Annotated in this window: 91 protein-coding genes (1 of these 91 running past the window's edge); 54 read left to right on the top strand and 37 right to left on the bottom strand. The window is 70.4% G+C overall.

Going from position 1 to position 115,343, the window contains the following annotated elements; all coding sequences use genetic code 11:
* Nucleotides 1-266: 266 nt before the first annotated feature.
* Nucleotides 267-878 carry a DUF1989 domain-containing protein gene (locus IE246_RS25040; RefSeq protein WP_229837490.1) on the top strand — a complete coding sequence of 204 codons (612 nt, stop codon included), beginning with the start codon at nucleotides 267-269 and terminating at the stop codon, nucleotides 876-878.
* 4 nt (nucleotides 879-882) lie between these two features.
* Here the strand turns inward: IE246_RS25040 and glyA are convergent, their stop codons facing one another.
* Nucleotides 883-2,205, bottom strand: coding sequence for a serine hydroxymethyltransferase (glyA, locus tag IE246_RS25045; RefSeq protein ID WP_189994886.1), 1,323 nt, complete (start codon nucleotides 2,203-2,205; stop codon nucleotides 883-885).
* A gap of 110 nt (nucleotides 2,206-2,315) precedes the next feature.
* Between glyA and IE246_RS25050 the strand changes: the two genes are divergently transcribed.
* From IE246_RS25050 to IE246_RS25065, 4 genes are all read left to right on the top strand, one after another.
* Nucleotides 2,316-3,188, top strand: coding sequence for a LysR family transcriptional regulator (locus IE246_RS25050; RefSeq protein ID WP_189994889.1), 873 nt, complete (start codon nucleotides 2,316-2,318; stop codon nucleotides 3,186-3,188).
* 206 nt (nucleotides 3,189-3,394) lie between these two features.
* Nucleotides 3,395-4,432: a peptidase C39 family protein gene (locus IE246_RS25055; RefSeq protein ID WP_189994890.1), complete on the top strand. Its 1,038-nt coding sequence runs from the start codon at nucleotides 3,395-3,397 to the stop codon at nucleotides 4,430-4,432.
* Nucleotides 4,433-4,545: 113 nt separating this feature from the next.
* Entirely contained in the window at nucleotides 4,546-6,168 is a 1,623-nt protein-coding gene (locus IE246_RS25060) for an RNA-directed DNA polymerase (protein ID WP_189994893.1), read from the top strand.
* Entirely contained in the window at nucleotides 6,165-6,881 is a 717-nt protein-coding gene (locus IE246_RS25065) for a hypothetical protein (protein ID WP_189994894.1), read from the top strand. The genes IE246_RS25060 and IE246_RS25065 overlap by 4 nt, the downstream gene beginning before the upstream one ends.
* 268 nt (nucleotides 6,882-7,149) lie before the next feature.
* On the opposite strand, the gene IE246_RS25070 is transcribed toward IE246_RS25065, so the two are convergent.
* The 4 genes from IE246_RS25070 to IE246_RS25085 all read right to left on the bottom strand — a co-directional run bounded on the left by IE246_RS25070 (nucleotide 7,150) and on the right by IE246_RS25085 (nucleotide 11,378).
* Nucleotides 7,150-8,256 (bottom strand): 5-methyltetrahydropteroyltriglutamate--homocysteine S-methyltransferase, encoded by a 1,107-nt coding sequence (locus IE246_RS25070; protein WP_189994896.1) that lies wholly within the window; start codon nucleotides 8,254-8,256, stop codon nucleotides 7,150-7,152.
* Between the two features lie 66 nt (nucleotides 8,257-8,322).
* The gene (locus tag IE246_RS25075) at nucleotides 8,323-9,048 is read right to left on the bottom strand and encodes a GntR family transcriptional regulator (RefSeq protein ID WP_189994898.1); all 726 of its coding nucleotides are present in this window, start codon (nucleotides 9,046-9,048) and stop codon (nucleotides 8,323-8,325) included.
* Between the two features lie 140 nt (nucleotides 9,049-9,188).
* Nucleotides 9,189-10,025, bottom strand: a complete 837-nt coding sequence (locus tag IE246_RS25080) for an amidohydrolase family protein (protein WP_189994900.1) — start codon at nucleotides 10,023-10,025, stop codon at nucleotides 9,189-9,191.
* An 18-nt stretch (nucleotides 10,026-10,043) separates the two neighbouring features.
* Entirely contained in the window at nucleotides 10,044-11,378 is a 1,335-nt protein-coding gene (locus IE246_RS25085; protein ID WP_189994901.1) for a methyl-accepting chemotaxis protein, read from the bottom strand.
* 131 nt (nucleotides 11,379-11,509) lie between these two features.
* On the opposite strand from IE246_RS25085, the gene IE246_RS25090 reads away from it, so the two are divergent.
* The 9 genes from IE246_RS25090 (at nucleotide 11,510) to IE246_RS25130 (ending at nucleotide 27,640) form a co-directional block, all read left to right on the top strand.
* Nucleotides 11,510-12,289, top strand: coding sequence for a carbon-nitrogen hydrolase family protein (locus IE246_RS25090; protein WP_189994902.1), 780 nt, complete (start codon nucleotides 11,510-11,512; stop codon nucleotides 12,287-12,289).
* 195 nt (nucleotides 12,290-12,484) lie between these two features.
* Nucleotides 12,485-14,152: a flavin monoamine oxidase family protein gene (locus IE246_RS25095; protein ID WP_189994903.1), complete on the top strand. Its 1,668-nt coding sequence runs from the start codon at nucleotides 12,485-12,487 to the stop codon at nucleotides 14,150-14,152.
* 341 nt (nucleotides 14,153-14,493) lie between these two features.
* Entirely contained in the window at nucleotides 14,494-19,290 is a 4,797-nt protein-coding gene (locus tag IE246_RS25100; RefSeq protein WP_189994905.1) for an alpha-2-macroglobulin family protein, read from the top strand.
* Between the two features lie 4 nt (nucleotides 19,291-19,294).
* On the top strand, nucleotides 19,295-21,358 hold the full coding sequence (pbpC, locus tag IE246_RS25105; RefSeq protein ID WP_229837491.1) for a penicillin-binding protein 1C: 2,064 nt from the start codon (nucleotides 19,295-19,297) through the stop codon (nucleotides 21,356-21,358).
* A 184-nt stretch (nucleotides 21,359-21,542) separates the two neighbouring features.
* A complete protein-coding gene (locus tag IE246_RS25110) occupies nucleotides 21,543-22,457 on the top strand; it encodes a LysR family transcriptional regulator (protein WP_189994924.1) in 915 nt (304 codons plus the stop codon).
* A gap of 192 nt (nucleotides 22,458-22,649) precedes the next feature.
* A complete protein-coding gene (locus tag IE246_RS25115; RefSeq protein WP_189994926.1) occupies nucleotides 22,650-23,651 on the top strand; it encodes a tripartite tricarboxylate transporter substrate binding protein in 1,002 nt (333 codons plus the stop codon).
* Nucleotides 23,652-23,713: 62 nt separating this feature from the next.
* The gene (locus IE246_RS25120) at nucleotides 23,714-24,172 is read left to right on the top strand and encodes a tripartite tricarboxylate transporter TctB family protein (protein WP_189994927.1); all 459 of its coding nucleotides are present in this window, start codon (nucleotides 23,714-23,716) and stop codon (nucleotides 24,170-24,172) included.
* Nucleotides 24,172-25,704 (top strand): tripartite tricarboxylate transporter permease, encoded by a 1,533-nt coding sequence (locus tag IE246_RS25125; RefSeq protein ID WP_189994929.1) that lies wholly within the window; start codon nucleotides 24,172-24,174, stop codon nucleotides 25,702-25,704. Before IE246_RS25120 ends, IE246_RS25125 begins: the two co-directional genes overlap by 1 nt.
* A 31-nt stretch (nucleotides 25,705-25,735) precedes the next feature.
* Nucleotides 25,736-27,640 (top strand): bifunctional sugar phosphate isomerase/epimerase/4-hydroxyphenylpyruvate dioxygenase family protein, encoded by a 1,905-nt coding sequence (locus tag IE246_RS25130; protein ID WP_189994931.1) that lies wholly within the window; start codon nucleotides 25,736-25,738, stop codon nucleotides 27,638-27,640.
* 5 nt (nucleotides 27,641-27,645) lie between these two features.
* Here IE246_RS25130 and IE246_RS25135 read toward each other — a convergent pair whose 3' ends face one another.
* On the bottom strand, nucleotides 27,646-27,960 hold the full coding sequence (locus tag IE246_RS25135; protein ID WP_189994933.1) for an Mpo1-like protein: 315 nt from the start codon (nucleotides 27,958-27,960) through the stop codon (nucleotides 27,646-27,648).
* A 297-nt stretch (nucleotides 27,961-28,257) separates the two neighbouring features.
* Here IE246_RS25135 and IE246_RS25140 point away from each other — a divergent pair, with 297 nt between their 5' ends.
* The 6 genes from IE246_RS25140 (at nucleotide 28,258) to IE246_RS25165 (ending at nucleotide 34,874) form a co-directional block, all read left to right on the top strand.
* Entirely contained in the window at nucleotides 28,258-29,490 is a 1,233-nt protein-coding gene (locus IE246_RS25140; RefSeq protein ID WP_189994935.1) for a 3-methyl-2-oxobutanoate dehydrogenase (2-methylpropanoyl-transferring) subunit alpha, read from the top strand.
* Nucleotides 29,491-29,492: 2 nt separating this feature from the next.
* Nucleotides 29,493-30,506 carry an alpha-ketoacid dehydrogenase subunit beta gene (locus IE246_RS25145; RefSeq protein WP_189994937.1) on the top strand — a complete coding sequence of 338 codons (1,014 nt, stop codon included), beginning with the start codon at nucleotides 29,493-29,495 and terminating at the stop codon, nucleotides 30,504-30,506.
* Between the two features lie 14 nt (nucleotides 30,507-30,520).
* Nucleotides 30,521-31,801: a dihydrolipoamide acetyltransferase family protein gene (locus IE246_RS25150; RefSeq protein ID WP_189994938.1), complete on the top strand. Its 1,281-nt coding sequence runs from the start codon at nucleotides 30,521-30,523 to the stop codon at nucleotides 31,799-31,801.
* Between the two features lie 192 nt (nucleotides 31,802-31,993).
* Nucleotides 31,994-33,403: a dihydrolipoyl dehydrogenase gene (gene lpdA, locus IE246_RS25155; RefSeq protein WP_189994940.1), complete on the top strand. Its 1,410-nt coding sequence runs from the start codon at nucleotides 31,994-31,996 to the stop codon at nucleotides 33,401-33,403.
* Nucleotides 33,404-33,520: 117 nt separating this feature from the next.
* Nucleotides 33,521-34,549, top strand: coding sequence for an HNH endonuclease (locus tag IE246_RS25160; RefSeq protein ID WP_189994942.1), 1,029 nt, complete (start codon nucleotides 33,521-33,523; stop codon nucleotides 34,547-34,549).
* 94 nt (nucleotides 34,550-34,643) lie between these two features.
* Nucleotides 34,644-34,874 (top strand): oxidoreductase dimerization domain-containing protein, encoded by a 231-nt coding sequence (locus IE246_RS25165; protein WP_229837492.1) that lies wholly within the window; start codon nucleotides 34,644-34,646, stop codon nucleotides 34,872-34,874.
* A gap of 9 nt (nucleotides 34,875-34,883) precedes the next feature.
* On the opposite strand, the gene IE246_RS25170 is transcribed toward IE246_RS25165, so the two are convergent.
* Nucleotides 34,884-36,293 (bottom strand): phospholipase D family protein, encoded by a 1,410-nt coding sequence (locus IE246_RS25170; protein WP_189994944.1) that lies wholly within the window; start codon nucleotides 36,291-36,293, stop codon nucleotides 34,884-34,886.
* A 4-nt stretch (nucleotides 36,294-36,297) separates the two neighbouring features.
* Entirely contained in the window at nucleotides 36,298-37,044 is a 747-nt protein-coding gene (locus tag IE246_RS25175; protein WP_189994946.1) for an endonuclease/exonuclease/phosphatase family protein, read from the bottom strand.
* 179 nt (nucleotides 37,045-37,223) lie between these two features.
* Between IE246_RS25175 and iolD the strand changes: the two genes are divergently transcribed.
* The 7 genes from iolD (at nucleotide 37,224) to IE246_RS25210 (ending at nucleotide 45,095) form a co-directional block, all read left to right on the top strand.
* On the top strand, nucleotides 37,224-39,071 hold the full coding sequence (gene iolD / locus IE246_RS25180) for a 3D-(3,5/4)-trihydroxycyclohexane-1,2-dione acylhydrolase (decyclizing) (RefSeq protein ID WP_189994948.1): 1,848 nt from the start codon (nucleotides 37,224-37,226) through the stop codon (nucleotides 39,069-39,071).
* Entirely contained in the window at nucleotides 39,068-39,967 is a 900-nt protein-coding gene (iolE, locus tag IE246_RS25185; protein WP_189994950.1) for a myo-inosose-2 dehydratase, read from the top strand. The genes iolD and iolE overlap by 4 nt, the downstream gene beginning before the upstream one ends.
* A gap of 53 nt (nucleotides 39,968-40,020) precedes the next feature.
* Nucleotides 40,021-40,782: a GntR family transcriptional regulator gene (locus tag IE246_RS25190; protein WP_189994952.1), complete on the top strand. Its 762-nt coding sequence runs from the start codon at nucleotides 40,021-40,023 to the stop codon at nucleotides 40,780-40,782.
* Between the two features lie 201 nt (nucleotides 40,783-40,983).
* On the top strand, nucleotides 40,984-42,162 hold the full coding sequence (locus IE246_RS25195; protein ID WP_189994954.1) for an acyl-CoA dehydrogenase family protein: 1,179 nt from the start codon (nucleotides 40,984-40,986) through the stop codon (nucleotides 42,160-42,162).
* Nucleotides 42,159-43,316: a CaiB/BaiF CoA transferase family protein gene (locus IE246_RS25200; RefSeq protein WP_229837493.1), complete on the top strand. Its 1,158-nt coding sequence runs from the start codon at nucleotides 42,159-42,161 to the stop codon at nucleotides 43,314-43,316. The genes IE246_RS25195 and IE246_RS25200 overlap by 4 nt, the downstream gene beginning before the upstream one ends.
* Before the next feature lie 172 nt (nucleotides 43,317-43,488).
* Nucleotides 43,489-44,598: a CaiB/BaiF CoA transferase family protein gene (locus tag IE246_RS25205; RefSeq protein WP_189994955.1), complete on the top strand. Its 1,110-nt coding sequence runs from the start codon at nucleotides 43,489-43,491 to the stop codon at nucleotides 44,596-44,598.
* A gap of 5 nt (nucleotides 44,599-44,603) precedes the next feature.
* On the top strand, nucleotides 44,604-45,095 hold the full coding sequence (locus IE246_RS25210; protein ID WP_189994956.1) for a MaoC family dehydratase: 492 nt from the start codon (nucleotides 44,604-44,606) through the stop codon (nucleotides 45,093-45,095).
* A 176-nt stretch (nucleotides 45,096-45,271) separates the two neighbouring features.
* Here IE246_RS25210 and garD read toward each other — a convergent pair whose 3' ends face one another.
* A complete protein-coding gene (garD, locus tag IE246_RS25215; RefSeq protein ID WP_189994957.1) occupies nucleotides 45,272-46,828 on the bottom strand; it encodes a galactarate dehydratase in 1,557 nt (518 codons plus the stop codon).
* Between the two features lie 171 nt (nucleotides 46,829-46,999).
* On the opposite strand from garD, the gene IE246_RS25220 reads away from it, so the two are divergent.
* Nucleotides 47,000-47,488: a VOC family protein gene (locus tag IE246_RS25220; RefSeq protein ID WP_189994958.1), complete on the top strand. Its 489-nt coding sequence runs from the start codon at nucleotides 47,000-47,002 to the stop codon at nucleotides 47,486-47,488.
* A gap of 7 nt (nucleotides 47,489-47,495) precedes the next feature.
* Here IE246_RS25220 and arsB read toward each other — a convergent pair whose 3' ends face one another.
* From arsB to IE246_RS25240, 4 genes are all read right to left on the bottom strand, one after another.
* Nucleotides 47,496-48,575, bottom strand: coding sequence for an ACR3 family arsenite efflux transporter (arsB, locus tag IE246_RS25225; protein ID WP_189994959.1), 1,080 nt, complete (start codon nucleotides 48,573-48,575; stop codon nucleotides 47,496-47,498).
* A 43-nt stretch (nucleotides 48,576-48,618) separates the two neighbouring features.
* Nucleotides 48,619-49,473, bottom strand: coding sequence for an arsenate reductase/protein-tyrosine-phosphatase family protein (locus IE246_RS28305; protein ID WP_189994960.1), 855 nt, complete (start codon nucleotides 49,471-49,473; stop codon nucleotides 48,619-48,621).
* A 78-nt stretch (nucleotides 49,474-49,551) separates the two neighbouring features.
* Nucleotides 49,552-52,440, bottom strand: a complete 2,889-nt coding sequence (locus tag IE246_RS25235) for an ATP-binding protein (RefSeq protein ID WP_189994962.1) — start codon at nucleotides 52,438-52,440, stop codon at nucleotides 49,552-49,554.
* Between the two features lie 83 nt (nucleotides 52,441-52,523).
* Nucleotides 52,524-53,201: a lipid-binding SYLF domain-containing protein gene (locus IE246_RS25240; protein WP_189994964.1), complete on the bottom strand. Its 678-nt coding sequence runs from the start codon at nucleotides 53,199-53,201 to the stop codon at nucleotides 52,524-52,526.
* Nucleotides 53,202-53,365: 164 nt separating this feature from the next.
* Here IE246_RS25240 and IE246_RS25245 point away from each other — a divergent pair, with 164 nt between their 5' ends.
* Both IE246_RS25245 and IE246_RS25250 read left to right on the top strand, forming a co-directional pair.
* A complete protein-coding gene (locus tag IE246_RS25245; protein WP_189994966.1) occupies nucleotides 53,366-55,663 on the top strand; it encodes a DUF3604 domain-containing protein in 2,298 nt (765 codons plus the stop codon).
* 83 nt (nucleotides 55,664-55,746) lie between these two features.
* Nucleotides 55,747-56,211: an RrF2 family transcriptional regulator gene (locus tag IE246_RS25250; RefSeq protein ID WP_189994968.1), complete on the top strand. Its 465-nt coding sequence runs from the start codon at nucleotides 55,747-55,749 to the stop codon at nucleotides 56,209-56,211.
* Between the two features lie 19 nt (nucleotides 56,212-56,230).
* Here IE246_RS25250 and IE246_RS25255 read toward each other — a convergent pair whose 3' ends face one another.
* Nucleotides 56,231-57,961, bottom strand: a complete 1,731-nt coding sequence (locus tag IE246_RS25255; protein ID WP_189994970.1) for a bifunctional protein tyrosine phosphatase family protein/NAD(P)/FAD-dependent oxidoreductase — start codon at nucleotides 57,959-57,961, stop codon at nucleotides 56,231-56,233.
* Nucleotides 57,962-58,021: 60 nt separating this feature from the next.
* On the bottom strand, nucleotides 58,022-58,885 hold the full coding sequence (locus IE246_RS25260; protein ID WP_189994972.1) for an MBL fold metallo-hydrolase: 864 nt from the start codon (nucleotides 58,883-58,885) through the stop codon (nucleotides 58,022-58,024).
* A gap of 184 nt (nucleotides 58,886-59,069) precedes the next feature.
* On the opposite strand from IE246_RS25260, the gene IE246_RS25265 reads away from it, so the two are divergent.
* Nucleotides 59,070-59,777, top strand: a complete 708-nt coding sequence (locus IE246_RS25265) for an aspartate/glutamate racemase family protein (protein ID WP_189994974.1) — start codon at nucleotides 59,070-59,072, stop codon at nucleotides 59,775-59,777.
* A 5-nt stretch (nucleotides 59,778-59,782) separates the two neighbouring features.
* Here the strand turns inward: IE246_RS25265 and IE246_RS25270 are convergent, their stop codons facing one another.
* On the bottom strand, nucleotides 59,783-60,313 hold the full coding sequence (locus tag IE246_RS25270) for a hypothetical protein (RefSeq protein ID WP_189994976.1): 531 nt from the start codon (nucleotides 60,311-60,313) through the stop codon (nucleotides 59,783-59,785).
* 110 nt (nucleotides 60,314-60,423) lie between these two features.
* Between IE246_RS25270 and IE246_RS25275 the strand changes: the two genes are divergently transcribed.
* The 3 genes from IE246_RS25275 to IE246_RS25285 are packed head-to-tail and all read left to right on the top strand — an operon-like array spanning nucleotide 60,424 to nucleotide 62,430.
* The gene (locus tag IE246_RS25275; protein WP_189994978.1) at nucleotides 60,424-61,848 is read left to right on the top strand and encodes an efflux RND transporter periplasmic adaptor subunit; all 1,425 of its coding nucleotides are present in this window, start codon (nucleotides 60,424-60,426) and stop codon (nucleotides 61,846-61,848) included.
* Between the two features lie 53 nt (nucleotides 61,849-61,901).
* Nucleotides 61,902-62,204, top strand: a complete 303-nt coding sequence (locus IE246_RS25280; RefSeq protein ID WP_189994980.1) for a hypothetical protein — start codon at nucleotides 61,902-61,904, stop codon at nucleotides 62,202-62,204.
* A 19-nt stretch (nucleotides 62,205-62,223) separates the two neighbouring features.
* Nucleotides 62,224-62,430, top strand: a complete 207-nt coding sequence (locus tag IE246_RS25285) for a hypothetical protein (RefSeq protein ID WP_189994982.1) — start codon at nucleotides 62,224-62,226, stop codon at nucleotides 62,428-62,430.
* A gap of 31 nt (nucleotides 62,431-62,461) precedes the next feature.
* Here IE246_RS25285 and IE246_RS25290 read toward each other — a convergent pair whose 3' ends face one another.
* A complete protein-coding gene (locus tag IE246_RS25290; protein WP_189994984.1) occupies nucleotides 62,462-63,097 on the bottom strand; it encodes a hypothetical protein in 636 nt (211 codons plus the stop codon).
* 205 nt (nucleotides 63,098-63,302) lie between these two features.
* Between IE246_RS25290 and IE246_RS25295 the strand changes: the two genes are divergently transcribed.
* The 5 genes from IE246_RS25295 to IE246_RS25315 all read left to right on the top strand — a co-directional run bounded on the left by IE246_RS25295 (nucleotide 63,303) and on the right by IE246_RS25315 (nucleotide 72,454).
* Entirely contained in the window at nucleotides 63,303-64,244 is a 942-nt protein-coding gene (locus tag IE246_RS25295) for a metal ABC transporter substrate-binding protein (RefSeq protein ID WP_189994986.1), read from the top strand.
* On the top strand, nucleotides 64,231-65,103 hold the full coding sequence (locus IE246_RS25300) for a metal ABC transporter permease (protein WP_229837494.1): 873 nt from the start codon (nucleotides 64,231-64,233) through the stop codon (nucleotides 65,101-65,103). Before IE246_RS25295 ends, IE246_RS25300 begins: the two co-directional genes overlap by 14 nt.
* A 21-nt stretch (nucleotides 65,104-65,124) precedes the next feature.
* Nucleotides 65,125-68,241, top strand: a complete 3,117-nt coding sequence (locus tag IE246_RS25305; protein ID WP_189994990.1) for an efflux RND transporter permease subunit — start codon at nucleotides 65,125-65,127, stop codon at nucleotides 68,239-68,241.
* Between the two features lie 72 nt (nucleotides 68,242-68,313).
* Nucleotides 68,314-69,318: a hypothetical protein gene (locus IE246_RS25310; protein ID WP_189994992.1), complete on the top strand. Its 1,005-nt coding sequence runs from the start codon at nucleotides 68,314-68,316 to the stop codon at nucleotides 69,316-69,318.
* Between the two features lie 70 nt (nucleotides 69,319-69,388).
* The gene (locus IE246_RS25315; protein ID WP_189994994.1) at nucleotides 69,389-72,454 is read left to right on the top strand and encodes a multicopper oxidase domain-containing protein; all 3,066 of its coding nucleotides are present in this window, start codon (nucleotides 69,389-69,391) and stop codon (nucleotides 72,452-72,454) included.
* Here IE246_RS25315 and IE246_RS25320 read toward each other — a convergent pair.
* The 6 genes from IE246_RS25320 to IE246_RS25345 form a co-directional block, all read right to left on the bottom strand.
* On the bottom strand, nucleotides 72,451-73,848 hold the full coding sequence (locus IE246_RS25320; protein WP_189994997.1) for an FAD-dependent oxidoreductase: 1,398 nt from the start codon (nucleotides 73,846-73,848) through the stop codon (nucleotides 72,451-72,453). The two genes, IE246_RS25315 and IE246_RS25320, sit on opposite strands and share 4 nt — an antisense overlap.
* Nucleotides 73,845-74,465, bottom strand: a complete 621-nt coding sequence (locus IE246_RS25325; protein WP_189994999.1) for a cysteine hydrolase family protein — start codon at nucleotides 74,463-74,465, stop codon at nucleotides 73,845-73,847. Before IE246_RS25325 ends, IE246_RS25320 begins: the two co-directional genes overlap by 4 nt.
* The gene (locus IE246_RS25330) at nucleotides 74,462-76,531 is read right to left on the bottom strand and encodes a hydantoinase/oxoprolinase family protein (RefSeq protein ID WP_189995001.1); all 2,070 of its coding nucleotides are present in this window, start codon (nucleotides 76,529-76,531) and stop codon (nucleotides 74,462-74,464) included. Before IE246_RS25330 ends, IE246_RS25325 begins: the two co-directional genes overlap by 4 nt.
* Nucleotides 76,528-78,309 (bottom strand): hydantoinase B/oxoprolinase family protein, encoded by a 1,782-nt coding sequence (locus IE246_RS25335; protein ID WP_229837495.1) that lies wholly within the window; start codon nucleotides 78,307-78,309, stop codon nucleotides 76,528-76,530. The genes IE246_RS25330 and IE246_RS25335 overlap by 4 nt, the downstream gene beginning before the upstream one ends.
* Nucleotides 78,306-79,214, bottom strand: a complete 909-nt coding sequence (locus tag IE246_RS25340) for an isocitrate lyase/PEP mutase family protein (protein WP_229837496.1) — start codon at nucleotides 79,212-79,214, stop codon at nucleotides 78,306-78,308. The genes IE246_RS25335 and IE246_RS25340 overlap by 4 nt, the downstream gene beginning before the upstream one ends.
* Nucleotides 79,215-79,277: 63 nt before the next feature.
* On the bottom strand, nucleotides 79,278-80,177 hold the full coding sequence (locus IE246_RS25345; protein ID WP_229837497.1) for an isocitrate lyase/PEP mutase family protein: 900 nt from the start codon (nucleotides 80,175-80,177) through the stop codon (nucleotides 79,278-79,280).
* A gap of 161 nt (nucleotides 80,178-80,338) precedes the next feature.
* Between IE246_RS25345 and IE246_RS25350 the strand changes: the two genes are divergently transcribed.
* Both IE246_RS25350 and IE246_RS25355 read left to right on the top strand, forming a co-directional pair.
* On the top strand, nucleotides 80,339-81,709 hold the full coding sequence (locus IE246_RS25350) for an acyclic terpene utilization AtuA family protein (RefSeq protein ID WP_229837498.1): 1,371 nt from the start codon (nucleotides 80,339-80,341) through the stop codon (nucleotides 81,707-81,709).
* The gene (locus tag IE246_RS25355; RefSeq protein WP_189995003.1) at nucleotides 81,709-82,044 is read left to right on the top strand and encodes a DUF4387 domain-containing protein; all 336 of its coding nucleotides are present in this window, start codon (nucleotides 81,709-81,711) and stop codon (nucleotides 82,042-82,044) included. Before IE246_RS25350 ends, IE246_RS25355 begins: the two co-directional genes overlap by 1 nt.
* 203 nt (nucleotides 82,045-82,247) lie before the next feature.
* Here IE246_RS25355 and IE246_RS25360 read toward each other — a convergent pair whose 3' ends face one another.
* Genes IE246_RS25360 through IE246_RS25370 form a run of 3 tightly spaced genes read right to left on the bottom strand, consistent with a single transcriptional unit; the run spans nucleotide 82,248 to nucleotide 84,794 of the window.
* Nucleotides 82,248-82,955, bottom strand: a complete 708-nt coding sequence (locus tag IE246_RS25360; RefSeq protein WP_189995005.1) for a GntR family transcriptional regulator — start codon at nucleotides 82,953-82,955, stop codon at nucleotides 82,248-82,250.
* Between the two features lie 45 nt (nucleotides 82,956-83,000).
* Nucleotides 83,001-83,915, bottom strand: a complete 915-nt coding sequence (locus IE246_RS25365) for a polysaccharide deacetylase family protein (RefSeq protein WP_189995007.1) — start codon at nucleotides 83,913-83,915, stop codon at nucleotides 83,001-83,003.
* On the bottom strand, nucleotides 83,916-84,794 hold the full coding sequence (locus IE246_RS25370) for a polysaccharide deacetylase family protein (RefSeq protein WP_189995009.1): 879 nt from the start codon (nucleotides 84,792-84,794) through the stop codon (nucleotides 83,916-83,918).
* A gap of 257 nt (nucleotides 84,795-85,051) precedes the next feature.
* On the opposite strand from IE246_RS25370, the gene IE246_RS25375 reads away from it, so the two are divergent.
* Nucleotides 85,052-86,443, top strand: a complete 1,392-nt coding sequence (locus IE246_RS25375; protein ID WP_189995011.1) for a dihydroorotase — start codon at nucleotides 85,052-85,054, stop codon at nucleotides 86,441-86,443.
* 133 nt (nucleotides 86,444-86,576) lie between these two features.
* On the opposite strand, the gene IE246_RS25380 is transcribed toward IE246_RS25375, so the two are convergent.
* Entirely contained in the window at nucleotides 86,577-87,974 is a 1,398-nt protein-coding gene (locus IE246_RS25380; protein ID WP_189995012.1) for a nitroreductase family protein, read from the bottom strand.
* 337 nt (nucleotides 87,975-88,311) lie between these two features.
* Here IE246_RS25380 and IE246_RS25385 point away from each other — a divergent pair, with 337 nt between their 5' ends.
* The 3 genes from IE246_RS25385 (at nucleotide 88,312) to IE246_RS25395 (ending at nucleotide 91,321) form a co-directional block, all read left to right on the top strand.
* Nucleotides 88,312-89,337, top strand: coding sequence for a C4-dicarboxylate TRAP transporter substrate-binding protein (locus tag IE246_RS25385; RefSeq protein WP_189995013.1), 1,026 nt, complete (start codon nucleotides 88,312-88,314; stop codon nucleotides 89,335-89,337).
* 100 nt (nucleotides 89,338-89,437) lie between these two features.
* The gene (locus tag IE246_RS25390; RefSeq protein WP_189995014.1) at nucleotides 89,438-89,989 is read left to right on the top strand and encodes a TRAP transporter small permease subunit; all 552 of its coding nucleotides are present in this window, start codon (nucleotides 89,438-89,440) and stop codon (nucleotides 89,987-89,989) included.
* Nucleotides 89,990-90,007: 18 nt separating this feature from the next.
* Entirely contained in the window at nucleotides 90,008-91,321 is a 1,314-nt protein-coding gene (locus IE246_RS25395; RefSeq protein WP_189995015.1) for a TRAP transporter large permease, read from the top strand.
* A 28-nt stretch (nucleotides 91,322-91,349) separates the two neighbouring features.
* On the opposite strand, the gene IE246_RS25400 is transcribed toward IE246_RS25395, so the two are convergent.
* From IE246_RS25400 to IE246_RS25410, 3 genes are read right to left on the bottom strand one after another with little or no spacing between them, the layout of a single operon-like run.
* Nucleotides 91,350-92,711: an FAD-dependent oxidoreductase gene (locus IE246_RS25400; protein ID WP_189995016.1), complete on the bottom strand. Its 1,362-nt coding sequence runs from the start codon at nucleotides 92,709-92,711 to the stop codon at nucleotides 91,350-91,352.
* The gene (locus IE246_RS25405; RefSeq protein WP_189995017.1) at nucleotides 92,708-94,087 is read right to left on the bottom strand and encodes an MmgE/PrpD family protein; all 1,380 of its coding nucleotides are present in this window, start codon (nucleotides 94,085-94,087) and stop codon (nucleotides 92,708-92,710) included. The genes IE246_RS25400 and IE246_RS25405 overlap by 4 nt, the downstream gene beginning before the upstream one ends.
* A 5-nt stretch (nucleotides 94,088-94,092) precedes the next feature.
* Nucleotides 94,093-94,803 (bottom strand): isochorismatase family protein, encoded by a 711-nt coding sequence (locus IE246_RS25410; protein WP_189995019.1) that lies wholly within the window; start codon nucleotides 94,801-94,803, stop codon nucleotides 94,093-94,095.
* 122 nt (nucleotides 94,804-94,925) lie between these two features.
* On the opposite strand from IE246_RS25410, the gene IE246_RS25415 reads away from it, so the two are divergent.
* Nucleotides 94,926-95,819 (top strand): polysaccharide deacetylase family protein, encoded by an 894-nt coding sequence (locus IE246_RS25415; RefSeq protein WP_189995021.1) that lies wholly within the window; start codon nucleotides 94,926-94,928, stop codon nucleotides 95,817-95,819.
* A 403-nt stretch (nucleotides 95,820-96,222) separates the two neighbouring features.
* Here IE246_RS25415 and IE246_RS25420 read toward each other — a convergent pair whose 3' ends face one another.
* The 5 genes from IE246_RS25420 to IE246_RS25440 all read right to left on the bottom strand — a co-directional run bounded on the left by IE246_RS25420 (nucleotide 96,223) and on the right by IE246_RS25440 (nucleotide 100,462).
* Entirely contained in the window at nucleotides 96,223-97,542 is a 1,320-nt protein-coding gene (locus IE246_RS25420; protein ID WP_189995023.1) for an amidase, read from the bottom strand.
* Complete coding sequence (locus IE246_RS25425) at nucleotides 97,539-99,062, bottom strand: amidase (protein ID WP_189995025.1); 1,524 nt, start codon at nucleotides 99,060-99,062, stop codon at nucleotides 97,539-97,541. Before IE246_RS25425 ends, IE246_RS25420 begins: the two co-directional genes overlap by 4 nt.
* 97 nt (nucleotides 99,063-99,159) lie before the next feature.
* Complete coding sequence (locus tag IE246_RS25430; protein ID WP_229837499.1) at nucleotides 99,160-99,477, bottom strand: carboxymuconolactone decarboxylase family protein; 318 nt, start codon at nucleotides 99,475-99,477, stop codon at nucleotides 99,160-99,162.
* 31 nt (nucleotides 99,478-99,508) lie between these two features.
* Entirely contained in the window at nucleotides 99,509-100,207 is a 699-nt protein-coding gene (locus IE246_RS25435) for a cyclic nucleotide-binding domain-containing protein (protein WP_189995028.1), read from the bottom strand.
* A 15-nt stretch (nucleotides 100,208-100,222) separates the two neighbouring features.
* Nucleotides 100,223-100,462: a hypothetical protein gene (locus IE246_RS25440; protein WP_189995029.1), complete on the bottom strand. Its 240-nt coding sequence runs from the start codon at nucleotides 100,460-100,462 to the stop codon at nucleotides 100,223-100,225.
* A 49-nt stretch (nucleotides 100,463-100,511) separates the two neighbouring features.
* Between IE246_RS25440 and IE246_RS25445 the strand changes: the two genes are divergently transcribed.
* Genes IE246_RS25445 through IE246_RS25470 form a run of 6 tightly spaced genes read left to right on the top strand, consistent with a single transcriptional unit; the run spans nucleotide 100,512 to nucleotide 110,733 of the window.
* Nucleotides 100,512-103,202, top strand: coding sequence for a nitrate/nitrite transporter (locus tag IE246_RS25445; protein ID WP_229837500.1), 2,691 nt, complete (start codon nucleotides 100,512-100,514; stop codon nucleotides 103,200-103,202).
* Nucleotides 103,203-103,212: 10 nt separating this feature from the next.
* On the top strand, nucleotides 103,213-106,956 hold the full coding sequence (locus tag IE246_RS25450; RefSeq protein WP_189995031.1) for a nitrate reductase subunit alpha: 3,744 nt from the start codon (nucleotides 103,213-103,215) through the stop codon (nucleotides 106,954-106,956).
* Nucleotides 106,953-108,479 (top strand): nitrate reductase subunit beta, encoded by a 1,527-nt coding sequence (gene narH, locus IE246_RS25455; protein WP_189995032.1) that lies wholly within the window; start codon nucleotides 106,953-106,955, stop codon nucleotides 108,477-108,479. The genes IE246_RS25450 and narH overlap by 4 nt, the downstream gene beginning before the upstream one ends.
* Entirely contained in the window at nucleotides 108,479-109,204 is a 726-nt protein-coding gene (narJ, locus tag IE246_RS25460) for a nitrate reductase molybdenum cofactor assembly chaperone (RefSeq protein WP_189995033.1), read from the top strand. Before narH ends, narJ begins: the two co-directional genes overlap by 1 nt.
* A gap of 13 nt (nucleotides 109,205-109,217) precedes the next feature.
* Nucleotides 109,218-109,925: a respiratory nitrate reductase subunit gamma gene (narI, locus tag IE246_RS25465; protein ID WP_189995035.1), complete on the top strand. Its 708-nt coding sequence runs from the start codon at nucleotides 109,218-109,220 to the stop codon at nucleotides 109,923-109,925.
* Between the two features lie 7 nt (nucleotides 109,926-109,932).
* Nucleotides 109,933-110,733: a peptidylprolyl isomerase gene (locus IE246_RS25470; protein ID WP_189995038.1), complete on the top strand. Its 801-nt coding sequence runs from the start codon at nucleotides 109,933-109,935 to the stop codon at nucleotides 110,731-110,733.
* Between the two features lie 26 nt (nucleotides 110,734-110,759).
* Here IE246_RS25470 and IE246_RS25475 read toward each other — a convergent pair whose 3' ends face one another.
* Nucleotides 110,760-111,533, bottom strand: coding sequence for an alpha/beta fold hydrolase (locus IE246_RS25475; RefSeq protein WP_189995040.1), 774 nt, complete (start codon nucleotides 111,531-111,533; stop codon nucleotides 110,760-110,762).
* Nucleotides 111,534-111,655: 122 nt separating this feature from the next.
* Here IE246_RS25475 and IE246_RS25480 point away from each other — a divergent pair, with 122 nt between their 5' ends.
* Both IE246_RS25480 and IE246_RS25485 read left to right on the top strand, forming a co-directional pair.
* Entirely contained in the window at nucleotides 111,656-112,660 is a 1,005-nt protein-coding gene (locus tag IE246_RS25480) for an NAD(P)H-dependent flavin oxidoreductase (RefSeq protein ID WP_189995042.1), read from the top strand.
* A 134-nt stretch (nucleotides 112,661-112,794) separates the two neighbouring features.
* Nucleotides 112,795-113,112 (top strand): helix-turn-helix domain-containing protein, encoded by a 318-nt coding sequence (locus IE246_RS25485; RefSeq protein WP_189995044.1) that lies wholly within the window; start codon nucleotides 112,795-112,797, stop codon nucleotides 113,110-113,112.
* A 39-nt stretch (nucleotides 113,113-113,151) separates the two neighbouring features.
* Here IE246_RS25485 and IE246_RS25490 read toward each other — a convergent pair whose 3' ends face one another.
* Nucleotides 113,152-115,343 carry the 3' portion of a xanthine dehydrogenase family protein molybdopterin-binding subunit gene (locus IE246_RS25490; protein ID WP_189995046.1) on the bottom strand. The gene runs 67 nt beyond the window's last position, so the window shows 2,192 of its 2,259 coding nt (coding positions 68-2,259); the start codon falls outside the window, past its right edge; its stop codon occupies nucleotides 113,152-113,154.

The following is a 115,343-nucleotide window of genomic DNA, read 5'->3' on the forward strand; positions in this document are numbered from 1 at the left end:
CTCAACACCATGGTCAAGGAACAAAGGCCATTCAGACCCGCAGACGCTTGACAACAACGCGTACAGTTGCTGGACGGGCGCGCTCCCGCGCGACCGAGCCGGAACCCACGCAGCGACGGGCGCCGGCAGCGGCGGGTGGGTTCCGGCTCCGTCCCGCCTCCGGCGATCCGGTCCGGAATGACGTCAAGATGGGGAGCGACGTAGACTGGCGAATCCTAGGCCGCGAAGCTCACCCCTGACCCGATCGACCAGCCCCGGACTACGCCATGCCCGCCATGCGAACCCTGCTCGACCACGTCGTCCCCGCCACCACCGGCTGGAGCCATGTCGTCCGGGCCGGCGAGACCCTGCGGATCGTCGACCTGGAGGGCCGGCAGGCGGTCGACTTCCTGTGCTACGACGCGCATGACCCGCGCGACCGCTACAGCGCCACCAACACCGTCAAGGTCCAGGGCTCGGCCTTCGTCGGCCTCGGCACGGTGCTGTACGCCGACAGCGGCAAGCCGCTGCTGCGGGTCGTCGCCGACAGCCTCGGCCGGCACGACACCATCTACGGCTGCTGCAGCGAGGCCAACAACCGGCTGCGCTACGGCGTGGCGAACACCCACAGCTGCTACGCCAACTTCGAGGCCGAGCTGGCCAGGCACGGCCTCGACCGCAGCGCCATCGTCGGCAACGTGAACTTCTTCATGCACGTGCCGATCGCCGCCGACGGTGCGCTCGGGGTGGCGCCGGACGTCTCGCCGCCGGGCAGCCATGTCGAGTTGCTGGCCGAGACCGACACCCTGGTGGTGCTGTCGGCCTGCCCGCAGATGCTCAACCCCTGCAACGGCTACAACCCGACGTCGGTGCGCGTCGTCGTCACCGCCCCGGCGTAACCCGCTACTGGCGAACGTAGTGCAGGCCGGTGAACCGGGCCCGCAGCGCCGCGGTGCGCGGGGCGACGGTCTCCGGCGCGTTGGCCCGCAGGCTCTCGGCGATCAGGGCGGCGATTTCCGGCGCGTCGGCCGGGGTCACGCCGCGCCGCACCAGCTCCGGCGTGCCGATCCGAAGCCCGTTCAGGTCGCCCGCCACCTCGGCGATCGGCAGGCCGATGCCGCAGGCCAGGAACCCGCTCCTGCGCAGGGTCTTGGACGCCGCCTGGCCGCCGCCGAACGCCGCCGCTTCGACCGCGAACTGGTGCGACCGGGTGATCCCGCGCTCGGCCGCGAACACCGGCAGGCCGAGCTCCTGCAGCGCCGTGCCCAGCGCCGCCGACAGCTCGACCATGGCCCCAGCGTAGGCGGCGCCGTACTCGCGCCAGTCCAGCAGGGAGATCGCCAGCGCCGCCGACTTGGCGGCGTCGAAATTGGCGGTCATGCCCGGGAACGCGATGGCGTCGAGCCGCTCGGCGATCGCGGAATCGTCGGTCACGATCAGGCCGCCGGCCGGGCCGCCCAGGCTCTTGTAGGTGCTCATGGTCATCAGGTGCGCGCCCTCGGCGAGCGGGTTCGCCCACACCCCGCCGGCGATGATCCCGCACTGATGGGCGGCGTCGAACAGCACCTTGGCGCCGACCTCGTCGGCGATCGCCCGGACCTCGCGCACCGGGTGCGGGAACAGGTTCAGGCTGCCGCCGACGGTGATCAGCTTCGGCCGGACCTGCTGCGCCAGCGCGCGCAGGCCGTCGAGATCGACGGTGTAGCCGTCGGCGTTCACCGGTGCGGGATGGGTCTCCAGGCCGTACAGCCCGGCGCAGCCGTCGCGGTGGTGGGTGACGTGGCCGCCGACGGTGGCCGGCGGCGCGATGATGGCGTCGCCCGGCCGGGTCAGCGCCATGAAGCCGTACAGATTGGCGAGCGCGCCCGAGCCGACCCGGATCTCGGCGTATTTCGCGCCGAACACCTCGGCCGCCAGCTCGGCGGCGATGACCTCGATCTCCTCGATCGCCTCCAGCCCCATCTCGTACTTGTCGCCCGGATAGCCGAGCGACGGCCGGCTCCCCAGCCCCCGCGACAGCGCCGCCTCGGCCGCCGGGTTCATCACGTTGGTGGCCGGGTTCAGGTTGAAGCAGTCGCGGTCGTGGATCTCCAGGTTGCGCCGGATCAGCGCCTCGATCCGGTCGTCGACCTCGGCCGCGGGCTGCTCGGCGGTGCGGCCGGCGATCGACTGCACGAGGTCCTCGCAATGGGCGGGAACCCAGGGGCGGCGGGCGAGCTGCGGCATGGCGTCCTCCCAGTTCGATGCAAGGGCTTGTCAGGCCCAAGGGAACCAGCGGCGGGGGTTGCCGGCAAATCAGTTTTCTGGATTCCTAGGGTCAGAAAAACTGAGTCGTCATGGCCGTCTCCCCGCCCCGTCCCAAGGATCTGCCCCTGACCGCGCTCAGGGCGTTCGAGGCTGCGGCGCGGCTCGGCGGGTTCTCGGCCGCCGCCGCCGAGCTCGGGGTGACGCCGGGTGCGGTCACGGCGCATGTGAAGACCCTGGAGACCGCGCTCGGGGCCGCGCTGTTCGACCGCACCACGCGCGGGGTCCGGCTGACCGCGCTCGGCCGGCGGGTGCTGCCGGAGTTCGTGGCGGCGTTCGACGCCCTCGGCGCGGCGGTGCGGACACTGCGCCGCGAGGCGGCACCCCGGACCGTGCACATCGCCACCCTGCCGTCGATCGCCCAGCTGTGGCTGTCGCCGCGGCTGCCGGCGCTGCGGGCGGCGGCGCCGGAGATCGCGATCTCGATCACCGCCATGGAGACCCCGCCGAACCTGAAGCGCGCGCCCTACGACCTCAGCCTGTTCTACGACGCGGCGCCGGCGGGCCGGATCGAGGACGACGTGATCTTCCCGGTCTGCGCGCCGGCCCTGGCGGCCCGGCTGGCCCGGCCGGAGGATCTCGTCGACGCCTCCTGCCTCTCGGACGCGACCTGGTCCGACGACTGGGCGACCTGGGCCGCCGAGGCCATGCCGGGCGCGGCGTTCGTACCGCGCGGCCCGGTGTTCTCGCTGTACGCGCTGGCGGTCGAGGAGACGGTGAACGGTGCCGGCGTGCTGATCGGCCACCAGGCGCTGGTGGCGGCGCATCTGCGGCGCGGCGACCTGGTCGCTCCGTTCGACCGGCGGGTCCGGCTGGACCGCGGGCTCCGGCTGTGGTCGGACCGGCCGCCGCGGCCCGGCGGCCCGGCCGACCGGGTGGCGCGCTGGCTGGAGGACAGCCGGTAGCGGCCGTCGCACGGCGCTCGATGGCTCCCGGATCTCCGCGGCAGCGCCGCTCCGTCCGGGATGAGGTTGACAGAGCCCGACCCGATGTCCTCATCCCGGCCGAAGCGAAGCGGAGAGCCGGGACCCACGCTGCCACGCGCGCCCGCTTGCCGAAACCGTCGGCGAGGCCTCTACTCCTGTCGGGGCAGCGGGACGGAGCGTGCAGCATGGACAGCCTCGGCCTCCCGGCGGACGGACGGCTGCTGCCGATCGCGGCGACGGCCGGCGGCGTCACGGTCTCGGGCGTGGTGCGCAGCGCCAGCCGGCTCGCCCGCATCCTGGGGATCGACGCCGGCGGACACGACCCAGCCGCCTCTCTCGCCGGTTTCGTCGAGACGGCCGTGGCGGCGGGCTGCACGGCGGTGCGGGCCGAGCTGGCACCCGGCGACGCGACCGCGGCAGCCTTCCCGGCCGCCGGCTTCCGCCCGATCCTCCCGGCCGTGCACGCCGCCCAGCCGCGGCCGGTGCTGCGCTTCGAGTGGCGGGCCGACGGCGGCACGCCGCGCACCCTGCCCTACTACGCCCAGACCACCGGCTTCACCTGCGGCGCGGTGGCGCTGATGCTGGCGCGCCGCCGGCTGGTGCCGGACGCCCCGGTCGACCGCCGCACCGAGGTCGAGCTGTGGCGCCAGGCGACCACGGTGCACGCGCCGCGCGGCCCCGGCGGCTGCGACCCGTTCGGCGTCGCCTGCGCGGCGGCCCGCAAGGGCCTTGGCGTGCGCGTAGTCTCCAGCAGCGCCGGCCCGTTCTTCACCGGCCGCGCCTACGACGAGGCCCAGCTCGAGCTGATGCGCTTCGTGCAGGCCGGGTTCCGCGACGAGGCCGATGCTCGCGGCGTCGCCGTCGAGACCCGCCAGTGGACCCACGCCGACCTGGCCGCGACGCTCTCGGCCGGCGGCAGCGCCATCGTACTGATCGACCAGATGCTGTTTCACGGCGAGGCGATCCCGCACTGGGTGCTGGTGCACGGCCACGTGGCGGAAGGCGAAAGCGACGGCACCTACGCCGTCGACGACCCGTGGGTCGAGCCGCCCGACCGCGAGACCGACACCGACCGCTTCGACCTGCCGGTCCCGGCCGAGGCGCTGGACCGCATGGCGTGGTGGGGGGCGGAGCCGGTGCGGGCGGCGGTGTTGGTGGAGGGAGCTATTGTCCGTGCATTTGACTGCGTCAACTCGGGCATCGGTCCACCTCAGTCCAATTGACAGCGGATCGAGAATCAATTTTTCTCAATCTTTGAGAGAATGCCTCTTCCGGTAGCTTCCTATCCGTGCCCCCCGACTAAGCCGGCGTTACCTGGGCTAACCTTGGTAGTTTCATGGAAAAATTCTTCAAACGCGCGATCTCGAATGTCACAGCCCACGGCGACACCGATATCTTTCCATTTCCATTTGAGAACCACGTCTTTTTTGACAAACCAGACGAAACGATCAGTCTACTACGAGACATTCATACGAGATTTGACTCGTGGATGGCAAATTCGCCACCAAGCTACGATGGTGCTCTAGCGCCTGTAAACTACACGGGATTCCGATGGGCCAATCAAATTGACCCGTTGTGGAACCTATATTTCCTAGCACTCGTCCTCTCAATTGCCGATGATATTGAACTTCAACGCATCCCCATCGCCAACCAAACCGTATTCTCGTATCGTTACTCATGGAACGAAAATACAGCGACGATATTCGATCAGAACTTAAATTGGCGTTTATTCATGGAGCGCTCACTCGAACAGGCAAGCAAACATAACAACGTGATAATTTGCGATATTTCCGAATTCTATCCTCGCTTGAGTCACCATCGTTTGGAAAATGCGCTAGCCCACTTAAATTTAAAATCTGATATCCCCAAGCGTATACGCGAAATTCTGTCCGTGTTCTCCAATACCAATTCATTTGGCATTCCGGTTGGCGGCCCTGCCTCCAGAATTCTTTCTGAACTCGCCCTAAATCAGATAGACCAACTTCTTGCACTTGAAGATATACAGTTCTGCCGGTACTCTGATGATTTCCACATATTCGCCGATAGCATGGAAGATGGGTTCACCAAACTCCTGACGTTGACCGAAAAGTTGCAACACACTCAAGGATTGCAGCTTCAAAAATCAAAAACTCGGATCATGTCGTCCGCGGAATTTATCTCAACCAGCCCTATCCGCGAGGATCATGATGGAACGTCAGATCAGAAAGAAAAATCGCCATCAAGACCTGATGCCGCGCGGCGGCTTATGCGCTTCTCAATTCGGTTTGACCCGTATTCCCCCACTCGTGAAGAAGACTATGAAGATCTAAAGAAGGAGATCAAAAAATTTGATATAATTGGACTTCTTCAATCTGAACTCGCAAAGAGTCGAATTCACATTGCCTTGGCAAAAAAGGTTGTATCTGCCGTTCGGTTTCTTGAGGACAAGCAACGCGATCAGGCAGTAATCTCTTTAATAGAAAATGCCGAGCTTTTGTATCCAATTTTCCCAAGCATCCTTTTGGTCATAAGGCGCGTATTTGAAGAGCTGTCCGATGACACCAAAGCGCTAACGATCGAAAGACTATTGAAAATGTTGAATAGCGGGTCACATGTCCTGAGAGTTGAGTTGATACTTGCCTATGCCATTCGCGTATTAGCACAGCAACCGTCTTCAGGGGTACAGAATGCCCTGGTAAAGCTTTACAATAGTCCGCAGCGTAGCTCGTTCCTCCGCAGGGACATCATCTTGGCGATGACTCGCCTTGGCGCTTGGCATTGGATTTCCGACCGACGGACGACGTTCCGGTCGATGAGTCCTTCAGAGAGAAGGGCGTTCATCGTTGCGTCCTACTCACTGAAGGATGAGGGAAAGCACTGGCGGCAGCACATCAGTGATGAACTCACGCCATTTGAACGCCTGGTTAAGGACTGGGCTGCGTCCAAGGCCTCCAAACAAAATTGGATGATGCCGCTGTGATCTCCGAAGCAACATTCTCTCGGGATTTCGCGTCGTTTTGGCGTCAAACTACCCCCGCGATGGATGGCTTCGTTAGGCGCCTGAACAAGGGCGAGTATGACCGGGACGATCCGCCGATTGACACCGAAACCGCGCCCACGAGACGCGCGTTCGTCAACGAGTCTGCTTTCTCCGCATTGTGTTTGCTGGTGGAGAACGCGCGAACCGAGGAGAGTATGTCACCCGAGGACGCCCTCTTGAGGGTGGCCCCCGCTGTCGCGAGTCAAGGTCTCTACGAGTTTTCAGAAGGCGACTACGATCCCAACTTGTCGGACACTGAAATTTGGGACGGCGTCGAGCAAATAAGGAGAATTCAGCGCCGAGTCTGCGGTCCATCCGATCTCGGGAATGTGGTCGTTCGGCCCAAGTTTACCGGCTGCGGTATCGTCGATGAGTGCTATGGGGATATACTGGTCCACGGCACGCTTTTTGAAATCAAGGCTGGCGAAAGGTTTTTTCGATCCATTGATTTTCGACAGGTATTGACTTATGTCGCACTAGACTATTCCTCTGGATCCAGAAAGATTAATGATATTGCGGTGGTGAATCCGCGCATTGGAATTAGCGTTGAGCTATCTGTTAAGAATTTATGTTTTGCAGTCAGTGGCCGGGAAACCGTAGATCTTCTCGATTTGATTATCTACGGGATGTCGAGTGGCGATGTATCGCGTTAACGTCTTTAAATGCATCTCTAGTTTTGCGGCTTTCTGGGGTGCGTCCCCCCTGGAACAGACGCTGTGGATGACAAAGCTCGCGGTCTCCGCTTCAGACTTGGCTGACGGCTCAGGCTCGGTCAGACGGTCGCCCCGCTCGTCAGAATGACCTTGGGAGCCATCGCGCTGACTCAGACTGTCATGTCACCTCCCCGCCCAAAAAAACACGACGGCCACCCGCCGCACCTCGCGAGGCAGCGGGTGGCCGCGGAGCAAGGTCCCTCTCCCCTCAGCCCCAGACTTCGTCGGCGACCTCCTTCAGCAGCGCCAGCTTGCGCCACTGGTCGTCCTCGGTCAGGTCGTTGCCGTGCGCAGTCGACGAGAACCCGCACTGCGGGCTGACGCACAGCTGGTCGAGCGGCACGTACTTGGCGGCCTCCTCGATGCGGGCGATCAGCGCCGCCTTGCTCTCGAGCTCCGGCTTCTTGGTGGTCATCAGGCCGAGCACCACCTTCTTGCCCTTCGGCACGAACCGCAGCGGCGCGAAGTCGCCGGAGCGCTGGTCGTCGTACTCCAGGAAGAAGCCGTCGATCTTCATCTCGTTGAACAGGATCTCGGCGACCGGCTCGTAGCCGCCCTGGGCGACCCAGGCGCTCTTGAAGTTGCCGCGGCACAAATGCACGCACACCGCCATGTCCGACGGCCGGCCCTTGATCGCCTCGTTGAACAGCCGGCAGTAGACGTGGGTCAGCTCGTCCGGGTCGTCGCCGCGGGCCCGCGTGCTCTCGCGGATCTCGTCGTCGCACAGATAGGCCAGGTTGGTGTCGTCCATCTGCAGGTAGCGGCAACCGCGCCTGGCCAGGTCGGCGATCTCGTCGGCATAGGCGGCCGACAGGTCGGCGTAGAAGTCGTCGAGGTTCGGGTACACGCTCTCGTCGATCGCCTTGCGGCCGCCGCGGAAGTGCAGCATCGACGGTGACGGGATCGTCACCTTCGGGGTGCGGGTGGTGCAGCCGTTCAGGAAGTCGAAGTCGGCGCCCTGGATCGACTTCTCGTGGGTGATCCTGCCGGTCACGTGCATGGTCGGCGGCTTGAAGCCGACCCGGGTGCCGTCGTCCTTGCGGAAGGCGGCCTTGAACTCGCCCTCCTCGATGGTCACGCCGCCGAGCTGCTGCAGGAAGTCGGTGTGGAAGAAGGTCCGGCGGTACTCGCCGTCGGTGATCGCCTGCAGGCCGACCTCCTCCTGGCGCCGGACCACGTCGCGGATGCACTCGTCCTCGACGGCGCGCAGCTCGGCCGCGGTGCACTTGCCGTCCATGGCGCGGGCACGGGCGTCCTGCAGCCTGGCCGGGCGCAACAGGCTGCCGACGTGGTCGAAGCGGAACGGGGCGTTCATGGTGCGGTCTCCTCCGGAGTCTTCTTCGTGGTTGTCGTTGGCATGGGTGTCAGACGGCATCGCCCGTCACACCGCGTCCCTGAGTCTGATCAGGGCGGCGCCGGGCACGCCCTCCAGCAGGCTGCGGTCGGAGCGCGCCAGGTCGAGGTTGCGGCGGGCCAGGCGCGCATGCTCGCGGGCCAGCGCCTCGGCGCGCGCGCCCTCGCGGTTCTCGATCGCCTCCAGGATGGTGCGGTGCTGGTCCTGGGCCACGATCAGCATCTCGCGCGAGCGCGGCAGCTCGGACTGCGCGAAGAAGAACGCCGAGGGCGAGGCGAACGGCAGCGAGGTGGCGTGGTCGATGGCGCGCTCCAGGGCGGCGCTCTTGGCGAGGCCGAGCAGCAACCGGTGGAAGCGCTCGTTCAGCGCCACGTAGGAATTGAAGCCCTCCGGGCCGGAGGACGGGCTGACCACCGAGTCGAGCTGGCGCAGGCAGGTGCGGAGCGCATCGAGCTCGGAGCGCCGGCCGAGCCGCTCGCTCGCCAGCCGGGCGGCGGTGCCCTCCAGCACGCCGCGCAGCTCGATGGCGTCGACGATCTCGTCGTACCCGAACGCCTTGACCACGTAGCCGCCGCCGCGCAGCGCCTCCAGCAGGCCCTCGTGCTCGAGCTTGACCAGGGCCAGCCGCACCGGCGTGCGCGAGACCCCGAGCCGCTCGACCAGCGGCAGTTCCGACACCCGCTCGCCGGGGGCGAGGTCGCCGTTCAGGATCAGGTCGCGCAGCCTCAGCAACGCGTCCAGCGACTGGCTCATGGTATCCGCCCCGCGGTTGCGTCCGATCTGTATACAGAACAAAACCGTATCGGCTGAACCTGGGGTGTCAAGGGGCCGCAAGCCGGTTGGCGCAGGGATACCTTGGATTGGCTGTATACAGATACGCCTCGCCGGGTCGCTCAGCGGTCCAGCCGATAGACCCGCACCGCGTTGCCGCCGAGCACCGCCGCACGGTCGTCCGACGGCAGCGGCGCGAGGTAGCCGTGCACCGCGGAAATCCAGTCGTCATATGACCCTACGAGGGTCAGGACCGGCCAGTCGCTGCCGAAGATCAGGCGCCGCGGGCCGAAGCATTCCAGCAGGTGCCCGACATAGGGGCGCAGCCGATCGGGGGTCCACTCCGGCCCCGCCTCGGTCGCCAGACCGGACAGCTTGCATACAGAACGGCCGTCGGCCGCGATCGCCGCGATGTCGGCCGCCCAGGCCTCGTACAGCCGGTCGCTGATCGCCGGCTTGGCCCCGTGGTCGACCACGATGCGCAGGTCGGGATGGCGGTCGCGCAGGGCCGCCAGCCGCGGCAGGTGGCGCGGCAGGACCAGGGCGTCGAACGCCAGGTCGTGCTCGACGACCGCCCGGAACGCCGGCGCCAGGTCGTCGCGCAGCAGCCAGTCGTCGTCGCCGAGGTCCTGCACCATCGGCCGCAGCCCGACCAGCCGCGGGTGTGCCGCCAGGGCGGCGATCCGCTCGGGCACGTCGGCCGCCTCGAAATCGGTCCAGCCGACGACGCCGCGCACGAACGGATGGGCGTCGGCGATGTCGAGCAGGAACCGGGTCTCGGCCTCGGTCGGCGCCGCCTGCACCAGCACCGTGCCGACGACGCCGTTCGCCCGCATCAGCGGCAGCAGGTCGGCCGGCATGAAGTCGCGGTACAGCGGCTCAAAGTCCCGGGTCAGCCAGCCGTAGTCGCCGCGCGCCAGCCGCCAGAAGTGCTGATGCGCGTCGATGATCCCGGCCATGGCTCCCCTCGCCTCCGGTCAGCCCTTCAGGTCGTCGAGCAGTCGGACCACGTCGGCCGAGGCGGTCTCGACCAGCTCGATGGCGGCCAGCGCCTCGTCCAGTTTGCCGGCCTGGAACAGCGCGGCGGCGCGCTTGCCGTGCTCGTGGACCAGCCGGTGCGGCTCCTCCAGCGCCCGGAACGCCGGCCGGCCGCGCACCGGCGTCGAGGCGTCGCCGTAGTACCACTTGCCGAGCCGGCAGGAGTGGTGGTCGGACAGTTCCTCGGCCCGCAGCTGCTCGCGGCCGACCGCCATGTCGACCAGCCGCTTCTTCCAGATGACGTGGTCGGCCTTGGCCAGACGCACCACCTTGTCCGGGAACTCCTGCCTGGCGAGGCCGCCGAGCTGCTGTCCGATGCCCTGCTGGCTGACCGCCATGACGTCGGCCAGCCGGTCGACCTGGTGGACGTTGTCGGCGGTCAGGCCGGCGATCCCCGAGATCCCCTCGGACACCTCGCCGGTGGCGGCGCGCTGGTCCGACAGGATGCCGGCGATCTCGCCCATGTGCTGGGCCACCGACTCGATGCCGCCGCCGACCTGGGCCATGTCGGCGTCCAGCTCGTCCATGACGCTGCGGCCGGCGGTGACCGCCTGCCCGCCCTCGGCCATCGAGGCGACGATGCCGGCGATCTCCCCGCGCAGTGCGGCGATGCGCTGGCGGATCACGTTGGTCGCCTCGGCGGTCTGCTGCGACAGCGCCTTGACCTCGCCGGCCACCACCGCGAAGCCCTTGCCGGCTTCGCCGGCGCGGGCGGCTTCGATCGTGGCGTTCAGCGCCAGCAGGTTGGTCTGCTTGGCGATCGCGTCGATCGACTGGACGATGCCGCCGATCTCCTCGGACGCGGCGTTCAGGGCGTCGACCTTGGCGGTGGCCGCCTCGACGGTGCTGGCGATCTGGCCCATCGCCTCGACCGCGTTGCGGACCGCGCCGACGCTGTGCTGCACGGTCGACCGCATCTCGTCCGCCCCGGCGGCGGCGGCGGCGCTGGTCTCGCTGATCTGCGCGACCGAGGCCACCAGCTCCTCGGTGGCCGCGGCGATCGACTGGGCCCGGCCGTCGATGTCGCGGGCCGAGGACAGGATGCGGGCGGCCGCGATCGCCGCCTCGTTCATGTCGATCGCCAGGTGGACCGCGCAGTCCAGGTCGCGGCTGCGGTCGCCCTCCAGCGCCTCGGCGAGGCGGGTGACGGCCAGGGACAGCGGGTCGCCGCCGGCCGGCCGCCGGGTCAGGTCACCGCCCCGAAGCGCATCGAGGACCGCGATGAGATCGGCGTCGCGCGCCCCGTCCGCCTGCTGTTCCGCCGTATCGCTCACACCCGTTCTCCCGTCCCCGACATCGACGCCATGCTGCTTAGGACGCCGGCCGCCGGACAACAAGACGCTCACACTGCGGCCTGCCGCCGCGGCAGTGGAACCGGCGGTCGCCGCGCGCTATGAGAATGGCCATGCGGATCGCTCTCCTGCAATGCGAACCCGGTGCGCCTGACATCGCCGAAGGCCTCGCCCGGCTCGACGCCGCGGCGTCGCGCGCCGCGGCCGCCGGGGCCGGGCTGCTGGTCACGCCCGAGATGTTCCTGACCGGCTACGCCATCGGCGCCGACGCAGTCGCGCGCCTCGCCGAGCCGGCCGACGGACCGGCGGCGCGGGAGGCCGGCGCCATCGCCCGCCGGCACGGCATCGCGCTGCTGTACGGCTGGCCGGAGCGCGCCGGCGACGCGGTCTACAACAGCGTCCGGCTGCTCGACGCCGCCGGCACGACGCTCGCGGTCTACCGCAAGACCCATCTATTCGGCGACGTCGACCGGGCCCAGTTCCGGGCCGGCGACGCCCTCTCGCCGGTGGTCGCGCTCGGCGGGCTGAAGGTCGCGCTGGCGATCTGCTACGACATCGAGTTCCCGGAGGTGGCGCGCACCCTCGCGGTGGCCGGCGCCGAGGCGATCCTGGTACCGACCGCCAACATGGCGCCGTTCGAGAGCGTGGCGGCCCGGCTGGTGCCGGCCCGGGCCGAGGAGAACACGGTGTTCGTCGCCTACGCCAACTACGTCGGCCACGAAGCGGACTTCGGCTACTGCGGCCTGTCCTGCGTCTGCGCGCCGGACGGCACCGACCTAGCGCGCGCCGGCACCGGCGAGACGCTGCTGGTCGCCGACCTGGAGCGCGCCCGCCTGGTCGCCGCCCGGTCGACGCTGAGCTACCTGCGCGACCGGCGGCCGGAGCTGTACTGATGGCCCTGCGCCGACGCGGCGGGTGGGTTCCGGAGCCGGGCACTGACGTGCCCTCTCCGGAATGACGAAGGTGTGGAAGGCGACGCAAGACCTCTCTTCTGTCCGTCATCCCGGAGGGCCCGCGACGGCGGGCGGCTCCGGGACCCACGAGGTGACGGGCGCGGAGCACGTACGAAAGACCAAGCGAGGAACCCCATGACCGCCGGCAACGATCTCGGCCCCGTCACCGTCTTCGGACCGGACTTTCCGTTCCCGTTCGACGACTGGCTGGCGCACCCGGCCGGCCTCGGCAGCGTCCCGGCCGACCGGCACGGCGCCGAGGTGGCGATCGTCGGCGCCGGCATCGCCGGGCTGATCGCCGGCTACGAGCTGATGAAGCTCGGCCTGCGCCCGGTGATCTTCGAGTCCGGCCAGCTCGGCGGCCGGCTGCGCTCGCAGCCCTTCGAAGGCGCCGACGGCATCGTCGCCGAGCTCGGCGGCATGCGGTTCCCGGAATCCTCGACCGCGTTCTGGCACTACGCGAACCGGGTCGGCGTCGAGTCCCGGCCGTTCCCGAACCCGCTGACCGCGGCCGCCGGCAGCACGGTGATCGACCTGGAGGGCGAGACCTTCTACGCCGAGACCCTCGCGGACCTGCCGGCGATGTTCCGCGAGGTGGCGGACGCCTGGGCGGCGGCGCTGGCGGAAGGGGCGGACTTCACCGCCCTGCAGGCGGCGCTGCGCGCCCGCGACGTGAAGCGGCTGAAGGAGATCTGGGACCCGCTGGTCGCGCAGTGGGACGAGCGCACCTTCTACGACTTCGTCGCCTCGTCGTCGGCGTTCCGGGCCCTGCCGTTCCGTCACCGCGAGGTGTTCGGCCAGGTCGGCTTCGGCACCGGTGGCTGGGACAGCGACTTCCCGAACTCGATGCTGGAGATCCTGCGGGTCGTGCTGACCGGCTGCGACGAGAACCAGCGCTTCGTGGTCGGCGGTGTCGAGCGGGTGCCGCAGGGCCTGTGGCGACGCTCTCCCGACCGCCTGGTGCACTGGCCGCGCGGCACCAGCCTGGCATCGCTGCACGGCGGCGCGCCGCGGCCGGGGGTGGCCCGGATCGCCCGGCACGCCGGCGGCAAGTTCGCGGTGACCGACCGCTGGGGCCGTACCCAGAGCTTCGACGCGGTGGTCGCGACCTGCCAGTCCTGGCTGCTGACCACCGCCATCGACTGCGAGGAATCCCTGTTCTCGCAGCCGATGTGGATGGCGCTCGACCGCACCCGCTACATGCAGTCGTCCAAGACCTTCGTGATGGTCGACCGGCCGTTCTGGAAGGACAAGGACCCGGCGACCGGCCGCGACCGCATGAGCATGACCCTGACCGACCGGCTGACCCGCGGCACCTACCTGTTCGACAACGGCCCGGACCGGCCCGGCGTGATCTGCCTGACCTACTCGTGGATGAGCGACGCCCTGAAGATGCTGCCGCACCCGGTCGAGAAGCGGGTCGAGCTGGCGCTGTCGGCGCTCGCCAAGATCTACCCGGACGTGGCGATCCGCGACCACATCATTGGCGACCCGATCACCGTGTCGTGGGAGAGCGACCCGAACTTCCTCGGCGCCTTCAAGGGCGCCCTGCCCGGCCACTACCGCTACAACCACCGCATGTACGGCCACTTCATGCAGGACGACCTGCCGCCCGAACAGCGCGGCATCTTCCTGGCCGGCGACGACGTCTCCTGGACCCCGGCCTGGGTCGAGGGCGCGGTGCAGACCGCGCTGAACGCGGTGTGGGGCGTGATGACCCACTTCGGCGGCCAGACCGAACCGGGCAACCCCGGGCCGGGCGATCTGTACGCGGAGATCGGGCCGGTCAGGCTGCCGGACTGAGCCAGTGCCAAGCAACTCGGCAGCGGGTGGGTTCCGGCTCCGTCCCGCCTCCGGCGACCCGGTCCGGAATGACGTCAAAGAATGGGTGACGCGTGTCCCGCCCAGCGGATCATGCCTCCTCCAATGACGTCATTCCGGACGGACGCGTCGCCCTCGGCGCGGCCGAGCCGGAACCCACGGCGCGACGGGCGTACCCGCTTGGCACAAACACCGTTTCCTCACACCGGAGTCCCCTTCCGCCCGCAAAGTGGGCATGCTTTCGCCACGAGTGTCGTGGATGATCCGGCCTGCCTGCCGATTGCCTCGGCCGGCGACCGCGTACCGACCCGCCGGAGGCTGCCATGTTCGAGATCCCCCGCCTCGCCGCCCTGTTGCCCGTGTCGCTGGCCGCCGCGGTGGCGCTGGCGGCCGCCCCGGCGGCAGCTGCCGATATCGGCTTCGCCAAGGAACGCTACCTGCTGGACGGCAGCAGCCCGACGGTCTGCCTGGACTTCAGCGCGCCGGTGGCGTTCCCGCCGGGCAGTTTTCCGGAGGATTACGTCTCGGTCGAGCCGAAGGCCCAGCTGGACGTGCGTGTGCAGGACGGCGCGCTGTGCCTCGGCGGCCTGGCCTGGGGCACCTACTACGTGGCGACCCTGAAGCCCGGCGTGCCGGCGGCCGACGGCAGCCGGACCGCGAGTGCCGGCACGGTCCACCTGGAGATCCCCGACGCCCCGGCGTCGGTCGGGTTCGCCGGCGGCGGCTACGTGCTGGCCCAGGCCGGCGAGACCGCGCTGCCGGTCACCACGGTCAACGTCGACGAGGTGAAGCTGCGGGTCCTGCGGATCGTCGACCGCAACCTGATCGACGAGCTGGCCGAGGGCGACTTCACCCGCTCGATGAACGGCTGGTGGGCCGAGCAGATCGAGCGCACCGACGGCGAGCTGGTCTGGGAGGGCACGCTGAAGACCCCGGGGGCGCGCAACCGGCGGGTCCGCACCGGCATCCCGATCGACGAGATCGTCGACCGCTCGGTGCCGGGCGTGCACGTGGTCACCGCGCAGGCCGCGAACGGGCCCGACGAGCCGTGGACCACGCTGGCGACCCAGTGGCTGGTGGTGTCGAACCTGGGGCTGACCACCTTCACCGGCGGCGACGGGCTGACCGCGTTCGTGAACGGCCTGGACGACGCCAGGCCGGTCCGCGGCGTCGAGACCGTGCTGCTGGCCCGCAACAACAAGATCCTGGGCCGCGCCACCACCGACGCAGCCGGGCGCGTCGACTTCCCCGGCGGCCTGCTGCGCGGCCGCGGCGGCAACGAGGCGACCGCCCTGCTGGCCTACGGCCCGAACCACGACTTCACCGTGCTGCGGCTGACCGGCCCGGCCTTCGACCTGTCCGACCGCGGCGTCGCCGGCCGCACCCCGCCGGGACCGCTCGACGGCTTCCTGTGGGCCGACCGCGACATCTTCCGCCCGGGCGAGACCGTGCATCTCGCCGCCCTTCTGCGGGACGCTCAGGCACGCGCCGTCGACAACATGCCGCTGACCCTGGCGGTCGTGCGGCCGGACGGCCAGGACTTCCGCCGGCTGGTGCTGCCGGCGCGCGACGGCGGCGCCTACCAGAGCGACGTCGAGCTGCCGAAATCGGCCCCGACCGGCCGCTGGACCGCGCTGCTGTACGCCGACCCCAAGGCCGCCCCGGTCGCCGAGATGCCGTTCTCGGTCGAGGACTTCGTGCCCGAGCGGCTCGACCTCGAGCTGACCGCCGCCACCGACGACATCGCCGCCGGCGAGACCGTCGAGGTCGCGCTCGACGGCCGGTTCCTGTTCGGCGCGCCGGCCGCCGGCCTGCGGGTGACGTCCGAACTGGTGGTGACGGCCGACCCGGAGCCGTATCCCGACTGGAAGGACTACGCCTTCGGGCTGGCGACCGAGCAGTGGTCGGCGGTCCGGACCGAGCTTCCCGAGAGCCGCACCGACGCCGACGGCAAGGGCACGGTCGCGGCCACGCTGCCGGCGATCGGCGACACCACCCTGCCGCTGCTGGCGCGGGTACGGTCGACGCTGCTGGAGCCGGGCGGGCGCGGCGTGACCCGGTCGCTCGACCTGAAGGTTGGCGGCCGGCCACTCGCCATCGGCATCCGTCCGGGCTTCGCGGACGCCACGGTGTCCGAGGAATCCGACGCCGGGTTCCAGGTGATCGCCCTCGACCCCGACGGCCGGCCGGTCGCGGGCAAGACCCTGAACTGGGAGCTGATCCGCGAGGTCCGGCACTACGACTGGATACGGGTGAACGGCAACTGGGAGGTCGAGACCACGGTCGCCAACCGGCGGGTCGACTCCGGCACGCTGGAAACGGCGGCCGCCGGCCCGCAGACCCTGGCGGTGCCGGTCGACTGGGGCTGGTACCGCTTCGAGGTGTACGACGTCGCGACCGGGGCGGCCTCCAGCGTCCGGTTCAGTGCCGGCTGGCGGGCCGGGCCGTCGGTCGCCTCCGCCCCCGACAAGGTCAAGGTCAGCCTGGACCGCGACGGCTACCGCCCCGGCGACACCGCGAAGGTGTTCATCGAGCCGCCCTATGCCGGCGAGGCGCTGGTCACCGTGCTCGGCGACACGGTGCTGTCGACCCGGCGGGTGACGGTACCGGCCGAGGGCACCGAGTTCGCCCTGCCAGTCGACGGCAACTGGGGTGCGGCCGGCGCCTACGTCGCGGTTACATTGCTGCGCCCGGGCCGCCCCGACGCGGCCAAGACCGACCCCGCCAGCTCCGACGCGCCGCCGGCCCCGGGCCGGGCGATCGGCTTGGCCTGGCTGAAACTCGACCGCAGCGACCGCGAGCTCGGCGTCTCGATCCTGACCCCGGCCGAGACCACACCCGAGCACCGGCTGGTGGTGCCGGTCGCGGTGTCCGGACTGGACGTCGGCGAGCAGGCCTGGCTGACCCTGGCGGCGGTCGACCGCGGCGTGCTGGCCCTGACCGGATTCGAGACGCCCGATCCCGAAGACCATTTCTTCGGCAAGCGCCGGCTGCCGATCGACCTGCGGGACCTGTACGGCCGGCTCATCGACGGCGCCTACGACCGGGTCGGCGCGCTGCGCTCCGGCGGCGACGCCATGGGCCAGCACAATGCCGGGCTGGCCGCCGACGCCTACGAGACGGTGGCGCTGTTCTCCGGCCTGGTCGCCGTCGGCCCCGGCGGGCGGGTCGAGGTGCCGCTCGACATCCCGGACTTCAACGGCGAGCTGCGGCTGATGGCGGTGGCGTTCTCGGCCGACAAGCTCGGCCATGCCGACACACCGCTGCCGGTGCGCCCGCCGGTGGTCGCGGAGCTGTCGCGACCGCGCTTCCTGGCGCCCGGCGACGTCGCCGAGTTGATCCTGGAGCTGCACAACCTGACCGGCGGCCCCGGCGACTACCGGGTGACGGTGACCGTCGACGGGCCGGTCGCGCTCCGCGACGGCGCCGAGCAGACGGTGGCGCTGGAGACCGGCGGCAAGGCCGACCGCAGCGTTCGCCTGGAAGCCACCGGAACCGGCGTCGCGCAGGTTTCGCTGTCGCTGACCGGCCCCGGCGACCTCGCGCTGCAGCGCCGCTTCGCCCTGACCGTGCGGCCGGCGCAGACCGCCCAGACCGAGCGGCGCACCGTGTGGCTGGCCCCCGGCAGCATGCTGCGCCTCGACCCGGCCCTGTCGGCCGGCCTGCGCCCGGAGACCGTGCGAACCGGCGTGACCGTCGGCACCGCACCGACCTTCGACCTGCCGCACCTGCTCGGCGCGCTGTACCGGTATCCGTACGGCTGCCTCGAGCAGACCGTCAGCACGGCGATGCCGCTGCTGTATGTCGACGACCTCGCCGCCTATGCCGGACTCGTCGAGGATCCGGCGGCGCTGCGCGACCGGGCGCAGAAGGCGATCTGGCGGATCCTCAACATGCAGCGCTCCGACGGCGCGTTCTCGCTGTGGGACGCCTATGGGCCGGCCGAGCCATGGCTGTCGGCCTACGCGCTCGACTTCCTCACCCGTGCCCGGGCGGCCGGGCTGACGGTGCCCGACGGCGCCTATGACCAGGGCCTGGACTGGCTGAAGTCCGGGATCGTCGAGCAGGCGCAGTGGACCGAGGACTCGGTCGCCCGGCCCTACGCCCTGTACGTCCTGGCGCAGGCCGGACGGACCGACGTCGTCGGCGCCGCCCGCTACCTCGCCGACAACCGGGCCGGCCGGCTGCCCTACGGGGCCCGCGGCCATCTGGCGGCCACCCTCGCCCGGCTCGGCGAGACCGAGCGCGCGGCCCGGCTGCTGGCCGACTCCGACGTCCCGGCGCGCGACTGGTGGCGGCACGACTACGGCACCCGGCTGCGCGATGCCGCCCTGCGACTGACGGTGCTGACCGAGGCCGGCGGCGACCCGAAGGCGGTCGCGAGCCTCGTCGACCAGGTCGCCGACCTGGCGGCCGGGCGGCGCTGGCTCAGCACCCAGGAAATGAGCTGGTTGGTGCTGGCCGCCAAGGCGGTGATCGAGCGCCAGCAGGCGGTGACCGCCGAGATCGACGGTCGGCTGACCGGGCCGCAGACCCGGCCGATCGCGGCGTTCCCGACCCCGGAGCAGCTCGAGCGCGGCTATGTGATCTCCAACCGCGGTGGCGAGACCGTGCGGATCGCGGTGTCCAGCACCGGGGTGCCGACCGCGCCGCTGCCGCCGGAGACACAAGGCTTCACGGTGGAGCGGACGATCCGGGCGCTCGACGGCACGCCGCTGGCCGACGGGACCGAGCTGGTCCAGGGGGAGCGCTACGTGGTGCTGCTGAACGGCAGCAGCGACGCCGCCCCCGCGCACCAGGCGCTGCTGGTCGACCTGCTGCCGGCCGGGCTGGAGATCGAGAACACCCGGCTGCGCAACGGCGGCGACACCGGCGACTTCTCCTGGCTGCCGGAGCTGACGGAGGCCCGGCACGTGGAGATTCGCGACGACCGGTTCATCGCGGCCTACGACCTGTCCGACCGGCGCGGCACCTTCACCGCCGCCTACATCGTGCGCGCGGTGACCCGCGGCAGCTACGTGGCCCCGGCGCCCTATGTCGAGGACATGTACCAGCCGTTCCGGTTCGCCCGCGGCCCGGTCGGGCGGGTCACCGTGGCCGCCGCGGCGACGGGGAAGTAGCCGCGTGCGGCGGCGTGCCGGCATCCTGGGAGCGGCGCTGATCGCGCTGCTGGCCGGCGCGTTGCTGGCGGGCCCGGCGGCCTGGGAAAGCCTGACCCGGCCGCTGGACCGCGCCGTCGACCCGTCGCTCACCGTCGCCGACCGCGACGGCCGGGCGCTCAGGGTGTTCCTGTCGGTCGACGGGTCGTGGCGCCTGCCGGCCGACCCGGCGCATATCGAGCCGCAGTACCTGGCGATGCTGACCGCCGTCGAGGACAAGCGGTTCCGGGAGCACCCGGGCGTCGACCCGCTGGCCGTCGCCCGCGCGCTCGGCCAGATGCTCGCCAGCGGCCGCGTGGTGTCGGGCGCCTCCACCCTGACCATGCAGACGGTCCGCCTGCTCGACCCGCAGCCGCGGACCCTCGGCGCCAAGGCGGTCGAGGCGCTGCGGGCGCTGATCCTGGAGAGCCGCCGGAGCAAGGACGAGATCCTGGCCCTGTACCTCACCCTGGCGCCCTACGGCGGCAACATCGAGGGCGTGCGGGCCGCCTCGCTCGCCTATTTCGGCCACGAGCCGTCGGCCCTCACCCCGGCCGAGGCGGCGCTGCTGGTGGCGATCCCGCAGGCGCCCGAGCGGCTGCGCCCGGACCGGCATCCGGAGGCCGCCCGTCGGGCCCGCGACCGCATCCTCGAGCGCGCCGCCGCGGCCGGCGTGATCGCCGCGAGCGTTGTGGCCGAAGCCGAGCGCGACCCGGTGCCGTCGGGCCGCCGGCCGATGCCGATGCATGCCCCGCACCTGGCCCGCCGGCTCGCCCTGGGCGCGACGGACGGAACCGCCGTCGTCCGCACTTCGCTGGACGGCGACCTGCAGCGCCGGATCGAGGGCATGGCGGCGCGCTGGGCCGAGACCCTGGATCCCGAGACCGGCGTGGCGGTGGTGGTCGCCGACGCGGCGACCGGCGCGGTGCTGGCGCATCTCGGCTCGCCCGACTTCTTCTCGACCCGGCGGTCCGGGCAGGTCGACATGACCCGGGCGGTGCGCTCGCCGGGATCGACGCTCAAGCCGTTCCTGTACGGCCTCGCCTTCGACGACGGCTTCCTGGACCCGCGGTCGGTGGTGACCGACGCGCCGATCAGCATCGGCGGCTACGCACCCGCCAACTTCACGCCGGTCCATCACGGCGAGCTGCCGGCGGCCGACGCGCTCCGGCGGTCGCTGAACGTGCCGGCGGTCGGCATCCTCGACCGCTACGGCCCGGCCCGGTTCGTCAACCGCCTCGCCACCGCCGGCACCCGGATCGAGCTGCCGCATGTCGCCGAGCGCCCCGGGCTGGCGGTGATTCTCGGCGGCCTCGGCACCACGCTCGAGGACCTGGTCGGCCTGTACACCGCGCTCGACCACGACGGACGCGCGCGGCCGCTGACCATGCTGGCGGACGAGTCCCCCGCCGTCGAACGGTCCCGGCCGCTGCTGTCGGCCGGCGCCGCCTGGGAGATCGCCCGGATCCTGGAAAGCACGCCGCACCCCACACACTCGGCCGGCCGCCGCAGCGGGCCGGTGGCCTGGAAGACCGGCACCTCCTATGGCTTCCGCGACGCCTGGGCGATCGGCACGGCGAACGGCCGCGTGGTCGGGGTCTGGGTCGGCCGCCCGGACGGCACGCCGCGCCCGGGCCACTACGGCAGCCGCTCGGCCGCCCCGCTGCTGTTCGAGGTGTTCGACGTCCTGCCCGCCGCCCCCCGGCTGGCGGCGCCCGCCCCGTCCGGCGACGCGGTCCCGCCGTCGGCGCGGCCGCTGCCGCCGGCGCTGGCCTACTTCCCGCCGCGGCCGGCCAGCCCAGCCGGCGACCCGGTGCGGATCGCCTATCCGCGCGACGGCAGCGAGATCGAGCGCCCCTCGGACCGGCCGATCGCCCTGCAGGCCAAGGGCGGCCGGCGACCGCTGATCTGGCTGGTCGACGGGCGGCCGGTCCCGGCCCCGCCGCACCGCCGCGATGCCGCCTGGAGCCCCGACGGCATCGGCTTCGCCACCGTGACGGTGATCGACGCCGACGGCCTGTCGGCCCAGGCCCGCATCCGGGTGCGGTAGCGGGCGCCCGTCGCGTCGTGGGTCCCGGCTCTCCGCGGCTTCGCCGCTGCGGCCGGGATGAGGGGGAATTGTGGAGATCCTCCTCACTCCCTCATCCCGGGCGGGCGCAGCCCGAACCGGGGACCCACCAAGCGGCGGGCATCGCCCCCTTCCGGCACCGCCCGCCGGCGACGATACTGCCGCGATGCTCACCCTGCGCCAGATCGAGGTCGTCCGGGCGGTGATGGTGACCGGCACGATCGCCGGGGCCGCCCGGCTGCTGAACGTGTCCGCCCCCGGCATCAGCCGGCTGATGAAGTACACCGAGGACACCCTCGGCTTCCGGCTGTTCATCCGCCGCCACGGCCGCTACGACCCGACGCCGGAGGCGCGCGACGTCTTCGACCTGATCGACACCGTCTACAAGAAGGTCGAGGACCTGCAGACCGCGATCGACCGCATGAAGCGCGGCGAGACCAAGGAGCTCAGCCTCGGCTCGGTCCCCAGCATCGCCAACGTCATGGTGCCGCGCGCCGTCGAGCGCCTGCGCGGCCGCTATCCGCAGCTGCGGATCGACATCAACATCCTCAAGGTCGAGGACGCGGTCGACTACCTGCTGCTCGGCAAGGGCGAAGTGGTGGCCATGAGCTACCGCTTCGACCATCCGATCGTCACCTTCGCGCCGCTCGCCCGCGGCCGCCTGCTGTGCATCGTGCCGCAGGGCCACCCGCTCGCCGGCCGGAGGTCGGTATCCCCCGACGAGATCGTCCGCTACCCGCTGATCGGCATCGACCCGAGCGACCCGTTCGGATCGATCATGGCGGAGATCTTCGCGCGCCGCCGCCTGCCCTACGACACCACCATCCGCGCCCGCTTCGGCTCCACCGTCTGCAGCCTGGTGGCCAGCGGCCTGGGGATCGCAGTGGTCGACCAGTTCACCGTGGCCCACGGCAGGGTTCCCGGCGTCGTCTGCCTGGAGATCGACGAGGACACCGGGTTCGAGACCTATGCCGCGCACCGCAACGACGGCCCGCTCTCGACCTACGCCGAGGACTTCGTGGCCATGCTGCGCGACGAGATGCGGGCGGTCACCGCATCGGAGGCTCCGACACGAGAATAACAATACGTTACATCCATCGAAATCTAGGTATTTGACGTTAGCTTTCGAATGGATTGAATCTCGACTCCAAGTCGACACCTCGAAACGGGACTCCTCCGGCCGGCGGAGGGATGGCACCGTCGCGTCGAGGGGATCGGCGCCTCGCCGCGGCCGAAGAGCGGCCCGGCCAAGAAGCCCAAACGGGAGGATGCAATGAAGACAAAGCTGCTCGGGGCCGCTGCGGCCCTCGCCATGCTGTCGGCCGCCGCCGACGGCACCGCCGCCGAATATCCGGCCAGGGATCTGCAAGGCATCATCATGTGGGGTGCGGGCGGTGCCACCGACACGGTCGCCCGTGCCGTCACCCCGCTGGCCGAATCCGCACTCGGCAAACAGGTCGTGCTGGTCAACAAGCCGGGCGGCACCGGCGCCATCTCGACCGCCTTCGTCGCGGCCCGGCCGTCCGACGGCTATACCCTGCTGTACGGCGCCGAGAACCCGCAGCTTCACAAGGTGCTGGAGTTGTCGCAGATCGACTACGCCGACTTCTACCCGGTGAACATCCTGGCGCACGGCGTGGCGGTGATCGTCGCCAACAACGACATGCCCTGGAAGAGCGTGAAGGACCTCGTCGCCGACGCCCAGAAGCGGCCGGGCGAGATCAAGATGGGGTCGACCGGCCCCGGCGGCCTGCCGCACGTGGTCGGGGCCCTGATGAAGACCGTCATCGAGTTCCCGGTCACGCCGGTGCCGTTCGACGGCGAGGGCCCGGGGATTACAGCGCTGCTGGGCGGGCACGTCGACTTCATGCCGGCGGGGCTGAGTGCCGCCGCCGAGCACATCAAGGCCGGCCGGGTGAAGGTGCTGGCGGTCGTCAACAACGAGGAGATCTCGGCACTGCCGGGCGTGCCGCCGATCACCGCCGACTTCGCCGACTTCGGTAAGTACCTGCCCTGGGGACCGTTCTACGGCGTGTTCGTGAAGCGCGACGTCCCGGACGCGGCCAAGGACAAGCTGGTGACCGCCTTCAAGGCGGCGGCTACCGACCCGAAGTTCGTCGACCTGATGGTCGGCCGCGGCAACATCATGATGAACATCGCCGGCGCGGAGGCCGACGAGTTCTTGAAGAAGTGGCAGTCGACGACCGCTTGGGTGCTGCACGAGGCGAAAGCCACCAAGGCCTCGCCGGAGCAGTTCGGCATCCCGAAGCCGTAAGGCGAAGCCGGGCGGCCCGGGACCACCCCGGGGACCGCCCGGTTCGCACGATGGAGGGTCCGATGCCGCAGCCGCGCCCGCGGCAGCCGGGAGAGCGGATGTTCTCGCTGCTGCTGCTCGCCTTGAGCCTGTTTCTGCTCTACCAGGCCTATGCCATCTCCGGCTTCGCCTCGGTCAGTTCACCGGGCGTGTTCCCGATGGTCGCCGCCGCCGTCATGGTGGTCTCGATCGCCGCGGTGCTCGTCCGCGAGCGCCGAGAGGCGGCGCCCGCCGGCTTCATGCGACGCGTTGCGCCGCCGGTGCTGCTGATCACCATCGCCCTGATCGTCGCCCTGATGCTGGCACTGGAGCCGACCGGTTTCGTGATCGCCGCCGGCACCTTCCTGTTCGCGACGATCCTGTTCCTGCAGCGCGGCCGTCCCGTCCGCGCCGCCCTCGTCGCCGTCGTGGCGGTGGCGGCGATATACGTGATCTTCCGCCTCGGGTTCCAGGTCGTGCTGCCGGAAGCGGAGTGGCTGTGATGGACGGCTCCGCCCTCTCCTACTTCCTGATGGCGTGGTTCGATCCCTGGCTCCTCGGGTTGACGGCACTGGGCACCTTCGCCGGCGTCTACATCGGCGCGATCCCTGGCCTGTCGGTCACCATGGCGGTGTCGATCCTGATCTCGTTCACCTTCTCCTGGGACGTGAACGAGGCGCTGGCGCTGATGGCCGGCGTGTTCTGCGGCGGCGTCTACGGTGGATCGCGCACCGCCATCCTGCTGAACATCCCGGGGGCCCCGAGCGCCATCGCCACTGCCCTCGACGGCTTCCCGCTGGCGCAACGCGGCGAGGCAGGCCGGGCCATCGGGGTCAGTACCGTGGTGTCGGTGATCGGCGGCATGCTTGGCGTGCTGGCGTTGGCGATTGCCGCCCCGGCAATCTCCGATTTCGCGCTGATGTTCGCGCCGCGCGACTACCTGCTGCTGGCGATCATCGGCATCCTGCTGGTCGGCAGCCTGTCGGGGGAGTCCCTGGCCAAGGGCGTGTTCGCGGGCGCGCTCGGCGTGCTGATCGGGATGGTCGGGCTGGATCCGCTGACCGCCGAGCAACGGTTCACCTTCGGGCAGATCTCCCTGCTGGGCGGCATCCCCTATGTGGCGGCGATGATCGGCTTCTTCGGCGTCGCAGAGGCGCTGGTCCAGCTCCATCATCTCAAGGCGACGCCGATCCGCCAGCAGGTCGACCGGATCCTGCCGAGCTGGAACGTGGTCAAGCGCTACATCCCGCTGTCGATCCGCAGCTCGATCATCGGCGTGGTGATCGGCGCTCTGCCCGGAACCGGCGGCGACATCGCTTCGCTGATGGCGTACGACCATGCCAAGCGCAGCGTGAAAAAGCCGTCACGGCCATTCGGCCAGGGCGCCTACGAGGGCCTTGTGGCCCCGGAATCCGCCAACAACGCGGCGATCGGCGGCGCCTACATCCCGATGCTGACTCTCGGCCTGCCGGGCGACGCGGTAACCGCCGTGATCATCGGCGCGCTGTTTATCCATGGGCTGCGCCCCGGGCCGATGATGATGATCGAGACCCCGCACCTCTTCTGGTTCACGGTCGGCAACCTGACGCTCGCCAACCTGTTTACCCTGGTGTTCGGGCTGACCGGTATCCGCATCTTCGCCAAGATGGTGGAATGCCCGCGCACCGTGCTCGTGCCGCTGATCGTGGTGCTGTCGGTGGTCGGGACCTACGCGATCCAGAACAGCGTGGTCGACATCTACTGGATGCTGGCGTTCGGCGTGCTCGGCTATTTCATGAAGATGTACGGCTATCAGGTCGGACCGGTGATCCTGGGGGTGATCCTGGGTCCGCTGATGGACGTTTCGTATCGCCGCGCCATGCTCTCGGTACGGGACGAGCCGTCGGCGTTCGCACTGGAACTGGTGAGCCACCCGCTCACCCTCGTGCTGACGCTGTCGGTGGTTCTGCTGCTGGCCCGGCAGACCCCGGCTTGGACCACCATGCAGGCCCGGATCGGCCGATGGCGCAACGACGGCAGGACCGGCGGGGCCTGACGACTCCCGCCCAGGACGGAGGCTGCAGCTCATGAAGACGTCGATCGCAACGGTATCGCTGAGCGGCGACCTCGAGGAGAAGCTGTCTGCGATCGCGGCCGCCGGCTTCGACGGGGTCGAGATCTTCGAGAACGATTTCCTGACCTTCGACGGCGGACCGCGCGACGTCGGCCGCATGGTCAGCGACCTCGGCCTCGCCTGCGTGGCGTTCCAGCCGTTCCGCGACTTCGAAGGCCTGCCGGAACCGGAGCGCGCCCGCGCCTTCGCCCGCGCCGAGCGCAAGTTCGACGTCATGGAGGAGCTCGGCACCAAGCTGCTGCTGGTCTGCTCCAACGTCTCGCCGGTCTCGCTCGGCGGCATCGACCGGGCGGCCGCCGACCTGCGCGAGCTCGGCGAACGCGCCGCCAAGCGCGGCCTGACCATCGGCTACGAGGCGCTGGCCTGGGGCCGGCATGTCAGCGACCACCGCGACGCCTGGGAGATCGTGCGCCGGGCCGACCATCCGAATGTCGGGTTGATCCTCGACACCTACCACACCATTGCCCGCGGCGTGCCGGTCGAGAGCATCCGCTCGATCCCCGGCGACCGCATCGCGCTGGTCCAGGTCGCCGACGCCCCGAAGCTGGACATGGACCTGCTGCAGCTCAGCCGGCACTTCCGCTGCATGCCCGGCCAGGGCGACTACCCGCTGGTCGACTTCATGCAGGCGCTCGACGCCACCGGCTACGACGGCATGCTGTCGCTGGAGATCTTCAACGACCAGTTCCGCGCCGGCTCGCCGCGCCAGACCGCCGCCGACGGCAAGCGCGGCCTGGTGTTCCTGATGGACCAGGTGGCGCGCTCCAAGACCAATCCGCGCGGCCGCAAGCCGGCGATGCCGGCCCGGCCCGCGCCGCTCGGCGTCGAGTTCATCGAGTTCGCGGTCGACGAGGACACCGCCGCCCAGCTGCGCGGCTTCCTCGGCGGCCTCGGGTTCCACAAGGCCGGCACCCACCGCTCGAAGGCGGTCGAGCTCTGGCGGCAGGGCGCAGTCAACCTCGTCATCAACAGCGACAAGGAAGGCTTCGCCCACTCCTCCTACATCGTCCACGGCCCGTCGGTGTGCGCGATCGGGCTCCGGGTGTCCGACGTCGAGGGCGCGATGGCGCGCGCCAGGGAACTGCTGGTGCCGTCCTTCACCCAGGCGGTCGGCAGCGGCGAGCTGGAGATCCCGGCGATCCGCGGGGTCGGCGGCAGCCTGATCCATTTCGTCGAGCCGACCGGTCCGCTCGCCGACATCTGGTCGGTCGACTTCACACTCTCGGACGACACCGGCGGCGCCGGAGACATCGGCCTCAAGCGAGTCGACCACATAGCTCAATCAATGAGTTATGAGGAAATGTTGACCTGGACTCTCACCTATACCGCCCTGCTCGACTTCGAGAAGGAGGCCCAGGTCGACATCACCGATCCCGGCGGGCTGGTGCGCAGCCAGGCGCTGCACGCGCCCGGCGGCGCCGTTCGCGTGGTGCTGAACAGCTCGCAGAGTGCCAAGACCCAGTCCGGCCGCTTCCTGTCGGAATTCTTCGGCGCCGGCACCCAGCACGTCGCGTTCGAGAGCGCGGACATCTTCGCGACCGTCCGGGCGATGAAGGCCAACGGCCTCGAGCCGCTGCCGATCCCGGACAACTACTACGACGACATCGATGTCCGCTTCGGCCTCGACCCGGCGCTGGTGGCCGAACTGCGCGACCACGACGTGCTGTATGACCGCGACGGCGACGGCGAGTACTTCCAGACCTACACCCGCACCTTCGCCGACCGGTTCTTCTTCGAGATCGTCGAGCGCCGCGCCGATGGGGGCCGCGCCTACCAGGGCTTCGGTGCCGCCAACGCGCCGGTCAGGCTGGCGGCCCAGGCCCGCTCGGCGCCGGAGCCGACGGTGCCGCGGCGCTGACGGGGTCAGCGGATACCGTGGCGATCGAGCTCGCGATCCAGGCCGCCGGTCAGAAACAGCCAGGTCATGCGGAAGTCCCCGAGCAGCGACCAGAGCGGATGCGAGAAAGTCTCCGGGCGGTTGCGCTCGATGAAGGCGTGGCTGAGCCAGGCCGCGCCGTAGCCGACGACCAGCGCGAACACCGCCAGCCGCCAGTCGCCGTTCAGGACCGCCCCGAGCAGCAGCAGGACGCCGACGCAGGTTCCCAGCACGTGCACCCGCCGGGTTGCCGGGCGGCTGTGCTGACGCAGGTAGCGCGGCCAGAACTCGTCGAACGTCATCCCCGATAGCTGGCGTGCCCGACGCGCCCGTTCAACCCGCCGGGCGTTTCGCCGGGACCGTTCGATACCTGGACGGCGCAGTCGGCGAAACAAGTGGAAACTTGGGTCCACTGTCCGAATCAAAATATTGCACGCCGGCCGACGGTTCGGGTGTTTGGTCAGTTTTTGGCCTGTTTTGACGCTACGGAAGGTGACTTGAGCGTCTCGACAGAGAGGCCCAAATGGATACTTTAGGGCTGTCGAGCACGACCCGGCGGCCGAGCGAAGCGGCGCCCGGCGAGGAGAGGAAACCCGCCCATGAGCGACACCCACCCCCTCAGTCTGCAGGTCCCGGAGCCCGAGGTCCGTCCCGGCGGCAAGCCCGATTTCAGCGGCGTCACCATCCCGCGCGCCGGCACCGTGCGGCGACCCGAGGTGGATGTCGCGCCCGCGGACATCCGAGACCTGGGCTACACCATCATCCGGGTCCTGAACCGCGACGCCGAGGCGGTCGGCCCGTGGGCCGGCGCGCTGACCGACGAGCAGGCGCTGCAGGGCCTGCGCGACATGATGAAGGTCCGGGCGTTCGACGCCCGCATGCTGATGGCGCAGCGCCAGGGCAAGACCTCGTTCTACATGCAGTGCCTGGGCGAGGAGGCGATCGCCTGCGCCTTCCAGCACGCGCTGTCGCCGGGCGACATGAACTTCCCGACCTATCGCCAGCAGGGGCTGCTGGTCGCCGGCGGCTACCCGCTGGTCGACATGATGTGCCAGATCTACTCGAACGAGCGCGACCCGCTGCACGGCCGCCAGCTGCCGATCATGTACTCGTCCAAGGACCACGGGTTCTTCTCGATCTCCGGCAACCTCGGCACCCAGTACATCCAGGCGGTCGGCTGGGCGATGGCCTCGGCGATCAAGGGCGACACCAGGATCGCCGCCGGCTGGATCGGCGACGGCTCGACCGCCGAGTCCGACTTCCACGCCGCCCTGGTGTTCGCCTCGACCTACAAGGCGCCGGTGGTGCTGAACATCGTGAACAACCAGTGGGCCATCTCGACCTTCCAGGGTATCGCCAAGGGCGGATCGGGCACCTTCGCGGCGCGCGGCCACGGCTTCGGCATCCCGTCGCTCCGGGTCGACGGCAACGACTACCTGGCGGTCTACGCGGTCGCCCGGTGGGCGATCGAGCGGGCCCGGCGCAATCTCGGGCCGACCGTCGTCGAGTACGTCACCTACCGGGTCGCCGCCCACTCCACCTCGGACGACCCGTCGGCCTACCGCCCGAAGGAGGAATCCGACGCCTGGCCGCTCGGCGACCCGATCGAGCGGCTGAAGAACCACCTGATCGCCAAGGGCGCCTGGTCGGAAGAGCGCCACGCCCAGTACGCCGCCGAGGTCGAGGCCGAGGTGCTGGCGGCCCAGAAGGAGGCCGAGCGGCACGGCACCCTGCATTCCGGCGGCAAGCCGTCGGTGCGGGACATGTTCGAGGGCGTCTACAAGGAGATGCCGCCGCATCTGCGCCGCCAGCGCCAGCAGGCGGGGGTCTGACCATGCCGCGCATGACCATGATCGAGGCGATCCGCGACGCCATGCACGTCAAGATGGCCGACGACCCGAACGTCGTGGTGTTCGGCGAGGACGTCGGCTATTTCGGCGGCGTGTTCCGCTGCACCCAGGGCCTGCAGCAGAAGTTCGGCCGCGAGCGCTGCTTCGACACGCCGATCAGCGAGTCCGGAATCGTCGGCGCCGCCATCGGCATGGCCGCCTACGGCCTGCGCCCCTGCGTCGAGATCCAGTTCGCCGACTACGTCTACCCGGGCTACGACCAGATCGTCTCCGAGGCGGCCCGGCTGCGCTACCGCTCAAACGGCGACTTCACCGCCCCGCTGACCATCCGCATGCCGACCGGGGGCGGCATCTTCGGCGGCCAGACCCACAGCCAGAGCCCGGAGGCGCTGTTCACCCACGTCTCCGGGCTGAAGGTCGTGGTGCCCTCGAACCCGTTCGACGCCAAGGGCCTGCTGATCGCCTCGATCGAGGACGACGACCCGGTGATCTTCCTGGAGCCGAAGCGGCTGTACAACGGGCCGTTCGACGGCCACCACGACCGGCCGGTGACGCCGTGGTCCAAGCACCCGCTGGGCGAGGTCCCGGACGGCCACTACGTGGTTCCGCTCGGCAAGGCCGAGGTGCGGCGACCGGGCTCGGCGGTCACCGTGCTGGCCTACGGCACCATGGTCTACGTCGCCGAGGCGGCGGCCGAGGAGACCGGGGTCGACGCCGAGGTGATCGACCTGCGCACGCTGCTGCCGCTCGACCTGGACACCATCGTCGCGTCGGTCGTCAAGACCGGGCGCTGCGTGGTGGTGCACGAGGCCACCATGACCTCCGGCTTCGGGGCCGAGCTGTGCGCCCTGGTCCAGGAGCACTGCTTCTACTCGCTGGAGCGGCCGATCGCCCGGGTCACCGGCTGGGACACCCCCTACCCGCACGCCCAGGAGTGGGACTACTTCCCCGGTCCGAAGCGGGTCGGCGAGGCATTACTGCAGGCCATGGAAAGCTGAGGGGGAGAGCTGAGATGGGCGAGTACGTCATCAAGCTGCCCGACGTCGGCGAGGGCGTGGCCGAGGCCGAGCTGGTCGAGTGGAACGTCGCGGTCGGCGACGTGGTCCGGGAGGATGCGATCCTGGCCAGCGTCATGACCGACAAGGCCGCCGTCGAGATCCCCTCCCCGGTCGAGGGCACGGTGATCTGGCTGGGGGCCGAGATCGGCGAGCAGATCGCCGTCGGCTCGCCGCTGGTCCGCCTGGAGGTCTCCGGCGAGGGCAACGTGGCGGCCGGATCGGCGCCGGCGGCCGAGAAACCGGTGGAGAAGCCGGCAGAACCTGAGGCACCGGCGGCCGAGCCCGCCCCGCCATCGAAACCACCGGCCGCCGCGCCGGCACCGCGTGCGACCCGACCGCCCGCCAGCTCCGGCGCGCCGCGGCGCGAGGGCGACAGGCCGCTGGCCTCGCCCGCGGTGCGCGGACGGGCGCGCGAGGCCGGGGTCGACCTGCGCCAGGTGCGCGGCAGCGGCCCGGCTGGCCGGATCACCCACGAGGATCTCGACGCCTTCCTGGAGGCCGGCCCGGCGGCCGCTCCCGGCACCGGCCTGCGGCCCGACAGCTCGGTGACCGAGGTCAAGGTGATCGGCCTGCGCCGCCGGATCGCCGAGAAGATGGCGCTGTCGAAGAGCCGGATCGCGCACATCACCTATGTCGACGAGGTCGACGTGACGGCGCTGGAGGAGTTGCGCGCCCAGCTCAACCGGCAGAAGCAGGACGGCCAGCCGCGCCTGACGATCCTGCCGTTCCTGATGCGCGCCATGGTCAAGGCGATCGCCGAGCAGCCGGCGATCAACGCGCATTTCGACGACGAGGCCGGGGTCATCCACCAGTACGGCGGCGTCCACATCGGCATCGCCGCCCAGACCCCGACCGGGCTGGTGGTGCCGGTGGTCAAGCACGCCGAGGCGCGCGACGTCTGGGGCTGCGCCGCCGAGCTGAACCGGTTGAGCGACGCCGCCAAGGCCGGCGCCGCCAGCCGCGACGAGCTGACCGGCTCGACCATCACCATCACCTCGCTCGGCGCCATGGGTGGGCTGGTGACCACGCCGGTGATCAACCACCCGGAGGTGGCGATCGTCGGGGTCAACAAGATCCAGGTCCGGCCGGTCTGGGACGGCAGCCAGTTCGTCCCGCGCAAGATGATGAACCTGTCGTCCAGCTTCGATCACCGCGTAGTCGACGGCTGGGACGCCGCGGTGTTCGTGCAGAGGATCAAGACCCTGCTCGAGACCCCGGCAATGATCTTCATGTGAGGGGGCGGCGATGCCAACCATCGGCCGACGCCCGTCGCTTCGTGGGTCCCGGATCGGCCCGCTGACGCCGGCCGTCCGGGATGAGGGAAATGGCTGCCCCTATCTACCCTCATCCCGTACGCAGCGGCGCAGCCGCGGAGATCCGGGACCCACAAGCCGCACAGCCGGGTTGAAAGCAGCGAGGACACGCCCATGAAGGACATCACGTGCCAGGTGCTGGTGGTCGGGGCCGGGCCCGGCGGCTACGTCGCGGCGATCCGGGCGGGGCAGCTCGGGCTCGACACCGTCGTCGTCGAGGCCAGACGACCGGGCGGTACCTGCCTCAACGTCGGCTGCATTCCGTCGAAGGCGCTGATCCACGCCGCCGACGAGTACTTCAAGCTGCGCGAGGTCGCGGCCGGCAGGCGCACCCCCGGCATCAGGGTGGCGGCACCGGAGTTCGACCTCGCCGCCTGCCGGGACTGGAAGGACGGCATCGTCAACCGCCTGACCAACGGCGTCGCCGGGCTGCTCAAGAAGTCCCGGGTCAAGACCGTCGAGGGCTGGGCCCGCTTCCGAGACGGCAAGACCGTGGCCGTCGACACCGCGCTCGGAACCCAGGTGATCCGCGCCGAGCACGTGATCATCGCCACCGGCTCCGAGCCGGTCGAGCTGCCGTCGCTGCCGTTCGGCGGCCGGGTCGTTTCGTCGACCGAGGCGCTGGCCCTGGACCGCCCGCCGGAACGCCTGGCGGTGGTCGGCGCCGGTTATATCGGGCTGGAACTCGGCATCGCGTTCCGCAAGCTCGGTTCCGCGGTGACCGTGGTCGAGGCGACCGACAGGATCCTGCCATTGTACGATTCCGAACTGACCCGGCCGGTCGGGCATCGCCTGCGCGAGCTCGGCATCGAGCTGCATCTCGGCGCCAAGGCCCGCGGCTTGGCCGGTGGGCCAGATGGCGCCGAGGGGGCCCTGCTGGTCGAGACCGCCGACGGCGGCGAGCTGCGGCTGCCCGCCGACAAGGTGCTGGTGACCGTCGGCCGGCGGCCGCTGACCGGCGGCTGGGGCCGCGAGGAGCTGGCGCTCGACATGAACGGCCCGTTCATCGCCGTGGACGACCGCTGCCGCACCTCGATGCGCGGCGTCTACGCGATCGGCGACGTCACCGGCGAGCCGATGCTGGCGCACCGCGCCATGGCCCAGGGCGAGATGGTCGCCGAGGTCATCGCCGGCGAGAAACGGGCCTGGGACAAGGTGGCGATCCCGGCGGTCTGCTTCACCGACCCGGAGATCGTCAGCGTCGGCCTGTCGCCGGACCAGGCGCGCGCCGCCGGCAGCGAGATCAAGACCGCCCTGTTCCCGTTCCAGGCCAATGGCCGGGCGATGACCACGGAGGCGGAGGAAGGCTTCGTGCGCATCGTCGCGCGCGCCGACAACCATCTGGTGCTCGGCCTGCAGGCGGTCGGGGCCGGGGTCTCGGAGCTGTCGGCCGCCTTCGGCCTGGCGCTTGAGATGGGCTGCCGGCTGGAGGACGTGGCGGCCACGATCCACGCCCACCCGACCCTGAGCGAGGCGATCCCCGAGGCGGCGATGCGGGCGCTCGGGCGCGCCCTGCATATCTGAGGGGCACCGGGGAAGGCCGCGAAGGACCTGGAGGCACAAGGCTCCGGGAGTTGCGCAATGCAGCGGGACCTCGTTCACCCCCTCGTCTCTCCCCATCCGCCACGCTAACCTCCGCCCATGCCGCGCACCTGGTGGGTCAATCACAAGCAGACGTTCTCTCAGGAGATCAAAGGCAACTACCTGTGGTCACCGAAGCGCAAGGCGAACGGTGCCCGCAACCCGTTCTATGACAGCATGCGCGCCGCCACGCCCGGCGACCTGGTGCTGTCCTACGCCGACGGGTTGATCCGCCACGTCGGCCGCGTCGTCGAGTTCGCCTTCACCGCCCCGAAGCCGGAAGAGTTCGGCGCCACCGGCGGCTACTGGAGTGCGGTCGGATGGCTGCTGCCGGTGTACTGGGTGCCGCTGGCCGCGCCGGTTCGGCCGCGTGACCTGATCGCTACCCTCCGCCCTCTGCTGCCGGACAAGTACTCGCCGATCAGGGCGGCCACCGGCCACGGCCTGCAGAGCGTCTATATGACGGCCATCCCGCAACCGGTGTTCGACGTCGTCGTCGCCGCGGGAACCGCGGCCGGGTCGGCGGCCTTCGATGCCGGCGTCCTGCAGCGCGGCGGCAGCAACAGCCTCAGCTACCGCGTGGTCAGGGAGGAGTTGGACGACGCCGTCGAGAAGCGGGTCGCCGCCGACACCACGCTCGACCAGACGACTCGCGACGCGGTGATCCGCGCCCGGCGCGGCCAGGGCCGGTTCCGCGACAACGTGCACGCGGTCGAGCGTGCGTGCCGGCTGACCGGGATCACCAACCCCGCCCTGCTGATCGCCAGCCACATCAAGCCCTGGCGGCTCTGCGACACCGCACCCGAGCGGCTCGACGGCATGAACGGGCTGATGCTCACACCCGACGCCGACCTGTTGTTCGACCGCGGCTTCGTCACCTTCCACGACGACGGCCGACCCGAGGTCTCCACGCGATTCGACAAGCGCGATCTCCGGCGCCTCGGTCTCGGCGGTACGGCACCGGAGACGCTCGGGCTGTGGGAGGCGCAGGGGCTGTCGGAGGCGCAGGCGCCGTATGTGGCGAGCGGCTTCCGGCCCGAGCAGTGCGCCTACATGGAGTATCACCGCCGCGAAGTATTCGTGGCCTGAGGCGCCGACGACATTTCGGTGACAGTGCACTTAATTTCATTTCGGTGACAGTGCACTTAATTTCTGCTGAGGCAACCAGCGGCAAACGAGATAAGTGCACTGTCACCGAAATGGGCGCATCGTCACGCGCGCCGACAACCATCTGGTCCTCCGCCTGCAGGCGGTCGGGGCCGGGGTCTCGGAGCTGTCGGCCGCCTTCGGCCTGGCGCTTGAGATGGGCTGCCGGCTGGAGGACGTGGCGGCCACGATCCACGCCCACCCGACCCTGAGCGAGGCGATCCCCGAGGCGGCGATGCGGGCGCTCGGGCACGCCCTGCATATCTGAGGCGGGGCGTCAGACCTGCCGGTCGAGCGGCAGCCACGCCAGCAGCCGCACGAGCAGCAGCCGCCACGGCGACACCCCCGGCTCGTCGCGGCGCGGCGCCGCGTCCTCGCCGGTCCGCCAGACGGTCCGGCCACCCGACAATGCCAGGCGGTACGACTTCGTCGGCGCCATGCCGCCCTCGATGAAGGCCGCCACCTGCGCCGCCAGCGCCGGGCTGCGCACCAGCAGGCCGATCTCGGTGTTCAGCACCGCCGAGCGCGGGTCGACGTTCAGCGAGCCGACGAACACGTCGCGGCGGTCGATCACGGCCGCCTTGGTGTGCAGGTTCGACGCCCAGCCGGGCACGGCGTCGACCCTGAGTTCGTGCAGCTGCACCCCGGCCCGCAGCAGCGGCCGGCGGTACTTGCGGTAGGCGGCGTGGGCCACCGCCACCTCGCCGGAGCCGGCCGAGTTGGTCAGCACCCGCACGTGCACGCCGCTGCGCGCCAGCCGGCCGAGCAGGCCGACGCCCGGGCCGGCCGGCACGAAGTACGCCGACTCCAGCAGCAGCTCGCGCTGCGGCAGCCGGTCCAGCCCGGCCAGCAGCGCCTCCAGCAGCCGCGGCTCGCCGGTCTCCGGCTTGTCCGGGCGGTCGACCAGCACGGTCGCCTCTTCGGCGACCACCAGACCGGCAAAGCGCTGCCCGACCAGCGCCCGGTAGGAGCGGCGGCGCAGCCCCGCGCTCGGCGGGTACGGCCCCTTCCCGGTCTGCCGGATGCGGCGGCGCAGCCCCCGCCGCACCGTGCTGCGCACGTCGGCCAGGCGCCAGCGCCCGCGGTCGATCGCCCCGATCGGCCGGCTCCAGGCGCTGTCCCAGAACGCGTCGAACGACCGGGCGACCGCCTCGACGACCGGCCCGGCCGCGAACAGATCGAGGTCGCGGAAGTTTCGGCGGGCGTCGAACTCGAAGTAACGGTCGCCGACGTTGCGGCCGCCGACCACGGCGGCGGCGCGGTCGGCGACGAACGCCTTGTTGTGCATGCGGCGGCTGACCCGACGCGACTGGAACAGCAGCGCGAACACCAGCCCGAAGCGGTGCGGGAACGGGTTGTACAGCCGCACCTCGACGTTCGGATAGGCGTCGAGGCGCGCCAGCTCGGGGTCGCTGCTCGGCGCGCCGATGTCGTCCAGCAGCAGCCGCACCCGCACACCGCGGTCGGCGGCGTCGAGCAGGGCGGCGAGCAACCGCCGGCCGCTGCCGTCGTCCTCCCAGAGATAGTACTGGACGTCCAGGGTCCGTTCGGCGGCCACGGTCAGCCCGTGCAGGGTCAGGAACGCCTCCGGCCCGGTCGGGATCAGGGCGAAGCCGGACCGGCCGCCGTCGGGTACGTAGCGGCGGCACAGGCGCTGCAGGCGGGTGGAAGCGCCGCTCGGATCCATCGGCTCAGATCCAGGGCGACTGCGCGACGTGGTGGCGTTCGGCGGCCGCGGCCGCGCCGGCCGGGACGATGTCGGCCCACACCGGCAGGTGGTCCGACGCGACGCGCGACTTCTGCGACAGGTGGACGCCGGCCGCCTCCACCCGCAGGTCGAGGCTGGTGATGATGCGGTCGAGCGCAGCGACCGGCCGGCGCGAATGGAAGCTCGGCCCCGGGGCCGCGACGTGGTGGTGGCGGGCGAACAGCCGCAGGCAACCGCCGTCCACCGTCCATTCGTTGAGATCGCCCATCATCACCGTCGGCAGTGGCTCCTCCAGCGCCTCCAGGCTCATCAGCACGGCCCGGGCCTGGCGGCGGCGCCAGTGACCGATCAGCCCGAGATGCATGCCGATCACCCGGATCTCGGCGCCGTTCACCCGCAGGTCGGCCAGCACGGCGCCGCGCGGCTCCAGCGCCGGCAGCTCGATCCGCCGGGTCGCGCGCACCACCACGCCGCGCCGCGCCAGCAGGACGTTGCCGTGCCAGCCGAGGCTGGCCGGGCGGACGCCGAACGGGACCGGGAAATACGGAGTCTCGCCCTCGATCGCCTCGGGCGACAACGCCGTGGCCCGTTCGCCGAATCGCCGGTCCACCTCCTGCACCGCGACCACGTCGGCATCCAGCTCGCGCAGCACCGCCAGCACCCGCTCCGGACGCCGCCGCAGGTCGGTGCCGACGCTCTTGCAGATGTTGTAGGTCGCAACCCGCAGCATGGCCCTTCCGCGGCCGTCCGGTGATGCCTGAACTATCGGGGCAACCGGACGCCTGCGCCACCCCGCGAAACCGCGCACCGCAGGCAGTGTCCAACCGGTCTCGCTGCCGCTACAAATGATACGCCGAACCGCCGGGCGGGCCCGCAAACGCCCCGGGGAACCGGCAGAGGGAGGGAGCGATGGCTACGATCCGTCTGACCGCGGCGCAGGCCGTGGTGCGTTACCTGGCGGCGCAGCGGACACGGATCGACGGCGCCGACGTCGCCCTGTTCGCCGGGATCTGGGCGATCTTCGGTCACGGCAACGTCGCCGGCCTCGGCGAGGCGCTGTGGCACGCCCGCGACGCCCTGCCGACCTTCCGGGCGCACAACGAGCAGGCGATGGCGCACGCCGCCATCGCCTACGCCAAGGCGAGCAACCGGCGCCGCGTGATGGCCTGCACCACCTCGATCGGCCCGGGCGCGCTGAACATGGTGACCGCCGCCGCAGTCGCCCACGTCAACCGGCTGCCGGTGCTGCTGCTGCCGGGCGACACCTTCGCGAACCGCCTGCCCGACCCGGTGCTGCAGCAGGTCGAGGATTTCGGCGACCCGACGGTGACCGCCAACGACTGCTTCCGCCCGGTTTCGCGGTTCTTCGACCGCATCACCCGGCCGGAACAGCTGCTGGCCTCCCTGCCCCGCGCCATCCAGGTGCTGACCGACCCGGCCGAGTGCGGGCCGGTGACCCTGTCGCTGTCGCAAGATGTGCAGGCAGAGGCCTGGGACTTCCCGGAGTCGTTCTTCGCCGAGCGCCTGCACACCCCACGGCGGCAGGCCGCCGACCCGGACGAGCTGGCGCGGGCCGCCGATCGCCTTCGCCGGGCCGAGAAGCCGCTGATCGTTGCCGGTGGCGGCGTGCTGTACTCCGAGGCGGCGGACGTGCTGCAGGGCTTCGCCGCGCGGCACGCGATCCCCGTCGCCGAGACCCAGGCCGGCAAGGGCAGCCTGGCCTGGGACCATCCGCAGAACGTCGGCGGCATCGGCGTCACCGGCTCGGCCGCCGCCAACGAGCTCGCCCGCGACGCCGACCTGGTGCTGGCGGTCGGCACCCGGCTGCAGGATTTCACCACCGGCTCGCGGGCGCTGCTGCCCGGCGGCGCCCGGCTGATCCAGCTCAACGTCGCGGCCTTCGACGCCGGCAAGCACGGTGCGGAGCCGCTGGTCGGCGACGCCCGCCGGACGCTGGAGGACCTCGGTGCCGCCCTCGGCAGCCACGCCGCCCCGGCCGCGTGGCAGGCGCGGGTGCGGACGCTGGCCGCCGAATGGAACGGCACGGTCGACCGGGCGACCGCCGCCGGCAACGCCGAGCGGCCGACCGACGCCCAGGTGCTGGGCGCGGTGAACCGCCAGGCCGGGCCCGAGGACGTGGTGGTGTGCGCCGCCGGCGGCCTGCCGGGCGAGTTGCACAAGCTGTGGCGCGCGTCAGGACCCGGCCGCTACCACCTGGAGTACGGCTTCTCCTGCATGGGCTACGAGATCGCCGGCGGCCTCGGCGTGCGCATGGCGCGCCCGGATGGCGAAGTCTTCGTGCTGGTCGGCGACGGCTCCTACCTGATGCTGAACTCGGAGATCGCAACAGCGGTGATGCTGGACCGCAAGCTGGTGGTGGTGGTGCTCGACAATGGCGGCTTCGGCTGCATCAACCGGCTGCAGCAGGCCTGCGGCGGGGCATCTTTCAACAACCTGTTCGCGCATGTCGACCACGTCGCCCAGCCACCCGGTATCGACTTCGCGGCGCATGCCCGCAGCCTGGGAGCGGCCGCCGAGGCGGTGACCGGCATCGCCGAGCTGGAGTCGGCGCTGTCCCGGGCACGGGCCGCCGCCGGCACCACCGTGATCGCCATCGCCACCGACCCGCTGGCTTCGACCGCCGAGGGCGGGGCGTGGTGGGACGTCGCGGTGCCGGAGGTCTCGGAACGCAGCGAGGTGCGCCGGGCGCACGACGACTACCGGCGCGCCGTCGGCCGGCGAAAGGAGACCGCATGACCGTCCGCCTGGGCACCAACCCGATCGCCTGGAGCAACGACGACCTGCCCGAGCTCGGCGGCGAGACACCGCTGGAGACCTGCCTGGCCGAGGCCCGGCTGGCCGGATTCGACGGCATCGAGCTCGGCAACAAGTTCCCGCGCGAGGCGGCGGCCTGCGCCGACGTGCTGCGGCCGCACGGGCTGGCGCTGGTGTCGGGCTGGTACGGAGCAGAGCTGCGGTTCCGCTCGGTCGCGGACGAGATCGCCGCCATGCAGCCGCATCTCGAGCTGCTGGCCACCATGGGCTGCCCGGTCATGGTGTTCGCCGAGGTGGGGGGGAGCGTGCAGGGCATGCGCGGCACGCCGGTCGCCGACCGACCGGTCATGACCGACTCCGAGTGGCGCGACTACCCGGCGAAGATCGCGGCGGTGGCGGATCACATGGCGAAGCGTGGCGTCCGCCTGGCCTACCATCACCACATGGGCACGGCGATCGAGAAGGCGCACGAGATCGACCGGCTGATGCAGGCGACCCCCGACAGCGTCGGCCTGCTGTACGACACCGGCCACCTGACCTTCGCCGGCGACGACCCGGCGGCGGTCGCCGGACGCTGGGCCGGCCGCATCGTCCACGTGCACGCCAAGGACGTGCGGTCCGACGTGATGCGCCGTGCGCTGGCGGAACGCTGGAGCTTCCTCGATGCGGTGATCGCCGGCGTGTTCACCGTGCCCGGCGACGGCTGCGTCGACTTCGAGCGGGCGCTCGCCCCGGTGGCCCGCGCCGGCTATGCCGGCTGGTGGATCGTCGAGGCCGAGCAGGACCCGGCCAGGGCCGAGCCGCTGAAATACGCCCGCATGGGACATGCGCACCTGACGGCCACGGCAGAGCGGCTGGGCGTGGCGATCACCCACTGATCCGGTTTCGGGGCAAAGTTGTCCGGACCAATACCCGGTGCTAGCCTGCCGCCATGCAATCGTTGCCGTCCGCCCCCGGCCCCGACACGCTGCCGCTGTACCAGCGGCTGGCGCAGGCGCTTCGCTCGGAGATTGCCGCCGGCATCCACCCGGTCGGTTCGGGCCTGCCGACCGAGATCGAGCTGTGCGCCCGGCACGGCGTCAGCCGCCACACCGTCCGCGCGGCGCTGCGGTTGCTGGTCGACCAGGGCCTGATCGAGCGGCGCCAGGGCGCCGGCAGCCGGGTGATAGCCGACACTCCGCCGGTCGCCTACGTGCACACGATCCGATCGCTCAGCGAACTGTTCAGCTACACCCGCGACACCACCCTGGAAATCGCCGACGCCGAGACGGTCACGCTCGGCGAAGCCGAGGCCGCCGCCATCCACTGGCCGCCCGGCACACGCTGGCTGCGCATCACAGGGGTCCGGTGGACGGCGGACCGCAGCGAGATGGTCTGTCACGTCACGGTATTCGTCCACGCGCGTTTCGCCGAATTGCTGACCGACGTCAGCCGGCAGGACGGACCGATCCACGCGCTTGTCGAGGCGCGTTCGGGCGAGCGGGTCGAAGAGGCCGTCCAGGAGGTTTCGGCCGCCGCCATGCCGCCGGCCGCGGCCCGTGCGCTCGGCACCCGCACCGGCGCCCCCGCCCTGCGGATCCTTCGCCGCTACCTGGACGCCAGCGGAGCGCCGATGATGGTCGCGGTCAACTGGCACCCCGGCGACCGCTTCGCCTACACCATCCGCCTGCGCCGCGACGACGAGCCGGCATAGGCGGCCTGGTTCGGCCATGGCTGGGTCCCGGATCAGCCGCGCCACCGCGCCTGTCCGGGATGAGGGAGCAGGGGTGATCGCAACCTCGCTCCCCCTACGGCGCGAAACGGCGAACCGGGGCCGGGTGCAGCGCCGACACCCGTTGACTCCGCCCTCGATTGTCTCAAGATTTGTCCGAACAAATTTTCGGAGGATCCGCCGATGTCCGACACGCTCCAGGGCCGCAGCATCGACCCGGGGGACGAGGCTCAGCTGCTCGCCACCATCGACCGCTGGGTCGAGAAGGACGTCAGGCCGATCGCCAAGGAGTACGACCACGCCGACCGCTATCCGGAGGCGACGGTCGAGCAGATGAAGGAACTCGGCCTGTTCGGCGCGACGATCTCGCCGGAATACGGCGGGCTCGGGCTGCCGGCCGGCACCTACGCCAAGATCGTCGCCCGGATCTCGCAGGACTGGATGGCCGTCACCGGCATCTTCAACTCGCACCTGATGCTGGCGCTGGCGATCGAGAAGTTCGGCACCCCGGATCAGAAGGCGCACTGGCTGCCGAAGCTGGCGACCGGCGAGGTGCGCGGCGGCCTGGCGCTGACCGAGCCCGACGCCGGGACCGACCTGCAGGGCATCCGGATGACCGCCCGGCGCGACGGCAACGGCTACGTCATCAACGGCACCAAGACCTGGATCTCCAACGGCATCGAGGGCTCGTGCTTCGCCCTGCTGGTGAAGACCGATCCCGAGGCGGAGCCCCGCCACAAGGGCATGAGCCTGTTCATCGCGCCCAAGCAGGAGGGCTTCCGGGTCGGCCGCAAGCTGGAGAAGCTCGGCTACAAGTCGATCGATTCCGGCGAGCTGGTGTTCGACGACTACCGGATCCCGGCCGACAACCTGATCGGCGGCGTCGAGGGCCAGGGCTTCTACCAGGCGACCGGCGGGCTGGCGCTCGGGCGCATCAACGTGGCGGCCCGCGGCGTCGGCATCGCCGAGGGCGCCCTGCAGCTCGCCCTCGACTACGCGCAGATCCGCCGAACCTTCGGCAAGCCGATTGCCGAGCACCAGGCGATCCAGCTCAAGCTCGGCGACATGGCGGCCCGGGCCCGCGCCGCCCGTCTGCTGGTGCTCGACGCCGCGCGCAAGTTCGACAGCGGCGAGCGCTGCGACATGGAGGCCGGCATGGCCAAGCTGTTCGCCACCGAGGCGGCGCTGGAGAACGCGACAGAGTCGCTGCGGATCCACGGCGGCTACGGCTACTCCAAGGAGTACGACATCGAGCGGCTGTACCGCGACGCCCCGCTGCTGTGCATCGGCGAGGGCACCAACGAGATGCAGCGGATCATCATCGCCCGGCAGCTGGTCAAGCAGGGCGGGCTGGCGTCGTGAGCGCGTCTACGCGGCCGCTGGAGGGCATGCGGGTGCTGACGCTGGAGCAGTTCGGCGCCGGCCCCTACGGCTCGATGCACCTGGCCGACATGGGCGCCGAGGTCATCAAGGTCGAGAACCCGGCGACCGGCGGCGATGCCGGCCGCAGCGTCGGCCCGCATTTCCTGGGACCGAACGACAGCGTCTATTTCCAGTCCTGGGGCTCCAACAAGAAGAGCGTCGCGCTCGACCTGAAGACCCCCGAGGGCCGGGCAGGTTTCCGCAGGCTGGCGGCCGGCGCCGAGGCGGTGATCAACAACCTGCGCGGCGACCAGCCGGAGAAGCTCGGCATCGACTATGCCAGCCTGAAGGACGTGAACCCGGCGATCGTCTGCCTCAGCATCTCGGCCTACGGCCGCGACAACGAGCGCAAGTCCTGGCCGGGCTACGACTTCCTGATGCAGGCCGAGGCCGGGCTGATGAGCATGACCGGCGAGCCGGACGGCCCCCCTGCCCGGTTCGGGCTATCGATGATCGACTTCATGACCGGCATGACCGGCATCGTCGGGCTGCTCGGCGCCGTGATGCGCGCGCGCACTACGGGCCAGGGCTGCGACGTCGACACCTGCCTGTTCGACGTGGCCCTGCACCAGCTGTCCTACCCGGCGACCTGGTACCTGAACGGCGGCGCGGCACCGTCGCGCACCCATCGCAGCGGCCACCTGTCGATCGCCCCGGTGCAGACCTTCAGGACCGGCGACGGCTGGATCTACGTGATGTGCATGACCGAGCGCGCCTGGCGCATCCTGGCCGACCGCATCGACCGGCCGGAGCTGAAGGCCGACCCGCGCTTCGCCGACCAGGCGGCGAGACGGGAGAACCGGGGCGAGCTGGAGCGCGAGCTCGACGCCGCCTTCGGGACCCGGACCACCGACGAGTGGCTGGAGCGGCTGACCGGCCACGTCCCGGTCGCCCCGGTCTACGACGTGGCGCAGGCCTTTGCGAACCCGTTCGTCGAGACCACCGGCATGGTACGCAGCGTGCCGCACCCGGCCCGCCCGGACTTCCGGATGCTCGCCAACCCGCTGAAGTTCGACGGCGAGCGGCCGCAGCAGACCGTGTGCTCCCCGCTCGGCGGGGATACCAGGGCGCTGCTGGGGGATGACGCGAAGTGAGCGAGCGTTCCCTCCTCCGCCCCCGCCTGGGTCCCGGATCCGTACCGCCTGCGGCGGCCCGGTCCGGGATGAGGGGAAAACGAGTGAAGCTCCCCACCCCCCTCATCCCGGCCGAAGCGACGAAGTCGCGCAGAGCCGGAACCCACCCGCCCCTCCAACGCTTGAGGCCCCCATGAAGCTCGAAGGCGTGAAGGTGGTCGACCTGTCGGTGTTCCTGCCGGGGCCGTACCTGACCATGGCGATGGCCGACCACGGCGCCGACGTAGTCAAGGTCGAGCCGCCCGGCGAGGGCGATCCCGGCCGCCAAATCGGCGTCTCCGACGGCCCGACCACGGTGTTCTTCAGGAATGTCAACCGCGGCAAGAAGAGCGTCGTGCTCGACCTGAAGTCGGAGGCCGGGCGCGAAACGCTGTACCGGCTGTGCGACGCCGCCGACGTGTTCGTCGAGAGCTACCGGCCCGGCGTGATGCAGCGGCTCGGCTTCGACTGGGAGACCCTGTCGGCCCGCAACCCGCGGCTGGTCTACTGCTCGATCAGCGCGTTCGGCCAGGACGGGCCATACCGCGACGTCCCGGCCCACGACATCGCCACCGAAGCCTATGCCGGCGTGCTCAGCATCACCCACGGCCGCGACGGCGTTCCGGCGATGCCGGGCCTCGCCACCGCCGACATCCTGAGCTCGCTCAACGCGCTCGCCGGCGTGGTGATGGCGCTGTACCGTCGCGAGAAGACCGGCCGCGGCGACCGCATCGACGTGTCGATGCAGCACGCGACCCTGGCCGGCCTGCCGAACGTTCTGGGCCCGGCGATGGCCGGCCTGCCGCAGCCGGACCCGAAGCACGAGCGGACGACCGGCGGCAGCGCGTTCTACCAAGTCTACGACACCGCCGACGGCCGCCACCTCGTGCTCGGCGGCCAGGAGATCAAGTTCGTCCGCAACCTGCTGGGCCGGCTCGACCGCCTCGACCTGGTGCCGCTGTGCGAGCGCGGCCCCGGCGCGCACCAGGCACCGGTCATCGAGTTCCTGCGCGGGGTGTTCCGGCAGCGCACGCTTGCCGAGTGGATGGCGTGGTTCGAGGGCATGGACGTCAGCGCCGCCCCGGTGAACACCCTGCGCGAGGCGCTGGACGACCCGAACGCCCGTGCCCAGGGCCTGGTCCTGACCGACGAGCACGGCCGCGAGCACATCGCCCCGGTGGTCCGCTTCACCCTTGAGCCGGCCCGCCCGGTGCTGCGCGAGCCGGGGCTGGACGAGCACCACTCGATCGTCGACGGAGACTGATCCCCATGTACGGCAGCAAGCAGATCGCCCCCGGGCGCTGGCGCGAGGACATCGGCCGGACCTACGACGACTTCACGGTCGGCGACGTCTACGAGCACCGGCCGGGACGCACCATCGGCGAGGCCGACAACACCTGGTTCACCCTCCTGACCATGAACACCCACCCGCTGCACTTCGACGCCGAGTACGCCGCCGCCAGCGAGTTCGGCCGGCCGCTGGTGAACTCCTGCCTGACCCTGGCGATCGTCACCGGCATGAGCGTCAGCGACGTCAGCCAGAAGGCGATCGCCAACCTCGGCTGGAGCGACATCAGGCTGACCGCCCCGGTATTCGTCGGCGACACCATCTACGCCGAGAGCGAGGTCACCTCGAAGCGCCCGTCGAAGAGCCGGCCCGGGCAGGGCATCGTCGGCGTCCGCACCCGCGGCCTGAAGGCCGACGGCACCGTGTTCATGGAGTTCGACCGCAACATCCTGGTGCCGCGGGTGGCGGGCTGAGGCATACGCCCGTCACGCCGTGGGTCCCGGAGCCGGGCGCTTGTGCGCCCCCTCCGGGATGACGAGAGTAGAGTGGGGCCGACGCCAGGTTCTCCATCCTCCGTCATCCCGGAGGGGCTGCGTCAGCAGCCGGCTCCGGGACCCACGAAGCGACGGGCGGCAAGACGTGGCCGCCCCTACGTCACCGGGGCCGGGTTGAACAGCACCAGCGAATTGTGCAGCTTCCACTTCTCCGCCCAGGTGCGCTTCGCCCCGCCGGCGACGTCGAGCATCAGCCGGAACAGTTCCCAGCCGACATCCTCGATGGTCGCCTCGCCGGTGGCGATGCGGCCGGCATCGACGTCCATCAGGTCGTGCCAGCGGCGCGCCAGGTCGCTGCGGGTCGCCACCTTGATCACCGGCACCTCGGCCAGGCCGTACGGGGTGCCGCGGCCGGTGGTGAAGACCTCGAGGTTGCAGCCGGCGGCCAGCTGCAGGGTGCCGCAGATGAAGTCGCTGGCCGGGGTCGCGGCATACAGAAGGCCCCTGGTCGCAGCCCGCTCGCCCGGCGCCACCACGCCGGAAATCGGCGCGCTGCCGGACTTGACGATCGAGCCCATGGCCTTCTCGACGATGTTGGACAGCCCGCCCTTCTTGTTGCCGGGCGTGGTGTTGGCGCTGCGGTCGACCTGCCCCTGGGCCAGGTAGTCGTCGTACCAGCGCATCTGCCGGATCAGCGCGTCGGCGACCTCGGGCGTGGCGGCCCGCGCGGTGAGCTGGTCGATGCCGTCGCGCACCTCGGTGACCTCGGAGAACATCACCGTGGCGCCTGCCCGCACCAGCAGGTCGCTGGCGAAGCCGAGCGCCGGGTTGGCGGTAACCCCGGAGAACGCGTCGCTGCCGCCGCACTGCAGGCCGACCACCAGGTCCGAGGCCGGACAGGTTTCGCGCTGCCGGCGGTTCAGCCTGTCGAGATGCGCCTCGGCCATCTCCATGATCGAGCGGATCATCGACTCGAAGCCGACGTGCCGGTCGTCCTGCAGGGTGACCAGACCGAACTCCGGCTCCGCCCCCGCCGGCAGCGTCCCCGGCGGCAGTAGCCGGTCGGGCTGCAGCTTCTCGCAGCCCAGGCTGACCACCATGGCGGTCCCGCCGAAGTTCGGGTTCAGGGCGATGTTGCGCAGGGTGCGGATCGGCACCACCGCGTCCGGCGCGTCGATCGCCACGCCGCAGCCATAGCCGTGCTCGATGCCGACGACGCCGTCGACGTTCGGGTAGCGCGGCAGCAGTTCCTCGCGGATCCGCCGGACCGCATGCTCGACCACCCCCGACACGCACTGCACCGTGGTGGTGATGGCCAGCAGGTTGCGGCTGCCGACCGAGCCGTCGGCGTTGCGGTAGCCCTGGAAGCTGTAGCCTTCCAGCGGCGGCAGCGGTTCCGGACGGCGGGTCGCGACCGGCAGGTTGGACAGCGCCGGCGGCTCCGGCATCCGCAGCTTGAACTCGTTGACCCAGCAGCCGGCCGGGATCGCGTTGACCGCGTGGCCGATGACCACGTCGTAGCGCCGCACCGGCGCGCCGGCGGCCAGGTCGACGAGCGCCACCTTGTGGCCCTGCGGCACGGGCTCGCGCAGGGTCAGCCCGCACGGGAACGCGGTACCGGCCGGCAGGCCGCCGTCGTTGGCGACGATGGCGACGTCGTCGTTCTCGTGCATGCGGATATAGAGCGGCTGGCCCTGGGTCGACGGCGCCATCACGAGGCTTTCCTTCCCGGAGGATTCTGCTGTCGGGCGGGGCCCCGGACGGGCCACCGACGGCCCCACACTATCCGGCCGGCGGCGGTGCCCCAAGCGCGAATCATCGTATGAATTGACGCTCCTTAATTACGTTGATATCAATTAAATAACGAACAAGGGAGCCATGCCATGACCGCGTCGACCCAGCCCATTCCCGATCACTTCCACACCGTCACGCCGCACCTGGTGGTCGACGGCGCGGCGGACGCCATCGAGTTCTACAAGCGCGCGTTCGGGGCCGACGAGGTCATGCGCATGGCGATGCCCGGCAACCCGGCCAGGATCATGCACGCCCAACTCCGCATCGGCAGCTCGACCGTGATGCTGGCCGACGCCTTCGACGGCTGCTCCCCGGGGCCCGACGGATCCGGCCGCACACCAGTCACGCTGCACCTGTATGTCGAGGATGCGGACGCCGCCTTCGCCCGCGCGGTCGAGGCCGGCGCCACGGTGGCGATGCCGCTGGCCGACATGTTCTGGGGCGATCGCTACGGCCAGGTGGTGGATCCGTTCGGCCACCGCTGGTCGGTGGCGACCCACGTCGCCGACTACACGCCGGAGCAGATGATGAAGGGTGCCGAGGAGGCGTTCGCCGCGTTCGCGGCCCAGCCGGCCTGACCGGCCCTCAGCGTTCCGGGAACCAGCCCCGCGTGGCGTTCGCGAACGCCACCAGGGACAGCATGACCGGCACTTCGACCAGCACGCCGACGACGGTGGCGAGCGCCGCCCCTGACTGCAGCCCGAACAGGCTGATGGCGACCGCGACCGCCAGCTCGAAGAAGTTCGAGGTGCCGATCAGGGCGCAGGGTGCGGCCACCGGGAACGGCACCCGCCAGAACCAGGCGGCGGCGTAGCCGACCAGGAAGATGCCGTAGGACTGCAGCAGCAGCGGCACCGCGATCAGCGCGATCAGCACCGGCCGCTCCAGGATCACCTGGCCCTGGAACCCGAACAGCAGCACCACGGTCGCCAGCAGGCCGAGCACCGAGGCCGGCTTGACGGCCGCGGTGAAGGCCCCTACCCGCCGCTCGCGCTCGGCCGGGTCGGTCGCGCCGGCGGCCAGCCGGTGCCGGGTGAAGGCCCCGGCCAGCAGGGGGATGACCACGTAGAGCAAGACCGACAGCAGCAGGGTCTGCCACGGCACCTGGATGTCGGTGACCCCCAGCAGCAAGGCGACGATCGGCGCGAAGGCGAACACCATGACGATGTCGTTCACCGAGACCTGCACCAGGGTGTAGGTGGCGTCGCCGCGGGTCAGCTGCGACCACACGAACACCATCGCGGTGCACGGGGCCGCCCCCAGCAGAATCAGGCCGGCGATGTACTCCTGGGCCGAGGCCGGGTCGATCAGGTCGGCGAACACGCCCTCGAAGAACGCCACGCCGAGCGCCGCCATGGTGAACGGCTTGACCAGCCAGTTGACGACGACGGTGATCACCAGCCCCTTCGGCCGCTCGCCGACATGGCCGAGGCTGGCGAAGTCGACGTTGACCATCATCGGGTAGACCATCGCCCAGATCAGGACCGCGACCACCAGATTGACCGAGGCGACCTCCAGCCCGGCGATCGCCGCGAACGTCCCTGGCACGAGGTTGCCGAGCCACAGCCCGGCGACGATGCACAGGCCGACCCAGACCGACAGCCACTTCTCGAAGAAGCCGATACCGCCGGCCGCCGCGCCGCTACCCGAGACCTCGCTCGTCATCCGATGGATCCTCTGTTCGATGTCCTGCTGTCCCGGGTGCCGCTCAGACGGCTTCGGCGGCCTGACTGCCGATATTGTCGACCCGTTCCTGCAACGCCAGCCGGTCGAGGGAACGGATCGGCAGATTTGCGAAGATCGAGATCCGGTTGTGCAGCATCCGGAACGCGTCGGCGAAGGCGTAGCGCCGCTCGGCCTCGCTGCCTTCGGCAGCGGCCGGGTCCGGGACCCCCCAGTGCGCGGTGATCGGCTGCCCGGGCCAGGCCGGGCAGACCTCGGCCGCAGCGTCGTCGCAGACGGTGAACACGAAATCCATCACCGGGGCGCCGGGCGCCGCGAACTCGTCCCAGCTCTTGGAGCGCAGGCCGTCGACCGGGTAGTTCTGGTTGCGTAGCAGGTCCAGGGCGTAGGGATGCACCGCGCCCTTGGGGTGGCTGCCGGCACTGTGGGCCCTGAACCGGCTGTCGCCGAGCCGGTTCAGGATGGCCTCACCGAGGATGCTGCGCGCCGAATTGCCGGTGCACAGGAACAGCACGTTGTAGACCCTGTCGCTCATCGCCGCCCTCGTTCCGCCGTCCCGCACCCAGGGGCCGGCCATATCACCGCACAGCTCCGGATGGCCGTCGCAGCATTCCTCGGTCAGGAACGCCAGGACGCGCCGCATACCCTCGACATCCACCGCGTAGAACACGTTGCGATGCACCCGCCAGGACCGCAGCAGCCGCGCCCGCTCGAGCGCGCCGGCGTGGAATGTCAGGCTGGACGGGCTGATCCCCACGGCCTCCGCGATCGCACCCGCCGCCATTCCCGAAGGCCCGCGCGCCATCAGCAGCCGGAACAGCTGCAGGCGATGCTCGTTGGCCAGGGCGGACAGCGCAGTGACGGCGGCTTCGATATCCATTTCAAGAATACATGTAACAATGAATCGTCGATCCGTCCAGCAATCCCGACACGCTCTGCCGCCCCCTGCGGCAGGTCGTCAGCCGGGGCCGGCGGCGGCGCTGCGCCGGCTCAGCGCATCGTCGATGCAAGAGAGGAACTCGTCGAACTTCAACGGCTTGGCGAGATACCTGAAGAACCCGGCCGCCAGTCCGCGTTTCACGTCGCTCGGCATCGCGGAGGCCGTCAGGGCGATGACCGGGATGCCCGCGGTCTCCGGATCCCGGCGGAGACGCTCGAGTACCTCGAAGCCTCCCATTCCCGGCAGATTCAGGTCGAGGACGATCACGTCCGGACGCTGCGCCCTGGCGAGATCAAGCCCGATCTCGCCTGAGGGGGCGGCGTACATCGTCACTGCCGGCAAGGTCTCCAGGAGATAGTCCATCAGGGAGACGTTGAGCGGGTTGTCCTCGACGTACAGCACCGAGTAGCCGCCGGCTGCCGCCAACGGCGATGCGTCGCGCGAAGCCTCGAGCGGAGGCCGCGGGGCGGCGGACGCCGCCACCGGCACCTCGATCCAGAAGGTACTGCCCCGGCCCGGCTGGCTGGACGCCCCGATCCGGCCTTCCATCGCCTCGATCAGCCGCTTGCTGAGCGCGAGGCCGATGCCGGTTCCCTCGATATGGGTGAACTCGGCGCCGAGGCGCTGGAACGGAACGAACAGATGCGCCAACTGCTCGGCCGAGATACCGCGCCCCGTGTCGGTCACGGAGATCCGCACGCAGCCGTCCTCGCTCGCCTCGACCGCGACCGTGACCGACCCGTCCGCGCGGTTGTACTTGATGGCGTTCGACAGGAGGTTGAGCAGGATCTGCCGGAGCCGCTGCGCGTCGGCCTGGACGTCGGGGACTGCGACCGACCCGACGAGACCGAGATCGATCCCGGCTTTCTGGGCCACCGGCTGCATGGTCTTGATCGCCTCGCGGAGAACGGAGTCGACCGGGACCGGCTCGAGCGACAGCCGCAGCCGCCCGGCCTCGACGCCCGCCAGGTCGAGCACCTCGTTCACCAGGCTCAACAGGTGCTCGCCGCTCCGGACGACATGCTCGCTGTACTGCCGCTGTTCGGCCGACAGGCGCCCCTCGCGATCCAGCTGCAGGATCTGCCCGAAACCGATGATGGCGTTGAGCGGCGTCCGCAGCTCGTGGCTCATGCTCGACAGGAACTCGGACTTGGCGCGGTTCGCCTCGTCGGCCGCGGCGCGCGCGGCCTCCGCCGCCGCCAGGGCCATCTCCCGGTCGGTGACGTCGAACCGCAGGACGATGATTCCGCCCTCGCTGGTCGGCCGCTCGATGATGTCCACTACGCGGTCGCCGACCCGGACCAGAGTGCTGCCCTCCGCCGCACGGTGTCGCTCGAGCCGCCATTCGAACCAGGCCTCGGGGTCCGCGGCTGCATCGCGCAGTGCCCCGGTCTCGAGCGAGCGCCGCAGGATGGTCTCGAAGCGGTCCCCGACCCGGTCGACCTCCGCCAGCTCCGGCGCGGCCCTGCCGGCATTGCCGTTCGTGTAGATCAGGCGGTCTTCGGCATCGAACAGCAGGAACGTGGCCGGCAGCGACTCGACCGCGTCGCGCAACCGCTGCTCGGCCCGCCGCAGTTCCGTGACGTCCCGTCCGGAGCCACGATAGCCCTCGAACCGCCCCTCCTCGTCGAACACCGGCACGCCGCTGATCCGGATCCAGCGATCGCCGGTGGGGCCGCGCCGGAGGTACTCGAAGTCACGGAACGAACGGCGCTCGCCGAGATCGGCCAGATGCTCTTCCCACCTCTCGGCCGGCATTGCCTCCGGAGCAATCAGTTCCAACCGGGTCCGCCCATAGTGCCACTTCGCGGGAACCCCCGTCGCGACCTCCACCGTGTCGGATACCCACACGATGCGGTGCTCCGCGTCGGTCTCCCAGAACCAGTCGCCCGACGACGCGGCGAAATCCCTGAACCGGGCCTCGTTGAATCGAAGTTCGGAGGCGAGCTGCTCGCGCCGACGGGTCTGGCGAACCAGCAGCCACGCGCCCCAGCCGATCGCGAGAACGATCAGTCCCGTGCGCGTCCCGGCGAGCGCGAAGTCGCTCCAGAACGGCTCCAGGACCTCGTCGTTCCGGGCGGCGACCGTCACGATGAACCCGCTGTCGGGATCGACGGCATAGCCGACGATGCGCTTCGCCTTGTCGGACAGCCCGAGGGTTCGAAACACGCCGTTCGGCGCCCGTCGGACGACGTCGGTCATGAAGGGCCGGCCCGCCAGCGAGGTCCCGAGCAGGCTCGCGTCGAGAGGCTCGCGGGCCAGGATGACGCCGTCGGCCCGGAACAGCGTCACCACGTCGTGCTCGCCCAGGGCGATGCTGCGAAACACACGGGCGAAGTAGTCGAGGTCGACGACACCGCCGGCGATCCCGTTGAAGCCGCCGTCCGGGTCGTCCAGCCGGAGCGAGACGCTGACGATCCACGCGTCGAGGATCTGCGACCGGACCGGGGCCGGCACGTACAGAGCCCGTCCTTCGTCCGGACGGTCCCGAAGCGCCCTGAACTGCTCCTGGTCGGCGACGTTGAGCGGCGGCGGATCGGCGAACAGCGACGACACCTTGCGATTGCCCTCGGCGTCGACCCAGCCGATGGAGCGGAACACCGGCGAGCCGCCGTGGATCGCCTTCAGCAGGCGATGGCTGGTGGCGGCGGCGTATCCGTTGCGGAGCGCATCCTCATGCACCCTCGCGACGGCCCGCAACGCCCGCTGGGCCGCGTCGAAGGTCCGCGCCGTGTGCGCCGCCAGCACGGCGGCCGCGCTGCTCACGTTGCGCTCGGCCTCGACCACCTCCTCGCGATAGTGGCGCCACTGGTCGTAGCCGAACGAGGCGAGCAGGACCGAGATGCCCAGCACCGCAGCCGCCAGGATCTGCTGGCTCGGTCGCAATGCCGGTATGCCTCGTGCCACGCCGTACCCCGGAGCCTGCGGAAGGAGTACGACGCTTTTATACGAATTGCCGTTAAGAGTGTCTTAGCGCCACGCCCCCGGCCTCAGCGCGCCGACAGCGCGGCCTGCAGCCCGGCGGCGCCGGCGTTCGAGGCGCTGCGCCGGATCAGGATGTCCCCGACCGCGGTGCCGGCTCCGTAGTAGGCGGCGTTCTTCTCCGGCTGCGGCCGGATCAGCGACCCGTCGAGCGCACCGCCGCCGAACAGCCCCTTGGACCGCGAGAACGACACCATGTCGGCCTTCAGCGATCCGACCGAGCCGGCGCCTGCGCCGCCGCCGACCGTGCCGACCGAGATGCTGGCGTCGACGCCGACCTTGACCTGGTCGCTCATCAGCTGGTTCAGCCCCTTGTCTGTCATGATGGCGATGACGACCTGGCTGGCCTCGGCACCGATCTGCAACCCGATGCTGCCGCCGGCGAGCTGGTAGAATGCCGGCGCACTCCAGCCGCCGTCCGGGGTGCGCGCAAGCACCACCGCGTCGCCGACCTGGCCGCCGACGATGAGACCGGCCTTCAGCAACTGCGGCACGACCATCACCGCCTTGGCCCGGCGGACATAGGCGGCGATGTCGCCATAGCCCGGATCCGCACTGAGCTCCCTCACGGTCGCCGCCGCGGCATCGACGGTCGCCTGCGGATTCCCGTCCGACTGCTGCGCCACGGCCGGTCCGGCCCCGGCCAGGAACAATGTCGCGACGACGACGGCCCACAGTGCCCGCATGGCTCGACTCCTGCTTCGTTTGATCCATTCTGCCACAACTCGCGACCGCCGCCCCCGGTTGCACGGGACGGCCCGCGCTCCGGCCTAGGCGCCGGACGGCCATCGTCACTAGTATCGCCCCGACGGCCGGCTTCCCGAACCGGCACCGGGGCGAGGACGAGGCGATGACGAACGGCCTGATCGGCGATGCGGAAATGGGGGACGTCTGGCCGGCCGTGCATCCGGGCCGCGAAGCCGGCGAGTACGGCCAGGCCACGATCGAGCCCTGCGGGCCGTTCGAGGTCCGGTCGTTCCAGACCGTCACCCTGACCTACACGGTCGGCCGCTTCGGCCTCGACGACAGCGGCTGCATCAAGATCGTGCAGCGCTTCCCGAACGACGGCGGCCGGCTGCAGGTCGACGATCCGACCGCGATGAACTACGTCGGCGCGCGCGCCAGCAACGGCTGCCGGCTGGTGGTCGTGCCGGAGCCCGACGGCCATCAGCGGCCGTGGGAGCGGTCGCTGCGCATCACCGTCCGCGGCGGCTCCATGCACCCGGGCGACACGATCTCGGTGGTGTTCGGCGACCGCACCGGCGGCTCGCCCGGGCTGCGGCTTCAGACCTTCTGCGAGACCGCGCACGAGTTCCGGGTGCTGGCCGACCCGTGTGCGACCGGGCACTTCTTCCCGCTGCCGGACCGGCCCTGCATCACGATCGTCGCCGGGCCGCCGGCGCGCTGGAAGGCCGTGCTGCCGACCCACGGCCGGCCCGGCGAGGCCTTCGCCCTCGGCCTCAAGGCCGAGGATCTGTGGGGCAACCCCTCGCACCGGGCCGGCCGACCGCTCCGCCTGGAAGCCGACATCCCGGTCGCCGGCCTGCCGGAGCGGGTCGATTTCCCCGACGGCGAGCGGGCGCTGCGGATCGACGGGCTGACGGTCGCGGAGCCGGGCACGGTCCGGATCCGGGTCCTGGGTGCCGACGGGACGCTCCTCGCCCTGTCCAACCCGCTGGCGGTCCGGGCCGGGGGGCTGCGCGGCTACTGGGGCGACCTGCACGGCCAGAGCGGCGAGACCGTCGGGGTCAACACCATCGACGAGTACTTCGCGTTCGGCCGCGACCTCGCCTTCCTCGACGCCATGAGCCACCAGGCCAACGACTTCCAGGTCACCAACGCGTTCTGGGGCCGGATCAACGCCGTCACCGACGCGCTGAACCGCGACGGCGCCTTCGTCGCCTTCCCCGGCTACGAATGGTCCGGCAACACGCCGGTCGGCGGCGACCACAACGTGTTCTTCCGCCACAGCGGCCGGCAGATCCGCCGGTCGTCGCACGCCCTGCTCGAGGACCGCAGCGACCTGGCGACCGACGCCAACACCACTGCCGCGCTGTTCGCCGCGCTGCGCGACGAGGACTGCGTGGTCTACGCCCATGTCGGCGGCCGGCCGGCCGATATCGGCCGCGACGATGGCGGCCGCCTCCGCACCGCGGTCGAGGTCCACTCGGACTGGGGCACCTTCGAGTGGATCATGAAGGACAGCTTCGCCCGCGGGTACCGGCTCGGCCTGGTTTGCAACAGCGACGGCCACAAGGGGCGGCCCGGCGCCAGCTATCCCGGCGCCTCGCAGTTCGGCGCGCTCGGCGGCCTCACCTGCTTCCTGGCCGACCGGCTGTCGCGCGACGGCATCTTCGCGGCGCTGCGCCACCGCCACCACTACGGCACCACCGGCTGCCGGATGTTCATGGACCTCCGCACCACGTTCCCGGACGGCGCCCGGGTGTACGACAGCGACCCCAGGCTCGGCCCGGCCACCGCCAGCGAAACCGACGAAGCGGTCATGGGCGACATCGTCGAGACCCCCGGCGGCCGGCTGCGGCTGCACGTCGAGGTCTCGGCCCACGCCCCGATCCTGCGGATCGACGTGCTGAACGGTGCCGAGCAGATCGCCAGCCTGTCCGGCCACGACGCCGCGGAGCTCGGCGACCGTATCCGCGTGACCTTCCACGGCGCCGAGTATCGCGGCCGCGGCCGCCAGACCACCTGGAAGGGCCAGGCCCGCTTCTCCGAGGCGCGGATCGAGCGGTTCGACCGAATCAACGCCTGGAACCACGACCGGCTGCTGGAGCAGCGCGACCCGGCGACCGTCGAGTACGATGTCCTGACCACCGGCAACTTCGTCGGCTTCGACGCCTGGCTGGCCGACAGCCGCAGCGGCGAGCTGACCGTCGCGACCGGCCACGCCGATGCCCGGGTCCGGCTCGACGATCTCGGGATCGAGCCGGTGGTCGTCGACGCCGGCGGGCTGGACCGCCAGATCCGCATCGTCCGCCTGCCGGACCGCTGCCGCAGCCTCGACATCAGGCACAGTTTCGAGGTCGATCTCGCAGCCGGGCGCGACAACCCGATCTGGATCCGGGTCACCACCGAGGACGGCTACAATGCCTGGTCCAGCCCGATCTACGCGGTCCGAACCCAGGCCTGACATCACGCAGCGATGCGTGTCGGCGTAAAAACATCTATACGGAATGTATATTTCGGTATGGAAGGCAGCCGACGGACGGCCCGATGCGACTGACCAGCTATTCCAACTACGCGCTGCGCTCGCTCCAGCTCGCCGCCCTGCGCGAACCCGGGCTGACCCGGGTCGACGAGGTCGCGCGCGCCCACGGCCTGAGCCGGGCGCACATCACCAAGCTGATCCACGAACTCGGCCGCGCCGGCCTGATCGAGACGGTACGGGGCCGCGGCGGCGGGTTCCGGCTGGCCCGCCCGGCAGATCGGATCACGGTCGGCGAGGTAGTGCGGTTGACCGAGGGGGCGGCCGGGCTGGTCGAGTGCTTCACCCCCGACACCAACACCTGCCCGCTGATCGGCATCTGCCACCTGTCGCGCAAGCTGGACGAGGCGGTGCGGGCGTTCTTCGCGGTGCTGGACGGCGTCACGATCGCCGACATCGCCGGCAACCGGGTTCCGCTGCTGGAGCGGATCGACGCGGCGCTGGCGGCCGACTCGCCGGCCGCCAGCGCCTGACGTCGACGGACAGCGCGGCTCAGGAAGCCTTGCGCTGGTCCTTGAAGTCGCAGGCATCCAGCGCCTCACGGGCGGTCGGCGACATCGGCAGGATCCGCGGCCCGGCCAGCCACTCGCGGCCCTTGAACATGCCGTCCCAGTAGATCCAGGGCAGCATCTTCTCCTTCAGCAGCCAGGCCAGACGCGACGGCAGCTTGCCGTTGATCATCCAGGTCGGGAAGCTCGGCAGCAGAACGCCGCCGTAGCCGAACTCCGCGAGCACGATGCGGCCGCGCTCGACGGTCAACGGGCACGACCCGTAGCCGTCGTACACTGCATGCGGCGCCTTGCCGTCGAGCACCGACAGCACGTTCTCGGCCACCACCGGCGCCTGCTTGCGGACCGCCGCGGCGGTCTTGGCATTCGGCGTCGAGCAGCCGTCGCCAAGACCGAAGATATCGCCGTAGCGGGCGTGCTGCAGGGTCTCGGAGTTGACCTCGACCCAGCCGGCGGCATCGGCCAGCGGCGACCGGCGGATGAAGTCGTGCCCGGTCTGCGGCGGGCAGACGTGCAGCATGTCGAACGCCTTCTCGACCCGCTCGGTCTTGCCGTCCTTGGTCACGTCGAACCAGGCCTTGCGCGCCTCGCCGTCGACCTTCACCAGATTGTGGCCGAAGCTGAGGGTGGCGTTGTACCTGGCGACGTACTCCATCAACGCCGGGACGTAGTCGGCGACGCCGAACAGCGCACCGCCGGCGTTGCAGAACTCGATGTCGATGTCCTTGATGCGGCCGGACCGGGACCACGCGTCGGCCGACAGGTACATCGCCTTCTGCGGGGCGCCGGCGCATTTGATCGGCATCGGAGGCTGCGTGAAGATCGCCTTGCCGCCCTTCAAGGTGCGCACCAGCTCCCAGGTGTAGGGCGCCATGTCGAACAGGTAGTTCGAAGTGACGCCGTTGCGGCCCAGGGTCTCGCGCAGTCCCTCGACCTTGTCCCAGTCGAGCTTCAGCCCCGGGGACACCACCAGGGCGCGGTAGCCGATGCGGCCGCCGTCCTCCAGGATCACCTCGCTGCGTTCAGGCGCGAAGCCGGAGACCGCGGTGCGGATCCACTTCACCCCCTTCGGCATCACACTCGCCATCGGACGCATGGTGTCGGCGCGGTCGAACACCCCGCCGCCGACCAGCGTCCAGCCCGGCTGGTAGTAGTGGTCGTCGCGCGGCTCGACGATCGCGATGTCGAGGCCCGGACGGCGTTTCAGCAGGCTGGCCGCCGTCGCGATGCCGCCGGCGCCGCCGCCGACGATCACCACGTCGTGCCGGACCGCCGGCGCCGGCGGCAGCACCTTGCCGGTCGCCGCCTCCAGCCGCGGGCGCAGCGCCTGCAGGTCGTAGCCGGCACCGCCGACCGCTTCCAGGATCGCGTCGGCCGACAGCCGCGGGGCCTTCGACAGCGCCCACAGCGTGCTCGAGCGCGTGCCGGTCCGGCAGTAGGCCAGGACCGGACCGGGCAGCTCCGAAAGGGCTCGGCCGAATTCGGACACGTCGCCGTCGGTCACCTGTCCGGAGACCACCGGGACGTTCCGGAACCCGAGCCCGTGGTCCTCGGCCGCCTGGCGGATCTCGTCCGACCGCGGCTGCGGGTCGCTCTCGCCGTCGGGACGGTTGCAGACGATGCTGCGGTAGCCCTGGGCCGCGGCGGCGCCAACGTCCTCGACCGTGATCTGCGGGCTGACGGCGAACTCGGGCGAGATGCGCCTGATCTCCATGGGTGTCTCCTCCTCGGATCGGCTTTGCCGTGTTGGTGCCGGCCGCGGCCGGATCGGACGTCAGAGGGCGTTGACGGGGATCTTCAGGTAGACGGCGCCGTTGTCCTCGGCCGGGGGCATCCGGCCGGCGCGCATGTTCACCTGGATCGACGGGATGATCAGTTTCGGCATGCCCAGGGTCGCGTCGCGCTCGGTCCGCTTGGCGACGAAGTCGTCGCGCTTGGCGCCGCCGCCGACATGGATGTTCTTCGCCTTCTGCTCGCCGACGGTCGACTCCCAGGCATACACGTCGCGGCCCGGCGCCTTGTAGTCGTGACCGACGAAGATCCGGGTATCGTCGGGCAGCGCCAGGATCTTGTGGATCGACTCCCACAATGTCTCGGCCGAGCCGCCCGGGAAATCGCAGCGCGCGGTCCCGAAGTCGGGCATGAAGAGGGTGTCGCCGACGAACGCCGCGTCGCCGATCACGTATGTAAGGCACGCCGGCGTGTGCCCCGGGGTGTGCAGCACCCGGCCGGTCAGGCCGCCGATGGCGAAGTCGTCGCCCTCCTTGAACAGGTGGTCGAACTGCGAGCCGTCGCGCTGGAACTCGGTGCCCGCGTTGAACACCTTGCCGAAGGTGTTCTGCACGATCCGGATGTTCTCGCCGATGCCGATCCAGCCGCCCAGCGCCTTCTGCAGGTAAGGCGCGGCCGACAGATGGTCGGCGTGGACGTGGGTCTCGAGGATCCAGGCGACCCGAAGGTCCCTGGAGCGCACGTAGTCGATCAGCGCATCCGCCGACCCGGTCGAGGTGCGGCCGGCCGCATTGTCGAAGTCGAGCACGGAATCCACGATCGCGCAGGCTGCGCTGTAGGGATCCTTCACGACGTACGAGATGGTGTTGGTGGCTTCGTCGAAGAACGCGGTCACTTCCGGCTTCATGGAGGACTCCCGGCGTTAAAACATCTATTTCTTATGCAAGTTTTCTCGATATATAGCAATTTCTGAATGTTTCAGGGCGTCAGAACGTCGCAGGCCGGGCGCACGGCCCGCAGACACGGCCCGCAGACACGGCCGGCGGTCGGCGGTAGGCTTCCCCGTCGCTTCCGAACCACGGACCCGCCCCATGCCCCAGCACATCGGTATCGTCGGCTGCTCCGCCGAGGGCGCCTCGTTGTGCTACCGGACGATCTGCGTCGAGGGCGCCGGCCATCTCGGCCCCCACGCCCATCCGGAAGTCTCCATGCACACGCCGTCGCTCGCCGACTACACGGCCTGCCTGCACCGCGGCGACCTGCAGGGGGTCGCCGACCTGATGCTCGACTCCGCCGACAAGCTCGCGCGGATCGGCGCCGATTTCCTGATCTGCCCGGACAACACCATCCACCAGGCGATGACCTTCGTCCTGCCGCGCTCCCCGCTGCCGTGGCTGCACATCGCCGAGGTGGTCGCCGAGGCGGCCGCCGACCGCGGCTTCGGGCGGCTGGGGCTGACCGGCACCCGCTGGCTGGTCGACAGCGAGGTCTATCCGGAGAAGCTGGCCGCCCGTGGCCTGGACTGGCTCCGCCCGAGCCCGCAGGACCGCGACGCGATCGACCGCATCATCATGGACGAGCTGGTCAACAGCGTGTTCAAGCCGGAGGCGGTCGGGTACTTCCGGCGGGTGATCGCGCAGATGAAGGCCGATGGCTGCGACGCCGTCGTGCTCGGCTGCACCGAGATCCCGCTGATCATGAACGACGGCAACTCGCCGCTGCCGACCCTGGATTCTACCCGGCTGCTGGCGCGGGCGGCCCTCCGGCGTGCCGTCGGAGACCACCCCCCGGCAGCGTGACGGAGCTAGCGGTTCGCCTGACCGCCCGAATTGGCGTCGCGCCACGACGACAGGAACGCCTCGGACAGGCTCGCCACCGCCTGCCGGACGGCTTCGGCATGGTCCGCCGACGCGGTTGCCGAGGCCGTCCCCCGCTGCCAGAGCACCACTTGGCCGCTGCGCAGCCAGCCGGCCTTCTCGTCGAAGAACGACACCTGCCGGTAGGCCCCGAGCATCGGCGCGCTGGCACAGACCCCGGACGCACCGTCGTAGCCGGTCAGCACGGTGAGCGTGACCGTCACCTCGGCGGACGGGTCGATCGCGAGCCCGCCCTGCGCGAGGCCCTCCGACACCAGCGGCAGCAGGCCGCGCAGATCGATACCGCAACTCATCGCATCCGGCGTCGTCTGGCTTATCGCGACACGCACCCCGCGCACGCCCGCGAGATCGGCAACCGAAGCGCCCGCACTCCACGCCGGCGCCGGAACCGCGACCGCCAAGGCGCCGAGCAGCAAGGCCCGGCCGGCGGCGGTCAGATCTTCAAGACAAAGGTTCACGGTCACACTCCGGGCCCGTCGCTGTCGAAATCGCCACGATAGTAGCGGTCTCGCCCTGTGCTCGCTATGCTCACTCTACACAGTCCGTGCGTTGGGACGAGGTACGCGCCATGGGAACCGTTCTGACGGTGATAGCCATCACCCTGGCCGCCGCATCCTTCAAGCTTACGAGCGAGACGGCGTCCGAGTACTTCGCGATGTATGTCGTGAGCGACGACAATCTCGGCGTCAGCGACCAGCAGCCCGAGTCGTTGGCCGCCGAGGCCGAAACCCCGACGCTTGAGGCCAAGGCCGCCCCGTCGGAACCGGCCCCGTCGGAACCGGCCCAGCCGGTTCCGGTCCTGCTGGCCGCTGCCAGGGAGCAGTCTCCGGCGACCGAGACGGCCACGACCAACGCGCCGGCCGCCGCGGGCGAACGCGTGATTCCGGCTTCGCTGTCGACCGCCGCGCCCGCCGAGCGGCCCGCCCGCGCCGCCGCTCCCCGGGCCCCGGCATCGACCGAGATCGCCGACCCGCTGCTGTCGCTGATCGGCGACACGCCGTACCGGCGTCCGGACGGAACCGTGTTCATGCCGATCGCCGCCCAGCGGGTCTTCAAGCTGCGCACCGTGATCGGCCAGCACGTCGCGGTCCCGGCGACCACCGAAATGCCCGGCCGCATCGTGACCAACCCCAGTTCCGCGCACCTCATCCAGAGCGCGCAGGACGGCTTCCTGGAACTGGCCAACGGCGTCTTCCCGCATACTGGCCAGCGGGTCCGCCGCGGCGACCTGCTCGCCTATCTCCGCCCGTCCCTGACCTCGGTCGAGCAGGCCGACATCGAGAGCCGCATCCAGGAACTGGTCAACGACATCGATCTCTCGCGCAAGCGCATGGCCAGGCTCGAGGAAGTGGTCATGATCCGCTACCGGGCCAACCGGATCGAGGAGATCAGGGTCGAGATCGAAGGCATGCGCCGGCAACTCGCGGTTCTGCGCGCCAGCGTCGACCGGCCGATCGAGCTTCGCGCCAAGACCGACGGGATCGTGTCCCGCGTGAACGCCGCGGCCGGGCAGTTCGTCGACGCCGGCCACACCATCTTCGAGATCGTCGACCCGACCCGGCTCTGGGTGACCGCTTCCGCGTACGAGGCCGGGGTCCAGGATCGGATCGTCAGCGCCACCGCGCTGACGCCGGACGGCCGCCGGCTGGAACTGCAGTTCGTCGGCGGCGGGCTGGCCCTGCACCAGCAGGCACTTCCGATCCACTTCGAAGTCGTCGGGTCGCCGCGCGACCTGACCGTCGACACGCCGGTCACCGTTGCCGTGCAGATGGAGGGGCCGGCGACCACCGGCCTGCGGGTGCCGCGGGCCAGCGTGACCCGGACCAGCGACGGCCGCGAACTGATCTGGGAGCGCCGGTCCGCCGAGTCCTTCCTCGCCCATCACGTCGCGCTGAAGCCGATCGACGCCGACTGGGTCCTGGTCACCAGCCCGATCGCCGGAACCATGCGGATCGTCACCGACGGCGTCGCGACGCTGGGTCAGGTGCAATGACGGCGTGCCCGGGGGGCATCCGGACCGCGGCCCTGGCGGCCGCGGCGATGGTCATGGCGACCGTTGCCGCCGCGCCGCCGGCGACAGCCGGCGTCCCGGAGCCGCGCCCGGCCACGACACCCGCCACGGCGTCCGGCGCGGCACCCCGTCTCGCCGCCCGGCCGGCGGTCGGGGAAACCGACCAGAGCATGCGGCTGGACCGGAGCGCCAAGGTGTTCACCGCCACCGGCTACCAGACCCTGACGGTGCTCGGCCTGGTCGGCGGCGCCGCCGCGATCGGCGCCCTGGCCGGTGGCGCATCCGGCGCCGTAGCTGCCGGTGCCGCCGTGCTGCTGGGCTACACGTTGATGCGCTGACCGGAACCGGAGGCACCCCATGGCACCGCTAGTGGTCGTCGCGTTGCTCGCCGCCACGATGTTCTCCGACCTGGTGGTCGAGGTCTCCGCCGAGATCACGTCCGACACCTTCCTGGACGACGATGCCGGCGTGGTTTCCGAGGCGTTGCCGGAACCGCGCAGCGCGATCGTGGACATGATGCCGGGCGCGGCGGTCGTCCGCTGGGCGGCGGCCGGAACCCGATAGGACCGGCCCCCGGCCCTTCCGGCACCGCCTGTCAGTGCGGATGCTGTGGGCCGGCCGCCGTCCCGGCGGAGCGCGAACGCCGCAACAGGAACAGGCCCGCGGCGACGGCATAGACCGCCAGGCCGGCCGCCACGAACAGCCAACTGGGAATCGCCACCGGCTTGACGGCGGATACGGCAGCCGCCGAAGCCGCGGTCTCGGCGCTGTCCCCGCCGGCCACGACCAGCAGCATCGGCACCGTGACGGTCTCGCCGGCGACCGTGAACGCCACTTCGACCTCGTTCCGGCCGCCGCCGAGAACGACCTCTTCCGTCACGTACACCCCCGGCGCGACTTCCGACATGCTCTCCGGCAGGAAGTTCACGGTCGCCTCGACCTCGCCCCCGACGACCGGCTCGGCGGTCGCGAAGTCCTCGACGAACAGGGCGAGGCGCGGGCGATCGAACTTGGGACGCTGAACGTTGCCGAACAGCTGGAGGTGCCGGTCCTCGAAGATCTGCCGGTTCGCGTACACCAGGACGAACTGCCGGGTGCCGACCCGGGCCTCGCTTCGAGGAGCGACCGAGATGGTCTTGGCGGCGCCATGGTCGCCGGCCGCCCACCCGGGCTGCCCCGGCAGCCACGCCAGCGCCGCCGCCAGGCACAGCAATCGTAGAAATCCGCCCATCGATATCGCCCGCTCGTATAGTCCATCGACAGCTTAGCGCATCCGGCATGGCCGCCAAACCCCGGTGTCAAAACAGACAAGCGACGCAAATCAACGGTTTCGTCTTCGTCCTGACCCGGTATGCTTGCCGAACCGGGTCGACATGATCGTCGCAACGGAAACGACAACGCCGGATCGACGCGAAAGAGCGGGGAGGACGGGCTGCATGAGGCGTTTCGTGTTGGGAGCCGCAGCGGGACTGATACTGATCGCCGCCGCCCCGCAACCGGCCAGTGCCAAACTGAACGTTTTTGCGTGCCTGTCGGCCTGGGGAGCGCTGGCCAAGGAGATCGGCGGCTCGGCCGTGGACGTGTTCACGGCAGTGAACCCGCTGGAGAACCCGGACCAGGTGAACGTGACGCCCGAGTTGCTCGCCTCACTCAAGGCGGCCGACCTGCTGGTCTGCTCGGGCGGGGGCTACGAGCACAACTGGCTGCAGCCGGCACTGGACCGGGCCCAGAACCCGAAGCTCGCGGAGGGTCAGCCGGGCCAGTTCTTCGCGTCGGATTTCGTCAGGGTCCTCGACGACGACCACCACAACCACCAGGGCCCCACCAAGGCCCATGCGCACATGCACCCCGGCGGCAACCCGCACTTCCAGGGCGACCCGTACCGGATCCGGGCGCTCGGCGGGCAGCTCGGCAAGCGCATGATCGAGCTCGACAAGGCCGACGCCGCAACCTACTCGGCCAACACCAAGGCGTTCGTGCGCGAGATCGGCGCCGTCGCCAAGGAGCTCGAGAAGAAGGCCGCGGCCCTGCAGGGGGTCAACATCGTCAGCCAGCACGAGCACTCGGTCTACCTGCTGCGCTGGCTGAAGATCCGCAGCGCCGGCGTTCTCGAGCCGGCGGTCGGCGTGCCGCCGGGCCCGGGCGATCTCGCCCGCATCGTCGACCTGGTCCCGCGCGAGAACGTGAAGTTCGTCCTGTACGCGGCCTACGAGGACCCGCGGCCGTCGAACTACGTGACCGAGCGAACCGGCATCCCGCTGGTGAAGGTTCCGTTCACCGTCGGCGGGACCGAGGGCGCCGGGCCGACCTATGCCGACTTCTACCGCGACACGGTCGAGCGGCTGCTCGACGGGCTGGCGGGACGTGGCCGGTCTTGACCTCCAGGTGATGGGCCCGGCCCTGGTGGCCGGGCTGCTTGTGCTGTCGACGCACGTCCCGCTCGGCGTGATCGTGCTGAACCGGGGCATCATCTTCATCGACATCGCCCTCGCCCAGGTCGCCGCGACCGGGGTGGTGTTCGGCACGATGATGTGGGGCCCGGACATCTCCGAATGGATCGTCCAGTTGAGCGCGGTGGGCGCCGCCCTCGCCTGCTCGGCCTTCCTGGTGTGGACCGACAAGCGGTTTCCGGCGGTGCAGGAAGCCATCATCGGCGTGGTCTACGTCGCCTCGGCGGCCGTCCAGCTGATCATGCTCTCCGCCAACCCGAGCGGCGCGGAGTACCTGAAGAAGCTGCTGATCGGCCAGATCCTCTGGGTGACGCCGCTGCAGCTGCTGGGCGTCGGCCTGGTCTACGCCGTCGTCCTGGCGATCTGGTTCTACCGCGACCTGCAGCGCGAACGGATCGTGTTCTACGTGGCGTTCGCGATCGTGATCACGCTGTCGGTCCAGATCGTCGGCGTGCTGCTGGTCTTCGCCTCGCTGATCGTGCCGGCCCTCGCCGCCCGCAGCGCCCCGGCCGGGTTGAGACCGGTCGTCGCCTTCAACATCGGGGCCGCCGGATACCTGGTCGGCATCGTCGCGTCGGCCCTTTTCAACACGCCGACCGGCGCGACGATCGTGTGCACCCTGGTCCCGATCGCGGTGATCTCGGCCGTCATCGTGGCCGCGTTGTCCGGACGGCACCGCGAACAGGAACTGCCGGCGGACGCCCCGGCCCCCCACGCCCCGGCCCCCCGTGCCTCGCCCGCCGACGCCTCGGCCGGACCCTCGCTCGGACCCGCCGCGGGCGAGTAGCGGACACGACACGGAGATCGCATGTTCGCATTCCTGGTCAGCGCCAGTCTCCGCAGCCGCCTGATCGTTCTGTTCGCGGCGGTCATCGTCGCCGGCTACGGGCTGTTCGCCCAGCGCGAGCTCAGCGTCGACGTGTTCCCGGACCTGAACAAGGGCATCGTCACGGTGGTGACGGCAGCCCCGGGCCTCGCCCCGGAGGAAGTCGAGGTTCTCATCACCACCCCGATCGAGGCGGCGATGGGCGGTGCCGCCGGCATGACCCGGGTCCGGACCAGCTCCAGCACCGGCCTGTCGATCGTCTACGTGGAGTTCGACTGGGGGGTCGACGTCTACCGGGCCCGGCAACTGGTTACCGAGCGGCTGATGCTGGCTGAGGAGAAGCTGCCGGAGGACACCGCGCCGCTGCTGATGCCGGTGTCGTCCTACATGGGCGAGATCCTGCTGGTGGCGATGACCGGCGAGAACGCCGATCCGATGGTGATGCGCGAACTGGCGGACTGGGTCATCGCCCCCCGCCTGCAGGCGATCCCGGGGGTCAGCCGCGTGGTCCCGATCGGCGGCCTCGTGCGGCAGTACCGGGTGACGCCGAACCTGCTGCGTCTCAACGACCTTGGGGTCACGCTGCAGACCCTCGAGGAGGCGTTGACGCGCTTCGGAACCAACAGCGGCGGCGGCGTCGTCGACCAGAGTTCGCAGGAGTTCCTGATCCGCAATGTCGGCCGGTCGCGCAACCTGGAGGACCTCCGCGACCTGACCGTCACGATCCTCGACGGCCATCCGATCCTGCTCCGGCACGTCGCGGCGGTCGAGTTCCAGCCGCAGCAGCGGCGCGGCGATGCCGGCTTCAACGGCCGGTCCGCCGTCATCCTCTCGATCCAGAAGCAGCCGGCCGCCGACACCCTGATCCTGACCCGGAAGCTGGAGGAGGCCCTGACGGCCCTCAGCGCCTCCCTGCCGGACGGCATACGGGCCGACCACGTGGTGTTCCGCCAGGCCGACTTCATCGAGGCCTCGGTCGACACCATGCAGCTGGTGATGATCGAGGCGGTGGTGGCGGTCTCGGTCGTGCTGTTCCTGTTCATGGCCAACGCGCGGGCGACCGCCATCTCGCTGGTGGCGATCCCGCTGTCGGTGCTGACCACCTTCATCGTGTTCCGGCTCAGCGGCCTGACCCTGAACACCATGACCCTCGGCGGACTTGCCATCGCGGTCGGGGAACTGGTCGACGATGCGGTGGTCGACGTCGAGAACATATCGCGACGGCTGTCGGAGAACCGGCGTCGCCCCACCCCGCTGCCGACCCTGCGGGTGATCGCCGATGCGTCCCAGGAGATCCGGTCCGGCATCGTCTACTCGACCATCATCATCATCCTGGTGTTCCTGCCGGTGTTCGCGGTCCCCGGCCTCGAGGGGCGGCTGTTCGCACCGTTGGGGATCGCCTACATCGTGTCGATCCTCGCCAGCCTGATCATCTCGATCACCGTCACGCCGGTGCTGTGCTCGCTGCTGCTGCCCGGGATGAAGCGCCTGAACCACGGCGATACCCGCTTCATCCGGACCCTGAAGCGGGTCAACACCGCAGTCCTCGAACGGGTGTTCCGCAACCCGCGGCCGCTCTTGATCGGAGCCGGCGCCGCGGTGTTCCTGGCGGTTGCCGTCGTGCCGACGCTGCCGCGCTCGTTCCTGCCGCCCTTCAACGAGAAGTCCCTGCTCGTCGAGCTGACGCTGGAACCGGGCATCTCGCTCGAGGAATCGGCCCGGATCGGCGCCATGGCCGAGCGCCTGCTGCTGCAGATCCCCGAGGTCACGAGCATCGGCCGCCGCACCGGCCGCTCGGAATCCGACGAGCACAACCTCGGCGTCCACGTCAACGAGTACGAAGTCCGCGTCACCCTGGCCGACCGTCGCATGGAGACGGTCATGCGCGAGGTCCGCAACCGGCTCTCGGGGCTGCCGGGCACCACCAATGTCGGCCAGCCGATGTCGCATCGGCTGATCGACCACATCCTCACCGGCGCCCCGGCGGAGATCGTCATCAAGGTGTTCGGCGACGAGCTCGACGTCCTGCGCACCATCGCCCAGGACATCAAGCGACAGCTCTCTGCGGTACCGGGACTGGTCGACCTGAACGTCGAGAAGCTGGTGCCGGTGCCGCAGATCCAGATCCGCGTCGACCCGCGCAAGGCCCAGCTCTACGGCCTGCATCCCGGCGAGCTGACCCGCCGGCTGGCGCACATGACCAACGGCAACACCGTGTCGCAGATCGTCGACGGGGTCCGCTACTTCGACGTGGTGATCCGGCTGAGCGACCGCGATCGCGGCTCGCGGGCCCTCGCCTCGACCCTGATCGAGACCGCCTCGGGACCGGTTCCGCTCGGTCTTCTGGCGACCATCGAGGAGACCGCCGGTCCGAACGACATCAAGCGCGAGAACGGCCGCCGCCGGATCCTGGTGATGGCCAATGGCGACGGCGCCCACAACAACCAGATCGCCGCCCAGGTCCGCGACATCGTCTCGCAGGTCCGGGTGCCGGCCGGCTACTACGTGACCTTCGAAGGCATCTACGCCGAGCAGACCCGCTCGGCCCTGCGGCTGCTGGGGCTGTCGCTGATCTCGCTGCTGCTGATCTTCGCGGTCCTCTACCAGCGCTACCGGTCGGTGCGGCTGTCGCTGATCATCATGACGAACGTGCCACTGGCACTGGTCGGCAGCCTCCTGGCGATCAAGATCACCGGGCTGGAGCTGTCGGTCGCCTCGATGGTCGGTTTCATCACGCTCACCGGGATCAGCACCCGGAACGGTATCCTCAAGATCAGCCACTACATCAATCTCGTGTTGCACGAGGGCGAGACGTTCGGGCGGCGGATGATCGTGCGCGGCTCCAACGAACGGCTGATGCCGGTGCTGATGACCGCGGCCTCGGCCTGCGGCGGCCTGGTCCCGCTGCTGCTGGATCCGTTCACGCCAGGCAAGGAAATGCTTTTTCCCGTAGCGGTGGTAATATTCGGCGGCCTGATCAGCTCCACGATCCTGGATGCCGTGCTGACACCCTGGCTGTTCTTGCGTTACGGCCGGGAGCCGCTGAAAGCACTTGTCGATCAGGCGGGATCCGGACGCCGGGCAGCCGAAGCGTTTTGATATGCTATGGTTGCCGCGACGGTCGGTTGGAACTGAACAAAGAGCGACACCGGGCTGAGGGGGTACGGACCGATGAATGCCTTCGAGAAGCGACGGGCTAGTATCGAGAGCTTCGTGCGCCGCGAAGACGGCCGCACGTCGTCACCGGAACCGGTGCCCGACGACACCGTGAAGGTCGTCGCCGACGCCGCCCCGCAACCCGAACCCGCGAAGCCGGCGGGCGGCCTGAAGGCGGCCACGCTGCCGGCGGTGGTGGGCGGTCTGGCCGGAGCGGTGCTGGCGGTCGCGGTCGTCCTGACCATGACCGAGCTGCGTCCGCCGCTGGATCCGCGCCTGCCGGGCCTCGCGCAGCAGGTCGCCGGCTTCCAGCAGTCGCTCTATGTCCTCGAGACCGCCGTACGGACCGCGGAGGCCGATCTGGTGCGGGCCCTCGAGGCCGATACCGCGCTGGGAGCCCGGCTCGACCAGCAGGCGAGCGGGTTCCAGACCGCCATGAGCGAGATCGCGGACGCCCGCCGCCAGCTCCGGGTGGAGTCGGGGCCTGGCTCGGTGGTCTTCGGCGTGTCGGTGGTCCAACTGGCCGACGCGGTCGCCAGCGGCCGGCCGTTCGAGAGCGAGTGGGTGAACCTGTACGCGCTGACGGACGGCCACTCCCGGCTGCGCGACCAGCTCAGCCGGCTGATGCCGGTCGCCAGTGCCGGAGTGCCGACCGTGGAGAGCCTGCGGGCGACCCTGCACGCCACGGCGGCGGCGGCCGGAACGCCGGTCGTCGACCCGAACGACCTGTACCTGTACAGCCTGAACCTCGTTCAGACCGGCCTGGGCGTGCCGATCGGGACCACGGCCGCCAAGCAGGTCGTCGGCGGGCTGGTGACCGAGGCGGACCGCCGGTTGTCGGAAGGCGACGTTTCGGGCGCGCTTGCCGCCTTCGCCAACCTGACCAGGGAAGCCGCCGAGCCTTTCGAGACCTGGCTGGCCCAAGCCAACCGCCGGGCCACCGCCGACGCCGTGGTCGCCGAGTTCACGCGCGTCTCGAAGGAGGCGCTCCAGTCGCGCGCCGCCGCCAAGGCCGGCTGACCCGTCACCAGCCCCATCTCCGCTGACCGGACGGGTCCGATTTCGCAGGCCCTGGGGAGGGGCGACGACGATGCCATCGAACCGAGGCCACCGAGCCAAGCACCCGCGTTGTACGGTGACGGCCGGCGCCCTCGCGATCGCGCTGGTCGTGCTGACGCCCTCGCCGTCGCGGGCGGCCGACGAACTCCTGCCGGTCCCGCAGTGCCCGGCCCGCCCGGGCGACGTAGTGTTCCTGCCCTGTAGCGAGGTGCTGTCGTTCCAGCCGCGGCTCGGCGCGGCGATCACGCCCTACGCCGGCTCGCCGCCGCCCTCCGACGGACCGCTGCTCGACCTGACGGCCGGCAGCCGCGCCCTGCGTTCCTCCGGCGGCCTGCTCTCTGCGGAGCTGCGCCTGGTCACCGGCACGCCCGAGAACCCGATGCTCGTCGGCTCGAAGCCGTACCGGGTCACCAGCTACCAGGGCCAGAACCGGCTGGGCGGCATCGCGTCCTCCTACAACGGCATCTTTCCGGCGCCGACCCTGATGATCCAGCCCGGCGACGCGCTGCGGCTCGACATCCTGGACGAGCGGATCCCGGACTCGGTGGTGCAGGCGAGCGACCGGCACTTCGACCCGACCAACCCGGTGTCGGAAGCCTCCAACATCCACACTCACGGCCTGCTGGTCAGCCCGACCGGCAACGGCGACAACGTCTACCGCGCCTTCCTGCCCGGCAACCGCTACCGGACCGAGATGACCCTCGGGGCGGACCACGCCACCGGGATGGACTGGTACCATCCGCACATGCACGGCTCGACCGCGCCCCAGGTGTTCGGCGGCATGGCCGGGCTGATCCAGGTCGGCGACGTGGTCGCGCCCCGGCACCTGCCGCTGGTCGAGGGCCTGACCCGGCGACAGCTGGTCCTGACCGGCATGGCGCTGGCCCCGACCGCGGACGACCCCGATCTGTTCGTGCTGGGCCCGGTGACCAACGCCACCAGCCCGAGCCTGACCGACCCGAACCCGGCGGCCGCGCAGGGCGGGCCGCGCACCGCCCCGGACTACCGGCCGAGCCATCTGGTCAACGGCCAGCTCAACCCGACGATCGCGATGCGGCCCGGCGAGACCCAGGTCTGGACCGCCGCCAACGTCAACGCCTCCTCGGCCTATTCCCTGGCGATCGTCCGGCTTCGCGACGACGGCACGACCGACCCGGCGACCCCGCTGTTCCGCACGACCATGCTCGGGCAGGACGGCAACGACCACTACACGCCGTTGCGCGGCCACCTGGTCAAGCACCGCGATCCGATGGCGGACTTCTTCATCGCCCCCGGCCAGCGGCTGACCTGGACCGTCACCGCCCCGAAGGAGCCCGGCACCTACTACCTGATCAACGGCGTCGACTACGCCTACACGCGACAGGTCGACAACCTGCCGGCCATGCTGACCTTCCAGCCGCCGCAGGCGTTCGTGCCGTCGCTGATCCTGGCCACGGTTACGGTCGCCGGCGAGCCCTCGACCCGGGCGGTGCCGGCGTTCGACGCCACGCCCGCCCCCGACATCGTGGGCGCCGAGCCCGACCTGACCCGGGAGATCGCCTTCGATTTCGACGAGCAGTACCTGCGCGGCCGCGTCAACTTCGGCTACTTCCCGGCGACCCCGGTGATCCAGGGCTATTCCGGCGATGTCGAGACCTGGGTGGTCAGCACCTACTCGCAGGTCGCGCACCCGATCCACATCCACCAGGGCGACTTCGTCGTCGAGCGCATCGAGTACTTCGAGGACCAGGCGCTGACCAAGCCGCGCACGGACCTGCCCGAGAATCCGATCGTCTACCCGTACCGCCGGATGATGGACACGCTCACCCTGCCCGGGCGCAGCAAGGTGCACCTGAAGCTCCGGGCCTCGGCGTTCCCCGGCAAGTTTGTCATGCACTGCCACATGCTGCTGCACGAGGACAGCGGCATGATGGCCTCGGTGGCGATCTCGCGGCCCCGCGCGCAGGAGCTCACCGCGGTCGCCGCCGGCCCCGACAGCGCCCCGCTGGTCAGCCTGGTCGAGGCCGCGACCGGCGTGGAAGCCGGACGGTTCTATGCGTTCGAGCGCAGCTATCGCGGCGGGGTCAGCGCCGCTGTCGGCAACGCGCTCGGCGGTTACGGCGCGTTCGTCGCGGTCGCGCCGCTGCAGGGCCTGCCGGTCGTGCGCCTGTTCGACGCCCGCGCCACGGACACCGCGGTTCTGGACCTGCACCCGTTCGGCGGCGACGGCGACGGTGCGACGGTTGCACTGGGCGACATCGACGGCGACAGCGTCGACGAGATCGTGGTCGGTTCCGGCCCCGGCACTACGCCGTCGGTGGCGATCTACGACGTGGTCGCTGGCCGCGACGGGAAGTGGCAGGCCGAGCTCAAGCTCGAGGCGCCGGTGTTCGACCCGTCCTACCGCACCGGCGGCGTTCGGGTCGCGGCGGCCGACGTCGACGGCGACAACTGGGAGGACGTCGTGGTCGCCAACGGGCCCGGCGTGCGCAACCGGATCGCCGTGCTGAGCGGCCAGATCCTGACGGAAGCCGCGTCCGCCAGGGCGCCCGCGACCGGCGGCACCGGCGATCCCCGGCTCGACCGCGACCTGCGGCTGTCGAACTGCACCGCCAACGAGCGCGGCGCGGTCCTCGCGGACGTGGTCGACCTGCTGCCGGGCAGCGAGGGCCTGACCGTCGCCGCCGACCTGTTCGGCGCCGGCTTCGCCACCTACCCGCCGCTCGCCAAGGTCGGCTTCAACCCGGTGGTGACAGCACCGTATCGCGCCCAGATCGCGGCGACCCGCGCGTCGTCGAGGGAGAACCCGGAGGTCGGGATCTTCGAGTACGCCGGCCCCAGCGGGCACGACCACGGAGCGGTCGCCGGCGATCCCGCCGACTACCTGCGCCCGGTCGGTCTGTTCACCCCGTTCCCCGACCAGCGCTCCCCGAGGAACGGGCTGACGCTGGCAACCGGCCTCACGACCGTGGCCGACCCGAACACCCCGATCACCGGGCTGGTGGCGGCCCTCGATCCGACCCGCCAGACGGTGTCCTATTTCGACATCGGGGGCCGGATCGTCACCAGGCCGTGGGCCGGCACCGTCGGCCCGCTCGGCGGCGTCGCGACGCGTTAGCCGTCGTTCAAGCCGGCCGCCTGCGTGCCGGCGATGTGCCCGAGCGTCACCGCGGTCAGCAGGCCGTTGCCGGACAGATAGCCCTCGACGGTCGTCCCGGAGACCCCGCAGGCGGCCCCGCCGCCGGCGAACAGGTTCGGCAGCTTCGTGCCGTCGCGCCGCAGCACCCTGGCGACGGCATCGATCCGCAAGCCCCCCTGGGTGTGGAACAGCGCGCCGGTCACCCGCACCGCATAGAACGGCGCCTGCAGCGGCGGCTTGCCGGCGAAGTCGCGCCCGAACGGGTCGACCGCCTCGCCGCACGCGCACCGGGCGGCATGATCGACGGTCTCCTTCAGCGTCGCCGCCGGGATGTCGAACGCTGCGGCCATCTCGTCCAGGGTCTCGAACCGGCGGACCGCCCCGGCCTTTTCGGCCGCACGGTAGTCGTCGAAATCCATCCCCAGCCGATGCAGCCGCTCGTCGTAAAGGTCGAAGGCGATGCCGCCGGGCTGGGCCAGAACCGAAACCGCCTGCTCGGAATAGCCGTGGTGCTCGTCGGAGAACCGCCGACCGTCGCGGTTCACCTGGATGCCGCCCTCCATCATCAGCGCCCAGGTGATCAGCACGCCGTGCGGATGCGCGACCGAACCGTGGCCCTGGTAGGCGGTCATGTGCACCGCCTCGCCACCCAGTGCCTCGCCCCAGCGCACGGCGTCGCCCTGGTTGCCGGTGTGGCCGAAATACAGGGCGTCGGCCATCTCCGGGATGTATTGCCGGACCATGTCCGGGTTGCCGCCATAGCCGTTGCACGCCAGCACCAGCGCGCCGCAGCCGATGTCCTCGATGGCACCGTCCGGCCGCCGGATCCGCACCCCGGCCACCCGGCCGTCGGCATCGGCGAACAGCTCCGAGACCAGGGCGCTGGTCAGCACCTCGACGCCGGCACGTTCGACCGCGCCGCGCAACGCCCCCAGCAGCGCCGCCCCGGTCTTGTCCGGATGGGCGTGCATGCGCAGCACGCTGTGGCCGGGATACAGGAAGCCGTCCAGCAGCACGAACGGCAGCCCCCAGCGCTCGGCCAGCCAGTCGATGGTGCGGCCGGATTGCCGGCACACCGCCTCGACGATCGCCGGGTCGCCCCGGCCGGCGTTCTTGCGCTGGATGTCGGCCGCCATCAGCTCGACGCTGTCGGCCACGCCGGCCGCCGCCTGCAGACGGGTCCCGCAGGCCGGGATGAAGCCGGATGACAGGGCGGTCGAGCCGGACGGCACCGGATCGCGCTCCAGCACCACCACCTCGGCCCCGGCGTCGGCCGCGGCCAGCGCCGCCACCATGCCGCAGGCGCCGCCGCCGATCACCAGCACCGGCACCTGGAAACCGAAATCGGCGTCGGCGACCGCAAGCACGCTCATTTCGCCGCCGCCTCGAACGCCGCGGTCGCGTCGGCGACCGTCCAGATGTCGGCCACCGGTTTCAGGGCGGCGATCGCGGTGTCGTGGATCGCCGGCGTGAAGGCGGCGCAGCCGTCGGACAGCACGATGGCGTGGAAGTCCCGGACATGGGCGTCGCGCACGGTCGAGGCGACGCCGCCGTTGGTGACGATGCCGGCGAACACCAGGGTCTCGATCCCGGCGCGCTTCAGCACCCATTCCATCCGGCTCATGTAGAACGCCGAGAACGCCACCTTCTCGATCTTGAAGGTCGCGGGCTTCAGCTCGTCGACCAGGTCGTGGCCCCAGCCGCCGGCCGCGAAGTCGCCGGCCCGCAGGAACGGGCGCAGCCGCTTCAGGTGTTCGCTGATGAAGGGCTCGCCGTCGACCCCGTGCACCAGGGTGAAGTGGGTCGACATGATCGGGCTGCCGGCGCGCCGTGCGGCCTCGGCCAGCGGCGCCAGCCGGGCCGGCAGGGCGGCGATCTCCGGCACCTTGGCGCCGCCGCGGGCGTAGGCGCCGTCCGGGTGGATGAAGTCGTTCTGCAGGTCCACCAGCACCAGGGCGGTGCTGCGCGGATCGCCGATACCCTCGCTCATGACGCCTCCTTGCGGCGGACCAGCAGGTTTCCGAACTCGTCGACCACGGCCTCCAGGTCGGGCTCCACGAAGGTGGTGGCGTCGGCCTGCTCCAGCACCGCCGGCCCCGGCACCACGGTACCGACCGGCAGTGCCATGCGGTCGTAGATTCCGGCCTCGTGCCAGGCACCGTCGACATAGACCTGCCGCTTGCCGCGGTCGGCCGCCGCCAGCGAGGCGCCGTCGCCGGGCGCCAGGATCGACAGGTCGAACTTCGGCCGCTTGCCGACCGCCGTCACCCGCAGGTTCAGCACCCGGATGGCCAGGCCCTCCAGTATCCGACCATAGACCTCGCGGTAGCGCGCCTCGAAGGCGGCCCGCACGGTCTCGCGGTCGATGCCCAGGCTGGCACCGGCACCGTCGCGCACCGGCACCGGGACCGCCACGGTGTGGGTCTGCCCGAGATAGGACATGTCGAACTCGAGCAGGGTCTCGCGGCCCTCGAAGCCGACGCCGGCCCGGTCGAGCAGCCCCTGCCCCTCGTCCCGGAACGCCGCCGCCTCGCGGTCCAGCTCGGCCATGTCGACGCCGTCGAGCAGGCCGTTGACCGTACGCACGAAGTCATGCCGCATGTCGGCGATCACGCAGCCGAGCGCGCTGGTCACCCCCGGGTAGCGCGGCACCAGGGCGCCGGCGAGGCCGACCTCCTTGATCAGAGCGCCGGTGTGGAGCGCGCCGCCGCCGCCGAACGGCATGGCGACGAAGCTCTTGGGGTCGTGGCCACGCTCGATCGAGACCAGGCGGATGGCGCCGGCCATGCGGCTGTTGGCGACCCGGATGATCGCCTCGGCGGCGGCCATGACGTCGAGGCCGAGCGGCTTCGCCACGTGGGTCTCGATCGCGGCCTTCGCGCCTTCGACGTCCAGGCTGGACAGCTTGCCGCCGATCGGGCGCCCGGCGTTGATCCGGCCGAGCACCACGTTGGCGTCGGTCACCGTCGGCCGGTCGTTGCCCAGGCCGTAGCACACCGGCCCCGGGTCCGATCCCGCCGATTCCGGGCCGATCTGCAGCAGCCCGCCGCGGTCGACCCAGGCGATCGAGCCGCCGCCGGCGCCGATGGTGGTGATTTCGATCATCGGCTGGCGCACCACCATGCCGAAGTCGATCGAGGTCTGCGGCGACAGCTCGGTCTGGCCGTCGGCGACCAGCGACACGTCGAAGCTGGTGCCGCCCATGTCACAGGTGACGATGTTCGGGAACCCGGCCGAGCCGGCGATGTGGGCGGCGGCGATGACACCGGCCGCCGGTCCCGACAGCGCCGTGCGGACCGGCACCTGCCGGGCGGTATCCACCGACATGACGCCGCCGTTCGACTGCACGATCAGCACGTCGCCGCCGAAGCCGTCGCCCTTCAGGGCCGCCTGCAGGCGCTCCAGGTAGCTGGCGACCACCGGCTGCAGGTAGGCGTTCAGGGTCGCGGTCGAGGTCCGCTCGAACTCGCGGATCTCCGGCAGGATGCGGTGCGAGGCCGTGACGTGCTCGTTCGGCCAGACCGCGCGCACCGCCTCCAGCGCCGCCTGCTCGTTGGCGGCGTTGGCGTAGGCGTTGACGAACACGATCGCCACCGCCTGGCAGCCCATCGCCAGCAGCTGTTTCGCCGCCGCCGTCACCGCCGCGGTGTCGACCGGGGTATGGACCGAGCCGTCGGCCAGAACCCGCTCGCTGACTTCCAGGCGGCGGTCGCGCGGGATCACGGGCTCGAACTCGCCGCGCAGGCCCCAGGTCGCCGGCCGGTCGCGCCGGCGCATCTCCAGCACGTCGCGGAAGCCCGCGGTGGTGATGATGCCGGTGGGTGCGCCGCGCCGTTCCAGCAGCGCGTTGGTGCCGACCGTGGTGCCGTGCACCACCGTTGCGATCGACGGGACCGCGTCGACCCCGGCCCGGATGCCGGCCAGGAAGCCCTGCGACTGGTCCGGCTTGGTCGACGGGACCTTGCGGATCTCGGCGCTGCCGGTCGACTGGTCGAGGATGAAGACGTCGGTGAAGGTACCGCCGACGTCGACGCCGATCACGTAGCGCCCGCTCACGACCGGCCCTCCGCACGCCGCAGAGCTTCCGTGGCGGGTTCGTCGATCGTCATGTCGTCCCCCACCGAAACGCCGTAGTCGGCCGCCGCCCGCTCCCGGCTGACATAGCCGAGCGCCACGTCGCGCAGCACCGTCGCCGGATCGCGCTCGAACGGATCGCCCCAGCCGCCGCCGCCCGGGCTCTCGATCCGGACGTGCTGGCCCTGGCGCAGCTTGATGCCGACCATCTTGGAGGCCATCGGCGGGCTCGCCTCGCCGGAGTCGGTGTCGAAGAAGAATGCGTTCTTCGCCGCCTCGTGGCCGCCGGCGACACCCTTCGGCGCATGCCGGCCGCGGTCGGCGAACAGGAACGCCTCGCCGCCGGACTTCTCCAGCACCTCGATCTCGTAGACCGCCCCGAGGCCGCCGCGATGCCTGCCCGGCCCGGCACTGTCCGGCCTGAGCGCCCACCGGGTGAAGCGCACCGGATAGGCCGCCTCCAGGATCTCCAGCGGGGGAATGGTCGCGGTCGAGATCGGCGCGTTGCCGTGGCTGAGGCCGTCGCCCTCCGGGTGGCCGCCATGGCCGCCGCCGAAGAACGAGAACATCACCCAGCGCCGCCCGTCCTCTCGGTGACCGGCCAGCGACAGCGCGTTGATGGTGCCGTAGGCGTGGGCGTTGGCGCGCCCGGGCGCCGCCTTGTCGACCGCGCTGAACACGATGTCGATGATCCGCAGGATGGTCTCGGTGTAGCCGCCGACCGGCTTCGGAGCGGTCACGCTCAGCATCGAGTCCTCGGGGATCACGAACTCGATCGGGTCGAGCACGCCGGCGTTCGCCGGAACCTCGGTGAACACGTGCTTCAGCGCCACGTAACAGCAGGCGACCGTGGTCGAGCGAGCGATGTTCACCGGCCCCTGGCAGGCCGGTGCCGAGCGCGAGAAGTCCAGCGTCATCCGGTCGCCGGCGATCGTCATGTCGAGCGCGATCTTCAGCGGCTCGTCGACGATGCCGTCGTTGTCCAGCCAGTCCTCGGCCGAATAGGTCCCGTCCGGCAGCTCGGCGATGTTGGCGCGCATCAGCTGTTCGGCGCGGCGCCGCAGCTCGATCAGGGCGGCGCGGATGACGTCCAGGCCGTACTCGTCGATCAGCGCATCGAGCCGCTTGCCGCCGAGCTCGAGCGCGCTCAGCTGGCCGTTCAGGTCGCCGTACAGCGAGCCCGGCTGGCGCGAGTTGCTCTGCAGGATGTCGACGATGTCCGGCCGGTACTGGCCGCGGTCGTACAGCTTGACCGGGGGAATGAGCATGCCTTCCTGGAAGCACTCGGTGGCGGCCGGGTTGTAGTTGCCCGGCACGTTGCCGCCGACGTCGTGCCAGTGCCCGACCGAAGCCAGGTAGCAGACCAGTTGGCCGTCCCGGTAGTACGGCCGCACCAGCCGGAAGTCCGACAGGTGGGTGCCGCCGTCGTAGGGGTCGTTGAAGATGTAGACGTCGCCCTCGGCGATCCCGCCGCTCTTCGCCGCCTTGGCGATCACCGCCCGCACCGCGAAGGCGTTGCTGCCGACGAAGATCGGCAGGCCGGACTTGCCCTGGATCAGGGTGTCGCCGGTGGCCGGGTCGTACAGCCCGTGCGAGGCGTCGTGGGCCTCGGCGATGATCGGGTTGAAGGCGCTGCGGAACAGCGTCGCGTCCATCTCGTCGGCGATCTGCTCCAGCCGGCCCTTCAGGACCGCCAGGGTTACGGGATCGATTGGGGCCGGGTCGATTGGGGCCGGGTCGATTGGGGCCGGGTCGGTCAAGCGCCGCCTCCGAAGTTGGAACCGTCGTAGTCGCGGCCGCGCGCCAGATAGCCGGGCGTGCCGATGATGCCGTTGAGCGCGTCGAACATGTTCATGCGCTCCAGGAACGGCCCGGTGCCGCCGTGCTGGCGCAGGCTGCCGTAGTACTCGGCCAGCAGCCGCGACAGCGCCCGCACGGTGCCGCCCGGGAAGATCGCGATCTTGTAGCCGATCTCCTGCAGCTCTGCCGCGTCGTGCAGCGGGGTCTTGCCGCCCTCGACCATGTTGGCCAGCAGCGGGATCCGGCGGCCGAAGCGGGCGACGATGCCGTCCATCTCGACGCGGTCGCGCGGCGCCTCGACGAACAGCACGTCGGCCCCGGCCTCCAGGTACAGCTCGGCCCGGTCCAGGGCGGCCTCGTAGCCCTCGACCGCGATCGCGTCGGTGCGGGCGATGATCAGGAAGTCCTCGCTCTTGCGGGCGTCGACCGCCGCCTTGACCTTGCCGGCCATCTCGGCCGTCGGGACCAGGGTCTTGCCGGCGAGGTGGCCGCAGCGCTTCGGCATCGCCTGGTCCTCGAGCTGGACCGCCTGGGCGCCACAGCGCTCGAAGGTCCGGACCGTGCGGATGACGTTCAGGGCGTTGCCGAAGCCGGTGTCGCCGTCGACGATCACCGGGGTCGGCACCCGGTCGCAGATCGCGGTCAGGGTCTCGGCGACCTCGGACATGCCGATCAGGCCGATGTCGGGCACGCCGAACCGGGTGTAGGCGATCGAGGCGCCGGACAGGTAGAGCGAGCCGAAGCCGGCCTGGGTGGCGATCAGCGCCGACAGCGCGTCGTAGATGCCGGGGGCGACCACCAGGGCGTCGCCTGCCAGCTGGCGGCGGAGCGTCATGGGCGCGTCGGTCAGGGGCGCGTCGGTCATGGCGTCTGTCCTCGTCAGGTATCGGCCTTCATATGGCCGCGGAACCGTCGCCGGCCAGGGCCGCTACTCGACGGCGTAGAGCTTCTCCAGCGCGTCGTAGCTGCCCTTGTCGACCAGCCGCTGGCGCTCGCCGAAATCGGCCAGCCGGTCGCGCACCGCGTCCAGCCCGCCGTCGCGCTTGAGGGCGCCGAGCACTTCGCTCATCGCCCGCATGGCGGCCTGCAGCGGGGTGTTGGCGTACAGCACCAGGGCGAAGCCGATCTCCGCCAGCTCGGCCTGCGGCAGCAGCGGCGTGCGACCGCCGACCACCATGTTGGCGATCTGCGGGACCTTCAGGCGCGCGGTGACCGCCTTCATCTCGTCGACCGAGGTCGGCGCCTCGACGAAGGTCATGTCGGCGCCCGCCTCGATGTAGCGCTCGGCCCGCTCGATGGCGGCGTCCAGGCCCTCGATGGCGCGGGCGTCGGTGCGGGCCATGATCAGCAGGTTCCCGTCGTCGCGGGCGTCGACCGCCGCCTTGACCTTGGAGACCATCTCGGCGACCGGGATCACCCCCTTGCCGTCGAAATGCCCGCACTTCTTCGGGAACACCTGGTCCTCGATCTGCAGGCCGCAGGCGCCGGCGCGCTCCAGCAGCCGCACGGTGCGCCGGGTGTTGATGGCGTTGCCGAAGCCGGTGTCGATGTCGACGACCATCGGCAGCGACGAGATCTCGCCGATCGCCTCGACGGTCTGCACCAGCTCGGTCAAGGTCACCAGCCCGATATCCGGCACACCGAGCAGCGTGTTGGCCACCCCGGCCCCGGTCACGTACAGCGCGTCGAAACCGGCATCCTCGATCACCCGCGCGGTCAGCGCGTTCGCGGCACCCGGCACCAGCAGCGCCCGGCGTTCCTCGACGGCGGCGCGCAGGCGACGGCGACGGTCGGCGATCCGATCGCCCGTCACGCTCTCGTCCGGCACGGGCACCTCCTGAACTGATTGCAGGCGCGCCGATCGCGCGCGGTCACATGCGGCATTAAACGACGCCCGGCGATCCCGTCAACTGTTGACAATCTCCGAGAGGGCGTTGGACGATCCGCCGGTCCGTCATTCTCTGGCGCTGCCGCGCGGGAAGGAACAGGGTGTCCGGCGCAAGCACGGTCTGCCGCATGCTGTCGACCAGCGGGATCCTCGGTTACGGCTTCCCGGAGGAGTCGCTGACCCGCGGCATGGGGCGCGGTATCCACATGCTCGGGGTCGACGGCGGCAGCACCGACCCCGGCCCGCACTATCTCGGCTCCGGCAAGACCCTGAACTCGGCCCGCGCCATGCGCCGCGACCTGCGGCTAATGCTGCGGGCGGCCCGCGGCCACGGCATCCCGCTGGTCATCGGCACCTGCGGCGGCGCCGGCGGCAACCCGCACCTGGCGGCGGTCGCCGACATCGTCCGCGCGCTCGCCCGCGAGGACGGGCTGCGGTTCCGGCTGGCCACCATCGAGGCCGAGCAGGACAAGGCGGCCCTGCGCCGGGCCCATGCCGACGGCCGGATGGCCCGCCTGCCCGGTGGCCCCACCCCCGACCCGGACGCCCTCGACCGCTCCGAGCGCATCGTCGCGATGATGGGGCCGGAGCCGTTCGCCGCCGCCCTCGACGGCGGGGCCGACGTGGTGCTGGCCGGCCGTTCCAGCGATCCGGCACCGTGGGCGGCGATGGCGATCCGCGCCGGCCTGCCCGCCGCCCCGGCCTGGTACGCCGGCAAGATGCTGGAATGCGGCGCCACCCCGGCGGTCCCCAAGGGCCACGACTGCCTGGTGGTCGACGTCGACCGCGACGGCGTGATCCTGGAGCCGGCGGCGCCCGAGCGCCGCTGCACCCCGTCCTCGGTCGCCAACCACAGCCTGCACGAGAACCCGAGCCCCTGCATCCACGTGGAGCCGGGCGGCGTGCTCGACACCACCGACTGCCGGTTCGAGGCGGTGTCCGACCGGGCCGTCCGGGTGTCCGGCATGACCTGGTCGCCGCAACCCTACACCGTGAAGCTGGAGGGCGCGGAGCTGGCCGGCTACCGGGCGATCACCGTGTGCGGCACCCGCGACCCGCTGCTGATCGCCACCCTCGACGACTTCCTGGCTCGGGTCCGCGACGCGGTGGCGACCAAGGCCGCCGCCCTCGGCGTCGACGTCGACGGCTACCGGCTGATCGTCCGGCGCTACGGCCTGGACGGCGTCATGGGAAGCGCCGAGCCGGTGAGCGACGCCCGCCCGCACGAGATCGGCTTCGTGATCGAGGTGATCGCGCCCGACCAGGACACCGCCGACGCGGTGCTGGCGCTGGCGCGGGTGACCATGCTGCACACCGACTTCCCGGGCCGGCTCTGCCGCGAGGGCAACATGGCGTTCCCGTACTCGCCGTCCGACATCGCCGCCGGGCCGGTCTACCGGTTCTCGGTGTTCCAGACCATGACGATCGACGACCCGCTCGCCCCGTTCCCGATCCACTACGAGGATCTGTGATGGCCGCGATCCGCGACATCGCCAAGGTCTGCAAGAGCAAGAACGCCGGGCCGTTCCAGCTCACCGTCGACGTGGTGTTCGAGACCCGCGCCCAGTACGACGCGGTGGCGGCGACCGGCGTGCTCGGCCCGGCCCTGATCGCGCGGCTGTACGGCGTGCCGGAGGCCGACGTGCTGTTCACCCCCTACCCGGCCGGCCTCGCCTTCAAGGCGACGATCCCGCGCGCCGTGCCGGCCGGCGACCTCGGCGACACCGACGTGTACGGCTGCCAGCAGCACGCGCCGCTGCTGGACGTCGACATCCCGGTGAACGACTGGCCGGACGCGGGGTCGTGAGGCGGTCCGTTCGCGCCCGTCGCCGACTGGGTTCCGGATGCGTTCCACCTCCGGCGGTCCGCTCCGGAATGACGACCACGAGGGGAGAGCATGCCCGCCTCTCTCCCAATTCTCGTCATTCCGGGCGGGCTGCGCCCGACCCGGAACCCACCCGCCGCCGTACGATGTCGGCTGCCGATCGGAGAACTCCGGGCGGAACCGCCCTAGGCCACCACCTCGACGGCGGCTGCCGCAGTCGCCGCCATATGGCGCTCGAGGCTGGCGCGGCTGCTCTGGATGTGGGCCCGCATCGCGGCCTCGGCGGCGTCCGGGTCGCGTGCCTCCAGCGCCGCCAGCACCCGGCGATGCTCCTCGAGCGCCTGCGCGGGCCGGCCCGGCCGGGTGCTGAGCCGCTGCCGGTACAGGCGCAGCAGCGAGTACAGCTCCTCGTCCAGCATCTGCACCAGCCGCGCGTTGCCGCTGGCCCGCACGATCCGGTAGTGGAAGTCCAGGTCGCCGCCGCCCTGGAAGTAGCCGCGGCCGCTGATCACCGCCTCGTCCTCGGCGTGCTGCTCCAGCATCCGCTGCAGCTTCTTCAGCTCGGCCGGCTTGATCCGGGTTGCCGCCAGCCGGCAGGCCATGCCCTCCAGGCTTTCGCGGATCACCAGCAGGTCGATCAGCTCGTCGTTCTTCAGCGAGATCACCCGCGCGCCCTGGTTGGCGACCCGCTCGACCAGGTTGCGTCCCTCCAGCCGGCCGATCGCCTCGCGCAGCGGCCCGCGGCTGATGCCGTAGCGCCGTGCCAGCGTGGTCTCGCTCAGCCGTTCGCCGGGCTTGAGCTCACCGGTCATGATCGCCTGTTCCAGCCGCTCGAAGGCGAGCGAGGACAGGTTGGTGGAGACCAGGGGCTGCGGGTGTTCGATGTTCGCCAAGTGTCGCTTCCCTTGCAGTGTCGCGGTCTTGTTCCGGGGCGCGTCTCAGGCCCCGTCGGCCGCTTGCGTTTTCATGTGCCCGGCGATCTCGCCGAGCGTTGCCTGCCACAGCCGGTCGAATCCGGCAATCCGCTCCAGCGCCTCGTTCAGGTAGCGGATGCGATGCGGCATGCCAATCAGCCATGGATGCAGGCCGAGCCCGAAGTAACGCCCGGACCCGGCGCCTTCCCGATGCAGAACCGACAGCGCCTCCCCGACCAGGTCGGGATAGCGGTGCGAGAAGACCCGCCGGTGCCACAGCAATTGTACATCGTCCCACTCGGCCTGGCACGGAATCGAGATGAGCGAGGGCTCCGTGTTCAGCGGATAGGGCTGGTCGTCGTTCGGCCAGTCGGCGACGTAGTCGAGCCCGGCCTCGGCCAGCAGGTACGGCGTGCGCACGGTCTCGCCGAAATCCTGGGCGACCCAGCCGCGCGGCCGCGCCCCCGTCGCCGCGGCCACGGTGTCGATCGAGCGGGCGATCAGCTCGCGCTCCCGGGCCTCGTCGAGCTTGGCGGTGACCATCCGGGTGGCGTGGGTTGCGTGGGCCGCGAACTCCCAGCCGCGTCGCCGGCACTCATCGACCAGGTAGGGGTAGCGCCCGCAGGCGGCGGCGTTGACCGCGACGGTCGGGCGGATGCCGTGGCGGTCGAGCGCGTCGAACACCCGGAAGATGCCGACACGGTTGCCGTACTCGCGGATCGTGTAGGCCCGGTAGTCGGGCCGGAAGTCGCCGAACGGGTCCTTGAAGCGCGGGTCGCGGACCGCCGCCGCCGGCGGATCCAGCTCCCAGTGCTCGAGATGCAGGACCACCGCGAACGCCACGTGGGCGCCGCCCGGCCAGCGCAGCGGCGGCCGGGCCGGCAGCGCCGAGAACCGGTACAGGTCGTGGTCCATGCCGGGCGCGCGGTAGGACGGCATCTATCCCTCCTCGACCGGGTTCTGCGAGATGTACCAGTCGGCGATCCGGCTGCCGGTCGTCAGCCAGACCCCGTCGCGCTCGACGATGTGGCGCAGCGCCCGCTCCAGGTGCCCGATCCGGTGCGGGTGACCCATGATGTACGGGTGCAGGGCGATGCAGACGACGCGGCCGTGGTCGGCGCCCTCGTCCCACAGCGTGTCGAAGTGGTCGGTGATCATGCGGGCGAACTCCTCGCCCTCGAACGGGTGGCGCCAGACCATCGCGTCGTTCACGTCCATCTGGTACGGCACCGTCACCAGGCGGCCGCTGCGGACCGTCATCTCGGTCGGCTGGTCGTCGTGGTACCAGTCGCAGTAGTAGGTAATGCCGGCTTCGGCCACGAGGTCCGGGGTGTTGTGGGTGAAGGTCGCGGCCGGCGAGAACCAGCCCCTGAGCTGCTTGCCGGTGAAACGCCGGTAGGTCTCGACGCAGTCGGCGATGATCGCGCGCTCGTCCTCCTCGGCCAGGCCCCAATGGTACTGGGTGTTGTAGACGCCGTGGCACAGCACGTCCCAGTCGCGCTCGATCATGGCTTCCATGATCTCGGGATAGTGCTCCCAGTTGGCCATGTTCAGGGACACCGTGCACGGGATGCCGAGCCGGTCGGTCACCTCCATCATGCGCCACAGACCGACCCGGTTGCCGTAGTCGCGGGTCCCGTAGCCGAGCACGTCCGGATGCGGCATGCGCGGCCACGGGTCGCGGGCGCCCGGCGGGCTCGGCAGGTATTCGTAGTGCTCGACGTTCGGCACCACCCAGACCGCCACCCGCGCCCCGTCCGGCCAGCGCAGCGGCGGGCGGGTCACGATCGGCGAGTACGGCACGCGGTCACGGATCATGCGGCGGCTCCGTCGTCGGCGGCATCAGCGTCAGGAAGCGGCGGGTGGGTTCCGGATCGCCCCCGGATCAAGTCCGGGGTCGTCCGGAATGACGAAGAGAGAGAAATGGTCGACGGGCGGCTCACCTCCCTCCCGTCGTCATTCCGGACCGGCGCGCCGACGGCGCGGCGGAGCCGGAACCCACGGAGCAACGGGCGTCGGCGGGAGCTTGCCGCCACAGTCGTCAACGGTATCGGACCATCGAGGGAGAAACGGACATGACCAAGGTCGACACCAGGCTGGCGGGCGGCACCGTGCTGCTGCCGGGGCTCGGCTTCCGGGAAGCGGACGTGCTGGTCGGCGACGGCCGGATCCTGGCGGTGACCGAGCCCGGAGCCGGCGAAGAGGCGGCCGAGACGGTCCGGCTCGACGGGCTGACCGTGCTGCCGGGCGCCTGCGACGTGCACCTGCACCTCGGGCACGGCAGCGACATCGCGCGGCCGAGGGTGCCGTCGGACGCCGACACCGAGACCGCGGCGGCGGCGATCGGCGGGGTCACAAGCTTCATCCCCTACGTGATGAGCCCGACCCCCTACGCGCCGCTGTTCGACGAGCTGAAGGCAGTGACCGAGCAGGGCGCGCGCATCGACTTCGGCTTCCACTTCGTGATCAGCACCGACGAGCAGCTGGCCGAGCTGCCGCGCTACATCGCCGAGTTCGGGGTGCCGACCGCCAAGCTGTTCATGAACATCCGCGGCGACGAGGGCAAGCGGCTGGGCCTGCCCGGCACCGACGACGGCTTCCTGTTCCGGCTGCTGGAGGTGCTGCGCGACCACGGCGGCATGCTGTGCCCGCACCCGGAGAACATCGAGGTGGCCTGGGTGCTGCGCGACCGGGTGCTGGCCGCCGACCCCGACGGCAAGGACGGGCTGTCGAGCTGGAACGCGACGCGCCCACCGTTCGTGGAGGCCGACGCGATCCGCCGCGCGGCGTATTTCGGCCGGGTGGTCGGGGCGCCGGTCTACACCGTGCACACCTCCTCCGGCGAGGCGCTGGCCGCGGCGGTCGAGCAGCGCCGCCAGGGCAGCCGGATCACCATCGAGACCTGCACCCACTACCTGACCCACGACACCACCACCCCGCTCGGCGCCGTCGCCAAGGTCAACCCGCCGCTGCGCGAGCCGGCCGACCGCGAGGCGCTGTGGGAAGGCATCCGCCGCGGCGACATCGACACCGTCGGCACCGACCACATCCACCGGCCGATCACCTCCAAGGACGGCGGCATCTGGAAGGCCCAGCCGGGCTTCCCCGGTCTCGACGCGTTCCTGCCGGCGCTTTTCACCGAAGGCCACCACCGCCGCGGTATCCCGCTGGAGCGGCTGGCCGAGCTGGTGACCAGCAAGCCGGCCGACGCCATGGGCCTGTCGCCGCGCAAGGGCCGGATCGCGCCGGGCGCCGACGCCGACTTCAGCGTCCTCGACATGAAGGCGAAGTGGACGGTGGAGCGCGGCGGCCTCGCCACCGATGCCGGCTACTCGGTGTACGAGGGCCAGGAGATGGCGTGCCGGGTGGTCCACACGGTGGTGCGCGGGCGGTTCGCGGTGCGCGACGGCGCGCTGGTCGACGACGCGCGCGGCACAGGGCGGTTCGTGGCGCGCCGCCTCAGGTGACGGGGCGGCGGGCGGGGTCTCGCTCGCTTGCGGGTCCCGGATCTCCGCGGCTCTGCCGCTCCGTCCGGGATGAGGAGCAATAGTCACTCCATCTCCTCCTCATCCCGGCCGAAGCGCAGCGCAGAGCCGGGACCTACCCATTGCGGCACCTTGCGGCATACAGCCGGCCGGACAGCCGCGCCGGGCCGGTCAGGACCGCGGCGTCGTGGCTGACCTCGCGGCCGATGCCGATCCCCTGCTCGATCGTGAAGCGGTCGTCGAGCCAGCCCTCGACCGCGGCGGCCGGAATCGGCCGTAACGGGCCCTGGTTGGGCACCTGGGCCCGCGACTCGACCTCGCTCCAGTGCCGGCCGTAGGTCGAGTCCGCATTCCGGACGCTGGCCACGAGGTGACCGCCGGCGCGCAGCACCCGGCGCACCTCGTCCAGCATGCGCTCGGGATCGGGCATGTGCTCAAGCACCTGCGGCAGGACCACCGCGTCCACCGTCCCGTCGGCATACGGCAGCCCGCCGTCGGCGAACCGGTCGAAGGCGACCCGGTCGAGCACCAGGCCCTCCTGCCGGAAGCGCTCCTCGACGAAGCTCAGATTGTGCGCCGACAGCTCCGCCAGATGCAGCCGGACCGACGGGTCCAGCCGGCGGCGCAGCTCGACGCTGTAGGTCCCGCCCCACGGCATGACCTCGACGACCCGCGCACCGTCCGGCAGCGCCGGCAGAAGGTCGAGTTCGACCGCCGTCGCCTCGCCCTGGCGGCGCGAGACGTAGACCCCGGCCAGCGGCGACTTCGCCCACACGGAGTAGCCGCGGAAATCGCCGATCTGACCCCAGCTCCAGTCCCTCGGATCCCAGACCGCGAACGGGTTGTCGTCGTTGCGGATCGCGAAGAACGGATACCGCTCGGCCGGCTTCGCCGGGTAGCGGGTGACCGCCGGGCGCTCGAACCGGTTCCAGGAATGCACCTCGGCGAACGGCCGGCGCGGCGCCTTCATCGGCGGAGCGGAGGGTTTCGGCCGGCCGATCGCCAGCGCGCCCTGGATCTCGAAGGTCGGCGGCACCGCAAGCATCTCGGCGAGTGCCTCCTTGTCGCCGATACCGGCGTTCCAGATCGTCGCGAAGCCGCGCAGGTGTGCGCTCAGCATCATGTGGTAGGCGGCGCCGGCGACCGATTGCACGACCGAGAAGTTGCCGTGCGTCCAGCCCTTCTGGAAGCACAGGTAGACCAGTGCCGAACAGTCCGCGAAGTGGTGGTTGCCGCCGGAGATCTCCCAGGCCCGGCGCTTGAGCGCCGGGTCGTCGACCACGATGAAGTGCCATTGCTGCTGGTTGCAGGACGACGGCGCCTCGGTGCCGTCGGCCACGATCTCGGCCAGCACGGTCCGGTCGATCGGGCTGCCGTCGAAGTCGCGACAGGAATGCCGTTCGGCCAGCACGTCCAGGATGTCGCGCCAGTCCGGCCGGAGCGGCCCGTCGGCCGCCGGCGGGGCCGCCGCCGACGGCGAGGATTCCGATGGTTTCGCAGTCGTTTCCGGCACGCGTGGGCTCCGTTGCTGTCGGCCGGTCGCGGCCTGCGGTTTCCAGGCCCGGCAATGCGTTGACAGCAGGCCGCCGCACCGCAAAAATGTCAACAGTTGACCGATTGTCCGGTCGAACGGGCCGCAAGGTTCACTTGGCCGGACACGAATAAGCGCCCATCATGTCGAAGGGTGACGGAAGGGGAGCAGCAGGCCTTCGACCGCTTCGCCGGCCGCCCGGGAGGGTGGGTCGGCGGTCCGTCATCCGCTGGGTGCGGGCCGTCCGTCCGGAGACCGGTCGTCGACCGCCGCGGAACAACCAACAAGGCTGAGCGTCCACGGGGAACGGAGGTACTCAATGAAAAAGCCAATGCGCATGCTGGTGCAGGCCGCGGTCGTGCTGACGACCGTCGCGGCCGCCGCTTCGGCCCACGCCGAAGCCGAATTCAAGCTCCGCTGGGGCCACTATCTGGGGAACAGCAAGTTCCTGGTGCCCGAGCAGAACTTCGCCAAGGCCATCGAGGAGCGCACCAACGGCCGGGTGACCATCGAGATCGCCTATGCCGGTGCACTCGGCAAGGGCAACGAGATTCTCACCCTCGCCGGCCGCGGTGCCATCGACATGGCCTCGGTCGTACCGGGCTACTACGCCGACCAGCTGCGGTTCTGGAAGGCCTTCCAGATCCCGTTCATCTTCAACTCCTCGAAGCAGGCGATCGAGGTCTCGATCGCGTCCTACAAGGAACTGCCGATGTTCAAGGCGGAGCTGGACAAGATGAACGTCCGGTTCCTGTTCCATCAGCCGCTCGGCGAGTACTACCTGACCGGCCCGTCGCCGGACTGCGACACGGTGGACGGCCTGAAGGGCAAGAAGATCCGCAGCTTCGGCGCCGACATCCCGAAGGCGCAGAGCGCCATCGGTGCGGTGCCGGTGACCATCGGCGTCGGCGACATCTACGAGGCGCTGCAGCGCGGCAACCTGGACTACTCGTTCATCAACGCGGGCAACATCCTGGCCACCAAGATCTACGAGCCGGGCAAGTACAGCTGCGGGCCGATCATGTCGATCGCCGGTCACCTGATCGTCATCGGCAACCGGACCTGGGACCGTCTGCCGAAGGACATCCAGGACATCTTCCTGGATCAGGCCGCCAAGAGCCAGGCCGAGTACATCCCGTTCCTGGACAAGGTCGAGAGCGACGCCAAGGCCGAGATCGAGGCGAACGGCGGCGTGTTCAAGCCGTTCCCGGCGGCCGAGATGGCCAAGTGGCGCGCCGCCGCTCCCGATATGCTCGAGGGCTGGGTCAAGGACATGGAAGGCAAGGGTCAGGGTGCGGAGGCCGCCCAGGTCGCCAAGCGCTGGCGTGAGCTGACCGCGAACTAAAGGGTCCGCCCGCAACGATCGCCCGTTCGGCCGCTCGATCGACGGCGGCCGGACGGGCGATTGCTCATTCCGGAAGCCGCCCCGGAGGGCGCAGTCACCGATGCAGCTGATCTCCAAGATCCTGGAACGCCTGGCCCTGGCGGTGCTGCTGGTCGGCGGCATCGGCATGCTGATCTCGATGTTCCTCGGGACCGCCGACGTGATCGGTACGCAGGTGCTGTCGCAACCGGTGCCGGGGGCGCGCGAGATCACCGAGAGCACCATGGTGCTGATCGTGTTCGGCGCCCTCACCTACGGCCAGATCCGGCGCAGCCACATCCGGGTCGAGCTGCTGTACACCCGCCTGCCGCCGCGCGGCCGGGCCGCGCTCGACATCCTGGCCGACCTGTGCGGCCTGCTGTTCTTCGGCCTGCTGCTCTGGCAGGCGATCAACGAGGCCGAGTTCAGCATGCAGATCGGGGAGGCCACCGACGGGCTGATCCGGTTCCCGCTGTATCCGGCGCGCATCATCCTGGCGACCGGGACCGCGCTCCTGCTGGTGCGGCTGGTGCTGGACGTGGTCGTCGACCTCGGGCACCTGATCGCCGGCACCGAGATCGAGCAGCGGATCGATCCGGCCTACGCCGACCTCATCGAATCGGACTCCAAGTAGCAGCGGAGAGGCACGGCGGTGCTCGACCCAGTCACCACAGGCTTCATCGTCGCGGGCGTGCTCTTCACCCTGCTGGCGCTCGGGGTCCACATCGGGATCTCGCTCGGCCTCGGCGGCATCCTCGGGATCTATCTCGCGATCGGGCCGGACGCCGCCTGGGCACAGCTGGCGACGATCCCGTTCAGCACCACCAACTCGTTCGACCTGGCGGTCATCCCGCTGTTCATCCTGATGGGCTCGCTGGCGACCCAGGCCTCGCTCACCACCGATCTGTACCGGGCCGCCTACAACTGGCTCGGCCGGCTGCCGGGCGGGCTGGCGATCGCCACCACCATGGCGTCGGCGGCGTTCGGCGCGGCCTGCGGCTCGACCATCGTCAACGCCGCGATCTTCACGCGCATGGCGATGCCGGAGATGGTCCGGTTCGGCTACGACAAGCGGCTCAGCGCCGGCTGCATCGCCGCCGCCGGCACCCTGGCGTCGCTGATCCCGCCGAGCATCCTGATGGTCGTCTACGCGATCATCACCGAGCAGTCGATCGCCCAGCTGCTGATGGCCGGCCTGCTGCCCGGCCTGCTGTCGGCGGCGGTGTTCGTGATCGGGATCGTGGCGATCGCCAAGTGGCGCCCGGATTTCTGCCCGAAGCCCGACATCGTGATCCCCTGGAAGGAGCGCTGGGAGTCGCTGAGCCACGTCTGGGGCATCGGCTTCCTGTTCGTCCTGGTGATCGGCGGCATCTATTTCGGCTGGTTCATCCCGACCTATGCCGGCGCCATCGGCGCGTTCGGCGCCTTCCTGATCGTGCTCGGCAAGCGCCGCCTGTCGGTCGGCGGCATGGTCGACACCTTCAAGGACGCCGGCACCACCACCACGGTGATCTTCATCATCGTGATCGGCGGCATGCTGTTCGCCCGGTTCCTGACCTACACCGGGCTGATCCACACGATCTCGGACGGGCTGCTGGCCATGCAGCTGTCGCCCTATGTCTACCTGCTGGCGTTCGCCGTCCTGTACCTGATCCTCGGCATGTTCGTGGAGCCGATCGCGATCATGGTGATGACCCTGCCGGTGATGTTCCCGATCCTGGTGAAGGCCGGCTTCGACCCGATCTGGCTCGGCGTGATCTCGGTCAAGCTGGCGGAGATCTCGCTGCTGACGCCGCCGGTCGGGCTGAACGTCTACGTGGTCCGAAGCTCGTCGCCGATCCCGCTGACCCTCGAGGAGGCGTTCGCCGGGGTCACCCCGTTCGTGCTGATGGACCTGGTCACCCTCGGCCTGCTGATCGCCTTCCCGGCGATCTCGCTGTTCCTGCCGAAACTGATGGCTTACTGAGCCGGGCCGTTCGCGGCCGGGCGACCTTCTACCGACCCGCCCGGACCTCCGCCGCCGCCCTGAGCCCGGCGATCCGGCCGAGGCCGAGCGCGGTCAGCAGGCCGTTGCCGGACGCGTAGCCGCCGGCGCCGCTGCGGCCGCTGATGCCGGCCGCGGCACCGCCACCGGCGAACAGGTTGGACACCACGCTGCCGCCGGGCCGCAGCACGCGGGCATGGTCGTCGACCAGCAGCCCGCCCTGGGTGTGGAACAGTCCCGGCTTGACCTTTACGATGCCGAACGGCGGCTGCAGCGGGGCGAGGTTGAAGTGCGTGCGGCCGAACGCGTCCGCGGCCTCGCCGCTCGCCGCGGCGTTGTAGGCGGCGACGGTAGCGGTCAGGCCTTCCTGGTCGATCCCGGCCGCCTGCGCCGCGATCGCCGGCGTAGCGCCCCAGCGCACGCCGCCCATCCCGGCCATCTCGGCGTACTCCTCCTCACCCATGGCGACGTCGTGGATCCGCCGGTCGTAGACCGCCCAGGCAAACTCGCCCTGTCCCATCACCACCGGCGCGTAGCCGGAGTAGCCGGCATCCTCGTTGCCGAACCGCCTGCCGTCGGCACCCACCAGGATCCCGCCCTTCTCGATGGTGGTCCACGACAGCAGGCTGCCCTGCGGGTAGGCGACCGCGGCGTAACCCTGGTAGGCCGCCATGTTGCCGAGCGCGGCCCCGACCCGCTCGCCCCAGCGTACCGCCTCACCGGTGCTGCCGAGCGCCCCGAAATACTCGGCACCGGCGATCTCCGGGCACCAGCGCCGGACCATCTCGCGGCTGCCGGCGAAGCCGTTGGTCGCCAGCAGCACCTTGGCGGCCCGGACCGGCTCGCCGCCGATCACCGCCCCCATGACGGCCCCGTCCTCGACGATCAGGTCGTCGACCGGGTTGCCGACCGCCAGCGGAATGCCGCGGTTGGCGACGAACTTCAGCAGGTCGTCGACCAGGTCCTGGCCGCGGCGCGAGCTCGGCGCGTGGAGGCGCGGCACCGAGTGGCCGACGTGCCTGTACTCGGTGATCAGCCGCATGCGGGCGCCGAGCCCGTCGATCAGCCACTCGACCAGCGGCGCCGACTGCTCGGCCATCAGCCGGGTCAGCGGGTCGGCGTCGTGATGGCCGCTGACCGCCAGCAGGTCGGCGACCATGCGGTCGGGCGAATCCTCGATGCCGGCCTCGCGCTGGTAGCGGCTGCCGGCCCCCGGTATCGAGCCGGTGCTGAGTGCGGAGTTGCCGCCGGGGCGGTCGAGCTTCTCGACGATCGCCACCTCGATGCCGGCGTCGTGGGCCGCGATCGCCGCCGCCAGCCCGCAGGCCCCGGCACCGATCACCAGCAGGTCGGTGGTGGTGTCTGCGCTCACGCCGTCATCTCCCGGACGCTGCGGTCCCAGGGTGCCGCCAACATCGCCGGATCGAGGTCCAGCAACCGCATCAGCGCCGGCGCCATCCGCGGATACGGCGCCTCGACGATGCCGACGATCTTGGCGCGGATCTCCTCGGGCGCGAACGGCCGGTCCGGGCCGCCGCGGGCGCTCAGGCATTCCTCGGTGACCCGGCTGCCGTCGGCGGTCTCGACGACGACCCGGGCCGGCCGGTCGTTCGGCCAGGCCGGCTCCGGCTCGAACGCGCCGATGCTGACCGCCTCGCGCAGGGCCGCGACCTTCGGGTCGTCCAGGGTCGAGGCGTGGAACGCCTCGGCCCCGGCATGGCCGTGCACCGCGGTCGAGGCCAGGATGTGCTGCATGGAGAACTTCGAGGCCAGCGTGGTTGCCGGCCGGGCGTTGTCCAGCTTCCGGCCGCGCCAATGGGTGTCGATGTGGATGCCGCGGATGCCGGCGGCCCCGCCCGGGACCTTCGGCAGCGCCGCCAGCATCGCCTCAACCGCCGAGTGCGCGTACTGGCAGCAGGCGTGCAGCTTGTGATAGCCGTCGGCCAGCGCCCAGGACCCGCCCAGCTCGTCCGTCAGCTCGCCCGGGTGGCAGTCGCCGGCGAACGCGGCGCCGTACACGTCGTGCAGGCTCTCGGGCCGGCCGGTGATGCCGATCTCCGCCCAGTCGACCGCCCGCAGGCCCGCCCAGGCGCCGACGCCCGGCCAGACGTTGCGGACCAGCGCACCCTGGACCGTGTGGTTGAACGGCCCCGGCACCACCATGGTGGCGGCCGAGCCGATCGCCGCCGCCACGGTCTCCGGCGGAAGCCGCCGTAGCGCCGCCACCGTCGCCGCCGCGCCGACCGCCGCCAGGCTGCCGTGCGGGTGCAGGGTGAGGGTCGACCAGGTGAAGGCGCGCGCCACCCGGCCGGCGGTCTCGTAACCGATCGCCAGCGCCCGCAGCATGTCCTCGGCCGACGCACCGGTCGCCTCGGCCTCGGCCAGCAGCGCCGGCACGCAGTACAGGCCGGCGTGGCAGATCACCCGGCGGTAGCCCTCGTCGAGCTCGCACCAGTCGGCGGCGCTGCCGTTGGCTGTCGCCGCCGAATAGCGGTCCAGGCGCTGGCCACGGGCGTTGAACACGGTCGCTTCCGGGGTCCCCGAGGACCGGGCCATGCCGTCGTGCAGGGCCATCAGCTCGGGCTCGCCGCGGGCCGCGACGATCGCCGCGAGGTCGTCGGCCAGCACCACCGCGGCCCGGCGCCGGATGGCATCGGGAATGTCCGCCCAGGCCAGCCCGGCCGACCACTCGGCCAGGGCCGTCAGCCCGGCCGCGATGCGCCTCGGGTCATCAGCCGCCGCGCCCATCGCCGTCACGCCCCGGCGGCGCGGACCGCCGCACCACCGACCGCCTTGCGCAGCGCCTCGATCGCGTCGGCAGTCGGCATCACGTCGGCGTACTTGGCGTTCATGTCGAACAGGTTGACCGCGTGCGAGGTCGGGCTGCGGTCGTAGACGCATTCCTGCGGCACCACGACCTTGAAGTTGTAGGCGAAGGCGTCGCTGACCGAGGACCGCACGCAGCCGCTGGTGGTGCAGCCGGTGACGAACAGGGTGTCGGCGCCGAGGTCGATCAGGTGGCTGACCAGCGGGGTCCCGAAGAACGCGCTCGGGTGCTTCTTCGGCAGCAGCACGTCGCCCTTCACCGGCGCCACCTCCTCGACGAAGGCGTAGCCCTTCTGGTCGATGGTCATGATCGACGGCACCTTCTCGGCCAGCCGGCCGGAATCGGTGTCGACGTTCTTCGGCGCCACGTGCGGGTACAGCACCGGCAGGCCGAGCCGCCGGAACTCGGCCAGCAGCGGCCGGATGTGGTCGACCGCCGACCAGCCGTCCTCGCCGCAGGCGGTCGGGTACTCCTCGATGGCCTCCCAGTACGGCCGGCGGACGGTGCCGACGGTGCGGTACTGGACATCGATGATCAGCAGCGCCGGGCGCGACCCGATGCCGCCGGGCCGGCCGAAGCCGGCGGCCTCGTAGCGGCGCTCCTCGTCGTCGGTGATCACGCTGCTCCACGGGCGCATGGCGGCCTCCCTGTCGGCGGAACCGGGTTCGGAAAATTGTCGACAGTTGACGGGCCGACTCGCCCCTTGTCAAGATGCCGGAGGCGCCCGCCGGCGCCGGATTCCAGCCGATGGGCCGAGCCATGAACCTCCCGAAACACGACCGCTACGACTATGTCCCGCTGAGCAAGCGACCGGATTATTCCTGGCCGGACGGCAAGCGCCTGGCGGTGTGCTTCTGCAACAACATCGAGGTGTTCGGCTTCCTGTCGGGCCTCGGCAGCGACAGTGCCAGCCTCACCGCCCCGCAGACCACGCGGAACTACGCCTGGCGCGACTACGGCAACAGGGTCGGCCAGTGGTACCTGTTCGACCTGCTGGACGAGATGCAGGTGCCGGCGTCGCACAACCTGAACTCCTGGCTGCTCGACGAGTGCCCGGAGATCGGCGAGCGCATCAAGGCGCGCGGCGACGAGGCGGTCGGCCACGGCCGCACCAATGCCGAGCGCCAGGACGTGCTGGACGAGGCCGGCGAGGCTGCGCTGATCAGGGAATGCACCGACGGCATCGCCCGCCACATCGGCACGCCGCCGGCCGGCTGGCTCGGCCCGTACCTGGCGCAGACCCCGGTCACCCTCGACCTGCTGAAGGAGGCCGGCTACCGCTACGTCATGGACTGGCCGGCCGACGACCAGCCGTTCTGGATGCGCACCCGCTCGGGACCGATCCTGTCGATCCCCTACTCGATCGAGCTGAACGACTCCCCGGCCCTGGTGTTCCGCCAGCAGGCGGCCCGCGACTTCGAGGACATGATCGTCGACCAGTTCGAGGAGATGCTGCTGCAGTCGGCCAAGTGGCCGCTGGTGTTCACCGTGGTGCTGCACCCGTTCATCATCGGCCAGCCGTTCCGGCTGCGCGGCCTGCGGCGGGCCATGGAGAAGATCCTGGCCCGGCGCGACGAGCTGTGGATCACCACGCCCGGCGAGATCGCCCGCTACTGCGCCTCGCTGCCGGCCGGGATCATCCCGGGGTCCTGAGGACGAGCGGGCCCGTCACTCCGTGGGTTCCGGCTCCGTCCCGCCTTCGGCGGCCCGGCCCGGAATGACGTCGAGGAAGGGGGTGTCCTGGAGGCACCCCTCCAATTAGTGTTCCGGTGACAGTGCACTGAACTGGCGTGGTCCTGCCGGTGTTCCGGACTCGATCAAGGCGCGCGTCCCGAGCCCGTCGGTCCGAACCGGATCACGGATCAGGATAAGTGCACTGTCACCGTATCTTTCACCGTATCTTTGTGGGTTCCGGCTCCGTCCCGCCTTCGGCGGCCCGGCCCGGAATGACGTCGAGGAAGGGAACGTCCAGGAGGCACCCCTCCTATTGACGTCATTCCGGACGGACGCGCCGCCCTCGGCGCGACCGAGCCGGAACCCACCTGCCGCTCCGCCATCATCCCGGCACCCGGACCCGGCCGGCCCACGGGTCGACCACCGCGGCCACCGCCTCGGCCGCCGCCAGCAGCGCGCCGTCGGCGAACCGGAAGCCGACCAGCTGCACGCCGAGCGGCAGGCCGCCGGAGCCCTCGCCGGCCGGAATCCCGACCACCGGCACGTGCAGCACGGTCCACAGCGAACTCAGGATCGAGCTGCCGCTGCTCTCGAGCCCCCGGTCGGCCTCGCCGGTCGCGCCCGGGCACAGCACGGCATCGACGTCGCGATAGTGGGATTCGAACACCAGCCGGGCATGCGCGCCGTAGTCGAGCGCCGCCTTGAGGGCCGGCCGGGTGATCACGCCGGGGCCTTCCGCCTGCCGCCGCAGGCCGTCGCTGAAGCGGTCGCCGTAGACCCGGGCGTGCGGCAGGAAGGCGGCCCGGCCCTCGCCGCGCATGATCGTCTCCTTGGCGTCGTTCAGGGCGTTCAGCGACGCTGGCAGCTCGCGCGCGACCACCGTCGCCCCGGCCGCCTCCAGCGCCCGCACCGCCCGGTCGAGCGCGGCGTGGCCGTCGGCCGAGACCTTGTCGGCATACGGCGTGCGGCAGACCGCGATCCGCAGCCCGGCCAGCGGCCGCGGTGCCGCGGCGGTCTCGATCCCGAGCACGCCGGCCACCAGCGACAGGTCGGCGACGCTGCGGCCGTACCAGCCGATGGTGTCCAGGCTGGCGGCGTACAGCTTGGCGCCCTCGCGGCTGACCTCGCCCCAGGTCGGTTTCAGGGCGTAGACGCCGCAGTAGGCGGCCGGGCGCATCATCGAGCCGCCGGTCTGGGTGCCGAACGCCAGCGGCACGTGCAGGTCGGCGACCGCCGCGCCGGAGCCGGCCGACGAGCCGCCGGGCGTGCGGCCGGGATCGTGCGGGTTGCGGGTCGCGGCGTTGCGGCCGCCGGCGGCCGCGAACTCGGCGGTGTCGGTCTTGCCGAGCGGGATCGCGCCGCCCGCCCGCATCAGCGCCACGCAGCCGGCGTCGTCGACCGGCACCCGCGACAGGTGCAGCGGCGAGTTGTGGGTGCCCGGCTGGCCGGCGACGTCGATCACGTCCTTCACCCCGAACGGCATGCCATGCAGCGGCCCGCGGACGCGGCCAGCGGCCCGCTCGGCGTCCATCTGGCGGGCGGCGGCCAGGGCGCCCTCCCGGTCGACGCTCAGCCAGGCCCGAACCGTGCCGTCGCGCCGTTCGATCCGGTCCAGGCAGGCCGCGACCAGTTCCACCGACGACAGCCGCCGCTCCGCCATCGCACCAGCCGCTTCCGCCGCAGTCAGCGTTTCAGCCGTCATGTCCAGAGCTCCGTGGGTTTGAACGACAGGACCGATCCTAGTTCGTCGGCAAGCGGACGGGGAATCCGTGCGACGCTCTCGGCCATGCTTCGTGCCAGCCGCCCGGCCCGGCCGGCACGGGCCGGTGCCGCCGGCGGTCGCGCGCAAGCGGACGCCGGGCGTACCGGATCGGGCGGCACGACGCCAGCGAAGCCGATCGCCGCTTCCAGGGCCGCGCCGGCGCACAGCAGGACCGCCTCCGCGAACGGCCGGGCCGCCAGCTGAACGCCGATCGGCAGCCCGGCCGGGTCCAGCCCGGTCGGCAGCACCAGCGCCGGCTGGCCGGACAGGCTAAACGGCGTCATCGCGGAGTCGCCGGTGAACCGCACGCAGCCGGCCTCGTCGTCGAGGCGCGGCGCCGGCGTCATGGTCCCGGCACACAGCATCAGGTCGCAACCGGCCATCGCCTCGACCAGCGCCTCGACGAGCGCCCGGCGCCAACGCTGGGCGTCCAGGTAGTCCGAGGCGGTCAACCCGGCCGCCGCCTCGAGCTTGTCGCGCAGCGCGGTGCCGATCGCCGTCGACGGGTCGTCCAGCCACCGGCGATGGATGGCGAAGCTCTCGCCGGCGTTGACGATCCGGCCGCAGGCGCGGAAGTCGCGCAGGCTCGGCCCGACCCGACGGTCGACTGTCTCGGCGCCGAGCCCGCGCAGGATCCCGACCGCACTCTCGAAGTGTTCGGCGACCGCCGGGTCCGCGACCGGGTCGCCGTCGTGGAACGACCGGACCACGGCGACCCGGAGGCCGTCGAGGCGACCCGAACCCGGCACCGACTCGGTTCCCGTCGTCGCGGCCAGCGCGAGCGCGGCGTCGGCGACCGTGCGGGTCAGCGGGCCGAGATGGTCCTGCGACGGGCAGTTCGGCAGCATCCCGGTCCGCGGGATCAGGTCGTAGGTCGGCTTCAGTCCCACCAGGCCGCAGGCCATGGCCGGCAGCCGCACGGACCCGCCGGTGTCGGTGCCGATCGCCAGCGGCACCATGCCGGCCGCCACCGCCGCCCCGGCGCCGGTGCTGGAGCCGCCGGTGAAGTGGTCGGGGTTCCAGGGGTTGCGGGCGACCGGTGCCGGCAGGTCGTCGTACACGGCGCCGGTGCCGGTGCCGAACTCGTAGGTGTTGAGCTTGCCGATCAGGATCGCCCCGGCGTCGCGCAGCCGGCAGTGCACCGCGGCCTCGGCGCCGTCGTCGGCCAGCGGCAGCCGGGATGCGGCCCGGGTCGGCAGCTCCGCGGTCCGCAGGATGTCCTTCAGGCCGTAGGGGATGCCGTGCAGCGGGCCGCGGCGGCGGCCGGCCTCGATCTCCCGGTCGGCCCGCTCGGCGGCGACAAGCGACCGATCGGCGTCGACCGCCACCCAGGCACCGACGATCGGGTCCAGCCGGGCGATCCGGGCCAGGCAGGACTCGACCAGCGCCCGCGCGGTCAGCCGACGCTCGGCGATCGCACGGGCGGCCTGGCCGACCGGCAGGAGACAGGGTTCGGTCACGAGACACTCCGCGGCAGGACGGGCAATCGTAGCGTCGCAACGATGCAACGGTCACGCTGCCCGCGACGGAGCAGTCAAAGCCGTCCAAGCCGGCGGGTCAATCCGGGTCGGTCACGTCCTCGATCCAGGTGAGCGAGGCCACGGCGCGCGGAAAACCGAGCGTGGGGATCGCCAGCATCGCGACCTGCTTGAGCGTTGCCGGATCGATCCCGGCCTCGACCGCCCGCCTGGCGTGCGAGTGCACCGCCCCCTCGGACCCCGCGCCGATCGCCAGCGCGAGCTTGACCAGGCGCCGGGTATCGGCGTCGAGCGGCCCGCAATCGGCACAGGCCTCGCCGAGCTTGGAATACGCCGCCCAGATATCGGGATAGGCCTCGGCAACGTCGCCGGCAGCGCCCGGCAGCTTGTCGGTCATTTGTCCCTCCATGTGGTTTCGTCGACCGAGTTCAGACCCGGCCGTCGTCCATCAGCGGATCCGGCTTGGCCAGCCGCCGCAGGTCGTCCAACTGGTTCAGCACGACCTCCCGCCCGTTCACGTCGACCCCGTAGGCGCGCAGGGTGCCGAACGCCCGCGACAGGTTCTCCGGCGTCATACCCAGCAGCGCGGCGAGCGTCCGCTTGTCGAAGGCCAGGCGAACCGTTCCGGCCGCCCCCTGCTCGTCGTGCTGGACCAGCAGCCAGTTCGACAGCCGCTCGACGCCGGTCCGCAGCTTCTGGGACTTGAGCGCCTTGACCGCCCCGCGGAAGGCGCCGGACAGTTCCCAGACGATCGCCCGCATGAACGCCGGATCTCGATCCATGGCGTCGCGGACGCTCTCGGCCGGAATCATCAGGATGCGCGAGCGCTCCAGGGTGCGTGCCGTCATCAGGTAGACGGCATCGCGCAGGACCGCCGCCAGGATGAAGGTCGAGACCGGTTCCATGATCGCCATCGTGGTCTCGCGGTCGTTGCCGCGCGCGACCATCTCGACCGCTCCCTCGACCACAACATGCAGGAAGTCGGCGCCGCCGCCCTCCTCGATCAGCGTGACCTGCGGCGGGAACCACTGCAGGAACGCGCCCTGCATGAGGATGTCGAACGACTCCTCCGACATGGCGGCGAACAGGTCGAGTGCGCGGACGGTGGGCAGATCCTCGGAGCGCATGAAGCGACGCTCGCATCATTCTTGATAAACATCAAGCACGAAGAATAAATCTTTCTCTGAATCAATCAAACTTCTCATTTTCCAAACAAACTCCTGCATACCCGCCCCCCAAACCAATTCTCGCGACCTCTTATTTTGCCACGACGACGGTACATGTTGACCTGGATCAAGTTCAAGCCGCGGCCGCTCCACGAGATTGCCTGCACGGACAGCACCCGGACGGGTGAGGTCGTCAGTCAAGTGGGGTTCGACCATGCAGCATATCGACGGAGTCACCCCGGGAACGCAAAACCGCATTCTCGGCATGAGCACGCTGGCGTTTACCGCCTGCTTCGCCGTCTGGACGATCTTCTCGATCCTCGGCGTCCAGATAAAGACGGACCTCGGGCTGTCGGACACCGAGTTCGGCCTGCTCGTCGGCACACCGATCCTCACCGGGTCGCTGAGCCGGATCTTCCTCGGCATCTGGACCGACCAGTACGGCGGCCGGATCGTCTACGTCGCCACCATGGTCCTGGCGGCGATCGCCACCTTCCTGCTGTCCTACGCCGAAACCTATCAGATGATGCTGCTGGCGGCGCTCGGCGTCGGCCTGGCGGGCGGTTCGTTCGCGGTCGGCATCGCCTATGTGTCGAAGTGGTACCCGAAGGAGAAGCAGGGCACCGCGCTCGGCATCTTCGGGGCCGGCAACGTCGGGGCGGCGGTCACCAAGTTCGTCGCTCCGTTCGTGCTGGTGGCGTTCGGCTGGGAGGCGGTCGCCCAGATCTGGGCCGTCGCCCTGGTCGCGATCGCCGTGCTGTTCTGGTTCACCACCGAGGACGACCCCGAGCTGGTCAAGCGGCGGGCGCGTGGCGAGAAGGCGCCGGGCTCCCTGCTGCAGCTCGAGCCCCTGCGCAACCAGCAGGTCTGGCGGTTCTCGCTCTATTACTTCTTCGTGTTCGGCGCGTTCGTCGCGCTGGCGCTGTGGCTGCCGCGCTACCTGATCGGCGTCTACGGCATGGACCTGAAGACCGCCGGCATGCTGGCCGCCGCCTACTCGATCCCGGCCAGCCTGTTCCGCGCCTATGGCGGCTACCTGTCCGACCGCTACGGCGCCCGGGCGGTGATGTACTGGACGCTGGGCGTGTCGCTTATCGCGCTGTTCATGCTGTCCTACCCGAACACCGACTACGTGATCCACGGGATCAGCGGCGACATCGCGTTCTCGACCCGGATGGGCGTGGTGCCGTTCGTCGTGACCATCTTCGTGCTCGGCTTCTTCATGTCGCTGGGCAAGGCGGCGGTCTACAAGCACATCCCGGTCTACTACCCGAACCACGTCGGCTCGGTCGGCGGCCTGGTCGGCCTGATCGGCGGCCTCGGCGGGTTCGTGCTCCCGATCGCCTTCGGCGTCATGAACGACCTGGTCGGCGTGTGGACCAGCTGTTTCATGCTGCTGTTCGCGATCGTCGCCGTCGCCCTGGTCTGGATGCACGTCTCGATCCGCCAGATGGAGCGCGCTGCGGTCGGCAAGGAACTGGCCGAACTGCCCGAGTTCCCCGAACTGGAGGGCATCCACGACGCGGCCAAGCACGGGCGCGGCACCGGCGCGCTGGTGACCGACTGGCGGCCCGAGGAGCCCGAGTTCTGGGAGACCACGGGTCGGCGGATCGCCCAGCGCAATCTCTGGATCTCGATCCCTTGCCTGCTGCTGGCGTTCTCGGTGTGGATGGTTTGGAGCGTGGTGGTCGCCAAGCTGCCGGCCATCGGCTTCAAGTACACCACCGACCAGCTGTTCTGGCTGGCCGCGCTGCCCGGCCTGTCCGGCGCCACCCTGCGGATCTTCTACTCCTTCATGGTGCCGATCTTCGGCGGCCGGCTGTGGACGACCCTGTCGACCGCCTCGCTGCTGATCCCGGCCTTCGGCATCGGCTACGCCGTGCAGGACCCGAACACCCCGTACCTGATCTTCCTGGTGCTGGCCCTGCTGTGCGGCCTCGGCGGCGGCAACTTCGCCTCGTCCATGGCCAACATCAGCTTCTTCTTCCCGAAGTCGCAGAAGGGCAACGCGCTGGCGCTCAACGCCGGGCTCGGCAACGCCGGCGTCAGCGTCATGCAGTTCACCGTCCCGCTGGTCATCACCGCCGGCGTATTCGGCACCATGGGCGGCGAGCCGCAGACGGCATCGGCCACGACCCAGCTGTGGCTGCAGAACGCCGGCTTCATCTGGGTACCGTTCCTGATCCTGGCGACCGTGTTCGCCTGGATCGGCATGAACGACCTGGCCTCGGCCAAGGCCTCGTTCCGCGAGCAGGCGGTGATCTTCCAGCGCAAGCACAACTGGATCATGTGCTGGCTGTACACCGGGACCTTCGGCTCGTTCATCGGCTACTCGGCGGGCTTCCCGCTGCTGGCGAAGACCCAGTTCCCGGAGGTCGACTCCCTGCAGTACGTCTTCCTCGGCCCGCTGATCGGCGCGCTGAGCCGGGCGGCCACCGGCTGGGTCTCCGACAAGTTCGGCGGCGGCCGGGTCACCTTCTGGACCTTCGTGCTGATGATCGCGGCGGTCGCGGGCGTCCTCTACTTCCTCGGCATCAAGGACCAGCCGGGGGCGTTCTGGGGCTTCTTCGCGATGTTCATGGTGCTGTTCTTCGCGACCGGCGTCGGCAACGCCTCCACCTTCCAGATGATCCCGATCATCATGCGGTCCGAGATCGGCCGTCTGATGCCGGGCCTCGCGGCGGCGGAGCGGCTGCGGCACGCCGAGAAGGAATCCGCGGCCATCATCGGCTTCACCTCGGCGATCGCGGCCTACGGCGCCTTCTTCATCCCGAAGGCGTACGGCTCCTCGATCGCGCTCACCGGCGCGCCGATGGCGGCTCTGTGGGCGTTCCTGGTGTTCTACGTCACCTGCGCTGCCCTGACCTGGTTCGTCTACACCCGGCCGGGCGGCCTGCTCCACGACATCGAGCGCGGCACGGCGAGCACGCCGACCGCTTCCGCCCCCGCAGAATGAGGAGGCTCGGATGAGTCATCTTCTCGATCGCCTGAACTTCCTGTCGGCCGCCCCGCGCGAGACGTTCTCGGACGGCCACGGGATCACCACCGGCGAGGACCGGCGGTGGGAGGACGGCTACCGCAAGCGCTGGCAGCACGACAAGATCGTGCGGTCGACGCACGGGGCCAACTGCACCGGGTCGTGCTCCTGGAAGATCTACGTCAAGGGCGGGATCGTCACCTGGGAGACCCAGCAGACCGACTACCCGCGGACCCGGCCGGACCTGCCGAACCACGAGCCGCGCGGCTGCTCCCGGGGTGCCAGCTACAGCTGGTACATGTACTCCGGCAACCGGGTGAAGTACCCGCTGGTCCGCTCCGCCCTGCTCAAGCAGTGGCGCGAGGCCCGGGTCCTGCGCACGCCGGTCGCGGCCTGGGCGTCGATCGTCGAGGACCCGGCCAAGCGCAGGTCCTACACCGCCAGGCGCGGCCTGGGCGGGTTCGTGCGGGCCGGCTGGGACGAGGTCAACGAGATCATCGCCGCCGCCAACGCCTACACGGCGAAGACCTGGGGCCCGGACCGGGTCATCGGCTTCTCGCCGATCCCGGCGATGTCGATGGTCTCCTACGCGGCCGGCTCGCGCTACCTGTCGCTGCTGGGCGGCGTGTGCATGTCGTTCTACGACTGGTACTGCGACCTGCCGCCGTCCAGCCCGCAGACCTGGGGCGAGCAGACCGACGTGCCGGAGAGCGCCGACTGGTACAATTCCGGCTTCCTGATCCTGTGGGGCTCCAACGTCCCGCAGACCCGGACCCCGGACGCCCACTTCTACACCGAGGTCCGCTACAAGGGCGCCAAGAGCGTGGTGGTCAGCCCGGACTACTCGGAGGCCGCCAAGTTCTCCGACATGTGGCTGAACCCCAAGCAGGGCACCGACGCGGCGCTGGCCATGGCCATGGGCCACGTCATCCTGCGCGAGTTCCACCTGGACCGGCAGGCCGCCTATTTCGAGGACTACTGCCGCCGCTACACCGACATGCCGAACCTGGTGCGCCTGGTGAAGAAGGACGGCCACTACGTCCCCGAGCGGCTGGTCCGGGCGTCCGAGTTCAAGGGCGGGCTCGGCCAGGACAAGAACCCCGAGTGGAAGACCGTCGCGGTCGACCGCGCCAGCGGCGAGGTGGTGGTGCCGAACGGCTCCGTCGGCTTCCGCTGGGGCGATCCCGGCAAGTGGAACCTGGAGGCCAAGGAGGCCGGCGGGCGTGACGTCGAGCTCGAGCTCAGCCTGGTCGAAGACGACAAGCACGACGACGTCGTCGACGTCGCCTTCCCCTACTTCGGCAACCGCGAGCACGAGCACTTCGCCTCCACCGACCACGACTCCGTCCTGCTGCGACGGGTCCCGGCCAAGGCGGTGAAGCTGGCCGACGGCGAGGCGCTGGTGGCGACGGTGTTCGACCTGTTCGCCGCCAACTACGGCCTCGACCGCGGTCTCGGCGGCGAGAACGTCGCCAAGAGCTTCGACGAGGACGTGCCGTACACCCCGGCCTGGGCCGAGCGCATCACCGGCGTGCCGGCCGAGCGGATCGTCACGGTCGCCCGCGAGTTCGCGCTGAACGCCGAGAAGACCAAGGGCAAGTCCATGGTCATCCTCGGCGCCGGCCTGAACCACTGGTACCACATGGACATGAACTACCGGGGGATCATCAATCTCCTGGTCATGTGCGGCTGCGTCGGGCAGTCGGGCGGCGGCTGGTCGCACTATGTCGGCCAGGAGAAGCTGCGCCCGCAGACCGGCTGGCTGCCGCTGGCGTTCGCGCTGGACTGGAACCGGCCGCCCCGGCACATGAACTCGACCTCGTTCTTCTACGCCCACACCGACCAGTGGCGCTACGAGACCCTGGAGGTGTCGGAGATCCTGTCGCCGACGGCGCCCGAGGGGCCGTGGGACGGCACCCTGATCGACTACAACATCCGGGCCGAGCGGATGGGCTGGCTGCCCTCCGCCCCGCAGCTCGAGACCAACCCGCTGACGATCGCGGCGGCGGCCAAGGCCGCCGGCAAGGAGGTCAAGGACTACGTGGTCGACAGCCTGCAGGACGGCAGCCTGCGGATGTCCTGCGAGGACCCGGACGGCGAGAAGAACTGGCCACGCAACCTGTTCGTCTGGCGCTCCAACCTGCTCGGCTCGTCCGGCAAGGGCCACGAGTACTTCCTCAAGCACCTGCTGGGCACCAGCCACGGCGTGCTCGGCAAGGACCTGGGAGAAGAAGGCAGGCAGCGCAGCCAGGAGGTCGAGTGGCACGAGGAGGCGCCCGAAGGGAAGCTCGATCTGCTGGTCACCCTCGACTTCCGGATGTCGACCACCTGCGTCTACTCCGACATCGTGCTGCCGACCGCGACCTGGTACGAGAAGAACGACCTCAACACCTCGGATATGCACCCGTTCATCCACCCGCTCAGCGCCGCGGTGGATCCGGTATGGGAGTCGCGGACCGACTGGCACATCTACAAGGGCATCGCCAAGCGGTTCTCGGAGATCGCGCCGGAGGTGCTGGGGGTCGAGAAGGATGTGGTGCTCACGCCGATCCTGCACGACACCCCGGGCGAGATCGCCCAGGCGATGGACGTGAAGGACTGGAAGAAGGCCGAGGTCGAGGCGATCCCCGGCCGCACCATGCCGCAGATCGCCGTGGTCGAGCGCGACTATCCGAACCTGTACAAGCGGTTCACCGCCCTCGGCCCGCTGATGACCTCGATCGGCAACGGCGGCAAGGGCATTTCCTGGAACACCGAGCACGAGGTCGAGCTGCTCGGCCGGCTCAACGGCACGGTCCAGGAGGAGGGCCCGACCAAGGGCCTGCCGCGGATCGAGACCGACATCGACGCCACCGAGGTCATCCTCAGTCTGGCGCCGGAGACCAACGGCGAGGTCGCGGTCAAGGCCTGGGCGGCGCTCGGCAAGGTCACCGGCCGCGAGCACACCCACCTGGCGGTGCCGAAGGAGGACGAGAAGATCCGGTTCCGCGACGTGGTCGCGCAGCCCCGCAAGATCATCTCGTCGCCGACCTGGTCGGGCCTGGAGTCGGAGAAGGTCTGCTACAACGCCGGCTACACCAACGTCCACGAGCTGATCCCGTGGCGCACCCTGACCGGACGCCAGCAGCTCTACCAGGACCACCTGTGGATGCGGGCGTTCGGCGAGGGCTTCTGCGTCTACCGGCCGCCGATCGACACCAAGACCGTCGCCCCGATGCTGAAGGGCCGGTCGGACCGGCCACAGGTGGTGCTGAACTTCATCACCCCGCATCAGAAGTGGGGCATCCACTCGACCTACACCGACAACCTGCTGATGCTCACGCTGAACCGCGGCGGGCCGGTGGTGTGGCTGAGCGAGACCGACGCCGCCAAGGCCGGGATCCAGGACAACGACTGGGTCGAGGCCTACAACGCCAACGGCGCGCTCGTGGCCCGGGCGGTCGTCTCCCAGCGCATGAAGGAGGGCACCCTCTTCATGTACCACGCCCAGGAGAAGATCGTGAACGTGCCGGGCTCGGAGATGACCGGCCAGCGCGGCGGCATCCACAACTCGGTGACCCGGGCGGTGCTGAAGCCGACGCACATGATCGGCGGCTACGCCCAGCAATCCTACGGCTTCAACTACTACGGCACGGTCGGTGCCAACCGCGACGAGTTCGTGATCGTCCGCAAGATGGAAAAGGTCGACTGGCTCGACGGGCCGGCCGACCCGGCCATGGAGGCTGCAGAATGAAAATCCGCGCGCAAATCGGCATGGTGCTGAACCTCGACAAGTGCATCGGGTGTCACACCTGCTCCGTCACCTGCAAGAACGTGTGGACCAACCGCGAGGGCATGGAATACGCGTGGTTCAACAACGTCGAGACCAAGCCCGGTATCGGCTATCCCAAGGAGTGGGAGAACCAGAAGAAGTGGAACGGCGGCTGGGTCCGCAACAAGAACGGCAAGCTTCAGCCGAAGATGGGCTCGAAGTGGCGGGTGCTGGCGAAGATCTTCGCCAATCCCGACCTGCCGGAGATCGACGACTACTACGAGCCGTTCACCTTCGACTACGAACACCTGCAATCGGCCCCGGACGCCAAGGCCTCGCCGACCGCGCGGCCGCGGTCGCTGATCACCGGCGAGCGCATGGAGAAGATCGAGTGGGGCCCGAACTGGGAGGAGATCCTCGGCGGCGAGTTCTCGAAGCGGTCCAAGGACGTCAACTTCGAGGGCGTCGAGAAGGAGATCTACGGCCAGTTCGAGAACACCTTCATGATGTACCTGCCGAGGCTGTGCGAGCACTGCCTCAACCCGACCTGCGTGGCCGCCTGCCCGTCCGGCGCGATCTACAAGCGCGAGGACGACGGCATCGTGCTGATCGACCAGGAGAAATGCCGCGGCTGGCGGATGTGCGTGTCGGGCTGCCCGTACAAGAAGATCTACTACAACTGGTCCAGCGGTAAGTCCGAGAAGTGCATCTTCTGCTACCCGCGCATCGAGGCGGGCCAGCCGACGGTGTGCTCGGAGACCTGCGTCGGCCGCATCCGCTATCTCGGCGTGCTGCTGTACGACGCCGACCGGATCTCGGAGGCGGCGTCGGCCACCGACGAGCAGGACCTGTACGAGGCCCAGCTCTCGATCTTCCTGGATCCGGACGACCCGGCGGTGATCGAGCAGGCCCGCAAGGACGGGGTGCCCGAGGCGTGGCTGGAGGCCGCCAGGAACTCGCCGGTCTACCGGATGGCAATGGACTGGAAGGTGGCGTTCCCGCTGCACCCGGAATACCGCACCCTGCCGATGGTCTGGTACGTGCCGCCGCTCTCGCCGATCCAGTCGGCCGCCGAAGCCGGCAAGATCGGCGTCGACGGCGCCATGCCCGACGTCCGCAGCCTGCGGATCCCGCTGCGCTACCTCGCCAACCTGCTGACCGCGGGCAAGGAGGAGCCGGTGGCGCTCGCCCTCGAGCGGATGCTGGCGATGCGGGCCTACATGCGGGCCAAGACCATCGACGGCGTGATCGACGCCAAGGTGGCGGCCCAGGTCGGGCTCGAGCCGGCGCAGATCGAGGCGATGTACCACGTGATGGCGATCGCCAACTACGAGGACCGGTTCGTCATCCCGACCTCGCATCGCGAGGTCAGCGAGGACGCCTACGACGTCCGCGGCTCCTGCGGCTTCAGCTTCGGCAACGGCTGCTCGGGCGGCTCCTCGGCCGGCAACCTGTTCGCCGGATCCAAGCGCAAGACCGTCACCACGCCGACGGAGGTGTTCTGATGACCCGGACCTTCAAGGTGCTGTCGCTGCTGCTGTCGTACCCGACGCAGGAGCTGCAGGAGGCCGCCCCCGCGCTGCGCGAGGCGCTCGCCGGCGACGACCTGCTGACCGAGGCCCGGTACCCCGGCCTGTACGCCCTGGTCGACCAGCTCGGCGAGCGCGACCTGTACGACCTGCAGGAACGCTACGTGCTTCTGTTCGACCGCACCCGGTCGCTGTCGCTGCACCTGTTCGAGCACGTGCACGGCGAGAGCCGGGATCGCGGCCAGGCGATGGTCGACCTGCAGACCATGTACGCCGAGCACGGAATGTTCGTGTCGGCCCGGGAACTGCCGGACTACCTGCCGCTGTTCCTGGAGTTCCTGGGCACCCGGCCGCTGGCCGACGCCCGGGAGCTGCTGGGCCAGCCGCTGCACGTGCTGACCGCGCTGCGCGAGCGGCTGGTCAAGCGCGGCAGCGACTATGCCCCGGTGTTCGCGGCGCTGGAGGCCCTGGCCGACGGCAAGGCCGAGCCGGAGCTGCTGGCCGAGGCGCGCGCCGTGCCCGACGACGACCCGACCGACCTGGCGGCGCTCGACCGGGCCTGGGAGGAAACCGCCGTCACCTTCGGCCCGGACACGGCGCCGGACACGCAGGGCGGCTGCCCGAAGGCCGAGTGGATGCTGCAACGCATGAACGACGCGTCGACCGGCGCCGGCTCGCCGGCCCGGCCGGGCGCGCAGTGAGGAGGACCGAGGCATGGCCGACTATCTCAACACCGCCGTGTTCGGCATCTATCCCTACATCGCCCTGGTCGTGCTGGCCGTCGGCAGCATCATCCGGTACGACCGCGAGCCCTACACCTGGCGCTCCGGCTCCAGCCAGCTGCTGCGCCGGCGCCAGCTGGTGGTCGGCTCGGTGCTGTTCCACGTCGGCATCCTGATCGTGTTCTTCGGCCACCTGGTGGGCCTGCTGACGCCGATCCAGGTGTTCGACGCGTTCGGCATCGGCCACGGCTTCAAGCAGGGCATGGCGATCGTGGTCGGCGGCGTCGCCGGGATCATTTGCCTGATCGGCGCCACCATGCTGCTGCACCGGCGGCTGGCCGACCCGCGGATCCGGGCGACGTCGACGTTCGGCGACACCGCCATCCTGATGCTGCTGTACGCCCAGCTGGTGCTCGGCCTGGCGACCATCCCGGTCTCGCTCGGCCACATGGACGGCGAGGAGATGGTGAAGTTCATGTCCTGGGCCCAGGGCATCTTCACCCTCGACCTCTCGGCGGCCGGCTACGTGCGCGACGTCAGCCCGGTGTTCAAGGCCCACCTGTTCCTCGGCCTGACCATCTTCCTGGTGTTCCCGTTCACCCGGCTGGTGCACATGCTGAGCGCCCCGGTCCGCTATCTGTGGCGGCCCGGCTACCAGGTGGTGCGCAGCAAGCGCGCGCCGTTCGCCCAGGCCAAGTGAGGCAGCCATGAACCCGCAACCGAGCGTGAACGGCGTCGCAATCCCCGAAGCGGCGATCGCCGCCGAGATGCAGAACCACCCGGCCGCGTCCCCGGACGCGGCCTGGGCGGAGGCGGCACGGGCCCTGGCGGTCCGCGAGATGCTGCTGCAGGAGGCCCGGCGCCAGGGCCTGGAGACCGCGGAGCCGGCCGACGACGACGACCGGCGCCTGACCGCCGAGGATGCGCTGATCGACCGGCTGCTGGAGACGGCGATCGACATCCCCGAGGCCGACGAGGAGAGCTGCCGGCGATACTATGAGAACAACCTTCGCCGGTTCCGCTCGCCCGACCTGTTCGAGGCGTCGCACATCCTGCTGTCGGCCGCGCCCGAGCAGCGCTTCGCCTACGAGGACGCGGTCCGCGACGCCGAGGTGCTGATCGCCATGCTGCAGCAGCGCCCGGAGGCGTTCGCCGACCTGGCGAAGGCCCGCTCGGCCTGCCCGTCCGCCGCGGTCGGCGGCAGCCTCGGCCAGATCGGCCGCGGCCAGACGGTCCCGGAGTTCGAGACCTTCCTGTTCGCCCTGGAGCCGGGCCAGCTCTGCCCGGTGCCGGTCAAGACCCGGTACGGCGTGCACGTGCTACGGCTGGACCGACGGATCGACGGCCGGCAGCTGCCGTTCGAGGCGGTGCGCGACCGGGTCGCCGACTACCTGCGGACCGCCTGCTGGCAGCGCGCGGTCTCGCAGTACCTGACCATCCTGGCCGGCGAGACCACGGTCGAGGGCATCGACCTGGTCGGCCCGGACGGCCCGCTGCGGACGCAGTAGAGGCCGGCTACGCCGGCAGGCGCCCCCTACGCCGGCAGGCAGGCCGCCCAGCCGGCAATCGCATCGGCCACCGCCTCCGGCTTCTCGGCCGGCAGCGCATGGCTGGCTCCCGCGATCACCTGCACCGTCAGGCGATCGCCGAACTCGGCCCGCAGTTCGTCGCGCGATTCCGGCGGCCGGAACGGATCGGCGTCGGCCTGCAGGTCGAGGACGGGGACGGAGCCGGCGGTACGCCAGCTCCCGCCGCTCCGTCCCCGGGCCGCCCGCTGGCTGGCCGTGACCTCGGCGTGCCAGCCCTCGAGCCACGGCCGCGGGTCGCTGCCCTCGGCGAAGAACGCCAGCCGCAGCCCGGCCAGCCGCCGCTCCTCGGGCGCTTCCGGATCGGCGATCATGTCGATGGTGGCGCTCAGCTCCTTCGGCATGCTGCGGGCACCGGCCGCCACCAGCACCACGCCGCGCACCAGGTCCGGATGGTCGGACGCGACGGTGCGGGCGATCCAGTTGCCGTAGGCGTGACCGGCGACGATCGCCGGGCCGCCGCCCTCGGCCCGGATCACCGCCGCGAAGTCGCCGGCGAAGTCGTGGAACGACACCCCGTCCATCGGCCCGGTGCTGCCGCCGATCCCGCGCGGCTCCGGCCTGAGCACGCGGAATCCCCGCCCGGCGAGACCGACGGCGAGCGGCCCGAACTCCTCGGTGCCGCGGCCGGTCGAGGCGATCACAATGACCAACGGCCCCTCGCCCTCGGCGCGGTACACGATGGTAGCGTCCCCGTTGCGCACCGATCTCGGCTCGTCCATTGCCCTGCCCTTCCGACGCCGGGCCGCCCATTCGCGAAGCGGCGTTTCAAAATCTGGTTCGCTGGCCCGTCGCGGATGGTACGATCCGCCGCCGCGACGAACCAAGGCCGAGGAAACTTCGCATGAGCCTGCCGCCCCTGCTCCAGAACCTGCGCCTCCCGGTGATCGGGTCGCCGCTGTTCATCGTCTCGAACCCCGACCTGGTGATCGCGCAGTGCAAGGCCGGCATCGTCGGCTCGTTCCCGGCCCTGAACGCCCGCGAGAAGGACGGCGAGCCGATCGAGCTTGAGCGCTGGCTGCAGCGCATCACCGAGGCGCTCGACCGCCACAACCAGGCCAACCCGGACCGGCCGGCGGCGCCGTTCGCGGTCAACCAGATCGTCCACCGCACCAACGTCCGGCTGGAGCGCGACATCGAGATCTGCGCGCGCTGGAAGGTGCCGGTGTGGATCACCTCGCTCGGCGCCCGGGTCGAGGTCAACGAGGCCGCGCACTCGTGCGGCGGTGTCGTGCTGCACGACGTCATCAACAACCGGTTCGCCCACAAGGCCATCGAGAAGGGCGCCGACGGGCTGATCGCGGTGGCGGCCGGGGCCGGCGGCCATGCCGGCGCGCTGTCGCCGTTCGCGCTGATCCAGGAGATCCGCAGCTGGTTCGACGGCCCGCTGGCGCTGTCCGGCGCGATCGCCTGCGGCGACTCGATCCTGGCCGCCCAGGCCGCCGGCGCCGACCTCGCCTATATCGGCTCGGCCTTCATCGCCACCGAGGAGGCCAACGCCGTCGAGGGCTACAAGCGGATGATCGTCGAGTGCGGGGCCGACGACATCGTCTACACTAACCTGTTCACCGGCGTGCTCGGCAACTACCTGAAGCCGTCGGTCGCCGCCCAGGGCATGGACCCGGACAACCTGCCGACCAGCGACGCCTCGGCCATGAGCTTCGCCAGCGGCTCGTCGAAGCCGAAGAGTTGGAAGGAGATCTGGGGCTCCGGCCAGGGCATCGGCGCGATCAAGGACGTGCTGCCGGCGGCCGCCCTGATCGACCGGCTGGACCGCGAGTACCGGGCCGCCCAGAAGCGCCTCGCCGACACCCTGGCCCGCGCGCGGCCGGCGGTGGCGGCGGAATAGCGGAACCGGGCCTGCCCCTCCCATAGCGGGTTCGACAGCGGGACAGCGTCTCGCTATAACACTAAGTGTGATAGTCGAGCCCGGATGCGCGCCCGAGCCCATCCGTGAACCGCGCGATCTCGGAGTGAATTGCGATGCCTGAGCGCTACCGCAGCGCCACCCTCGCCGCCGTGCACGAGACCGCCCTCGGGCTCGCCGATGCCGGCGTCGTCGACAAGCGGACCATGAGGGAATTCGACGCCCTGTGCCTGACGCCGGTCCAGGACCTGTCGGCCAACGACATCCGCGCCATCCGATTGCGCGAGGGTGCGAGCCAAGCGGTGTTCGCGCGCTACCTCAATGTGACGACCGGCCTCGTCAGCCAGTGGGAGCGCGGCGAGAAGCGCCCGCGCGGGGCGTCCCTGAAGCTGCTGACGCTGGTCGCAAAAAAGGGGCTGCAGGCAGTCGCTTGACGCCTGCAGCCCCGTTCGCTCCGTACGCCGTCTAGGGCGTTACTCCGCCGCCTGCTTCATGTTGGCGTCGATCGCCGCCACGATGCGCGGGGGCGACAGCGGCAGGTCGTGGAAGCGGATGCCGAGCGCGTTGCTGACGGCGTTGCAGACGGCCGCCGGCCCGGGGACCAGCGGCGCCTCGCCGACACCGCGCACGCCCTGCGGATGCTTCGGGTTCGGGACCTCGACCATGATGGTGTCGAGCATCGGCAGGTCGGAGCACACCGGCATGCGGTAATCCAGGAAGCTCGGGTTATCCACCCGGCCCTGCTTGTCGTAGATGTACTCCTCGTTGAGCGCCCACCCGATGCCCTGGGCGACGCCGCCCTGCATCTGGCCCTCGACATAGGCCGGGTGGATCGCCTTGCCGACGTCCTGCACGCAGGTGTAGCGCAGGATCGTGACGGTCCCGAGATCCACGTCGACCTCGACGTCGCAGATGTGGGTGGCGAAGCCGCCCTCGGCACCCGTGGTGTTCTGCTGGCTGCCGGCCCCGATCGGCCCGCCGGTCTCGTTCGCCTTGGCGCCGAGCTCGGCCAGGGTCATGGTCGGGAAGTTGCCGGTGTGCTCGCCGCTCGGGCGGGCCTCGCCGTTCTCCCAGACCACCGCCGAGGCGTCGATGCCCCAGATCTTGGCGGCCCGCTGCTTGAGCTGCTCGATCACCTTCTCGGTCGACTCGGTGACCACCATGGCCGAGGCGAACAGCACGCGGCTGCCGCCGGTCAGGTTGCTGAAGCCGATGGTGGCGGTATCGCCGATCAGCACCGAGACCCGGTCGTAGTCGATGCCCAGCAGCTCGGCCGTGATGTTGGCGATCGACGCGCGCGAGCCGCCGATATCCGGGTGGCCGGTGGTCACCACGACGTTGCCGTCCTCGGTGATGTTCACCTGGGCGCTCGACTCGCCGCCGGCGTTGAACCACCAGCCGTTGGCGACGCCGCGGCCCTGGAACTTGCCGGTCAGCTTGGTCTTGTAGTGATCGGACTTCAGCGCCGCCTCGATGGTCTGGGCGAAGCCGATGCTCTGGAACACCGGGCCGTGCACCGCCTTGGTGCCGTCATGGGCGATGTTCTTGAGCCGCATCTCGAGCGGGTCCATGCCGATCGCCTGGGCGACCTCGTCGAGCACGCACTCGACGCCGTAGGCGCCGATCGGCGCGCCCGGCGCCCGGTAGGCCGCGACCTTCGAGCGGTTGCACACCACGTCGTAGCCGGTCGAGAGCACGTTCGGGATGGCGTACGGCGTGAACGAGCACCCGGCCGCCCCGCGGATCGGCGAGCCCGGGAAGGCGCCCGCCTGCAGGTAGAAGGTGCCCTGCCCGGCGACGATGGTGCCGTCCTTCTTGGCGCCGATCTTCACGGTCATCTTCGCGCCGGAGGTCGGCCCGGTGGCCCGCATCACTTCCTCGCGGGTCATCACCATCTTCACCGGCCGGCCGGACTTGCGCGACAGGATCGCCGCCACCGGCTCCAGGTAGACGATGGTCTTGCCGCCGAAGCCGCCGCCGATCTCGGCCGGGATCGCGCGGATGTCGCTCTGCGGGATGCCGGTCAGGTAGGCGGTCATCGCCCGGACCATGAACTGGCCCTGGCTCGAGCTCCAGACCGTGGTCTTGCCGTCGGCCGCGACGCTGACGGTGCAGGCATGCGGCTCGATGTAGCCCTGGTGCACCGGCCGGGTCGTGAAGCTGCGCTCGATGATGACGTCGGCCTCGGCGAAGCCGGCCTCGATGTCACCCTTCTTGTGCTCCAGCTTGCCGGCGATGTTCGACGGCTTGCCCTCGAACTGGATGTGGTCGAACAGCGGCGTCGCGTCCGGCGCGATCGCGTCGTCGATCTCGACCGCCCACGGCAGGACCTCGTAGTCGACCTCGATCAGCTTGCACGCCTCGGCCGCGATCTCCGCCGTGGTGGCGGCGACCGCCGCGACCGGGTGGCCGTGGAACAGCGCCCGCTCGTGGGCCAGCATGTTGCGGGCCATCCAGCGCATGTCCTGGATGCCGAGCGGCACCGCGGTGTCGATCGGGAACTCGACGAAGTCCTTCGCCGTCGCCACCGCCTTCACACCCGGCAGCGCCTCGGCCTTCGAGGTATCGATGCCGCGGATCTTGGCGTGCGGATGCGGGCTGCGCAGCACCTTCGCCCAGATCATCCCGGGCATGCTGTTGTCGGCCGCGTAGCAGGCACGGCCAG

This window comes from Thalassobaculum fulvum, from assembly GCF_014652915.1.
Lineage (GTDB): Bacteria > Pseudomonadota > Alphaproteobacteria > Thalassobaculales > Thalassobaculaceae > Thalassobaculum_A > Thalassobaculum_A fulvum.

What these genes read in the sequence shown, in the direction of transcription:
- IE246_RS25040 (WP_229837490.1), top strand. Translation starts at nt 267, where the DNA reads ATGCCCGCCATGCGAACCCTGCTCGACCACGTCGTCCCCGCCACCACC.
- glyA (WP_189994886.1), bottom strand. Translation starts at nt 2,205, where the DNA reads ATGCCGCAGCTCGCCCGCCGCCCCTGGGTTCCCGCCCATTGCGAGGAC.
- IE246_RS25050 (WP_189994889.1), top strand. Translation starts at nt 2,316, where the DNA reads ATGGCCGTCTCCCCGCCCCGTCCCAAGGATCTGCCCCTGACCGCGCTC.
- IE246_RS25055 (WP_189994890.1), top strand. Translation starts at nt 3,395, where the DNA reads ATGGACAGCCTCGGCCTCCCGGCGGACGGACGGCTGCTGCCGATCGCG.
- IE246_RS25060 (WP_189994893.1), top strand. Translation starts at nt 4,546, where the DNA reads ATGGAAAAATTCTTCAAACGCGCGATCTCGAATGTCACAGCCCACGGC.
- IE246_RS25070 (WP_189994896.1), bottom strand. Translation starts at nt 8,256, where the DNA reads ATGAACGCCCCGTTCCGCTTCGACCACGTCGGCAGCCTGTTGCGCCCG.
- IE246_RS25075 (WP_189994898.1), bottom strand. Translation starts at nt 9,048, where the DNA reads ATGAGCCAGTCGCTGGACGCGTTGCTGAGGCTGCGCGACCTGATCCTG.
- IE246_RS25080 (WP_189994900.1), bottom strand. Translation starts at nt 10,025, where the DNA reads ATGGCCGGGATCATCGACGCGCATCAGCACTTCTGGCGGCTGGCGCGC.
- IE246_RS25090 (WP_189994902.1), top strand. Translation starts at nt 11,510, where the DNA reads ATGCGGATCGCTCTCCTGCAATGCGAACCCGGTGCGCCTGACATCGCC.
- IE246_RS25095 (WP_189994903.1), top strand. Translation starts at nt 12,485, where the DNA reads ATGACCGCCGGCAACGATCTCGGCCCCGTCACCGTCTTCGGACCGGAC.
- IE246_RS25100 (WP_189994905.1), top strand. Translation starts at nt 14,494, where the DNA reads ATGTTCGAGATCCCCCGCCTCGCCGCCCTGTTGCCCGTGTCGCTGGCC.
- IE246_RS25110 (WP_189994924.1), top strand. Translation starts at nt 21,543, where the DNA reads ATGCTCACCCTGCGCCAGATCGAGGTCGTCCGGGCGGTGATGGTGACC.
- IE246_RS25115 (WP_189994926.1), top strand. Translation starts at nt 22,650, where the DNA reads ATGAAGACAAAGCTGCTCGGGGCCGCTGCGGCCCTCGCCATGCTGTCG.
- IE246_RS25120 (WP_189994927.1), top strand. Translation starts at nt 23,714, where the DNA reads ATGCCGCAGCCGCGCCCGCGGCAGCCGGGAGAGCGGATGTTCTCGCTG.
- IE246_RS25125 (WP_189994929.1), top strand. Translation starts at nt 24,172, where the DNA reads ATGGACGGCTCCGCCCTCTCCTACTTCCTGATGGCGTGGTTCGATCCC.
- IE246_RS25130 (WP_189994931.1), top strand. Translation starts at nt 25,736, where the DNA reads ATGAAGACGTCGATCGCAACGGTATCGCTGAGCGGCGACCTCGAGGAG.
- IE246_RS25135 (WP_189994933.1), bottom strand. Translation starts at nt 27,960, where the DNA reads ATGACGTTCGACGAGTTCTGGCCGCGCTACCTGCGTCAGCACAGCCGC.
- IE246_RS25140 (WP_189994935.1), top strand. Translation starts at nt 28,258, where the DNA reads ATGAGCGACACCCACCCCCTCAGTCTGCAGGTCCCGGAGCCCGAGGTC.
- IE246_RS25145 (WP_189994937.1), top strand. Translation starts at nt 29,493, where the DNA reads ATGCCGCGCATGACCATGATCGAGGCGATCCGCGACGCCATGCACGTC.
- IE246_RS25150 (WP_189994938.1), top strand. Translation starts at nt 30,521, where the DNA reads ATGGGCGAGTACGTCATCAAGCTGCCCGACGTCGGCGAGGGCGTGGCC.
- lpdA (WP_189994940.1), top strand. Translation starts at nt 31,994, where the DNA reads ATGAAGGACATCACGTGCCAGGTGCTGGTGGTCGGGGCCGGGCCCGGC.
- IE246_RS25160 (WP_189994942.1), top strand. Translation starts at nt 33,521, where the DNA reads ATGCCGCGCACCTGGTGGGTCAATCACAAGCAGACGTTCTCTCAGGAG.
- IE246_RS25170 (WP_189994944.1), bottom strand. Translation starts at nt 36,293, where the DNA reads ATGGATCCGAGCGGCGCTTCCACCCGCCTGCAGCGCCTGTGCCGCCGC.
- IE246_RS25175 (WP_189994946.1), bottom strand. Translation starts at nt 37,044, where the DNA reads ATGCTGCGGGTTGCGACCTACAACATCTGCAAGAGCGTCGGCACCGAC.
- iolD (WP_189994948.1), top strand. Translation starts at nt 37,224, where the DNA reads ATGGCTACGATCCGTCTGACCGCGGCGCAGGCCGTGGTGCGTTACCTG.
- iolE (WP_189994950.1), top strand. Translation starts at nt 39,068, where the DNA reads ATGACCGTCCGCCTGGGCACCAACCCGATCGCCTGGAGCAACGACGAC.
- IE246_RS25190 (WP_189994952.1), top strand. Translation starts at nt 40,021, where the DNA reads ATGCAATCGTTGCCGTCCGCCCCCGGCCCCGACACGCTGCCGCTGTAC.
- IE246_RS25195 (WP_189994954.1), top strand. Translation starts at nt 40,984, where the DNA reads ATGTCCGACACGCTCCAGGGCCGCAGCATCGACCCGGGGGACGAGGCT.
- IE246_RS25205 (WP_189994955.1), top strand. Translation starts at nt 43,489, where the DNA reads ATGAAGCTCGAAGGCGTGAAGGTGGTCGACCTGTCGGTGTTCCTGCCG.
- IE246_RS25210 (WP_189994956.1), top strand. Translation starts at nt 44,604, where the DNA reads ATGTACGGCAGCAAGCAGATCGCCCCCGGGCGCTGGCGCGAGGACATC.
- garD (WP_189994957.1), bottom strand. Translation starts at nt 46,828, where the DNA reads ATGGCGCCGTCGACCCAGGGCCAGCCGCTCTATATCCGCATGCACGAG.
- IE246_RS25220 (WP_189994958.1), top strand. Translation starts at nt 47,000, where the DNA reads ATGACCGCGTCGACCCAGCCCATTCCCGATCACTTCCACACCGTCACG.
- arsB (WP_189994959.1), bottom strand. Translation starts at nt 48,575, where the DNA reads ATGACGAGCGAGGTCTCGGGTAGCGGCGCGGCGGCCGGCGGTATCGGC.
- IE246_RS28305 (WP_189994960.1), bottom strand. Translation starts at nt 49,473, where the DNA reads ATGGATATCGAAGCCGCCGTCACTGCGCTGTCCGCCCTGGCCAACGAG.
- IE246_RS25240 (WP_189994964.1), bottom strand. Translation starts at nt 53,201, where the DNA reads ATGCGGGCACTGTGGGCCGTCGTCGTCGCGACATTGTTCCTGGCCGGG.
- IE246_RS25245 (WP_189994966.1), top strand. Translation starts at nt 53,366, where the DNA reads ATGACGAACGGCCTGATCGGCGATGCGGAAATGGGGGACGTCTGGCCG.
- IE246_RS25250 (WP_189994968.1), top strand. Translation starts at nt 55,747, where the DNA reads ATGCGACTGACCAGCTATTCCAACTACGCGCTGCGCTCGCTCCAGCTC.
- IE246_RS25255 (WP_189994970.1), bottom strand. Translation starts at nt 57,961, where the DNA reads ATGGAGATCAGGCGCATCTCGCCCGAGTTCGCCGTCAGCCCGCAGATC.
- IE246_RS25260 (WP_189994972.1), bottom strand. Translation starts at nt 58,885, where the DNA reads ATGAAGCCGGAAGTGACCGCGTTCTTCGACGAAGCCACCAACACCATC.
- IE246_RS25265 (WP_189994974.1), top strand. Translation starts at nt 59,070, where the DNA reads ATGCCCCAGCACATCGGTATCGTCGGCTGCTCCGCCGAGGGCGCCTCG.
- IE246_RS25275 (WP_189994978.1), top strand. Translation starts at nt 60,424, where the DNA reads ATGGGAACCGTTCTGACGGTGATAGCCATCACCCTGGCCGCCGCATCC.
- IE246_RS25280 (WP_189994980.1), top strand. Translation starts at nt 61,902, where the DNA reads ATGGCGACCGTTGCCGCCGCGCCGCCGGCGACAGCCGGCGTCCCGGAG.
- IE246_RS25285 (WP_189994982.1), top strand. Translation starts at nt 62,224, where the DNA reads ATGGCACCGCTAGTGGTCGTCGCGTTGCTCGCCGCCACGATGTTCTCC.
- IE246_RS25290 (WP_189994984.1), bottom strand. Translation starts at nt 63,097, where the DNA reads ATGGGCGGATTTCTACGATTGCTGTGCCTGGCGGCGGCGCTGGCGTGG.
- IE246_RS25295 (WP_189994986.1), top strand. Translation starts at nt 63,303, where the DNA reads ATGAGGCGTTTCGTGTTGGGAGCCGCAGCGGGACTGATACTGATCGCC.
- IE246_RS25305 (WP_189994990.1), top strand. Translation starts at nt 65,125, where the DNA reads ATGTTCGCATTCCTGGTCAGCGCCAGTCTCCGCAGCCGCCTGATCGTT.
- IE246_RS25310 (WP_189994992.1), top strand. Translation starts at nt 68,314, where the DNA reads ATGAATGCCTTCGAGAAGCGACGGGCTAGTATCGAGAGCTTCGTGCGC.
- IE246_RS25315 (WP_189994994.1), top strand. Translation starts at nt 69,389, where the DNA reads ATGCCATCGAACCGAGGCCACCGAGCCAAGCACCCGCGTTGTACGGTG.
- IE246_RS25320 (WP_189994997.1), bottom strand. Translation starts at nt 73,848, where the DNA reads ATGAGCGTGCTTGCGGTCGCCGACGCCGATTTCGGTTTCCAGGTGCCG.
- IE246_RS25325 (WP_189994999.1), bottom strand. Translation starts at nt 74,465, where the DNA reads ATGAGCGAGGGTATCGGCGATCCGCGCAGCACCGCCCTGGTGCTGGTG.
- IE246_RS25340 (WP_229837496.1), bottom strand. Translation starts at nt 79,214, where the DNA reads ATGACCGACGCGCCCCTGACCGACGCGCCCATGACGCTCCGCCGCCAG.
- IE246_RS25355 (WP_189995003.1), top strand. Translation starts at nt 81,709, where the DNA reads ATGGCCGCGATCCGCGACATCGCCAAGGTCTGCAAGAGCAAGAACGCC.
- IE246_RS25365 (WP_189995007.1), bottom strand. Translation starts at nt 83,915, where the DNA reads ATGCCGTCCTACCGCGCGCCCGGCATGGACCACGACCTGTACCGGTTC.
- IE246_RS25370 (WP_189995009.1), bottom strand. Translation starts at nt 84,794, where the DNA reads ATGATCCGTGACCGCGTGCCGTACTCGCCGATCGTGACCCGCCCGCCG.
- IE246_RS25375 (WP_189995011.1), top strand. Translation starts at nt 85,052, where the DNA reads ATGACCAAGGTCGACACCAGGCTGGCGGGCGGCACCGTGCTGCTGCCG.
- IE246_RS25385 (WP_189995013.1), top strand. Translation starts at nt 88,312, where the DNA reads ATGAAAAAGCCAATGCGCATGCTGGTGCAGGCCGCGGTCGTGCTGACG.
- IE246_RS25390 (WP_189995014.1), top strand. Translation starts at nt 89,438, where the DNA reads ATGCAGCTGATCTCCAAGATCCTGGAACGCCTGGCCCTGGCGGTGCTG.
- IE246_RS25405 (WP_189995017.1), bottom strand. Translation starts at nt 94,087, where the DNA reads ATGGGCGCGGCGGCTGATGACCCGAGGCGCATCGCGGCCGGGCTGACG.
- IE246_RS25410 (WP_189995019.1), bottom strand. Translation starts at nt 94,803, where the DNA reads ATGCGCCCGTGGAGCAGCGTGATCACCGACGACGAGGAGCGCCGCTAC.
- IE246_RS25415 (WP_189995021.1), top strand. Translation starts at nt 94,926, where the DNA reads ATGAACCTCCCGAAACACGACCGCTACGACTATGTCCCGCTGAGCAAG.
- IE246_RS25420 (WP_189995023.1), bottom strand. Translation starts at nt 97,542, where the DNA reads ATGACGGCTGAAACGCTGACTGCGGCGGAAGCGGCTGGTGCGATGGCG.
- IE246_RS25430 (WP_229837499.1), bottom strand. Translation starts at nt 99,477, where the DNA reads ATGACCGACAAGCTGCCGGGCGCTGCCGGCGACGTTGCCGAGGCCTAT.
- IE246_RS25435 (WP_189995028.1), bottom strand. Translation starts at nt 100,207, where the DNA reads ATGCGCTCCGAGGATCTGCCCACCGTCCGCGCACTCGACCTGTTCGCC.
- IE246_RS25440 (WP_189995029.1), bottom strand. Translation starts at nt 100,462, where the DNA reads ATGGTCGAACCCCACTTGACTGACGACCTCACCCGTCCGGGTGCTGTC.
- IE246_RS25445 (WP_229837500.1), top strand. Translation starts at nt 100,512, where the DNA reads ATGAGCACGCTGGCGTTTACCGCCTGCTTCGCCGTCTGGACGATCTTC.
- IE246_RS25450 (WP_189995031.1), top strand. Translation starts at nt 103,213, where the DNA reads ATGAGTCATCTTCTCGATCGCCTGAACTTCCTGTCGGCCGCCCCGCGC.
- narH (WP_189995032.1), top strand. Translation starts at nt 106,953, where the DNA reads ATGAAAATCCGCGCGCAAATCGGCATGGTGCTGAACCTCGACAAGTGC.
- narJ (WP_189995033.1), top strand. Translation starts at nt 108,479, where the DNA reads ATGACCCGGACCTTCAAGGTGCTGTCGCTGCTGCTGTCGTACCCGACG.
- narI (WP_189995035.1), top strand. Translation starts at nt 109,218, where the DNA reads ATGGCCGACTATCTCAACACCGCCGTGTTCGGCATCTATCCCTACATC.
- IE246_RS25470 (WP_189995038.1), top strand. Translation starts at nt 109,933, where the DNA reads ATGAACCCGCAACCGAGCGTGAACGGCGTCGCAATCCCCGAAGCGGCG.
- IE246_RS25475 (WP_189995040.1), bottom strand. Translation starts at nt 111,533, where the DNA reads ATGGACGAGCCGAGATCGGTGCGCAACGGGGACGCTACCATCGTGTAC.
- IE246_RS25480 (WP_189995042.1), top strand. Translation starts at nt 111,656, where the DNA reads ATGAGCCTGCCGCCCCTGCTCCAGAACCTGCGCCTCCCGGTGATCGGG.
- IE246_RS25485 (WP_189995044.1), top strand. Translation starts at nt 112,795, where the DNA reads ATGCCTGAGCGCTACCGCAGCGCCACCCTCGCCGCCGTGCACGAGACC.